Here is a 115,343-nt window from a genome sequence, read left to right as displayed (position 1 = left end):
CGCGACGTGGTGCAGGCGCTGACACGTAGCACGTTGGAAGAGGCAGTGCAGCGGCGGTTGCTGTAACTACGACGAGGGCAGAGGTCGCTAACATGACGTTCCTGGCGAACCACTAAGGAGTACTTAGTGGTTACGTTTTGAACAAGCGACTCTTGAGCAGGATCTTTACGACTCGCAAGCCAAAGATACCGGCTCAACCTTCCCATGCCGCCCCGGGAAATACGCCGCCGCAGCCACACCCACCGCGCCCATCACAACGCAATACCCTACGCACACCCATGGGCTCCACGGCACCAGGGCGATCAGCATCAATGGGGTCATGCTCGCCCACAACGCATAGGCGATGTTGTAGGTGAGCGAGATGCCGGACACGCGGATCTTCGGCGGGAACAGGCTGACCATCACCGAAGGCACCGCGCCGACCACGCCGCAACCCAGGCCGGCCACGGCGTAGGCCAGGCCCAGCCAGGTGCTGCCACTGATCAGGCTGGCGTAGAGCACGGCGATGCCCATGGGCAGCAGCAGGCTGTAGAGCATGACAGTGCGCCAGGCGCCGATGCGGTCGACGATGAGGCCGGCCAGGACGCAGCCGATGTTCAGGAACACGATGCCCAGGCTGCTCAGGGCGAAGGTGTGGCTGGGGGTCATGCCGAAGCTTTTCTGCATCACGGTGGGGGTGATGACCACGAACACCACCACGGCCGAGGTCAGCACGCAGGTCAGGATCGCGGCCGGCAGCAAGGCCTGGCGGTGATCGCGCAGGACTGTGCGCAACGGCAGTTCCGCAGCGCCTTCGCGATTGGCTTGCAGGGCCATGAAGATCGGCGTTTCGCTCAGCCAGCGACGCAACCAGACGCCGATCACGCCGAAGACCCCGCCGAGCAGGAACGGCAGGCGCCAGGCGTAATCGAGGATCTCCGCCGGCGTATAGATCCGCGCCAGCGCTGTGGCGGTCAGGGCGCCCAGCAAGTAGCCGAAGGTCAGGCCGGCCTGGAGGAAGCCCAAGGCATAGCCGCGATGATGCAGCGGTGCATGTTCGGCCACGAACACCCAGGCGCTTGGCACCTCGCCGCCCACCGCCGCGCCCTGCAGGATACGCAGCGCCAGCAATAGCAACGGGGCGAAATAACCGATTTGCGCGTAGGTCGGCATCACTCCGATAAGCAGGCACGGCAAGGCCATCATCAGGATGCTCAGGCTGAATACCCGCTTGCGGCCCAGGCGATCGGCGAAATGCGCCATGAGAATGCCGCCCAAGGGCCGGGCCAGGTAGCCGGTGGCGAAAATCCCGAAGCTTTGCAGCAAGCGCAGCCAATCGGGCATTTCCGGCGGGAAGAACAATTGGCTAAGGGTCAGGGCGAAGAAGACGAAGATGATGAAATCGTAGATCTCCAGCGCGCCACCCAGGGCGGCCAGGCCCAGGGTCTTGTAATCGGATCGGCTGAATCGGTCACCGGGTAAAACAGTGGTGGCAGTCATAGGCAGGTTTGAACAATAAGTTTGAGAGAGGCGACGGCTCAGTCGTCGCGATCATTGTCCACTGGTTGCACCGGTGGCTGGCCTGGCTCGGCGTCTTCGGCCTCGTCGGCAGGCAGGAAATCCTTGCGGCTCTGGGCAATGGCCCGGCGTATTTCATCGCCCTTGGTAGGGCAGTTCAGGAGGCGGGCGATGCCGTCGGGTTTCTGCGTCATCGCCATCCTCCGGCATGAGTGAACAGGGGCTCGATAGTGCTCGCTTTTGGCCCATGATGCCAATTTTATGGTGGGGGGCCGCTTCGCAGCCCAGCGGGAACAAGCCCCCTCTGAACCCTATCCCCTGGTTTAAACAGGGGGGGTTGTGTTGTCCTGGGTCAGCGGTGGTAACGGCGCACGACACTGCTGTTGCGCAGTACGTGGCCTTTGATTTTTTCCATCAGTTGGGCACGGGTGAGATCGGCAGGCAGGGCTTCCGGTGGCAGGTCCAGGGCGAAAAGCTGGATCAGGTAGTGGTGAGCGCTGTCGCCGATAGGCGGGCAAGGGCCTATGTAGCCGTGAGTGTTCTTGCTGTTGATGCCGCTCATGCCTTCCAACGAGGATTTGGTGCCGGCGCCCGCCGGAATCTGCCGTGTGCTGGCCTTGATGCCGTAGTGGATCCAGTGGTCAACCCCTTGGCCCCTTTGACCGTCCGGGTCCAACATGACGATGGCGTAGCTGAGGGTGCCGGGAGGACCGGCGTTCCAGCTCAGGGCCGGGGAAATGTTCTTGCCACCACAGGTGTTGGCATCACTGGCTGCAGCTGCCGTGAAGAGGCGGTCGTCCGACACGCCGGGGATGCTGAGGGTAAAACGCTCCTCAGCCTGGGCAGCCCCTTGTGCGCACAGCACCAGGGCGACGGCCGCCAGCCAGGGGGTGAGAGAGTTCAATCGGGTCATACCGGGGCACCTTGTGCGTGTCAGGCCATGGACGGCTTGCGAACTATAGCCGCAGCTTCGCCAAGGTTGCAGTGACAATTATGCTGAAACTCGTCCCGGCCTTGCGACTCCAAAGGGAAACGCCTGCCGGAGAACGACCATGTCTCTGCATCAAGTCGCCCATTTCGCCGATGTTCGCGAAGACCGCGGCCTCGAAGTCAAAATCAATGACACGTCCATCCTGCTGCTGCGCTCAGGCGATCAGGTGCGTGCCTTCCAGGGCAAATGCCCGCATGCCGGCGCACCACTGGCCAAGGGTGCAGTGTGCCATGGAAGGCTGATTTGCCCGTGGCACAAAGCGGCGTTCCGAACCGAAGATGGCGCCCTGTGTGAACCGCCGGCCCTCGACAGCCTGGCGCGCTATCACGTCGAGATCCGGGACGGTGACGTCTGGGTCGACGATCAACCGCTGCCGACCGACAAGGTTCCGCCAGCCGATGACTCCCGCACGTTCGTCATCATCGGCGCCGGTGCGGCCGGTACGGCTTGCGCGGCGGCGTTGCGCGAGAAGGGTTTTGGCGGGCGAATCCAGTTGATCGACCGTGAAGCCGAGGCCGGCTATGACCGTACGGTGTTGAGCAAGTATGTGTTGGCGGGCGACATGACAGTCGATGAGACTTCGTCGCTGCGCGATGAAACATATTTCACCCAGCAACGCATCGAAAGGCTCCATGGCGAGGTCACCCATCTGGACCCCGATGCCCGGCAAATCCAGCTCGCCGATGGCCGGCACCTGGGCTACGACGCCGCACTCATTGCCACAGGCGGGGTGCCGAAGACGCCGGCGCTGTCCGGCATCGATTTGCCGCAAGTCTTCGTGCTGCGTTCGATCGCCCACGCCCGGCAGATTCTCGACACTGTCCGGCCAGGACAACGGGCGGTGATCATTGGCGACAGTTTCATCGCCATGGAAGTGGCCTCATCCCTGCGCAAGCGCGAGCTGAACGTCACCGTCGTTGCCCGGCATCCGGTGCCGTTCGCCGCGCAATTGGGCGAGAGCGTCGGCCAAGCCATCCTGGCCCGGCATCGGGCCAACGGCGTGGTGTACAGGTGCGACAGCGAAGCGGCGCGGATCGAGGGGGCGGGCAAGGTCGAAGCCGTGGTGCTGGACAACGGCCAGCGCCTTGCCGCGGACCTGGTGATCATCGGCGTCGGCGTACGCCCGGCCACCGAGCCGTTTGCCCAATTGCCAAGGGAACAGGACCAGTCACTGTCCGTTGACGCGGGCATGCGCGTGGCTGATGGCTTATGGGCCGCTGGTGATATCGCGACCTTCCCCCTGAACGGCCAGCCCCAGCGCATCGAGCACTGGCGCCTGGCCCAGCAACAGGCCCGCATCGCCGCCGCGAACATGCTCGGCGGTGACGAACGCTATCTGGACGTGCCATTTTTCTGGACCTATCACTTCGGCAAACGCTACGACTATCTCGGCCACGCCGAGCAGTGGGATGAAGTGGAATTCAAGGGCACGCCCGAGCATCCGCCGTTTATTGCCCTGCTGGGCAAGGACGGCCTCGTTGCCGCCGCAGTGGCCTGCGATGAAGGCCGGGCCATGGCGGCGTTGGCACAGCGAATGAAACAACCGTTGCCAGTGGATGAGGCATGGCGGCTGATCAGGGATTTTTCCACGTAGATCTGGACGTCACCCCAAATCTCCTGTGGGAGCGAGCCTGCTCGCGATGGCGTGCGCTCAGCTTGCATCAATGCACGGACTGATCGGCCGGCAGGTGAATCACACGGGGCCGCTCCAGTGGCGCCAGGGGCGGTGGTTGCAAGTCGGGGCTGAGCAGGTGGAAATGCGCCACGACGTGGCTGATGTCGCCGTCCTGGTTGTTGTGAATAATCTTCGAGCCGGGCTGGCGCAAGGTGTCCAGGCGCTCGCCGCTCAACTTGAAACTGGCGCTCAAGCCCTGGTCATCCACCACCGGAGCCGGCAGCCGACGCTGGGCAAAGCTGCGGCTTTTGCGCTGTTGATAACGCGCCCAGGTAATCAACAGCACCGCGTTGACCAACGCGATCCAACCATAGATCTGCAAGGTTCCCAGGGTGTCGAACAACGCGCCTCCCAGACGCGGGCCGGCCTGGCTGTCGAACAATGGCCATAGTCCAGTGACCAGCAAGTACAACAACCCCACCCACGCCAGCACGGTAAAAAACGCATCGATGACCACCAGAAAAGGCCGTTGCCGGGTCCTGATAATTTTCATCGGATCACTTCCTCTTCCTGATCATCGAACGGTTTGATACCGCGATCCGGACTGATCCAGCGCGCACGCTTCTGATGCTGCCCGAACAGCACTTTTGGAAAGCTCACCAGGGTGGTGAAAAGGCTGATCAGCCAGAACACCAACGGGTACCAGACCACCCAGAACATGATGTGCCACAGGCCTTTTTCGTAGCGCCGATCGATGAGGATGCTCACCGCGAACTGCAGCAGGCACACCACCGCCAGCAACAGCCCGGTGAAGGCCGGCGGCATCAGGTGATCCACGGCGATGGCCGCTGGCATCTCGACGAATTTGCCGGCGCCCCAGAAAATCACCGACAGCAGGAACGTGAACGCCCAACCGGTGGACAGGCAGTACTCGAACAACAGCGGCCACAGGTAGCGGTGACGGTATTGCCAGATGCCACGGATGTTCTTGAACAACACCTCGGCGCCACCCTGGGCCCAGCGCAGACGTTGGCGCCACAGACCACGCAGGGTTTCGGGCATGAGGATCCAGCACAGCGCGCGGGGTTCGTAGAAGATGCTCCAGTGATCCAGTTGCAGCTTCCAGCTGATATCGATGTCTTCGGTGATCATGTCCGGGCTCCAGTAGCCAACCCGATGCAGGGCCGTGCGACGGAACGCGACGATCACGCCGGATACGGTGAAGATCCGCCCGAAAACCCGCTGGGTGCGCTTGATCAGGCCAATGATCGAGGAGAACTCGCCCACCTGGACCCGGCCCACCAGGGTCGAACGGGTGCGGATGCGCGGGTTGCCGGTCACTGCGCCGAGGCGGGCGTTGTCCAGCATCGGCGCCACCAGGTAAGCACAGGTATTCGGCGCCAACAGCGCGTCACCATCGATGCACACCAGGTATTCACTGCGCGCCGCGATGGCACCCATGCGCAGGGCCACGGCCTTGCCCTGGTTTTCCGCCAGGTGCAGCACGCGCAGGCGCGGGTCTTCAGCCGCCAATTGGTCGAGCATCTGGGCGGTGTTGTCTTTGGAGCCATCGTTGATGGCGATGACTTCGATGTTCGGATAATGCTGACCCAGCGCCGCGTGAATGGTATCGGCGACGTTATCGCCTTCGTTGAAGCACGGGATCAGGATGCTGATCAACGGCTCGCCCGCCAGGGGCGGTGGCAGAGTGTCGTCCTTCCACGGCCAGTGGCGCTCCCAGTGCAGCCAGAAATACAGGCCGCCGGCGATCCACAGCCCAGACATGAACAGCGGGTAAAAGAACACGAAGTCCATCAGGAATTGCCCGGTGACCAGGAAAATCAGGCCCAGGGGCACCCCAAGGACGATCGCCAGCACCAGCAGGGCGAGCAGTCTGTCGAGCATGTCAAGGATTCCACTTGTTGGAGAGCGCCGGCCGTACGGCTTTCACGGCAGGCTGGTCTTCGATGAAGTTGTCCGGGTAGTAGCCGAAACTGGTCACGCCTTGGCGCTTGAGGCGCCCCATCCAGTCGGCCAGTTGTTCGCCGTCGATGTCGCTGACCGGTTTGCTGTGCCAGTCGCGCGCCTGCAGTTCGAACACCGTGCGCTTGAGCGCGCCGGGGCGAGCCTTGACGGTATCCACCAGGCGCTCGAGCCAAGGGCCGGATTGAGCGCGGGTCTGCTTTTCCATCAGCGGCATGGCCATCGGAGCCGTCCAGTCATAGGCGCCGAGGAAGTCGTCGAGGTTCTGGGCGAACCAGGCTTCGCTTTCCGGGTTGAGCATCGGTTCGGCAAAGATGTTGCGCGCCGTCAGCACCTGTGGGCCGCGAATTGCCCGCACCTTGGCGGTGAGCTCGTGGGTGAAGTCGATCAGGTAGCGGCTCTTGAAGCGGGTCCAGCGTTGCATCGCCACAGGATCGTCGCGCAGAGCGGCAATGGACGTCGACAGACCGTTGGCGGCATAGACTTTCAGGGCCGCGGGGCTGGCATCCTCGAAGTCGGAGAACACCGCGTCATCATGGTACAAGACGCCATCCAACGAGCTCATCCGCGCCAGGTCCTCATAGATCTCGCCGATAACCTTGCGCACCTTCGGGTCGAATGGCGACAGGCGCACGTACTGGTCCGGGGCGACGCCGGTCTTGCCGGTTTGCGGATCCCAGCGCTGGACCCGGGGCAGCTTCGCGTCCAGGGCGAAACTGAGCACCGGCATCCAGGCATAGACCTTGGCATTGGCCCGGGTACGCAACTGCCACGCAACCCGGTCGAACAGGTCAGCGCGTACCGGCAAGTGACGGTTGGGGAAGTACAACGAGTGTACGAGACCATCGCCTTTCGGGTCGGCGAAGGCTTGCAGGAACACTGTATTGGCGCCCAGGTCGGAAATGCGCTGGACCAACTTGCCGACATTGGCTTCCTGCTGCACCGGGTCCGGGTCGTAGACGTAATCCAGGTCGACATGCACCACGCGCATCGGGTCAATCGTCTGCACCGACACGATGCTTTCGGCGAAATGGGCACCATCCGGATCGGACGCCACCAAAAAGCGTGGGCCGCTCATCAGGTTATCCAGGCTGTCGAGCCCATCCTCCAGGGTCAGGGCCATCTGATAGCCCTCGCTGCCAATCACCTGCAACGCCGTGCCGTCGGCTTCCCCGTAAGGCCAGACCCAGACGCGCGGACTGTAGCCGGTGACCTTGCGAATCTTCTCGGAAATGGCCGTCACGTCCTTGCGCAGACGCGCCTGGAAATCGGCCTCGGTCTCATAGCGACCGGTAACCGGATCGTAGCGCCGGGTGGTCGCGGCGGGTTGCTGGTTGCCTTGCGGATTGGCGAGGATGCCTTTGTGGTTGGCGTCGGTGTGGGCGGCGATTTCCACCAGGCCCGATTTCGACACCTCGCGAATCTGCTCCCAGGTCAGGAACTCGGAACGCTTGCGCGGCACCCCGGCGAAATCCACCGTCTGGTTCAGCGGCGTATCCACCCAACTGCCGACCGGGGCGAGGATCGCCGGCCAGTTATAGGCGCGCAGGATAGGCATGACACGGGTGTAGAAGCTTGAGTAGCCGTCATCGAAACTCAGCAGCACCGCACGGGGCGGCAGTTCCGGGCCGCCATTGCGGGCCGTGATGATCTGGTCCACCGTGACCGGCTGGTAGTTGTTCTCCCGCAGCCACGCCAGTTGTTCGATCAAGCGTTCGGTACGCACGGCCACCAGCGCCTGGTCGGGGTCTCGGTCGTTGACATCGTGATAGGCGATGCCTAGCACATGGTTCTTCGGCCACGGGGCATCATTGGCCGCCACCGGACGCTGCGCGGGAGGCGTGAACGCCGGGGCTTGCTGGGCACAAGCACTGATCAGCAAGACCCCCAGCAGAAGGATGAATCGCGAAATGACAGGCATCTTCAAACTCTTCTAGAAGCGATAGGTGAGGTCGACAAGCAGGCGCACATCGCTTTCGCGATCGCCGTCGTAGGGGCGGTTGAGCCAGCTCAGCGCGGCACCTGCCTCTAGCACGTCGTTCCAGATGAAACGCTGGCCGTAGCTGAGCAATCCCATGGCCGCGGTGTTGTAGTCGCGCTGGCTGTAGGTACCGGCACCGACCTGGAACTGCTGGCTCCACGTGGTCTCGTAGCGGCGATACAACACGTGGTTGGCGCTCACGGTCGGCATGACGCTGAAATCCGCTTTCGGATTGAAATAAGGCACTTCGTTGGAACCACTGTTGCGGCTGGCGCCCACTTCCAGACCCAACTCCACTTGCAGGCGCGGAGCGCTGTAGATGCCCTCGCGGCCGGTCAGCAGGGTTTCGAGGCGGTTATTGCCATCGCTGAAATGGGACGGGCTGACAGCCAGTCGCCACTCGCGGCTTTCATTGGCGCGCCAACGGACGAAACCACTGCCGCCATTGGCGCGGACGCCGCTGTTGAGCGCCCGCAGCGGGGTATTGGCCGAGAGATAGTCCAGGCTGCCGCCGTACTGCCAGTGGTCGTCGATATCCCGCGCCACGGCCACGCGCGCGCCCTGCTTGTCGCCGGAACCATAGGAATGGTTGGAGACTTCCGCCTCCAGCGTCATGTCGCGGGTGCGACGCTCCACACCCAGACGCTGCCAACGATGGTGGCCGGTGCCTTCCTCGAAATCACCAGTGGCATAGCCAGCACCGCCGAACAGCCGCCAATCCTCATCGATGGGCGGGCTGTAGAGCAGGGTTTCGATACCAAAATCCCGGCTGCCAGTGACTGCACCGGCGTCACCGTTGCCACCGCCATAGCTCTTGCCGGTGTAGGCTTCGATGCGCAGCTCGGCCATGTCGTGTACCTCGCGCTGGCGTTGCAGGCGTTTGACATGGGCGTTTTCCGGGTAGCGGGCGACCACGTCGTCGGTCAGTGCATCCATCTGCCGCCATTCCTGCAGATCCATGGCGGCGCGGGCCTGGGCGATTTCCAGGTCACGGTTGCGCGGAATCGTCGCCTCGACTTCCTTGAGCAGGTTTTCCGAACGGCGTGGCCAGTCACGGGCCTGGTACAGATCGGCCTGGGCCAGACGCATGCCGGTGTTGCCGGGGCCTTGGTTGACCAGGGTTTCCAGGCGCGTCTCGGCAGAAGGCAGGTCGGCGCCGTACGTGCCGGCCTGGGCGGCGAGTTGCTGGGCGTCCATCCATTCATCGTTGGGATTGCCGATCGGCAGGCCCTTGAGTTCGATGCGCGGGCGCTGGGCCTTCGCCATGTCTTCGGCGAGTGCACGGGCCTCTTCGGATTTTTCACTTTCCAGCAACGCGTAGTAGAGCGCGGTGCTGTCTTCAAAACGCTCCGCAGGATCGGCATCCGGCGCGCTCAGGACCCGGCGGTACAGATCGACGGCGATCTCCGGTTCACGCTGCTCCAGATAGGAAGAGGCCACCCAGCGCAGGGCATAGGTAGGAATGCTTACGCCCTCGGCGATCAACTTCTGGTACTCGGCAATCACTTCAGCCCGGCGGGCGCGGGCATTGAGGGCGCCCATGCGGTCGATGCGCCAACGGAGTACGTCGTCATGGGCCTCTGCCACCGGGGTCCAGGTGGCGAGCAACTTGTCGTAGTCGGCCAGGGCGCGGTCGGCAATGACGAAGCGCTCCTGTTCGCTGCGGCTGGCCATGTCCGCCAGGCGCACCCGCTCGGCCGCCACGTCACCCTCCAGGCGCCGCTGCACGCCACGCTCGATCAACCCCGGCTGCAAGCGCGCCAGGCGCAGCGCCGGCTCAGGCAGCCGCGCGCGTTGCAGGGCATAAATATATTCGCGCGCAACCTCCGGGCTGCTGCCGGCGCGGCTGAAGGCCTGGTCGTATTCGAACAGCGCTTCGTGGGGGTCGTTGGCGCGGGTCAGGGCATAACCGAGTGCCAGTCGACGCATTGGATCTGCCGGTTTGGCGGCGACCATGGCCTTGGCGCGAGTGACGGCTTCGTCGGGCTGGCCTGCGTCGGCCTGGGTCAAGGCCAGGCCGAGTTGCAGGTCGGGGTTCTGGGGATCGATCACCAAAGCCTGGCGGTACAGCTCGGCCGCCGAATCCCAATGCTTGAGGTTACGGTAGGCGCGAGCCGTAGCGGTCAACGCCTGGACGGGCAGCGCTCGATTGCGGCCCTGGGCCTCATAGACCGCCACCACCTCAGCGTCGAGGCCGGCCCAACTGGCAATCTGCAGGTGATCACTGATCTGCGCGGTGCTGGCCTGGGCAGCCGGCACCTGGCGCAACGCGGTCAGCGCGGGCGTGTAATGGCCGGCACGGGCGTCGAGCACCATCTGGTCATAGGCCGTATCGGCAAACGCCAGCATCGGCCAGCACAATTGACTGCACAGTGCGACGCGAAACAACGGGCGCAAACCACGTTGCACAAAAGGACCCACAGTACGCGGCATTCGTCAGCATCCTTACATGGCCAGCCGGGTCGCAGTGCCCCCTTGCCCATCAAACAGGAAGCCGGATCAAAGGAATCCAGCCAAGCTCTAATGGGCCTAGTCTTGCACTCTCGGGCAGGTGATTTTTCAGAACGCCACAATTCTTCAGAATCGATGCAGATTTCGGCGCGGGGGATCGTTGAACATAAAAAAAACCCGGCCCGTGCGCAATGCACGGGCCGGGTTTGGGTGTTGCTCGAGGGAGTTACTGAACGGCGACGCCGCCGCCCAGCTTGCTCATGACGAAGGCGGTGAATTGTTCAACGGTCATCTTCTGGCCGTTGAAATCGACCTGATTGTTGGCGTAGTGCAGCTTGGTAACCACATCGTTGCCTTCAAGTTTCGCCAGCTCTGTACCAACGGCCATGGCGCTGAACATATCGCTGGTGGCAGTGGCCTGATCAGCGATCAGCTTGGCATCGGTCTGGCCTTCCATCTGCGCTTGTACCGTCATCAGGTCCACCAGCATCGGCTTGGAGACCTTGAGGTTGAAATCCAGCAGGGCGAGCAATTGACGTCCCAGTTCATCCGGTGGCAGGTCCATGGACTGTGGCTTGGCCAGATCAACGATCAGGTTGGCGCGGCTTTCACCGTTGGCGGTGCTGAACGACAGGTTTTCCAACGCCACTTGCGGGGCACCGGCCAGGAGCTTCTCCAGATCAGCCTTGACCTGCGCCTCTTCAGCTTCGGTCAGGCTCAGCTCTGGCGCCGGCTCACCGGCAGCAGCGGCCTCGGCAGCGGCTTTTTCGTAGGGTTGCAGCTTGGTCTGGTAAATCTGCATCAGCGACATGGTAGCCGGGATGTCCAGGTTCTTCAGGCTGACCGCCATTTGCGCCGAACCGATGGTCTTGTCGTTGAACGACAGCTCACCGAGCTTGTAATCGGCACGCCCCGAAGCGCTGGTGCCGCTCTCGGTGCTGCTGTTCTTCATCTCGAAGTTCTTCAGGCCCAGCACCGACTTCGGCTCACCGAAGGTGGCCTTGGTGCTGCTCAACAACAGGGTGTTGTCACCCATGTAGTAACCGTAGGAGCTTTTGCTCAGGTTGCTGGCCAATGTCAGGCCGTTCAGCTCGACCTGCACCGGAGTCTGGTCTTCGGCAACGGTGGTCAACTTGAAGCTGTCCATGTAGCCGTCGGCCTTGACCTTCTGTGCCTGGGCGCTGGCGGCCAGATCGATTTTCAGGCCAGAGAAGGTGAGCTGGGATTGCTCGTCCAGCTTGGTGTCCAACGGCAGCAGCTCGTAGGTGCCATTGATGGATTGGTCGTAACCCAGGTTGACCACACCTTGGAGCGGCGATTGATCCTTGGTGGCGGCGAACCACTTGTCAGTCAATGGATTGCGCTCGAGGGCGGTATGACTGGTGGCCATGACCGGCAGCCACTTGAGCGTTATCAAGCGCGAGAACGGCAGTGGGCCGTGTTCGATCCGGTCAACGAAGAGCAGCTCGATCGGCTCACCACCGAATATCTCGCCTTCACCCTTGAGGCGGTAGTGGGCGGTGCTGCTGAACGTTCCACGGTCCATGGAAACCAGCTCCAGGGTGGCGGTGCTGTTGGACCCGGCCAAGGCTGTCTGCATTTGTTTGTTGCTATCGGCAATAGCGTTCGTCAACACGCCTTCGAGTTTGGTTCCGGTGTACCAAGCGCCGCCCGCGCTGATAGCACCAACAGCCACAACGATTCCCAGAAGTACGCTTGCTGATTTATTCATGAGTGACCCGATCGATATCCATGGTTGAAGAAAGCCGTCGTCTTCCCTGACCCGCAAAGGGTGTGGCTCGACGCCGTAAAGAGGAAGGGGAGATTACCATCAGGCACACCTGCGGGCCCAATGTTTAAAGGGGTAAAAACGTTTTCTTGAGAGGTGGTCTACGAATATTGGACTTCGATCTCATCGAGCTGATGGTCGAAAGTCTTGAGCCGGGCCGTCCAGGTGTACACCAGCACTTCGAAATCGCGATTGATCACCGCGGCCCCCGATGAGTCTGCGCGTGTATCGCAGAAATCCAGTTGGTAGCGTTCACGGGCCATGGCGTTAGCCACGTCACACAGCTCTCGGGCGTTGTTGAGCCAATGCCAACCATCCTGGGTGACTTGTTTGTCGAGGGCAGCGCATTGGGTTTTCAGGGCTTCCAGGCTTTTTTCCAGCGGGGTACCGGTGAGCTCTCCCATGACTTCCTGGAATGTGCGGCCAGGCTGCCAATAGCTACCCCAGAAATAACGGTCGAACACCGTTTCGACACGTCGCAGCGCGACCTTGGTGTCCCAAATCAGCACCAGGGTTTTGCCTTGCTCAAGGTGTTTCTTCTTGATGCGTTGCCCCTGAAGCGATGCCCAGGCCACGATTGCAATGGATATCACGCCGATCAAGGCCGCCGCGCTATCGAGGAACAACAGCGCTTTGTCGATTTGGTGGGTGAGCATGACGCCATAGAAGTAAGTGGCCGAAAGCAGCAGCAAAGCCGCAAGGGCACACCAAAAGCCGGGAGCATAAGGGTTTTTCATTATTGGAATCCCCATGACCAGTGACGTCGCGGGCCCCTTTGGTCGCCAGTGCCCGACTATCACAGCATAGCAACGGCGCTGGGGGTTTGCCGGGGCGTCGCCATTAATCGGAGGCTCGATCCGATTACCGGCCCTAAACGACAAAACCCCTGTCTGCTGAGGCAGACAGGGGTTTTGGGGAATTCAATCTTGACGATGACCTACTCTCACATGGGGAAACCCCACACTACCATCGGCGATGCATCGTTTCACTGCTGAGTTCGGGATGGGATCAGGTGGTTCCAATGCTCTATGGTCGTCAAGAAATTCTGTGACCAACCCGTTCAACAGCAACGTGTCGGTAAAAACGATGACTTCTACTAAAAACAAAACCCCTACCTGCATCAGCAGATAGGGGTTTCGGAATTTAATCTTGACGATGACCTACTCTCACATGGGGAAACCCCACACTACCATCGGCGATGCATCGTTTCACTGCTGAGTTCGGGATGGGATCAGGTGGTTCCAATGCTCTATGGTCGTCAAGAAATTCGGTAGCCGGTGCGTGCCTTGCGGTCACGTGCCAGCGAATGGGTATGCGATAGATTTGTGTGTTGCGTTCGTGAGCGATGTCGAACTTTCGGTTCGTTTCGTCTTCACACACCGCAATCTGGTCTCTTCGCTCTTCAGCTTGGAGTTACAAATTGCTTGGGTGTTATATGGTCAAGCCTCACGGGCAATTAGTACAGGTTAGCTCAACGCCTCACAGCGCTTACACACCCTGCCTATCAACGTCGTAGTCTTCGACGGCCCTTCAGGGGACTCAAGGTCCCAGTGAGATCTCATCTTGAGGCAAGTTTCCCGCTTAGATGCTTTCAGCGGTTATCTTTTCCGAACATAGCTACCCGGCAATGCCACTGGCGTGACAACCGGAACACCAGAGGTTCGTCCACTCCGGTCCTCTCGTACTAGGAGCAGCCCCTCTCAAATCTCAAACGTCCACGGCAGATAGGGACCGAACTGTCTCACGACGTTCTAAACCCAGCTCGCGTACCACTTTAAATGGCGAACAGCCATACCCTTGGGACCGGCTTCAGCCCCAGGATGTGATGAGCCGACATCGAGGTGCCAAACACCGCCGTCGATATGAACTCTTGGGCGGTATCAGCCTGTTATCCCCGGAGTACCTTTTATCCGTTGAGCGATGGCCCTTCCATACAGAACCACCGGATCACTAAGACCTACTTTCGTACCTGCTCGACGTGTCTGTCTCGCAGTCAAGCGCGCTTTTGCCTTTATACTCTACGACCGATTTCCGACCGGTCTGAGCGCACCTTCGTACTCCTCCGTTACTCTTTAGGAGGAGACCGCCCCAGTCAAACTACCCACCATACACTGTCCTCGATCCGGATAACGGACCTGAGTTAGAACCTCAAAGTTGCCAGGGTGGTATTTCAAGGATGGCTCCACGCGAACTGGCGTCCACGCTTCAAAGCCTCCCACCTATCCTACACAAGCAAATTCAAAGTCCAGTGCAAAGCTATAGTAAAGGTTCACGGGGTCTTTCCGTCTAGCCGCGGATACACTGCATCTTCACAGCGATTTCAATTTCACTGAGTCTCGGGTGGAGACAGCGCCGCCATCGTTACGCCATTCGTGCAGGTCGGAACTTACCCGACAAGGAATTTCGCTACCTTAGGACCGTTATAGTTACGGCCGCCGTTTACCGGGGCTTCGATCAAGAGCTTCGCGTTAGCTAACCCCATCAATTAACCTTCCGGCACCGGGCAGGCGTCACACCCTATACGTCCACTTTCGTGTTTGCAGAGTGCTGTGTTTTTAATAAACAGTCGCAGCGGCCTGGTATCTTCGACCGGCGTGGGCTTACGCAGCAAGTGCTTCACCCTCACCGGCGCACCTTCTCCCGAAGTTACGGTGCCATTTTGCCTAGTTCCTTCACCCGAGTTCTCTCAAGCGCCTTGGTATTCTCTACCCAACCACCTGTGTCGGTTTGGGGTACGGTTCCTGGTTACCTGAAGCTTAGAAGCTTTTCTTGGAAGCATGGCATCAACCACTTCGTCACCCAAAGGGTAACTCGTCATCAGCTCTCGGCCTTAAGATCCCGGATTTACCTAAGATCTCAGCCTACCACCTTAAACTTGGACAACCAACGCCAAGCTGGCCTAGCCTTCTCCGTCCCTCCATCGCAATAACCAGAAGTACAGGAATATTAACCTGTTTTCCATCGACTACGCTTTTCAGCCTCGCCTTAGGGACCGACTAACCCTGCGTCGATTAACGTTGCGCAGGAAACCTTGGTCTTTCGGCGTGGGTGTTTTTCACACCCATTGTCGTTACTCATGTCAGCATTCGCACTTCTGATACCTCCAGCAAGCTTCTCAACTCACCTTCACAGGCTTACAGAACGCTCCTCTACCGCATCACTTACGTGATACCCGTAGCTTCGGTGTATGGTTTGAGCCCCGTTACATCTTCCGCGCAGGCCGACTCGACTAGTGAGCTATTACGCTTTCTTTAAAGGGTGGCTGCTTCTAAGCCAACCTCCTAGCTGTCTAAGCCTTCCCACATCGTTTCCCACTTAACCATAACTTTGGGACCTTAGCTGACGGTCTGGGTTGTTTCCCTTTTCACGACGGACGTTAGCACCCGCCGTGTGTCTCCCATGCTCGGCACTTGTAGGTATTCGGAGTTTGCATCGGTTTGGTAAGTCGGGATGACCCCCTAGCCGAAACAGTGCTCTACCCCCTACAGTGATACATGAGGCGCTACCTAAATAGCTTTCGAGGAGAACCAGCTATCTCCGAGCTTGATTAGCCTTTCACTCCGATCCACAGGTCATCCGCTAACTTTTCAACGGTAGTCGGTTCGGTCCTCCAGTCAGTGTTACCTAACCTTCAACCTGCCCATGGATAGATCGCCCGGTTTCGGGTCTATTCCCAGCGACTAGACGCCCTATTAAGACTCGCTTTCGCTACGCCTCCCCTATTCGGTTAAGCTCGCCACTGAAAATAAGTCGCTGACCCATTATACAAAAGGTACGCAGTCACCCAACAAAGTGGGCTCCCACTGCTTGTACGCATACGGTTTCAGGATCTATTTCACTCCCCTCTCCGGGGTTCTTTTCGCCTTTCCCTCACGGTACTAGTTCACTATCGGTCAGTCAGTAGTATTTAGCCTTGGAGGATGGTCCCCCCATATTCAGACAAAGTTTCTCGTGCTCCGTCCTACTCGATTTCACTTCTAAGATCCTTTCGCGTACAGGGCTATCACCCACTATGGCCGCACTTTCCAGAGCGTTCCGCTAAAATCAAAGAAGCTTAAGGGCTAGTCCCCGTTCGCTCGCCACTACTAAGGGAATCTCGGTTGATTTCTTTTCCTCAGGGTACTTAGATGTTTCAGTTCCCCTGGTTCGCCTCTTGCACCTATGTATTCAGTACAAGATAACCATCTTATGATGGCTGGGTTCCCCCATTCAGACATCTCCGGATCAAAGTCTGTTTGCCGACTCCCCGAAGCTTTTCGCAGGCTACCACGTCTTTCATCGCCTCTGACTGCCAAGGCATCCACCGTATGCGCTTCTTCACTTGACCATATAACCCCAAGCAATCTGGTTATACTGTGAAGACGACATTCGCCGAAAATTCGATCTTGCTCATGAGAGCAACTCACAAATTTTACCTTAGCCTGAGCCGTTACCAGTGAAAGTAACGTTCAGTCTATCTTTCTATCACATACCCAAATTTTTAAAGAACGAACTAGTCAAAGACTAGAAATCAACATTCACCATCGAACCGATGGAATGCTCATTTCTAAGCTTTATACAATCGAAGCAGTAGTGGTGGAGCCAAGCGGGATCGAACCGCTGACCTCCTGCGTGCAAGGCAGGCGCTCTCCCAGCTGAGCTATGGCCCCGTATTTCTACAGGCGTTTCCCACACAAAATTGGTGGGTCTGGGCAGATTCGAACTGCCGACCTCACCCTTATCAGGGGTGCGCTCTAACCAACTGAGCTACAGACCCAATTTCGGGCTGCTTCTTTCGTCTTCTTCAATGAATCAAGCAATTCGTGTGGGAGCTCATGGAGCAGCTGAGTCGTCGATTAAGGAGGTGATCCAGCCGCAGGTTCCCCTACGGCTACCTTGTTACGACTTCACCCCAGTCATGAATCACACCGTGGTAACCGTCCCCCCGAAGGTTAGACTAGCTACTTCTGGTGCAACCCACTCCCATGGTGTGACGGGCGGTGTGTACAAGGCCCGGGAACGTATTCACCGCGACATTCTGATTCGCGATTACTAGCGATTCCGACTTCACGCAGTCGAGTTGCAGACTGCGATCCGGACTACGATCGGTTTTGTGGGATTAGCTCCACCTCGCGGCTTGGCAACCCTCTGTACCGACCATTGTAGCACGTGTGTAGCCCAGGCCGTAAGGGCCATGATGACTTGACGTCATCCCCACCTTCCTCCGGTTTGTCACCGGCAGTCTCCTTAGAGTGCCCACCATAACGTGCTGGTAACTAAGGACAAGGGTTGCGCTCGTTACGGGACTTAACCCAACATCTCACGACACGAGCTGACGACAGCCATGCAGCACCTGTCTCAATGCTCCCGAAGGCACCAATCCATCTCTGGAAAGTTCATTGGATGTCAAGGCCTGGTAAGGTTCTTCGCGTTGCTTCGAATTAAACCACATGCTCCACCGCTTGTGCGGGCCCCCGTCAATTCATTTGAGTTTTAACCTTGCGGCCGTACTCCCCAGGCGGTCAACTTAATGCGTTAGCTGCGCCACTAAGAGCTCAAGGCTCCCAACGGCTAGTTGACATCGTTTACGGCGTGGACTACCAGGGTATCTAATCCTGTTTGCTCCCCACGCTTTCGCACCTCAGTGTCAGTATCAGTCCAGGTGGTCGCCTTCGCCACTGGTGTTCCTTCCTATATCTACGCATTTCACCGCTACACAGGAAATTCCACCACCCTCTACCATACTCTAGCTCGACAGTTTTGAATGCAGTTCCCAGGTTGAGCCCGGGGCTTTCACATCCAACTTAACGAACCACCTACGCGCGCTTTACGCCCAGTAATTCCGATTAACGCTTGCACCCTCTGTATTACCGCGGCTGCTGGCACAGAGTTAGCCGGTGCTTATTCTGTCGGTAACGTCAAAACACTAACGTATTAGGTTAATGCCCTTCCTCCCAACTTAAAGTGCTTTACAATCCGAAGACCTTCTTCACACACGCGGCATGGCTGGATCAGGCTTTCGCCCATTGTCCAATATTCCCCACTGCTGCCTCCCGTAGGAGTCTGGACCGTGTCTCAGTTCCAGTGTGACTGATCATCCTCTCAGACCAGTTACGGATCGTCGCCTTGGTGAGCCATTACCTCACCAACTAGCTAATCCGACCTAGGCTCATCTGATAGCGCAAGGCCCGAAGGTCCCCTGCTTTCTCCCGTAGGACGTATGCGGTATTAGCGTCCGTTTCCGAGCGTTATCCCCCACTACCAGGCAGATTCCTAGGCATTACTCACCCGTCCGCCGCTCTCAAGAGGTGCAAGCACCTCTCTACCGCTCGACTTGCATGTGTTAGGCCTGCCGCCAGCGTTCAATCTGAGCCATGATCAAACTCTTCAGTTCAAACATCTTTGGGTTTTGAGAAAACCCTAAACTTGGCTCAGCAATCGTTGGTTACATCTTTGATTTCTCGCGGAGTAACTTGTGATGCTGATAATCTGTTGACTAGCAGTCTGACTCCACAAGCACCCACACGAATTGCTTGATTCAATTGTTAAAGAGCGGTTGGTTAAGAGCTTTCGTCTCAACCGAGGCGCGCATTCTACAGCGCCCGGTGTATCTGTCAAGCGGTTATTTTCAGAAGTTTTCAAAGTTTCGCTTGGGAAACATCAACAACTTCAACCACTTGCGCTTCCGATCTCTCGTTAGCGGGAGGCGAATTCTACAGCGTTACTCGCTGCTGTCAACACCTCTTTTTCACCGCTTTCGACCGAGAAGATCGAACCGCTGACAAGACCAAACCCACACTGCCTTATCAGCTACTTCCTGGCTTCGATGACCTGAAGCCCGACCCCTTCGAAACCCACTTAACTCATTGAATCTCAAGGAGTTTTCCGTTTCGACTGCGCCGGAAGTGGGGCGAATTATAGACGTCCAGAATTTGCCGTCAACCATTAATTTCGCTTTTCTATCAATAAGTTGCGCAGCACCGGCCAACCCGCTGCTTTCTTCCTTTAAAACCTCCACCTATATAGAAGAGAAGACTCAAAGCACTCCCGCCTCTTTGAACGCCGCCACCGCCGCTTCGTCCAGCCCCAAGACTCGCTGCAGTACCTCCAGCGTATGCTCCCCTAATAAAGGGGGCGCATTGCGATATTCCACCGGTGTCTCGGACAGTCGAATCGGACTAGCCACCTGCGGCACGCGACCAGCTAGAAGGTGAGGCAACTCCATTGCCAATCCACGCGCCTGCACCTGAGGATCGGCAAATACCTGGGCAAGGTCGTTGATTGGCCCGCACGGCACACCCGCCTGTTCCAACTGAGCCACCCATTCGGCAGTGGTCTTGAACACCGTCGCCTGGCGAATCAACGGAATCAACACCGCCCGATTCGCCACCCGCAACTTGTTTGTGGCAAAACGCGGATCATCAGCCCACTGCGGCTGACCAGCCACCTCAGCGAATTTTCGGAACTGGCCGTCATTACCTACCGTAAGGATAAAATCGCCATCGGCCGTAGGAAAATCCTGATAAGGCACGATGTTCGGATGAGCATTGCCCAGTCGCTTCGGCGCGTTGCCCGTAGTCAGGTAATTCATCGCCTGATTGGCCAGGCAAGCCACTTGAACATCCAGCAAGGCCATATCGATGTGCTGCCCGCCGCCGGCATGATCACGATGAGCCAGCGCCGCCAAAATAGCAGCAGTCGAATACAGCCCCGTGAGGATATCCGTCAGCGCAACCCCTACCTTCACCGGCCCCGCGCCCTCATCACCCTCAGGGCGGCCAGTCAGGCTCATCAAGCCCCCCAGCCCTTGAATCATGAAGTCATACCCGGCGCGCTTGGCGTAAGGGCCGGTCTGGCCAAACCCGGTTATCGAGCAATAGATCAATTGCGGATTGATCGCCTTCAGCGACTCATAGTCCAGACCATAAGCCGCCAGCCCGCCCACCTTGAAGTTTTCGATCAGGATATCGGACTTGGCCGCCAGCTCTCGCACCAGCCGCTGCCCCTCCGGGCGCGTGAAGTCGATGGTCACCGACTGCTTGTTGCGATTGGCCGACAGATAATAAGCAGCCTCGGTCGTGTTCTCGCCTCGGGAATCCTTCAGGAAGGGCGGCCCCCAGGCACGTGTGTCGTCGCCATTGCCGGGACGCTCGACCTTGATGACATCCGCCCCCAGGTCCGCCAGGATCTGTCCGGCCCACGGCCCGGCCAGGACCCTCGATAAATCCAGTACCCGCAGATGCGAAAGCGCGCCCATGAGCGTTCTCCTATTAATAGAACGCCTGGATACCGGTTTGCGCACGCCCCAGGATCAACGCATGAACGTCGTGCGTGCCTTCGTAGGTGTTTACGACCTCCAGGTTCACGAGATGACGAGCGATGCCGAACTCATCGGAGATACCGTTGCCGCCCAACATGTCCCGCGCCATACGAGCAATATCCAAGGACTTGCCGCAGGAGTTGCGCTTCATGATCGAAGTGATCTCGACCGCCGCAGTGCCTTCATCTTTCATACGCCCCAGACGCAGGCATCCCTGCAGGGCCAGCGTGATTTCGGTCTGCATGTCGGCCAGCTTCTTCTGGATCAACTGATTCGCAGCCAACGGGCGACCAAACTGCTGGCGGTCCAGCGTGTACTGGCGAGCGGTATGCCAGCAGAATTCAGCCGCCCCCAAGGCGCCCCAGGAGATGCCGTAGCGCGCCGAATTCAGACAAGTAAACGGACCTTTCAGGCCACGGACATCGGGGAAAATGTTCTCTTCCGGCACAAATACGTTATCCATGACGATTTCACCAGTGATCGAGGCGCGCAGCCCGACCTTGCCATGAATAGCCGGCGCACTCAGGCCCTTCCAGCCCTTTTCGAGAACGAAGCCGCGGATATCGCCGGCGTCGTCCTTGCCCCAGACAACAAAGACGTCTGCGATCGGACTGTTGGTGATCCACATTTTGCTACCCGTCAGGCTGTAGCCACCTTCCACCTTGCGCGCACGAGTAATCATCGCGCCCGGGTCGGAACCATGGTTCGGCTCGGTCAGACCAAAGCAGCCGATCCACTCACCCGACGCCAGTTTCGGCAGATACTTCTGTTTTTGCGCCTCGGTACCGAATTCATTGATCGGCACCATCACCAGCGAGGACTGCACACTCATCATCGAGCGATAACCGGAATCGACGCGCTCTACCTCGCGAGCGATCAGGCCATAGCTGACGTAGTTCAGTCCACTGCCGCCGTACTGCTCAGGAATGGTTGCCCCCAGCAGGCCTACTTCACCCATCTCGCGAAAAATCGCCGGGTCGGTTTTCTCATGACGGAACGCTTCCAGCACCCGCGGCGCAAGCTTCTGCTGAGCGAATTGCTCGGCAGTGTCGCGGATCATGCGTTCTTCTTCGGTGAGCTGCTGATCCAGCAACAATGGATCGATCCAGTTGAAGCTCGCTTTACCGGCCATGAAAGAGTCCTCGCCAATTAAATGAAAATCGTGGATTGATCCTAGGCGCGCTTTCCTACAAGGGCAAACGAGGATTACGCACTATGTTGTGCTAATTTCTCACTTCGTAAACGCCATAAACCCCGTTTATGCCGATATTGAGTGAGGCTTGCGTACATGCGCCGTAAAATTCCCAGCACCACCGCCCTGGTCAGTTTCGAGGCCGCTGCGCGCCATGAAAGCTTCACCAAGGCGGCGCAAGAACTTTCTCTTACGCAGAGCGCAATCTGCCGACAGATCGCCAGCCTGGAGGACTTCCTCAGCGTGGAGCTTTTCCGACGCTCACGCCGAGGCGTCAAGCTGACTGAAGCAGGCATTTCCTACAGTCGTCGAGTTGCCACCCAACTGGATGCCGTCGAGCGCGATGCTCTTTCAGTGATGGGGCACACCGGTGCGAACGTGATCGAGCTGGCCGTGGTTCCGACCTTCGGCACTCAATGGCTACTGCCCCGTCTCAAGGATTTCCAGCATCAGCATCCGGAAGTCACCGTCAACCTGACCAACCGCACACGTCCTTTTCTCTTTGCGGACACAGAGTTTGATGCCGCCATCTATTTTGGTGATGCGGACTGGTCCGGCACCGAATCCCACAAGCTGATGGGCGAAAATCCGATGCCGGTATGCAGCCCCACCCTACTGGGTGACCAGAAGAGCCTGACGCCGCAGGCCATCGCCGAGCTGCCCTTGCTCCAGCAGACCACTCGCCCGTATGCGTGGCGCCAGTGGTTCAACGCCCAGAACCTGAATATTGCGCGAGACCTGACAGGCCCGCGTTATGAACTATTCTCCATGCTTGCCCAAGCAGCCATGCACGACATGGGCATTGCGCTGATTCCGCCCTTTTTGATTCAGCGCGAGTTGGCAGAGAAACGATTGGTCGTTGCCAACCCCAACGCGCTGTCGAGCATCAAGGCTTACTACCTGATGATTCCGGAACGAAAGGCCGAATCTGCCTCTCTTCGTGCTTTTCGTGATTGGCTCGTGAAACAGGCAAGCAACTATCACATTGATTAATAAAGAAAAAAGTAAAACATGATTAGGTAGTCAACTAACATAAGTCGCTACAGATATAAGTTTATGTCGCATCCAGTCAATCTGTTACGCAGCCCCTGAAGTAGTCTCCAAAGCGTTTAAATACATGGCTTTGAGCCATATCACGCAACGCATCAGGCCTTATTCATCTGGCCGATGGGAAAAATTGTCAATTTGAACCTGAATCCTTGGAAAGCACGGCCTACAAGGGATGCCGATCGATAATTGCGACATTCGGTCACAGGGTGACTTGTAGTTAATTTTCCGTCACCCGTCATAATCCCTTGAAGGGCTGAATTTTCGCCTGCAAAATGCCGCGCCCCGCCTGGTTTGGCGGGATCGTGCTGATCGGCCGCCCCAGCCGCACCATCCGAAGTGCCTGGGTTTACTCAATAAGATCACGCAGGAGATTTGACGTGCACATTGGTGTTCCCCTCGAAACCCAAACGGGTGAAACACGGGTTGCTGCTACCCCGGAAACCATCAAGAAGCTGATCGGCCAAGGCCATAAGGTCACTGTTCAAAGCGGCGCCGGCATCAAGGCCAGCGTTATCGACAGTGCCTATGAGGCAGCGGGCGCAACCATTGGCAGTGCCAGTGATGCATTCGGGGCCGAACTGATCCTCAAGGTGGTCGCCCCCAGCGACAGCGAACTGACGCTGATAAAGAGCGGCACCGTTCTGGTGGGCATGCTCAATCCGTTCAACAACGAAACCATCTCCAAGCTGGCCGAACGCGGCATTACCGCTTTCGCCCTCGAGGCCGCGCCACGGACCTCCCGTGCCCAGAGCCTGGATGTGCTGTCGTCTCAAGCGAACATTGCCGGCTACAAGGCCGTGCTGCTGGCCGCCCACTACTACCCGCGCTTCATGCCGATGCTGATGACCGCCGCAGGTACCGTGAAAGCGGCGCGCGTGCTGATTCTCGGGGCCGGTGTGGCCGGGCTGCAGGCGATTGCCACGGCCAAGCGCCTGGGCGCTGTGATCGAGGCTTCGGATGTGCGACCGGCGGTCAAGGAACAAATCGAATCCCTCGGCGCCAAGTTCGTCGACGTGCCTTACGAAACCGACGAAGAGCGTGAATGCGCCGTCGGCGTCGGCGGTTACGCCCGGCCCATGCCTGCCAGCTGGATGCAGCGCCAGGCCCAAGCCGTGCACGAGCGCGCCAAGCAGGCTGACATCGTCATCACCACCGCCTTGATTCCGGGCCGCAAGGCACCGACCTTGCTGAGCGCCGAAACCGTCGCGCAGATGAAACCTGGCTCGGTGGTCATCGACCTCGCGGCAGCCCAGGGCGGCAACTGCCCGTTGACCGTGGCCGATCAGGTGGTTGTCGAGAACGGCGTCACCATCGTCGGCCCGACCAACCTGGCCGGTGAAGTCGCGGCTGATGCTTCGGCGCTGTACGCCCGTAACCTGCTGGACTTCCTGAAGCTGGTCTTCACCAAGGAAGGTCAGTTCGACGTGAACCTGGAAGACGACATCGTCGCCGCGTGCCTGATGTGCCGCGACGGCCAAGTCATCCGCAAAAACGCCTAAGCAGGGATTCAGACAATGGAAGAGCTTATCTCCCCCGGTATCTACAACCTGATCATCTTCGTGCTGGCGATTTATGTCGGTTACCACGTGGTCTGGAACGTAACGCCTGCGCTGCACACACCGTTGATGGCGGTAACCAATGCCATTTCGGCGATCGTGATCGTCGGCGCCATGCTTGCCGCCGCGCTGACCGTGACGCCGCTGGGCAAGACAATGGGCACTCTCGCCGTAGCCCTGGCTGCGGTGAACGTATTCGGTGGCTTCCTGGTAACACGCCGCATGCTTGAGATGTTCAAGAAAAAAGCCCCGAAAGCCGTAAAAGAAGAGGCGCCCAAGTAATGAGCATGAACCTGGTAACGACGCTCTACCTGATCGCGTCGATCTGTTTCATCCAGGCCCTCAAAGGCCTGTCGCATCCCACCACCTCGCGACGTGGCAACCTGTTCGGCATGCTCGGCATGGCGTTGGCGGTGCTTACCACCGTGGGCCTCATTTATAAGCTGGGGGCTGAGCTGGCCACTGCCGGCATTGGCTATGTCATCGTCGGTCTGCTGATTGGCGGCACCGCCGGTTCGATCATGGCCAAGCGCGTCGAGATGACCAAGATGCCGGAGCTGGTGGCGTTCATGCACAGCATGATCGGCCTGGCGGCGGTGTTCATTGCCATCGCGGCGGTCGTCGAGCCGCAATCGCTGGGCATCGTCAAGCAATTGGGCGATTCGATTCCGGCCGGTAACCGCCTGGAGCTGTTCCTCGGTGCAGCCATCGGTGCAATTACCTTCTCCGGTTCGGTGATCGCTTTCGGCAAACTCTCGGGCAAGTACAAGTTCCGCCTGTTCCAGGGCGCACCGGTACAGTTTGGCGGCCAGCACAAGCTCAACCTGATCCTGGGCCTGGCAACGCTAGGCCTGGGCCTGACCTTCATGTTCACCGGCAATCTCGGCGCATTCGCCCTGATGCTGGCCCTGGCCTTTGTATTGGGCGTGTTGATCATCATCCCGATCGGCGGTGCGGACATGCCGGTAGTGGTCTCGATGCTCAACAGTTATTCCGGTTGGGCCGCAGCGGGTATCGGCTTCTCGCTGAACAACTCGATGCTGATCATTGCCGGTTCGCTGGTGGGTTCGAGCGGTGCGATCCTCTCGTACATCATGTGCAAGGCGATGAACCGTTCGTTCTTCAACGTGCTGCTCGGCGGTTTCGGCAACACGGCGGATGCGGCTGGCCCAGCAGGCTCCAAAGAAGCCCGCCCGGTGAAATCCGGTTCGGCTGACGACGCGACCTTCCTGCTGACCAACGCCGACACAGTGATTATCGTGCCGGGCTACGGCCTGGCGGTAGCGCGGGCGCAGCACGCGCTGAAAGAGCTGACCGAGAAGCTGACCCACCACGGCGTGACCGTCAAATACGCGATCCACCCGGTGGCCGGTCGTATGCCTGGGCATATGAACGTCCTGTTGGCCGAGGCTGAAGTGCCTTACGACCAAGTGTTCGAGATGGAAGACATCAACTCCGAGTTCGGCCAGGCCGACGTGGTGCTGGTGCTCGGCGCCAACGACGTGGTGAACCCGGCGGCGAAGAACGATCCGAAGTCGCCGATTGCCGGCATGCCGATCCTCGAAGCGTTCAAGGCCAAGACCATCATCGTCAACAAGCGCTCGATGGCCAGTGGTTATGCCGGCCTGGACAACGAGCTGTTCTATCTGGACAAAACCATGATGGTGTTCGGTGACGCCAAGAAGGTCATCGAGGACATGGTCAAAGCGGTGGAATAACGCTCGCTGCTTCACTACTAACGCCCCGACTTGTCGGGGCGTTTTGATTTGTATCAAGGCCGAACGTTACCGATCCGGTAATAATGTTTTGCCTGAAACGCCCGTAATAGAGGCCTTAAATGCGACCTTTGTAGCGGGTCGGGCACAGCGCGAATTCACTAGACTGCGCATCTTGCTTCCAGCCCGAGATAATCCTCCATGTACCGTGACCGCATTCGCTTGCCCTCTTTGTTGAATAAAGTGATGAGCGCTGCCGAAGCAGCCTTGTTGATTCAGGACGGCATGACCGTCGGCATGAGCGGCTTTACCCGCGCCGGAGAAGCGAAAGCCGTACCCCACGCCCTGGCTGAACGCGCCAAGCTCACCCCGCTGAAAATCAGCCTGATGACCGGAGCAAGCCTGGGCAACGACCTCGACAAGGAGCTCACCGAAGCCGGTGTGCTGGCACGACGCATGCCGTTTCAGGTCGACAGCACGTTGCGCAAGGCGATCAACGCAGGCGAGGTGATGTTCATCGACCAGCACCTCTCGGAAACCGTCGAACAACTGCGCAATGGCCAGCTCAAGCTGCCCGATATTGCCGTGATCGAAGCGGTGGCCATTACCGAGCAAGGGCATATTGTACCGACCACATCGGTGGGTAACTCGGCCAGCTTCGCCATTTTCGCCCGGCAAGTGATCATCGAGATCAACCTGGCCCACAACCCGAATCTGGAAGGGCTGCACGACATTTATATTCCGACCTATCGCCCAACCCGCACTCCGATCCCGCTGGTGAAAGTCGACGATCGTATTGGCAGCCCCGCTATCCCGATCCCGCCGGAAAAAATTGCTGCCATTGTCATCACCCACCAAGGAGACTCGCCTTCGACCGTCGCGCCACCGGACAGCGACACCCAGGCCATCGCCGATCACCTGATCGATTTCTTCAAGCAGGAAGTTTCAGCCGGACGCATGACCAATAAGCTCGGGCCGTTGCAGGCGGGGATTGGCAACATCGCCAACGCCGTGATGTGCGGGCTGATCGATTCCCCGTTCGAAGACCTGACCATGTATTCAGAGGTCCTGCAGGACTCGACATTTGACTTGATCGACGCCGGCAAGCTGAGCTTCGCCTCCGGCAGCTCTATCACGCTGTCGAGTCGACGCAACGCCGATGTGTTCGGCAACCTGGAAAGGTACAAGGACAAATTGGTCCTGCGCCCGCAGGAAATCTCCAACCATCCCGAGGTCGTACGCCGCCTCGGCATCATCGGTATCAACACCGCGCTGGAGTTCGACATATACGGCAACGTCAATTCCACGCATATCTGTGGCACTCGGATGATGAATGGCATTGGCGGCTCGGGGGATTTCGCCCGCAATGCCCACTTGGCGATTTTCGTTACCAAGTCGATTGCCAAGGGCGGTGCCATTTCCAGTGTCGTGCCGATGGTGAGCCATGTGGACCATACCGAGCATGATGTCGACATCCTCGTGACCGAAATCGGCCTGGCCGACCTGCGTGGCCTGGCGCCAAGGGAGCGGGCGCGAGTAATCATCGACAACTGCGTGCATCCATCCTACCGCCAAGCGCTGAATGAATACTTCCAAGCTGCATGCGCCTTGGGTGGGCATACCCCGCATATCCTGCGCGATGCACTAAGTTGGCACCTGAACCTCGAAGAAACCGGGCGGATGTTGGCAGTCTGATACAGCTGGAACACCGCTATCGCAAATACAGTTTTGACTGAAGCTCATCATCCGGGCCCAATCTTACAAAAACTGTACTGCTGTACCGGTGTTTCCTTACAGTCTTTTCCCACAAAACCTCCGGAAACGATGAAAAACGCACCAATATTGAGCAGATAGGTACAGTTGCCTCAATATCGACCAGTACACTGCTCTTTAACAGTTAACTGGTCCCTCACAATACAGGTGAACTGTATCTAGAGAGACTGGCCAAACGAGAGGATCATGGGCACCAGTAAACCACTACCTAATCCCGCCACAAGCGGAAGGATGTCAACCATGGAACGTACACTCAGTTCCGAGCTGTTTTTCGAAGACAAAGCTGAAAAAAACCAGGCTTCCCTGCCTCTTCGCGTTATTGCCAACCTGATGTTGTGGCAGCGCCGCATCGCCAGCCGTCACCAACTGGCTCGTCTGGATTCGCGCCTGCTGGCTGACGCCGGTATCAGCGAAGCACAACGCTACGAAGAGCTGAGCAAGCCGTTCTGGCGCTAACTCAGCGTCGCTGGCCCTGACCCACCGGGTCCACCGCCAGCACCGAATTGAACAAACAAGACCCGTCGCGGGAAACCGCGACGGGTCTTGTCGTTTCCGAGGCCGATTTTTCGGGAAAACTGGAGAGTCATAACAGTTTTAAAACTTCTAAATCAATACCAGTACAGTTTTCTTGAGCCATAGCGCCTAATGCGAGCATCATGCTGCCAGTGACGGTCGCAAAGGGCTGTCAGCCACTGCGTTCTGTCCTAATATCGATGCGAACGTGGCGAAGCGAGTCGAGCATGCGTCTGCTCTTCCAGCTACACGCACCGGCATTACCTCATTATCCAAGGAGTTTCATCATGATTCGTCTTCGCCTGCTCAGCGCAGTTGCCCTGTTGGCCGTAGCCACCCACTCCAACGCCAGCAGCTTTATCGTCACCACTGACTCCATCGTTGGCGCACTCAAGGCCACGTCTGATGTGACTTCCGATGCAACTTCGTCACTGCGGGACAACAAGATCGTTCAAGCCGCCCGCGATGACGCCGCCAGCTTCGTGGCCAGCGAAGGTGCCATCCGTGGCGTGAAACTGGAAAGCGCCCTGGATTACATCCGCCAGCAGGCACCACAGCTCAACGCCACCGATGCGCAGCTGGCCCAAGCCATCCTGGTGATCTGATGTAACATGAAACATCGGGCACCAAATGGTGTTCCGATGTTTCAGCACTGGCTCTGGCCCGCAGGTTTGCGCTAGCCTTCAAGCTCGCCATCAACCGTCGAGTCCCATGCGTTTTTACTCAGATCTGTTCATCGCGTCTTTCTTCGCAGTGTTCTGCTGGTCTGTTCCGGCCCATGCTTTCGATGTGTCCACCCAGCAAGTGGTGGTCAGCGGCTATGCCACCAGCATGGTGACCTCCGCGCCCTTCGACCATAAACTGATCGTTGCCGCACACGATGACGCTGCGGCGTTCATCGCCAGCGACGGGCAGTTGCGAGGTGCACAGCTGGAATCGGCCCTGGATTACCTGCGCCGGACCCAGCCAAAACTTCACGTCAGCGACCTTGAACTGGCACAGGCAATTCTCGTCCAATAGTTATCCTTATTTTTCCGGAGTCGTTCCATGCGTAGCCCGCTGATTGCTGCCGCCCTAGGCCTGCTGGTATTGGCCGATGTGGCCCAGGCACATACCCTGGTAGCCACCAGTAACATCATCGTCCGCGCTTCCCAGCGCACGATTGATTTCACTTCCGATACCACCACTTCCATCCGTGATTCGAAAATCGTCCGCGAAGCCCATGACGATGCGGCCAGTTTTGTCGCCAGCAATGGTGAAATTCGTGGTGCTCATCTCGAGGCCGCCTTCGACACCTTGCGCACCCGCGTGCCGGAAGCCCGCGACGCCAGCGACCAGGTTCTCGCCGAAGCCATCCTCGCATTGTGAGGCGGTTCGCCGCCTGGCTGGCGGCCGGGGTCTTGCTGCTCACGGGCAGCATGGCCCAGGCCGGCTTGCAACTGCACCTCAACGCCAACGGACTGAGCCCGGCGCAACAGCAGGCCAGCCAGGCGCTGCTCGATGAAGCCATGCAGGCGTTGCCGCCGCGCTTCATCGAGCGCCTGGACCGACGCATCGATGTCGGCTGGACTGACCAGATGCCCACCAACGCTTACGGTCAGGCCTCGTTGGTGTCGCAGCTGGACCTCAATAGCAACCTGCTCGACGGCCTTGTCGACGGCAGCGCCGCGACGCAGAAAACCCATCGCCCCCACGGCACCGTGCGACGGGAAATGCTCGCCACGGTCCTGCACGAACTGACTCACATTTATGACCGCTCGCGCCTATGGCCAGACGCCGAGCGCGCGCTGATCCAGCGCTGTACCCGGCGTAACAGCAGTGCCGGGCTCATCGGCCTGCCGGATGAGTGCCGGGGCCAGAACGACCGCCGTTTCACCCTCAGCGATGATCCGCGCTTGCTGGACCTCGCCGGCTGGCCGCAATACGTTGGCCGTCGTGGTGAACGGGAACAACACAACCGCCAGGTCGCCCGCAGCCCGGACCTCTACGAAACGAGCAGCCCCAAGGAATTCGTCGCGGTCAACATGGAGTACTTTCTCCTTGACCCCAGCTATGCTTGCCGCCGCCCCGCCCTGTATCGCTATTATCAGGAGCACTTCGGTTGGGCACCCGCCGCCAAGGATACCTGCGCCAAATCATTTGCCTTCCTCAACGCCGGAAACGACTTCGCCAAGACACCACTGGGCAAGGTCGATCCAGAGCGAGTCTATGCCATTGATTACCTGCTGGCCGAAGCCAATCAGAACTGGGTGAGCCGCTGGGGCCACAGCATGCTCCGGCTGGTGATCTGCGCACCGGGGCGCCCACGGGGTCCGGACTGTCGACTGGATCTGGACCAACACCTGGTGCTGTCATACCGCGCTTTCGTGGGCGATGTGCAGTTGTCGAGTTGGGATGGACTGGTCGGCAAATACCCATCGCGCCTGTTCGTATTGCCGTTGGCCCAGGTGATCGATGAATACACCAAGACCGAACTGCGCAGCCTGGCATCGGTGCCGCTGAACCTGTCGCGCACCGAGATCGAGGAAACGGTCGAACACGCTGCCGAAATGCATTGGAGCTACGACGGCAACTATTACTTCCTGTCCAACAACTGCGCCGTGGAAAGCTTGAAACTGCTGCGCAGCGGCAGCAATAACGAGCAGCTCAAGGGCCTGGACAGCATCATGCCCAACGGCCTGCTGGAAGTGCTCAAGGGCCGGGGCCTGGCGGACACCAGCGTGCTGGATGATCCCAAGGAAGCCTTGCGCCTGGGCTACCGCTTCGACTCCTTCCGCGAGCGGTACCAGGCGATGTTCGAGGTGCTGAAGAAGTATCTGCCAATCAAGCAGCAAACGGTGGAAGACTGGCTGGCCCTGGACGCCGCTGAACGCCGCGTCTGGTTCGAACAGGCCGACCTGCGCACCAGCGCGGCGTTGTTGCTGCTGGAACAGGCCAGTTATCGGCGGCAACTGTTGTTGGCACAGGACGAAGTCAAGCAGCGTTACCTTGGAGCCCGTGAATTGCAGAATGGCGGTATGGAAAGGGCTAACGCGACGCTACAGCAGATCCTTGCCAACAGCGGCTTCCTGAGCCGTCCCGCCGAGTTGTTGGGTAGCAGCGGCTATGGGTTGCCACAACCCAGCGAGTGGCAACGACTGGAGTCGGAAAGCAGCCTGCGTCAGAAACAGCTGCAAACACTGACAGGCGATCTGGACAAGGAAGTCAGGGCTTTGCTTGAGCCGAGCCGCGCTGCTGAAATTGCCGCGAGCGAGGCTAATGTGAAAGAGATCGGCGAGCATTTGCGCAAGCTGCACAAGGCCGGCGGAGGATTGGAGTTGCCTTGATGGTCCCCTGACCTATGCGGCCATAGCTCCTGGAGCCGTTCTTCGAGCATTTCATGAGCAACAAAAAGGGGTTCGGAACCAAGTTCCGCCCCCCTTTTTTTTCGTGGCTGCGAGTCGAATCGACAATCAGCTGACACGCGCCTTGCGCACACCGTCAGCCAGGGCAGCACACAAACTCAACACGCCATCAATCGCCTGTTCCGATGTTTCGGCCTTGGCGATATGGTCGATCAGCGCCGAGCCCACCACCACCCCATCAGCCAATCGCGCGATGGACGCAGCCTGCTCCGGCGTACGAATACCGAAACCAATGCTGATCGGCAGATCGGTATGGCGACGCAAGCGCGCAACAGCTTCTTCCACATGCTCCAGCGTCGCGGCGCCGGCACCGGTCACGCCCGCCACCGAGACGTAATACACGAAACCCGAACTGCCATTGAGCACAGTCGGCAAACGCACGTCGTCGGTGGTGGGAGTGGTCAGGCGGATGAAGTCCAGGCCGGCAGCCTGGGCCGGTTCGCACAGTTCACTGTTGTGCTCGGGCGGCATGTCCACAACGATCAGGCCATCCACACCAGAGTCCAGCGCCTCACCAATGAAACGCTGCACGCCATAGCGGTGGATCGGGTTGAAGTACCCCATCAGCACCAGTGGTGTATCGGTATTGTCCTTACGGAACTCACGAACCATTTGCAGGGTTTTCGCCAGGTTCTGCTGGGCCCCCAGGGCGCGGATGTTCGCCAACTGGATCGCCGGGCCGTCGGCCATCGGGTCGGTGAACGGCATGCCCAACTCGATCACGTCGGCACCGGCAGCCGGCAGGCCTTTGAGAATCGCCAACGAGGTGTCGTAGTCCGGATCGCCAGCCGTGACGAAAGTCACCAGGGCGGCGCGGTTCTGTTCCTTGAGTTCGGCAAAACGGGTTTGCAGGCGGCTCATCAGTGTTTCTCCTGCTGGGACTGTTCCATGTGGTGCATCACGGTTTGCATGTCTTTGTCGCCACGGCCGGACAGATTGACCACCATCAGGTGATCTTTCGGCAGGTTGGGTGCGCGTTTGAACACTTCCGCCAGGGCATGGGCACTTTCCAGTGCAGGAATGATCCCTTCCAGGCGACAGCATTTGTGAAAGGCTTCCAAGGCTTCGGCGTCAGTGACCGAGGTGTATTGGACGCGACCAATGTCATGCAACCAGGCATGTTCCGGGCCGATACCGGGGTAGTCGAGACCCGCGGAAATCGAATGGGCGTCGATGATCTGACCGTCGTCGTCCTGCAACAGGAAGGTGCGGTTGCCGTGCAGTACACCCGGCACGCCGCCGTTCAAACTCGCCGCATGCTTACCGGTCTCGATGCCATAGCCCGCGGCCTCGACGCCGATGATCTCGACGCTCTTGTCGTCCAGGAACGGGTGGAACAAGCCCATGGCGTTGGAGCCGCCGCCGATGCACGCCACCAGGCTATCCGGCAGGCGACCTTCCTGGGCTTGCAACTGCTCGCGGGTTTCCTTGCCGATCACGGCCTGGAAGTCGCGCACCATGGCCGGGTACGGATGCGGGCCCGCCACGGTGCCGATCAGGTAGAACGTGCTGTCGACGTTGGTGACCCAGTCACGCAGGGCCTCGTTCATTGCGTCCTTCAGCGTGCCGGTACCGGCGACCACCGGGATCACTTCAGCGCCCAGCAGCTTCATGCGGAATACGTTGGCCTGCTGCCGCTCGATGTCGGTGGTGCCCATGTAGATCACGCAATCCAGGCCGAAACGTGCAGCCACAGTGGCGGTCGCCACACCGTGCATGCCGGCACCGGTCTCGGCGATGATGCGTTTCTTGCCCATGCGCCGCGCCAACAGGATCTGGCCGATGCAGTTGTTGATCTTGTGCGCGCCGGTGTGGTTCAGCTCTTCACGCTTGAGATAGATCTTGGCGCCGCCGCAGTATTCGGTCAGGCGCTCAGCGAAGTAGAGCGGGCTCGGACGTCCGACATAGTCACGCTGGAAGTAGGCCAATTCTTCGAGGAACGCCGGATCTTCCTTCGCCACTTCGTATTCGCGGGCCAGGTCGAGGATCAACGGCATAAGGGTTTCGGCCACATAGCGGCCACCGAATGCACCAAACAGGCCGTTGGCGTCGGGGCCACTGCGCAGGTTGAAGGGGGTCGTAGACTGGGTCATCGGGCGCTCCAAACGAATACGTAGAAAGACAATGAGGTCACTCTACCCCTGACATGCCGCGCTGAAAACCGATAAGATCGCCACAACCTGTCAGGAAAACTCACATATCCAATGAGCCATGACCTTCCCCCGCTCAACGCTTTGCGCGCCTTCGAGGCCACCGCCCGCCTGAACAGCGTAAGCCAGGCGGCTGAACAGCTGCACGTCACTCACGGTGCGGTCAGCCGACAATTGAAGGTGTTGGAAGAGCATCTGGGCGTCAGCCTGTTCAGCAAGGATGGGCGCGGCCTGAAACTCACAGATGCCGGCTTGCGCCTGCGGGATGTCAGCGCCGAGGCGTTCGAACGATTGCGCGGTGTTTGCGCGGAACTGACGCAAAGTACGGCAGATGCCCCGTTTGTTCTGGGCTGTTCGGGAAGCTTGCTGGCGCGCTGGTTTATTCCCCGACTGGGCAGGCTCAACGCCGACCTGCCGGATTTGCGCCTGCATTTGTCCGCCGGCGAAGGCGACCTAGACCCCCGGCGCCCGGGGCTGGACGCCTTGCTGGTATTCGCCGAGCCGCCCTGGCCGGCGGACATGCAGGTGTACGAACTGGTGAGCGAGCGGATCGGCCCCGTGATGAGCCCGCACTACGCCGGGTTCGCCCGCTTGCAGGCCGCACCGGCCAGTGCGCTATTGGACGAGCCATTGCTGCATACCACGTCACGTCCACAGGCCTGGCCGACCTGGGCACGACAAAAACACCTTGAACCCCAGGCACTGAAGTTCGGGCAAGGATTCGAGCATCTGTACTATTTGCTGGAGGCCGCCGTAGCGGGATTAGGCGTGGCGATCGCGCCCGAGCCACTGGTGGCCGAGGACGTGCGCGCCGGTCGTCTGGTCGCGCCGTGGGGCTTCGATGAAACGGCGGCGCGACTGGCGTTGTGGCTGCCCAAGCGCGCCGCAGACGGGCGCGCAGGGCAATTGGCCCAGTGGCTCAGGCATGAGCTGAGCCAACCGAGTCAGTCACCGCGTTTGCACAGCAAGTAAGCGGCCAGCAAACCCAGCGCACCGACCGCGACACCAGCCGTGGTCCAGGGGTGTTCCTGCGCGTAGTCGCGTGTGGCGATTCCGGTTTCACGGGTTTTCACCTTGACCTCTTCATACGCATCGCTCAGCAGATGGCGAGAATGTTTCAGCGCGTTTTCAGCATTTGCCTTGAGCGATTTGAGGGTCTTACGCGACTCGTCCGAAGCATCGTCCTTCAGGCTTTCCAACGACTTGAGCAGACTCTCGATCTCCGCTTCCATGCTTTGCAACGAGGCTTTACGTAACGAATTGCTGGCCATGGTGGCTCTCTCCTGCAGTGGTTGAGTGGCGTGTGTGAATTGGGACTGCGGTCGTTTCTGAAAGTGCAGTAAATCTGAACTTCAAAGCGCAAACGGCGCCACACGTAAGGCGAAAATTCGCTGCTAGGCTGTTAAAGACCAACCAAGGAGAACGTCATGAGTGATCATCACACGTACAAAAAAGTCGAACTGGTCGGCTCGTCTCCCACCAGCATTGAAGACGCCATCAATAACGCCCTGGCCGAGGCCAGCAAAAGCCTCAAGCACTTGGAGTGGTTCGAAGTCACGGAAACCCGCGGACACATCGAAAACGGTCGTGCCGCGCACTTCCAGGTGACCATCAAGGTCGGGTTCCGGATTGCCAACAGCTGAGGGGCGGTGAACTTGCACGCTGGCGGAGTGCCATAGGGAATGGCGATGCGCTATGGTATGCGCATCATGTTTTTCCATACCTGCCCTATTCGATCCGACCAAGGAGTGCGAGCGATGAAAAAGTTGATGGTAGCCCTGGGTTTGCTGAGCCTTGCCGGCGGTGCGTTTGCAGCCGGCAAGTCCTGCGAAGAGCTGAAAACCGAAATCGCAGCGAAGCTGGACGCCAAGGGTGTGTCAGGTTATTCGCTGGAAGTCGTCGATAAAGGCGCAGCGGCTGAAGGACAAAAAGTCGTCGGCACCTGTGAGGCCGGTACGAAAGAAATCGTCTACAAGCGCGGCTGATCCCGCGCGTACGTCAAAGCCGACGCAATGCGTCGGCTTTTTCATGGGCGTCATTCAGCCTTTCATGACCTGCGCCAGCAACTCGTAGGAGTGCAAGCGATCAGCGTGCTCATATAGATCACTGGTAAAAATCAGCTCATCGGCCTGGGTTTGCTCAATCAGCACCTCCAGCTTGGCGCGAATCTTCTGCGGACCGCCAACCATGGCCAGGCCCAGGAAATCGCCAACTGCTTCTTTCTCATGGGGCAGCCAGAGACCGTTCATGGTTTCCACTGGCGGACGTTGCACCAGGCTTTGGCCGCGCATCAACGCCAGGATCCGCTGATACACCGAGGTCGCCAGGTAATCGGCCTGTTCGTCCGTATCGGCCGCCACCAGTGGCACGCCGAGCATTACATATGGCTTGTCGAGCACCGCCGACGGCTTGAAATGGTTGCGGTAAATGCGTATCGCCTCGTGCATATAGCGCGGCGCAAAGTGGGAGGCGAATGCATAGGGCAAGCCCCGTTCACCGGCCAATTGCGCACTGAACAGACTCGAACCCAGCAGCCACACCGGCACGTTGGTGCCGGTGCCTGGCATGGCGATGATGCGTTGATCCGGAGTACGCGGGCCGAGATAGCGCATCAGTTCGGCCACGTCTTCAGGGAAATCGTCAGCGCTGCCAGAGCGCTCGCGACGCAGCGCCCGGGCGGTCATCTGGTCGGAACCTGGCGCACGCCCCAGCCCGAGGTCGATTCGACCTGGGTAGAGGCTTTCCAGCGTGCCGAACTGCTCGGCAATGATCAACGGCGCATGGTTGGGCAGCATCACCCCGCCGGAGCCGACACGGATGGTCGAAGTGCCCCCGGCCAGATAGCCCAGCAGCACGGCGGTCGCGGAGCTGGCGATGCCATCCATGTTGTGGTGCTCGGCTACCCAGAAACGGGTATAGCCGTATTTCTCCACGTGCTGCGCCAGGTCCAGCGAGTTGCGCAAGGACTGGGCGGCGTTGCCGTCGGCGCGAACAGGCACCAGGTCGAGGGTTGAGAATTTCACTTCGGACAGCTGTTTCATGGGCCGGGATCTCCAACGGCGTTCCGGGCTTTTTCCTACGGGCAAAAGCCTGCCGTTTCTAAAGGTGTGTTCCATGCAATGTGGGCATATACCCGAGTTTCAATAGCTGCGACGAATTTTCCTACTAAATCGGTCGGCTAATCGACAGGATGAACTTTATCGGGCGGTCTATCCTCACAACCCTGACAACGGAAAACACCCAGGCGCGAACCCCGCGCCGGATATTGAGGAGGCAGACATGGCTATCATCAAGAAAGCATCGGCTCATTGGGAAGGCGACCTGAAAACAGGTATCGGCTCCATCTCCACGGAAACTGGCGTGTTACGCGAAGCACCCTATGGTTTCAAGGCTCGATTCGAGGGCGGCAAGGGCACCAACCCAGAGGAATTGATCGGCGCGGCCCACGCCGGCTGCTTTTCCATGGCCTTTTCGATGATCCTTGGCGACGCCGGGCTAAAGGCCGAGAGTATCGCCACGAACGCCGAAGTCACCCTGGATCAGGTCGATGGCGGATTTGCGATTACCGCCGTGAAGCTGATTCTCAAGGCGAAAATCCCCGGCGCCAGCCAGGCGCAGTTCGACGAACTGAGCAAGAAGGCCAAGGAAGGGTGCCCGGTTTCCAAGGTGCTGAATGCCGAGATCACATTGGACGCAACACTGGTGAGCTGACCCGCTGAAGGCGGTCGCAGCTTTCGCAGGCATTGTGGAGGCTGCGACCTTTCTGGGGACGGGTGATCTGTTTACCTTGATACAATTGTGGTCGAATGCATGCCCGCAGTCTCAGCGCACAGGCAGTGCGCGCTGCAATGAGGAATTCGAGCATGAAACGATTTGCCCTGGCAGTCATCGGTTGCGCATTGGCCTCGTCGGCCCTTGCGGCCCCCAAACCCTGCGAAGAACTCAAGGCCGAAATCGAAACCAAGATCCAGGCGCAGGGCGTCACGTCCTATACGCTGGAAATCGTCACCAATGACGAAGTCCATGACCAGAACATGGTCGTTGGCACTTGCGAAAACGGCACGAAGAAAATCATCTACCAGAAGAACGACCGCTAAGACGCCCTATGGCATGCAACGGGCTTGTCGATCTTCGGCAACGATTTCTCGCTTGGCGTCATAAAGCCGGGCGCTTGGGGTGAACGCCAGGTTACGCGCCTCCAGACGATAGCGCTGGCCGGCTTCGAAATGGTCGTATCGCACGGTCAGGTAGCACAGCCGTTCTTGCGGCTCGCTCATCAAACCCAGCCCACCGCCACCAAACACCTCGAAATCGAAGCGCACTTCCAATTCATGACTGCCCGGCGAAACCTGGAAGAAACGCCCGTCTCGCAGTCGCTGGCCATCCAGCTTTTCAGCCATCAGTACCTTGCCGCCAGGCGTAGGCGTCGCGAAATCGATCCAGGCCATGTTCGAATCGACCGCTGGCAACGGGGTCGCCGTGCAACCGCTCATGACAACGAAGGCCAGTAACAGCATGTGAAGACGCATGGTGAGCTTCCTGAAAAATCAGGTCTTGAGCATAGCGCCGATCAACTTTGCTGGCAGCCTGCCGGTGTCCCTTGCCCCACCACCTTGCGTTGTTGGTCATACAGCTTGGCCCAGGGCCGGAAACCGATGTTGCCAGCCTGCAACTGGTAGCGCTGGCCGGCGTTGAAGTCCTTGAACTTCACATTCAACCGGCAATCGCGCCACAGCGGCTCGGCATCCGGGCCAATGTTGCCGGGCTCGACGGCAAATTGATAACGCACCGTCAGCTCATGGCTGCCGGGTTGCACCTCGAAATAACGTCGGTCCACAGACATCTTGTCATCGACCTTCAGCGCTTGCAGCGCGGTGTCCTGATGGTTTCCCAGGTCGATCCACGCTTGGGATGGGTCAGGGTCAGGCAAACCGGCACAACCGGTCAGCAGCAACAGGCCACTCGTCAGCATCAACACGCGCATAGCGAAGCTCCAGGCAGGCGAGATAGTCTTGTGGGCAGACTTTCCCAGGGTGATTCCAATTGATCAGGCCGCATTCAAACCATCGGTTACTCGACCGTGTTTTCCGGATTTTGTTTCCAGGCCTCCTGCTTTTGTTACTCAACGGTTGCACAAGCGCCAGTTACTACAGCCAGCTCGTCGGCGGGCAACTTCGGTTATTGCAGGCCCGAGAGCCTATCGACCAGATCATCGCCGACCCTGCTCGCGATACCCAACTGAAAGCGCACCTGGCCCAAGCGCGCGAGGCGCGGGCATTCGCCACTGCTCACTTGCACTTGCCGGACAATAAAAGCTATCGCCTGTACGCCGATATTGGCCGCCCGTTCGTAGTCTGGAATGTCTTCTCCACGCCCGAATTTTCCCTGGCACCGCAAAACCACTGTTTCCCGATTGCCGGTTGCGTGGCCTATCGCGGCTACTACAGCCAGGACGCCGCCCGTGGCGAGGCCGCGTTGCAGCGGTTGCAGGGCATGGACGTGTCGATCGGTGGCGTAGAGGCCTACTCGACGCTGGGCTGGTTCAACGATCCGATCCTGAGCTCGATGATGCATTGGGGCGACGAACGCCTGCCGACACTGATCTTTCATGAACTGGCGCACCAGCGGTTTTATGTAAAGGACGACACGGAATTCAATGAGTCCTTCGCCACCTTCGTCGAACAGGAAGGCAGCCGGCAATGGCGCGCCAGTCGCGGGCTGGCGCCGGATAACGGCAAGCGGGTGCGCCAGCGCGACCAATTCATCCAACTGATCCTCGATACCCGTCAGCGCCTGGAAAAGCTCTATACCCAGCCCTTGCCGGCCGAACAGATGCGTCAACGCAAGGCAGAAGAATTCGAACACCTGCGCGCCGACTATCAGCAACTACGCGACAGCCAGTGGGCAGGCGACAAACGTTATGACGCCTGGGTCTATGCGCCACTTAACAATGCACGGTTATTGCCGTTTGGTTTGTATGACCAGTGGGTGCCGGCCTTTGCGGCATTGTTCAGGCGGGAGGGCGGTGATTGGGTTGCGTTTTATGCGGCGGTGGAAAAGCTGGGGAAATTACCGATCGACGAGCGCAGGGCGGCCTTGAAGGCGTTGGCGGAGCCGAATACTTCCATTGACTAGGCGGACGTCATCGCGAGCAAGCTCGCTCCCACATTAGGCATCTCCAACCCTGTGGCGAGGGAGCTTGCTCCCCCTAGGCTGCGCAGCAGTCGTCGCTTTTCAGGGCCGCTTCGCGCCCCAGCGGGAGCAAGTTCCCTCGCCACGGATAATGGCCATCTAAGCCATCGCTGTCTCACCAAGCCTGGCCACAGCCAGCAACCCCGCAATAAAAAGGGCATCCCGATGAATCGGTATGCCCTTTTTGATTGCCGTTTTCTCCCCCTGACCGAGGTAATCGCAGCGATTATGGGTTGACGCTTTCTTTCAAGGACTTGCCTGGCTTAAAGGCAACGGTGTTACTGGCCTTGATTTTCACAGGCTCACCGGTCTGTGGGTTTTTGCCAGTGCGGGCGCCGCGGTGGCGTTGCAGGAAAGTGCCGAAGCCCACCAGCGTGACGCTGTCCTTGCGGTGCAAGGCGCCGGTGATTTCTTCGAGGACGGCGTTGAGGACGCGGTTGGCTTGTTCTTTGGTGAGGTCTGCTTTTTCCGCGATGGCGGCGGCGAGTTCTGGTTTACGCATGAATGAAGCCCCTTTGACGGTTTTTTTGTTGTTATGTCCGTGCTGTTCTCTTTGGAACAGCCCCTAAGGCGCCGCAGGCTCTACTCTGCGGCAGACGGGAGTGAGGATGGCACGGTGCCGAAAACGGCGCCAGTGTCCGGGCGACCTTTGTGGGACCAAAAGTAGGGTTTTTGCGACAGAACGACCAGTATTTACGCCAGCAGGGGTGGAAGTTCCTTGTTCAGCGCCAGTTTCTCCATCACCGCCGTGCCTGTCAGCGCGTACCCCAGCAGATTGCCTTGAGCGTCGCGACACAGCGCCTTGATGTCCGAGCCTTGCCCTTCGACGCTCCACACGCCCTCGCTGCCTCGCGGTGGTGGCGACACTACCAGTGGGCACACCGGGGTTTTCACGGTAATCGGCATGGCGCCGTAGCTGACGGCGGTCGAATTGCCAGCCAGGGTCTGGGCCAGGGCCCGGGCGCAGCTCATCAGCGGCATGACGTAGAGCAGGTTCAAGCCATCAACCTCTGCGCAATCACCCAGGGCGTAGATGTTGGCGTGGGAGGTTTTCAGGTGGCGGTCGACCACGACGCCGCGGTTGACCACCAGGCCGGCGGCCGCCGCCAGGTCGATGCGCGGGCGCAGGCCGATGGCCGAGACCACCAGGTCGCAGGCAATCACCTGGCCGTCGGACAGGTGCGCCTCCAGCCCGTCGGCGACCTTCTGCAAGCGGTTGAGCACTGGGCCCAGGTGGAAGCGCGCACCGAGGCTTTCCAGCCCGGCCTGGACCGCTGCGGCAGCGGTCGGGTGCAGCAGCGTCGGCATGACTTGCTCGCACGGCGCCACCAGTTGTACTTCGTAGCCGCCCAGGCTCAGGTCGTTGGCGAACTCGCAGCCAATCAGGCCGGCGCCGAGCAACAACACCCGGCGCTTGCCAGCAGCCGCGGCCCTGAAGCGTGCGTAGTCTTCCAGGTCGTTGATCGGGAAAATCAGCTCGGCGGCATCGCCCTGCACCGGCACCCGCACGGTTTCGGCACCCCAGGCCAGGATCAGGTCACGATAGTTCACCGCCTCTTCGCCAATCCACAGCCGTTTGTGGCCCGGATCGATGCCGCTGATACGGGTATGGGTGCGTATTTCGGCCTTGAGTTGCTCGGCCATGGCCCCCGGCTCGGCCATGCTCAAGCCGTCGGCATCCTTGTTTTTACCAAAGCCTGTGGAGAGCATCGGCTTGGAATACGAGCGACCGTCGTCCGCGGTGATCAGCAGCAACGGGGTTTCGCTGTCGAGCTTGCGAAACTCCCGGGCCAGGTTATAACCGGCCAGGCCCGTACCGACGATGACGACAGGTGCGCTCATGTTGCTCTCCATTTGATGAAACGATCAGTTGATTTCGATCATTTCGAAATCCATCTTGCCGACGCCGCAGTCCGGGCACAGCCAGTCTGCCGGTACGTCCTCCCAGCGGGTGCCGGGCGCGATGCCATCGTCAGGCCAGCCGTCAGCTTCGTTGTAGATCAGGCCGCAGACGATACATTGCCACTTCTTCATTCCAATACTTCCTCAAGATGTCAGGCCATGGCCGATATTTTCCGGCTCAGGGCCGTTTTGTACTGATCGCTTGCGACAGATGCAAGCACGATCGGAAGGCTACAGGCCGGGCCAGTCAAAACCAGCGACCGACATGGTAAGCTCGCGCCCTCCTTTGCTGCCATTCAAGACCTCTGTGCCGCATACAAATTCGATATTTCCTACACTCCAATGGCTGCCCCAGCACCTGCTGTCGCCGCGCCCCGATGCGCGCGTGCTCGACTGGCTGTTCGACGAAGGCTCCCTGACCCGACGCCTCACGCGCCTGTCGGACGGCCATTTCAGCGTGACGCCGCTGTTCGAAGGCTGGCAGCCATTGCGCGCCGACGAATGTGCCGCGCTGGACCTGGCCGAGGGCAGCGAGGGCTGGGTACGCGAGGTGTATCTGCGCGGTCGCGACCAGCCTTGGGTGTTCGCCCGCAGTGTGGCGGCTCGCAGCGCCTTGCAGGGCGACGGCTTGCAGATGGACGAACTGGGCAGCCGCTCCCTGGGGGAATTGCTGTTCTGCGACCAGGCGTTCCAGCGCCGGGCCATCGAGGTTTGTCATTATCCCGAGGCCGGGTTGCCGGAAGACGTCCGCGCCAGCGGGTTGTGGGGTCGCCGTTCGCGTTTCGATCGCGGTGCGTTGAGCGTGCTGGTGGCGGAAATCTTCCTGCCCCGCTTGTGGACTGTCGCCCGCGCCTATTCGGAGAATTTCTGATGTACGTGCAACTGCTCAAATCCTTGAATCGCCTGAATCCACGGGCGTGGGACTTCGTGCAATTGACCCGCATGGACAAGCCCATCGGCATTTACCTGCTGCTGTGGCCGACGTTGTGGGCGTTGTGGATTGCCGGGGAAGGTTCGCCGTCCATCGCCAACGTGGTGATTTTCGTCCTCGGCGTGGTGCTGACTCGCGCCGGTGGCTGCGTGATCAATGACTGGGCCGACCGCAAGGTGGACGGCCACGTCAAACGCACCGAGCAGCGCCCGCTGGTGAGCGGCAAGATCAGTTCGAAAGAGGCGCTGGTGTTCTTCGCCGTGTTGATGAGCGTGAGCTTCCTGCTGGTGCTGTGCACCAACGCCCCGACCATCCTGCTATCGCTCGGTGGCCTGGCGCTGGCGTTCAGCTACCCGTTCATGAAGCGCTATACATACTACCCACAAGTGGTGCTGGGCGCGGCGTTCTCCTGGGGCATGCCGATGGCGTTCACCGCCGAAACCGGTCATCTGCCGGCCGCCGCCTGGTTGCTGTACATCGCCAACCTGCTGTGGACGGTGGGCTACGACACCTATTACGCGATGACCGACCGGGACGATGACCTGCGCATCGGCGTGAAATCCACGGCGATCCTGTTTGGCGACGCCGACCGGGTGATCATCCTGACGTTGCAAGGCCTGGCCTTGGGCTGCCTGCTGTTGGCCGGGTCGAAATTCCAGCTGGGTGGCTGGTTCCACCTAGGGCTGGTAGCCGCTGCGGCGTGCTTTGCCTGGGAGTTCTGGTACACCCGTGACCGGGACCGGATGCGCTGCTTCCAGGCGTTTTTGCATAACCACTGGGCCGGGTTGGCGATTTTCGTGGGGATTGTGCTGGATTACGCGTTGCGCTGAATCCGCTGACCCAGCGGTGAACCTTGGGTCATGAAACCTTTGTGGAACGTTGAGTCATGAAAGCCTTTGTGGCGAGGGAGCTTGCTCCCGCTGGGCTGCGAAGCGGCCCCAAAATCTTGCGGTCGCTGCGCAACCGAGCGGGAGCAAGCTCCCTCGCCACAGAAGCGTTTCGGGGCGATCAGTCAGGCTTGGCGACCTTCCAGGCGCCGTCCATTTTGCCCTCCCCGGTCATGTCTCCCGCCTTCTTATCCATGACAAAGGTGTACACCGGCTTACCATCGTAAGCCCACTGCTTCGTACCGTCGTCACGCTTGATCACCGTCCAGTCGCCCGTGGACTTGTCGCCATCTTTAGCCATGAGCGGGGGCCAGTTCGCCGCGCATTTGTCGTTGCACATCGACTTGCCGCCCGAGTCTTTGGCAAACGTATACAGCGTCATGCCTTTGTGATCGGTGAACATGCCGTCTTTTTCCATCGCCGGGTCAGCTGCGAACGCCATGGCAGGCAACGCCAGGGCAGCCGCTACCGCCAGTGCCTGGATGGATTGGGTGAAGTAATTCATGGAAACCTTCTTTTGTGGTTGTCAGGATTCGGACTGAAAAGCGTAGCCCAGGATCCCCTTCGCTGCCGGATTACGAAATATCTGTCACACGACTGCAATAATTCCGTTATCTAATGCGGCGCAAGACAGTTAAATGACAAGAGGATTACCCCATGGTTGGCAGGAGCATTCTGATCGTCGACGACGAGGCGCCCATCCGCGAGATGATCGCCGTTGCGTTGGAGATGGCCGGCTATGACTGCATGGAAGCAGAAAACTCTCAACAGGCCCATGCCATCATCGTCGACCGCAAGCCCGACCTGATCCTGCTGGACTGGATGCTGCCCGGCACGTCAGGCATCGAACTGGCGCGACGCCTCAAGCGCGACGAGCTGACCGGTGATATTCCGATCATCATGCTCACCGCCAAGGGCGAAGAGGACAACAAGATCCAGGGCCTGGAAGTGGGCGCCGACGACTACATCACCAAGCCGTTCTCCCCACGGGAGCTGGTGGCACGCCTGAAGGCCGTGCTGCGTCGTGCCGGACCGACCGACGGCGAAGCGCCCATCGAAGTCGGCGGCCTGCTGCTCGACCCCATCAGCCACCGCGTGACCATCGACGGCAAACCCGCCGAGATGGGCCCGACCGAATACCGCCTGCTGCAATTTTTCATGACTCACCAGGAACGTGCCTACACCCGCGGACAACTGCTGGACCAGGTCTGGGGCGGCAACGTCTATGTCGAGGAGCGCACCGTGGACGTGCATATCCGCCGCCTGCGCAAGGCCCTCGGCGATGCCTATGAAAATCTTGTACAAACCGTGCGCGGCACCGGTTATCGTTTTTCTACCAAGGCCTGATCCGAGCCCTTACCGCCCGACAAGCTGACAAGGACGCGCGCTCAATTGAATCAAAACTGGCATGGCACCCTGATTCGCCACATGTTGCTGCTGGTGACCGGCTGTTTGCTGATCGGCCTGATCAGCGGTTATTACGGCTGGAGCCTGGCCGCAGGCCTGGGGCTTTACCTGGCCTGGACCCTCAAGCAATTGCTGCGCCTGCATGAATGGCTGCGCCTGCACCAACCCGACGAAGCCCCGCCCGACGGCTATGGCCTGTGGGGTGAGGTGTTCGACAGCATCTACCATCTGCAACGGCGCGACCAACGCGTTCGCGGGCGCCTGCAGGCGGTGATCGACCGGGTCCAGGAGTCCACCGCCGCGCTGAAAGACGCGGTGATCATGCTCGACAGCGACGGCAACCTGGAGTGGTGGAACCGCGCCGCCGAGACCCTGCTGGGCCTCAAGACCCCACAGGACAGCGGCCAACCGGTGACCAACCTGGTGCGTCACCCGCGCTTCAAGGAGTATTTCGAGCAGGGTAATTACGCCGAGCCGCTGGAGATTCCTTCGCCGACCAATGATCGGCTGCGTATCCAGCTGTACATCACGCGCTACGGCAACAACGAGCACCTGATGCTGGTGCGCGACGTCACGCGTATCCATCAGTTAGAACAGATGCGCAAAGACTTCATCGCCAACGTTTCCCACGAACTGCGCACGCCATTGACGGTGATCTGCGGTTATCTGGAAACCCTGCTCGACAATGTCGAGGAGGTGAACCCGCGTTGGACCCGGGCCTTGCAGCAGATGCACCAGCAAAGCGGGCGCATGCAGACCCTGCTCAACGACTTGTTGCTGCTGGCGAAACTGGAGGCCACCGATTACCCGTCGGACAACCAGCCGGTGCCCATCGACGATCTGCTGCAAACCATTGTCGAAGATGCACAGGAACTGTCCGGCCCCAAGCAGCAGACCATTACCCTGGAAGCCGATCCGGCCGTGCAGCTCAAAGGCAGCGAGGCGGAACTGCGCAGTGCGTTCTCCAACCTGGTGTTCAACGCGGTCAAGTACACGCCGGAACAAGGCCGGATCCATGTGCGCTGGTGGGGCGATGAGCAAGGCGCGCACCTGAGTGTGCGCGATTCGGGCATCGGCATCGACAGCAAGCACCTGCCGCGCCTGACCGAACGTTTCTACCGCGTCGACTCCAGCCGCAACTCCAATACCGGGGGCACAGGGTTGGGCCTGGCCATCGTCAAACACGTCCTGCTGCGCCATCGCGCCCGCATGGAAATCAGCAGCGTGCCTGGCCATGGCAGCACCTTTACCTGCCATTTCGCCCCGGCCCAGGTGGTTCGCGCACGCCTCGCCCGCCCCGCTGATTGAGAGCGCCCCCTAGGCAATCGCCGAGCCAGCCGCTACATTGACTGACTTGTGCCTGCCTTTTCAGGCGCTCATTTCCAACTTCTACGACTATACGGAACCCGCAAAACTCCATCATGGACCCTTCCCCTGGCTTGTCCCTCGTTACACTCTTCGCCGAATTCGGCATGATTCTTTTTGCTCTGATCCTGGTTTTGCTCAACGGCTTTTTCGTTGCGGCGGAATTCGCCATGGTCAAGCTACGCTCGACCCGGGTCGAGGCCATTGCCGAGCAGAATGGCTGGCGCGGGCATATCCTGCGCACCGTCCACAGCCAGCTCGACGCTTACCTGTCGGCCTGTCAGCTGGGCATCACCCTGGCCTCCCTGGGCCTGGGCTGGGTCGGTGAGCCGGCGTTCGCCCATATCCTCGAACCGTTGCTGGGCGCGGTCGGCGTACAGTCGCCGGAAGTGATCAAGGGCGTGTCGTTCTTCACCGCGTTCTTCATCATTTCGTACCTGCACATCGTGGTCGGTGAGCTGGCACCCAAATCCTGGGCGATTCGCAAACCCGAGCTGCTGTCGCTGTGGACCGCCGTGCCGCTGTACCTGTTCTACTGGGCCATGTACCCGGCGATCTACCTGCTCAACGCCAGCGCCAACGCCATCCTGCGCATCGCCGGCCAAGGCGAGCCCGGCCCCCATCACGAACACCACTACAGCCGCGAAGAACTGAAGTTGATCCTGCACTCCAGCCGTGGCCAGGACCCCAGCGACCAGGGCATGCGCGTGCTGGCCTCGGCCGTGGAGATGGGCGAGCTGGAAGTGGTGGACTGGGCCAACTCCCGGGAAGACCTGGTGACGCTGGAGTTCAACGCGCCACTCAAGGAAATCCTGGCGATGTTCCGTCGCCACAAATTCAGCCGTTATCCGGTGTACGACAGTGAGCGCCAGGAGTTCGTCGGCCTGCTGCACATCAAGGACCTGCTGCTGGAACTGGCGGCCCTGGATCACATCCCCGAGTCGTTCAACCTGGCCGAACTGACCCGGCCGCTGGAGCGCGTATCGCGACACATGCCGCTGTCGCAGTTGCTGGAGCAGTTCCGCAAGGGCGGCTCGCACTTCGCCCTGGTCGAGGAAGCCGACGGCAACATCATCGGCTACCTGACCATGGAAGACGTGCTGGAAGTACTGGTGGGCGACATCCAGGACGAACACCGCAAGGCCGAACGCGGCATCCTGGCCTACCAGCCGGGCAAGCTGTTGGTACGTGGCGATACGCCGCTGTTCAAGGTCGAGCGCTTGCTGGGGATCGATCTGGACCACATCGAAGCCGAAACGCTGGCCGGGTTGGTCTATGAAACCCTCAAGCGCGTGCCGGAAGAGGAAGAAGTGCTGGAAGTCGAAGGCCTGCGGATCATCATCAAGAAGATGAAAGGACCGAAGATCATCCTGGCGAAGGTGTTGATGCTCGATTGAGCATCAACCGGCCCGCAAGAGGGCATAAACCCCTGTGGCGAGGGAGCTTGCTCCCGCTCGGCTGCGAAGCAGTCGTCGTTTTTGGGGCCGCTTCGCGACCCAGCGGGAGCAAGCTCCCTCGCCACAAAAAGCCCCTCGAATCTCCAGAGTTACTGCTTGCCCAACGCAAAGTTGGGCAACTCCCCCACCGGTTGATTGAACTGGTAGGGAATCGATACCAGCCCCAATCCGGTATTGCGCTGCACCACGAAATGCAGGTGCGGGCCCGAACTGTTGCCGGTATTGCCCGACAACGCCAACGGCGTGCCCACTCCGACCCGCTGCCCTTCCCGTACGCTCACCGAGCCTTTCTGCAGGTGCAGGTAGACGCCCATCGTCCCGTCATCGTGCAGTACTCGCACGAAGTTGCCCGAAGGGTCGTCCCCGCGGCCGGTCTGCTGATTTTCAGTCTTGATCACCACGCCTCCGCGCGCCGCGATGATCGGCGTGCCTTCGGGCATGGCGATGTCCATGGCGTAGCGGTTCTTCGGGCCGTAATGGCTGTATTGGCCGTTGGCCCCCTGGCTGAGCCGGAACGGCCCGCCACGCCACGGCAGCGGGTACTGATAGGCCTGCGCCGTGCCGGCAGGGTCGCCCAGGGAATATTCGAACCGTGGGGTGTACACCAGGGGCCTGCCAGGCTGCGTGGCCGTGAGCAGCGCCAGGCGCAGGTTGCTGCGCGCCGGCAGCACCCGCCGAATCGGCCGGCTCGGCGCACCGATGACATTGCGCACCCCAGTGAAACTCAACTCGATCTCCACCGGCGCATACAAATCGTTGCGCACGAACACCGCATCCCCGCCCTTCTGCTTCTTGATATCAAGAAAGACCTGTCGCTCCAGGCGCTCGACCATGCGGTCGCGGAACACGAACACCTGGGCGCCCTTGCTGGGACGGTCACTGTAGGACACCACGCCATTGGCGTCGGTGGATTTGTAGATCGTCATGGCCATGGCCGAAGTGGAGGCCAGGACCAGACCGCAGGCGAACAGCAGGGGCGCGAGCATGGGCAAAGGTTCTGTCGAAAAATGAAGGCCTGAACAGCAGCCTAGCAGCTGGGATGGACCAGCGTAGTCGACGGATGTTTCAAAATGGGTTGGTGGGAGACCGATGGCCCCATCGCGAGCAGGCTCGCTCCCACAGTTGGTCTCAGTGAACATTGGATCTGCATTCAGCGCAGATCCAATGTGGGAGCGAGCCTGCTCGCGATGGCGGCCTGACAGGCGCCGCCGGGGATCAGGCGCCAGGGACGAAGTGCTTCTGCGCCGTACCGCGAGCGATCAGGCGGGAGATGTAGTCGAGTTTCTGCGGGTCTTTGTCGACGAAGCGGAACGTCAGTTGCAGCCATTCGCTGTCGGGCGTCTGTTCATGGGCGACGATGGCGTGCAGGTAGCCATTGAGACGAGCGGTTTCGGCGTTGTCGCCCTGCTCCATGTCCAGCACCGCGCCTTCGAGTACTTGCGGCAGGGTGTCGGAGCGCTTGACCACCAGCAGCGCTTCCTTGAGGCTCAAGGCCTTGATCACGCATTGCTGGGTGCCGCTGGACAGGCGCAACTGGCCTTGGCCACGGTTGGTCGTCGAAGCGGCGGCGGCCGGTGCCTTGACCGGCGGGCTGTTGAGCAAGCCACGAGCGGCTGGGGCCGGCGCAGGGGCGGCAGGCGCCGAAGCAACCGCCGCAACTGGAGCCTTACCGCCCGTCAGGGCGCTCAAGGAATCATTGCCAAACGCCGAGTTCATCTTGGTCGGGGCACTGTTCATCAGCGTGTCGAGCTTGCCGACCTTATGCAGGGCCTGCTTGACCTTGGTCAGCAACTGTTCGTTGGTGAATGGCTTGCTGACATAGCCGGAAACGCCGGCCTGGATCGCCTGGACGACGTTTTCCTTGTCGCCGCGGCTGGTGACCATCACGAACGGCATGCCCTTGAGGGTGTCCTGCTGGCGGCACCAGGTCAGCAGTTCCAGGCCGGACATTTCCGGCATTTCCCAATCGCACAGCACCAGGTCGAACGCCTCGCGAGCCAGCAGGGCCTGGGCTTTCTTGCCGTTCACCGCGTCTTCGATGCGCACGCCCGGGAAGTAGTTGCGCAGGCACTTCTTCACCAGGTCACGAATGAACGAAGCATCGTCCACGACCAACACACTGACCTTACTCATCCAGATACACCTCTAAAAAATCCCGGCAAGCATACCGCTTTTACTGATGGCACATTGCCAAAAAACCTTCAGTCACGCCGGGACTTTTCGTTCGCGGGGTGCTGCTGTCGATTAAAAAAAACCCAAAAAAAAGCCCGACCAGAAGGCCGGGCGCTTTTCTTGGCAATCTTACTTATCGTCAGTTTCGCCCGGAACATTAGCGTTTTCGGACGGGGTGCCCTCAACTTCTTCCTTCATGCGCTTGAGCCCCAGATGCCGCACATCGGTACCGCGCACCAGATAAATGACAAGTTCCGAGATGTTGCGCGCATGATCGCCGATACGCTCCAGAGAACGCAGCACCCAGATAATGCTCAACACCCGCGAGATGGAGCGCGGGTCTTCCATCATGTAGGTCGCCAGCTCGCGCAGGGCCGTCTTGTATTCGCGGTCGATGATCTTGTCGTACTGGGCCACCGACAGCGCCAGGTCGGCGTCGAAGCGGGCGAAGGCGTCCAGTGCATCGCGGACCATGTTGCGCACCTGGTCGCCAATGTGGCGAACCTCGACGTAACCGCGCGGCGCCTCGCCCTCTTCGCACAATTGGATGGCACGACGGGCGATCTTGGTGGCTTCGTCGCCGATCCGCTCAAGATCGATCACCGACTTGGAGATGCTGATGATCAGGCGCAGGTCAGAAGCAGCTGGCTGACGACGGGCCAGGATACGCAGGCACTCCTCGTCGATGTTGCGCTCCATCTGGTTGATCTGGTCATCGATTTCGCGCACCTGCTGGGCCAGGCCCGAATCGGCCTCGATCAGCGCGGTCACCGCGTCGTTGACCTGCTTTTCCACCAGCCCGCCCATGGCCAGCAAGTGACTGCGTACTTCCTCCAGCTCGGCGTTGAACTGTGCGGAAATGTGGTGAGTAAGGCCTTCCTTCGAAATCATCTTGTTCGCTCCGCGAAAGTTGCAAGCTTCAAGCTGCAAGCTTCAAGCAGTTAAATGTTGATCCTGATAGCACAGCGCGGCTATGCAGCCGCCTCGACTAGCCGTAACGACCGGTGATGTAGTCCTCGGTCTGTTTCTTGGCCGGATTGGTGAACAGCGTATCGGTATCGCCGAATTCCACCAGTTTGCCCATGTACATGAACGCGGTGTAGTCGGAAACCCGTGCAGCCTGTTGCATGTTGTGGGTCACGATGACGATGGTGAACTTGGACTTGAGCTCGTAGATCAGCTCTTCGACTTTCAGCGTCGAGATCGGGTCCAGGGCCGAGCAGGGCTCGTCGAGCAGCAGCACTTCCGGTTCTACGGCGATGGTGCGGGCGATCACCAGGCGTTGCTGCTGGCCGCCGGACAGACCGAGGGCCGATTCATGCAGGCGATCCTTGACCTCATCCCACAGTGCAGCGCCCTTGAGGGCCCATTCCACGGCTTCGTCGAGGATGCGCTTCTTGTTGATGCCCTGGATGCGCAAGCCGTAGACCACGTTCTCGTAGATGGTTTTCGGAAAGGGGTTGGGCTTCTGGAACACCATGCCTACGCGACGACGCAGCTCGGCCACGTCTTCGCCCTTGCGGTAGATGTTGTTGCCGTAGAGGTTGATTTCGCCTTCAACGCGGCAACCGTCAACCAGGTCGTTCATGCGGTTGAAGGTACGCAGCAAGGTGGACTTGCCGCAGCCCGACGGGCCGATGAACGCGGTGACGCGCTGTTTCGGGATGTTCAGGCTGACGTCATACAGCGCCTGCTTCTCGCCGTAGAACAGATTCAGGCCGGGCACTTCGATGGCCACGGTTTCCTGGGCCAGGTCCAGGCTCTGCTTGTCGCGGCCCAGGGCCGACATGTTGATGCCGTGTGTATGTGCTTCGTGTTGCATGGGAGGCTCCCTGTGCTAACAAATTCGGTTCGGTTGACCACTGAGTGGCCATGCCAATCTGTGTATTTGTGGGAGCGCGCCTGCTCGCGATTCAGACGACTCGGTTGGCGTTGAACCGAGGTGATGCCATCGCGAGCAGGCTCGCTCCCACAGAAAATCAATGTGTAATCAGCTATCCAGTGCCTTGTACTTCTCGCGCAGGTGATTACGGATCCATACCGCCGACAGGTTCAGTATCGCGATCACCAGCACCAGCAGCAGCGCCGTGGCGTACACCAGCGGCCGTGCCGCTTCGACGTTCGGGCTCTGGAAGCCCACGTCATAGATATGGAAGCCCAGGTGCATGATCTTCTGGTCCAAGTGCAGGTACGGGTAGTTGCCGTCCAGTGGCAGCGATGGGGCCAGTTTCACCACGCCCACCAGCATCAGCGGCGCCACTTCACCGGCGGCACGGGCCACGGCGAGGATCATCCCGGTCATCATCGCCGGGCTCGCCATCGGCAGGACGATTTTCCACAGGGTCTCGGCCTTGGTCGCGCCGAGGGCCAGGGAGCCTTCGCGCACGGTCCGCGGGATCCGCGCCAGGCCTTCCTCGGTGGCGACGATCACCACCGGCACCGCCAGCAGTGCCAGGGTCAGGGACGCCCAGAGCAGGCCCGGGGTACCGAAGGTCGGCGCCGGCAAGGCTTCAGGGAAGAACAGCCGGTCGACCGAACCACCCAGCACATAGACGAAGAAGCCCAAGCCAAACACACCGTAGACGATCGCCGGAACGCCGGCCAGGTTGTTCACCGCGATGCGGATCAGGCGGGTCATCGGCCCTTGGCGGGCGTATTCACGCAGATAAACAGCCGCCAGCACGCCGAACGGCGTCACGATCATCGCCATGATCAGGGTCATCATCACCGTGCCGAAAATAGCCGGGAAGATGCCGCCTTCGGTGTTGGCTTCACGGGGGTCGTCGCTGAGGAATTCCCAGACTTTGCTGAAATAGAAACCGACCTTGGTGAACGTACCCATGCCGTTCGGCTGGTAGGCGTGCACCACCTTGCCGATGCCGATCTCCACTTCCTTGCCGTTGGCATCGCGGGCAGTCAGGCTGTCGCGGTTGAATTGGGCGTGCAAGTCAGACAGGCGCGCTTCGATATCCTTGTAGCGGGCATTGAGTTCGGCGCGCTCGCTTTCCAGATCCGCTTGGGCGGCGGCATCGAGCTTGCCGTCCAGCTCCAGTTTGCGACCGTGCAGGCGGATGCGCTCAAGGCCGGCGTTGATTGCACCGATGTCGACTTTTTCCAGGGTCTTGAGCTCGGCGGCCAACTGGTTGACTCGCTGTACGCGAGCCTGCAGTTGCGGCCAGGCGGCCTCGCCTTCGGCGATGACCTTGCCGTCTTCCTTGACGTTGACCAGGTAGCCGTAGAAGTTGCCCCACTCACGACGCTCGATGGCCATCAACTCCGGCGGCGTGGTCTGGTTAGTCAGCCAGTCGCCGACGATCCAGGTGAAGTCGGTGCCGTTCAGGTCCCGGTTGCCGACCTTGATCAGTTCGCGGGTCATGAACTCGGGGCCTTCGGCGGGCACCGGCAGACCGGCGCTTTTCAGGCGCTCGCGAGGCACTTCTTCTTTCTGCACGACTTCGCCGATCACCAGGTGCGCAGGCATGCCCGGCACGTTGTAGCTGGCATGGACCAGGTCCGCCGGCCAGAAGTGACCCAGGCCGCGCACGGCAATCACCGCCAGCAGGCCAATGGTCATGATGACCGCGATGGACACCGCGCCACCGCTGATCCAGACGCCGGGGGCGCCGCTCTTGAACCATCCTTTCAGGGAGTTCTGTTTCACAGACTTCTACCTTCCTTAAAGCGCCGAATATTTCTTGCGCAGACGCTGACGGATCAGCTCGGCGAGGGTGTTCATGACGAAGGTGAACAACAGCAGCACCAGTGCCGACAGGAACAGCACGCGGTAATGGCTGCCGCCGACTTCCGACTCAGGCATTTCCACCGCCACGTTGGCCGCCAGGGTGCGCAGGCCTTCGAACAGGTTCATTTCCATGACCGGCGTGTTACCGGTGGCCATCAGCACGATCATGGTCTCGCCCACCGCACGGCCCATGCCGATCATCAGCGCCGAGAAGATGCCGGGGCTGGCGGTGAGGATCACCACGCGGGTCATGGTCTGCCACGGCGTGGCACCGAGGGCCAGGGAGCCCAGGGTCAGGCCGCGGGGCACGCTGAACACCGCGTCTTCGGCGATGGAATAAATGTTCGGGATCACCGCAAAGCCCATCGCCAGGCCGACCACCAAGGCGTTGCGCTGGTCGTAGGTGATGCCCAGGTCATGGGAGATCCACATGCGCATGTCGCCGCCAAAGAACCAGGCTTCCATGTAGGGGCTCATGTACAGCGAGAGCCAGCCCACGAACAGGATTACCGGGATCAGCAGGGCGCTTTCCCAGCCGTCCGGAACCCTCAGGCGAATGGATTCCGGCAGGCGGCTGAAGGCGAAACCGGCGACCAGGATGCCGATTGGCAGCAACATCAGCAGGCTGAAGATGCCCGGCAAGTGCCCTTCGACGTACGGCGCCAGGAACAGGCCGGCGAAGAAACCGAGGATCACTGTCGGCATCGCTTCCATCAGCTCGATCACCGGCTTGACCTTGCGGCGCATGCCCGGGGCCATGAAATAAGCGGTGTAGATCGCCGCGGCAACCGCCAGCGGCGCGGCCAGCAGCATCGCGTAGAACGCCGCTTTCAAGGTACCGAAGGTCAGTGGCGAGAGGCTCAGCTTGGGTTCGAAGTCGGTGTTGGCGGCGGTTGATTGCCAGACGTGCTTGGGTTCGTCGTAGTTTTCGTACCAGACCTTGCTCCACAACGCGCTCCACGAAACTTCCGGATGCGGGTTGTCCAGCGTCAGCGGTTGCAGCTTGCCGCCTTGTTCCACGATCAGGCGGTTCGCCCGGGGCGACATGCCGAACAGCCCCTGGCCGTCGACCACCTGGTCCACCAGCAGGGTGCGGTGGGCGGTGCTGTGGAACACGCCGAGCTTGCCGGCGGCGTCGAGGGCAACGAAACCTTTGCGGCGTTCTTCGGCGCTGATCTCGACGATCGGCGCGCTACCCATCTGGAAGGTACGAATCTGTTTGAAGCGCAACTCGCCATCCGGATCGCGCGCCATGAACCACTGGGCCAGGCCACCCTTGGAGTCGCCGATGATCAGCGAGATCCCGCCCACCAACTGAGTGACGGCGGTGACTTGGGCGTCGGCGTTCTCCAGCAGTTTGTAGCGGCCGTTGAGGCTCTTGTCCCGCAGGCTGAACACATCGGCCTGGGCACGCCCGTTGACCACATACAACCATTGCTGGCGTGGGTCGACGAAGATGTTTTTCACCGGCTCGGTCATCTGCGGCAGGTCGATGCGGGTCTGTTCGCTGGTGACCTCACCGGTCATCATGTTCTCTTCGCTGGTGAGCGACAGCACGTGCAGTTGGGCACCGCTGGAACCGGCCAGCAGCAGGGTCGAATCGGTGGCGTTGAGGCTGACATGTTCCAGGGCCGCGCCCTGTTCGTTCAACGTGATCGGCGTCTCGCCATAAGGGTATTCGACGGCGGGCGAGATGGTTTTCTTGCCGTCCGGGTAGGTGACTTTATAAGTGTGGCGGAACACCAAGGCCTGGCCGTTGGACAGACCGATTGCCACCAATGGGCTGCCGGGCTGGTCTTCGCCAATGGAGGTCACGCTGGCACCGGCCGGGATCGGCAGGTCGACACGGCGCAGCTCGGCACCGCTGCTGATATCGAAAAACAGTGCCTGGCCCTTGTCGGAAACCCGCATGGCGACTTGGTTCTGTTCTTCGATGGAGATCATCAGGGGTTTGCCGGCGTCTTGCATCCAGGCCGGAGTGATCGAATCCTTGGCGGTCAGGTCCGCACCCTGGAACAGAGGCAGCACCACGTAGGCCAGGAAGAAGAAGATCAACGTAATGGCGGCCAGGACGGCCAGGCCGCCAACCAGGACGTACCAGCGGGTCAGGCGATCCTTGAGCGCACGAATACGGCGCTTGCGTTGAAGCTCAGGCGTATTGAAGTCAATGCGCTTGGGAGGGGAAGTCGTAGTCATTGTGGAGTTGGCCAGATCATTCATGCGCACACCCTAGCGATCCTGTATGACAGAAAGATGACAGTGCAGTGACGCAACAAATCCGCCGCCGGAGGGAACCGGCAGCGGACAGGAAATTTGTCTGTGGGAGTGAACCGGCTATCGCGAGCAGGCTCGCTCCCACAAGGTCCGGGCTAGGCCGGATTATTACTTCTTGGCGACGTTGCCGCCTTCTTGCAGCCCCAGGTCAGCCAGTGCCTTGGCGGCGACTTTGGCAGGTACCGGGATGTAGCCGTCCTTGACCACGACTTCCTGGCCTTGCTTGGACAGGATCAGCTTCACGAACTCGGCTTCCAGCGGGGCCAGAGGCTTGTTCGGTGCCTTGTTGACGTAGACGTAGAGGAAACGCGACAGCGGGTACTTGCCGTTCAGGGCGTTTTCTTCAGTGTCTTCGATGAAGTCAGTGCTGCCTTTCTTGGCCAGGGCCACAGTCTTCACGCTGGCGGTCTTGTAGCCGATGCCCGAATAACCGATGCCGTTCAGCGAAGAGCTGATCGACTGCACGACCGAAGCCGAGCCTGGTTGTTCGTTGACGTTTGGCTTGTAGTCGCCTTTGCACAGGGCTTCTTCCTTGAAGTAGCCGTAGGTGCCGGATACCGAGTTACGACCGAACAGTTGCACTGGCTTGTTGGCCAGGTCGCCGGTCACACCCAGGTCACCCCAGGTTTTCACATCGGCTTTGGCGCCGCACAGACGAGTGGACGAGAAGATCGCGTCGACCTGTTCCATGGTCAGGTGCTGGATCGGGTTGTCCTTGTGCACGAATACCGCCAGGGCGTCCACGGCAACCGGGATAGCGGTTGGCTTGTAGCCGTATTTGGTTTCGAAGGCCTGCAGTTCGTTGTCCTTCATCTTGCGGCTCATCGGGCCCAGGTTGGCGGTGCCTTCGGTGAGTGCGGGCGGCGCGGTGGAGGAACCGGCGGCTTGAATCTGGATATTTACGTTCGGGTATTCTTTCTTGTAGTTCTCGGCCCACAAGGTCATCAGGTTCGCCAGGGTATCGGAGCCGACGCTGGACAGGTTGCCCGATACACCAGTGGTCTTGGTGTAGCTCGGGATCGCAGGGTCAACAGCGGCAACCGCGTTGGCAGTCGCAACGCCAGCAGCGACAAAAGTCATTGCCGCCATCAAACGCTTCAGTTTCATGCCTTACTCCTAGCAGATGGGGTGTGTTAAGTCGGCAAAGTATCGATAAGCCGTGTGAACACTCTATGGCTGAAATATGACAATTGGATGAAAGGCCAGCATTGAGTTTCGCAGAATGATTCTTGGTACCTCTGGTCATCCCATCAAAGGTCGCCTGAACGCTCAATAACTTTGCCTACAAGCCCGTAAGGTTGACAAAAACACAACAGGATATAGTCTTGTCAACCACGAGAGGACCTCATGATCAACGACCGAATCCGCCGCGCCCGCCTGCTGAGAGGGATGTCCCTGGAAGCCCTGGCCCTTCAGCTAGGTGATATCACCAAACAAGCACTCAGCAAATATGAGAAAGGGTTAACCACCCCCAACTCGTCTCGCCTGCTGCAAATTGCAAAGATATTGCAGGTCAATCCTGAGTATTTCTTCCGGGCGGATGCCGCCCCGCTAGCTCCTCTGGAGTTTCGCAAGCTGGCGAAGATGCCCAAGTATCGCCAGACTCAGGTTGAAGAGCAGATGCGGGAGCATCTTGAGCGCTATATCGCTCTGGAAGGGTGCTTCGATCCAGTTGATATCCAGACTCCGGTCACTGCACCGCAAATTCTGGCGGTTTCTTGCATCGAAGAAGCTGAACGGGCCGCCGAGACCTTGCGCGATTTGTGGGCCCTTGGCAGTGACCCTATTTCGAACCTGACCGAGCAGTTGGAAGAGCACAGCATCAAGGTGGCGATGCTTAGCGGGCCCGATGATTTCGACGGTGCCTGCGCAGCCACCACTGATAGCCGTCACGTATTGATTGCGTTGAATGCTGAGCGTCCAGGCGAGCGAATACGTTTCACCGCAGCCCATGAGCTTGGTCATTGGGTCATGCAACTACCAAAAAGCATGTCCGAGCGAGACAAGGAAAACTGCTGCCATCGTTTCGCGGGAGCGTTCCTCTATCCAGCAAAAAGCGTCACCACTGATTTTGGTAGCCATCCTCGCTCACGCGTTCATCCTCGCGAACTTCTCATTGCCAAACGTCAATACGGGATTTCAATGCACGCGGCTCTACGTCGCCTGAAGGATCTGAATCTTTTGAGCGACGGCGGCTACAAATCTTTGACCATTCAATTCAGTGCAAATGGTTGGCGTAAAAACGAACCCGAGCCTATGCCATGCAAGCCGCCGCAACGTTTCGAATCATTAGCATTCTGGGCGCTGGCGGAGGGATTGATAACCAAGTCCCGGGCTGCCGAACTATTACAGAAACCAGTGAGCGCGCTTGATCCCAATTTTTTGGGCTCACTGGAGAGTGCATGAGTCTGGTGTATATCAGCGATACGAATATCTGGATCGACTTCAGAAATGCCGGACTGCTGGAGCACATGTTTGGACTACCGTTCATCCTTTGCTGCACAGATTTTGTGCTGGATGAACTCAAAGACTTCTCCCATGACGAGCTGCTTGCCTTGGGTTTGATTGTCGAATCCTTTGATGGCCCAGGGGTAACTCGTCTTTTCGATCTTAAGGTCGCGCACAACAATAGTTCGCTGGCGGACGTATCTTGCTACCTGCTCGCGCAAGATACGGGTAGGCCACTTCTAACAGGAGACGGCAAGCTCAGGCGTCAGGCACAACGAGATGGCCTACAAGTACATGGGGCTTTGTGGCTGTTGGATTCAATGGTCATACATGGGGTGATCCCACCAGCATTTGCTGCCGATGCATTGGATATTATGTTAGGCAACGGGGCACGCCTACCCTCAGCTGAATGCGATGCAAGGCTTTCAGACTGGCGAAAGCCCTGATTCTCACTCGTTCGTCTATCGACCTTTCTTCCAGAGATACCCACCCACCGCAATCCCGATACCGCAGATCACCGCTATGTAATACGCCGGCCCCAGCGGGCTTTCCTTGAGCAGCAGGGTAACGATCATCGGGGTCAGCCCGCCGAAGATCGCATACGCCAGGTTGTAGGAGAACGACAGGCCACTGAAGCGCACCACCGCTGGGAATGCCTTGACCATGACATAAGGCACCGCGCCGATGGTGCCTACCAGCAACCCGCTCAGGGCATAGAGCGGGAACAGCCATTCGGGGTGGTCGAACAGGCTGTGGTAGAACGTCCACGAGGTAATCAGCAGCAAGGTGCTGCCGAACACAAAGACCCGACCGGCGCCAAAGCGGTCGGCCAGTACGCCGGAGCCGATGCAGCCAAAGCTCAGGAATACGATCGCCAGGCTGTTGGCCTGCAAAGCCGTGGTCGGGCTGAAGTGGTACACGGTCTGCAGCACGGTCGGGGTCATCAGGATGATCACGATGATGCCGGCCGACAGCAGCCAGGTCAGCAGCATCGAAATGGCAATGGCGCCACGATGATCACGCAGCACCGCCCGCAGCGGCACTTCCTCGGCCAGGGCCTTGCGCAGTTGCAGCTCGGCGAACACCGGGGTTTCGTGCAGCCAGCGACGCAGGTACACCGAAAACAGCCCGAACACACCGCCGAGCAGGAACGGAATCCGCCAGGCGTAATCGGCCACTTCCACCGGCGTATAGAAGCTGTTGATTGCGGTGGCGACCAGCGAACCCAGCAAAATCCCCGCCGTCAGGCCGCAGGTCAGCGTGCCGCAGGCATAGCCGATGTGACGCGCCGGAACGTGTTCGGAAACGAATACCCAGGCGCCAGGCACTTCTCCGCCGATGGCCGCACCCTGGATCACCCGCATCAGCAAGAGCAGGATGGGTGCCCACATGCCGATCTGCGCATAAGTGGGCAACAGGCCCATGATCAGGGTCGGCACGGCCATCATGAAAATGCTCAGGGTGAACATTTTCTTGCGCCCCAGCAGGTCGCCGAAGTGGGCCATGATGATCCCGCCCAGCGGCCGGGCCAGGTAACCGGCGGCGAAAATGCCGAATGTCTGCATCAAACGCAGCCACTCGGGCATTTCGGCAGGGAAGAATAATTTGCCGACTACGGTGGCAAAGAACACGAAAATGATGAAATCGTAGAATTCCAGCGCACCGCCCAAGGCAGAAAGCGACAGGGTCTTGTAATCATTGCGGGTCAGTGGACGTGCCGGTTGTGCGGGCGTCGCCGTGCTCGAAGGCGCAGTGGTCATGGCAAGGGCTTCTCTTATAGTCGGTTCTGCAACCCTGAAGACACGGGTTGGGGGCCTGGGCAGGTCCGGCACGATAGCAAATTGTTCAAAAAAGCACATAGAGGCGCGTATTTGACAGTCGAAATCAGAACCGAGTGGTCGTCTCGACGTCTATCGCCCGATATACTCGCAACCTTGCAGTACTCTGTAAGGGGTTGCTGTGCGAAAACGTCGTTGGGGGAGTAGTACCAGAACCAGCCGGTTTCGCAGAGTTTCCCTTTGGCACGCCTTTACGAAAAACGTGACGAACGCAGCATGTTCGGGCTGAATCGTTTTTTACAAAGACGGCTATTCACCTGAAGCACAAGACAGCGTTACGGGTCAGAGGCACCCCCGGCATGATAGAACTCGAACAAGAAGATCCAATCCCGCAAGGCGACCTGGCCCTGCAAATCACCGCGCTCCCTCGCGAGACCAACGGCTTTGGCGATATTTTCGGCGGCTGGCTGGTGTCCCAGATGGACCTGGCCGGCACCGCCATGGCCAGCAAAGTGGCTGGCGGACGCGTGGCCACCGTGGCGATCGATCGCATGGCGTTCCTGGTACCGGTGGCGGTGGGTGCGCAGCTGTCCTTTTATACCCAGGCGCTGGAAATCGGCCGCAGCTCGATCCAGATGATGGTCGAGGTCTGGAGCGACGACCCGCTGTCCAGTGAGTGGCGCAAGGTGACCGAGGCGGTATTTGTCTTCGTCGCCATCGACGGCAGCGGTCGCACCCGCTCGGTTCCGCCGCGCGCTCGTTAAACACGACGGCCGTTTTGCGGTCCATTGCAGTCCCTGTTCCCGAGCGAGATTTGCAACATGCCTACGCCCAACGTCGAAGCCGTCAAACTGGATGAACTCAATGCCTGGCGCATCCGCCACGGTCAGGCCGAGTTGCTGGTGGCCCAACAAGGCGCGCATATCCTCAGCTATCAAGTGGACGGCCAGCCGCCGCTGATCTGGCTCAACGACCAGGCCACGTTCAAGACCGGCAAGAGCATCCGTGCGGGCGTGCCGGTGTGCTGGCCATGGTTCGGCAACCTGACGCGCAACCCCGACAGCGTACAAGCCATGCGCGTGAGCAACGATCCAGCCACCGCCCATGGCCTGGTGCGGGCGATGGACTGGGAGTTGAAGGGCATCGAAACCGAAGGCGAGAGCCTGAAGGTGGAATTTGTGCTGCCCTATCCCGAGAACGGTCTCTCGGGCTGGCCGCACCAGGTGGACCTGACGCTGACTATCGTGATGGACGAGCAGTTGCACATCCACCTCACCAGCCATAACCGTGGCAGCGAAACCGTCAGCCTCAGCCAGGCGCTGCACAGCTATTTCGCCGTGAGCGACGTGCGCAACGTGCAGGTCGAAGGGGTGGATGGCTTGAGCTACATCGAGACCCTGGACGACTGGAACACCCATACCCAGGCCGGCAACCTGCACTTTGCCGGCGAAACCGACCGCATCTACCTCGATACCCCGCCGACGCTGAGCATCCTTGACCCGCACTGGGAACGCCGGATCGAACTGACCAGCAGCGGTTCGCGCTCGGCGGTGATCTGGAACCCCTGGACCGAACGCGCCAAGGCCTTCAGCGACATGGCCGACGATGGCTGGCAGCGCATGTTGTGCATCGAGACAGCGAATGTAATGGACGATGTGGTGACGTTGTTGCCACAGGCCAGTCATACCCTGGGCGTGAGCATCGGTAGCAAGCCGCTCTAAGCCACACCACAAATCCCTTGTGGGAGCGAGCCTGCTCGCGATAGCGCTGCACCAGTCAATGCAGATGTCGACTGTCAGCCCGCTATCGCGAGCAGGCTCGCTCCCACAGTGGAACTACGCTGGCGCTACAGATCCGCCTCCTGCACCACCCTCACCTTCTCCGCATCCAGCGCATACGCCGCACTCGCCAAATCGTTGTCGACCTTTTCGATCTTCAACGTGCCCGTTACCCAGAGCGGCGTATAGATGTCGTCCAGCTTCAAGCCCTTGGGATAGCGCACCAACACCAGTTGATTAGGCGGCGGTGGCGGGACGTGGATGCAGGCGCCAGGGTAAGGCACCAGGAAGAACAGCGTGCTACGGCCCTTGGCATCACTTTCCAGGGGCACCGGGTAACCGCCGATACGAATGTGCTTGTCATTCATCGACGCCACGGTCTTGGTCGAATACATCACCGCCGGCAAGCCCTTGCTCTGCTTCAGGCCGCCTTTTTCGGTGAAGGTACCGTTGGCTTCCGGGGAGTTGTGGTCGATCTCGGGCATGGCCTCGAGGGCTTTCTGGTCCGACTTGGGCATCAGTTCGAGCCAGTCGGTTTCCGGCAGTTCGGCAGCATGGGCCAGGCCACTGCCCAGCAAAAGAAGGGTCAACACTAGACGGCGCATGAAAGGGCTCGGCAATGAGTAGGAAGTGCAACGCCGGGCATTCTAGCCCCCTCTGCGCGCCACGCAGAGAGGGCTTTGTCGCATTTGAATCAGTTTCTTTTGATCAGGCCGTAGATCACCAGCAACACAATCGCGCCCACCAGGGCACCGATGAAGCCCGCGCCTTGACCGGCCTGGTAGATGCCCAGGGCCTGGCCACCGTAAGTGGCTGCCAACGAACCGCCGATACCGAGCAGGATGGTCATGATCCAGCCCATGCTGTCATCGCCTGGTTTCAGGAAGCGTGCCAGCAGGCCAACGATCAAGCCGATAAAAATGGTTCCGATGATTCCCATGGCATTTCCCTCTGGTTGGATAGCTATGGCCAAAGCCTAGTCAGACTTTGGCACTTAGCCATGAGAGAGATTAGCCGACGAATGGTTCCACCGTCGTTCCAGATTATTGTTCGGCGATCAGCGTCTCGACCTTGATGATCTGCTGAGCCAGCGTGGCCCGGTCAGCGCAGCGCAGGTTGGCGTGACCGACCTTGCGTCCGGCCTTGAACGCCTTGCCATAGTGGTGCAAATGGCAGTCAGCGATCGCCAGGACTTTCTCGCTATCCGGGACCTTGCCGATGAAGTTGAGCATTGCGCTCTCACCGACCTTGGCGGTCGACCCCAGCGGCAGCCCGGCCACCGCCCGCAGGTGGTTTTCGAACTGGCTGCACTCGGCGCCTTCGGTGGTCCAGTGCCCGGAATTGTGTACCCGAGGCGCGATTTCGTTGGCCTTGAGGCCGCCGTCCACTTCAAAGAACTCGAACGCCATCACGCCGACATAATCGAGCTGCTTGAGCACCCGGCTGGAGTAGTCCTCGGCCAGGGCCTGCAACGGGTGATCGGTGCTAGCGACAGACAGCTTGAGGATGCCGTCCTTGTGGGTGTTGTGCACCAGCGGGTAGAAGCGGATTTCACCGTCACGGGCCCGCACGGCGATCAGCGAGACTTCGCCGGTGAACGGCACGAAGCCTTCCAGCAGGCAGCCCACACTACCGAGCTCGGCAAAGGTACCGGCCACGTCTTCAGGGGTGCGCAGGACTTTCTGGCCCTTGCCGTCGTAACCCAGGGTACGGGTCTTGAGCACGGCCGGCAGGCCGATGGCGGCAACGGCGGCGTCCAGGTCGGCCTGGGATTGAATGTCGGCGAAGGCCGGCGTGGGGATGCCCAGGTCCTTGAACATGTTCTTTTCGAACCAGCGGTCGCGGGCGATGCGCAAGGCTTCGGCACTCGGGTAGACCGGGACGAACTGGGACAGGAAGGCCACGGTTTCGGCCGGGACGCTTTCGAACTCGAAGGTCACCAGGTCGACCTCATCGGCCAATTGGCGCAGGTGATCCTGATCGCCGTAGTCGGCCCGCAGGTGTTCACCCAGTGCCGCGGCGCAGGCGTCCGGCGCCGGATCCAGGAAAGCGAAGTTCATCCCCAGCGGCGTACCCGCCAGGGCCAACATGCGACCCAACTGGCCGCCACCGATTACACCGATCTTCATTCGTCAACAACCTCAGGCAATACGTGGGTCTGGATTGTCCAGGACACTGTCTGTCTGTTCAGCGCGGAATTTTTTCAGCACGGTATGAAATTCTGGATGCTTGGCGCCCAGGATGCTTGCCGACAGCAGGGCCGCGTTGATCGCACCGGCCTTGCCGATGGCCAGGGTAGCGACCGGGATGCCGGCCGGCATCTGCACGATCGACAGCAGCGAATCGACGCCCGAGAGCATCGAAGACTGGACCGGCACGCCCAGCACCGGCAGGTGGGTCTTGGCCGCACACATGCCAGGCAAATGGGCGGCGCCACCGGCACCGGCGATGATCACCTCGATGCCACGCGCCTCGGCCTCTTCGGCGTACTGGAACAGCAGGTCCGGGGTACGGTGGGCGGAGACCACTTTCACCTCGTAAGGGATGCCGAGCTTTTCCAGCATATCGGCGGTGTGGCTAAGGGTGGACCAATCGGACTTGGAGCCCATGATCACGCCAACCAGTGCACTCATCGTCGTGCCTCTTCTCTCTGGGCGCCCGCAGGCGCGTCAAAAAACAACAAGCCACGCAGGAAACCGGCGTGGCTTGTTGTACGAATTATGGCCGGGTGAACCGACCGAAGGCCGGGCAGTATACCGAAAATGGTGCGTTAAACGCACTTTCGCCGACCATCTGTCATTTGCGGTGAAACGGCGGATTTATTGACCTGCAGGTCAGCGAACCATCAGCGCAAATCCACTGTGGGAGCGAGCCTGCTCGCGATGGCGGTATGTCGGTCAACATCTGCATTGACTGATACACCGCCATCGCGAGCAGGCTCGCTCCCACAGGTAGGTTGTCGTGATCAGGAGCTGACCACACCCTGCGCCACGCCGCCTTCGAGCTTGCGCCACAACAACCGCACATTGGCCTTGCGCACCAGGGCGCAGCGGTACAGGCGGATCTCCAACGGCACGTGCCATTGCGGGCCGCCGCAGATCACCAGCTCCCCCCGGGCCAGTTCGGCGCGTACGCTCAGGTGCGGCACCCAGGCGATGCCCAAGCCTTCCAGAGCCATGCTTTTCAGGCTGTCGGCCATGGCCGTCTCGTAGACCGTGGTAAAACGCAGGGCTCGCTGGCGCAGCAACTGGTTGACCGAACGCCCGAGGAACGCCCCGGCACTGTAGGCCAGCAACGGCACGCTGGCCTCACCTTCAAGGTCGAACAGCGGGTTGCCGTTGGCATCGGCGGCGCACACCGGGAGCATCTCGGTCTGACCCAGATGCAGCGACGGGAAGATCTCCGGGTCCATCTGCATGGCCGAATCCGGATCGTAGAAGGCCAGCATCAGGTCGCAGCCCCCCTCACGCAGGGCGTGGACGGCGTCGCCCACGTTGGTCGCCACCAGCCGCGTGGCAATGTTCATCCCCTCGTTGCGCAATTGCGCGATCCAGCGCGGGAAAAATCCCAGCGCCAGGGAGTGGGCGGCGGCCACCTGAATGACTTCGCCCTGTCCGCCTTCCAGATGATGCAAATGGCGCAGCACTTCACCCAGTTGCTCGACCACCGTGCGCGCCGTCACCAGGAACAACTGCCCCGCCGCCGTCAGCTCGACGGGCGTACGCGAACGGTTGACCAGGGTCAGTCCCAGCGCCGCCTCCAGGCTACGGATTCGCCGACTGAACGCCGGCTGCGTCACGAAGCGCCGCTCGGCCGCCTGGGAAAAACTACGGGTAGCGGCCAGGGCACTGAAGTCCTCAAGCCATTTGCTTTCAAGATTCATCCCACCACCCTCCCTTAAACGCACCAAAACAGGTCACACGTTCGCCGCGCCGCCGGCGTCACACCGGCATTATGCCGAATATGCATAGCCCAGTGTTTAACAGCATTGGCCCTAATTTTTCCCAGAGCCTAGGATTCGCAGCGTTCCGGCTCAGACCGGGTCCTTATCGAGATGATTTCTATCATGTCCTCCGCTGCATCATTCCGCACAGAAAAAGACCTGCTTGGCGTACTCGAAGTACCGGCGCAAGCGTATTACGGCATCCAGACCCTGCGAGCGGTAAACAACTTCCGTCTCTCCGGTGTCCCGATCTCGCATTACCCCAAGCTGGTGGTCGGCCTGGCCATGGTCAAACAGGCCGCCGCTGACGCCAACCGTGAACTGGGCCAGCTCAGCGAAGCCAAGCACGCAGCCATCAGTGAAGCCTGTGCACGATTGATCCGCGGCGATTTCCACGAAGAATTCGTGGTGGACATGATTCAGGGCGGCGCCGGCACGTCGACCAACATGAATGCCAACGAAGTCATCGCCAACATCGCGCTGGAGGCCATGGGCCACCAGAAAGGCGAGTACCAATACCTGCACCCCAACAACGACGTGAACATGGCGCAGTCCACCAACGACGCCTACCCGACTGCGATCCGCCTGGGTCTGCTGCTGGGCCACGACGCCTTGCTGGCCAGCCTCGACAGCCTGATCCAGGCGTTCGCGGCCAAGGGTGAAGAATTCAGCCATGTCCTGAAAATGGGCCGCACCCAGCTGCAAGACGCTGTGCCGATGACCCTCGGCCAGGAATTCCGCGCCTTCGCCACCACCCTGAGCGAAGACCTGGCACGCCTGAAAACCCTGGCGCCTGAGTTGCTCACCGAAGTGAACCTGGGCGGCACCGCCATCGGCACCGGCATCAACGCCGACCCGCGCTACCAGGCCCTGGCCGTGCAGCGCCTGGCAACCATCAGCGGCCAACCGCTGGTCCCGGCCGCCGACCTGATCGAAGCCACCTCCGACATGGGCGCCTTCGTGCTGTTCTCCGGCATGCTCAAGCGCACCGCGGTCAAGCTGTCGAAGATCTGCAACGACCTGCGCCTGCTGTCCAGCGGCCCACGCACCGGCATCAACGAAATCAACCTGCCGGCCCGTCAGCCAGGCAGCTCGATCATGCCCGGCAAGGTCAACCCGGTGATCCCGGAAGCGGTCAACCAGGTGGCGTTCCAGATCATCGGCAACGACCTGGCCCTGACCATCGCGGCCGAAGGCGGCCAACTGCAACTGAACGTGATGGAACCGTTGATCGCCTTCAAGATCTTCGACTCGATCCGCCTGCTGCAACGGGCCATGGACATGTTGCGCGAGCACTGCATCGTCGGCATCACCGCCAACGAAGCGCGCTGCCGCGAACTGGTCGAGCACTCGATCGGCCTGGTCACCGCCCTGAACCCATACATTGGCTATGAAAACGCCACCCGCATCGCCCGCGTTGCCCTGGAAAGTGGCCGCGGCGTGCTGGAACTGGTGCGCGAAGAAGGCTTGCTCGACGACGCCATGCTCGACGACATCCTGCGCCCGGAAAACATGATCGCTCCGCGTCTGGTCCCGCTCAAAGCGTGATCGACACGAGCACCGCTCACCAGGTCGAGGGACTAGACACCTCTCACCTTTTGAGGGCTTGGGGAATATTCCCCAAGCCCTTTTTTTAATTGATAGCAGCCAAGGATGACCGAACCTGTGGGAAGGAACCTGCTCGTGATAAACGACGACGCGCTGCCCGTTGTAAACCGCGTCGCCAGCCAACACGAGCAAGCTCGCCCCCACAAGAACCTGACCGAAAGGCCAGGTGTTTCAAAGGATCCGTTTCGTCGGACGCACCACAACTGTGCAGACGGGCACCGCACTGATAGGTATAGTGCCGCCCCTCTTCGCATGAGCGGTCGTCGGCAGCGAGACCCTTAAACATGCGAAAACCGAACTAATAACAAACCCGCAAAAAATGGACCGGGACGCAACATCGCCCTCACCTGTCGTGCCGCGCGCCGACCGATGTAACGCAATGTTTCCAAATGGCCAGTATTTGCTTAAACAAAAAACAGCGAGGAATACTCATGCTCGAAGTCATCAACGACTTCCTTTCAGGGAAAGTGCTGATCGTGCTCATTGTCGGGCTCGGTGGCTACTTCACGATCCGCTCGCGTTTCGTACAGTTCCGTCATTTCTTTCACATGTTCACGGTCTTCCGTGACAGTCTGAAAAGCAGCACCGACCAGCTCAGCTCCTTCCAGGCCCTGATGCTCAGCCTCGCTGGCCGTGTCGGCGCGGGCAACATTGCCGGTGTCGGCATCGCCGTGACCCTTGGCGGTCCGGGTGCAGTCTTCTGGATGTGGGTGACCGCTCTGGTCGGCATGTCCAGCAGCTTCTTCGAATGCTCCCTCGGCCAGCTCTACAAGCGCTGCGACTCCGAAGGCCAGTACCGTGGCGGCCCGTCCTACTACATCCAGCACGGCCTGCAGAAGCGCTGGCTGGGCATGATCATGGCGTTCCTGCTGCTGGTCACCTTCGGCTTCGCTTTCAACGGCCTGCAAGCCCACGCGGTCACCCACTCGCTGAACAACGCCTTCGGCTTCGACACCACCTACACCGGCCTGGGCCTGGCGGTGCTGCTGGGCCTGGTGTTTATCGGTGGGATCAAGCGTATCGCCAAGGTTGCCGACCTGCTGGTACCGGTCAAGACCCTGGCATACATCGCCGTGACCATTTACGTGATCGTGCTGCAGTTCGACCACGTACCGGCCATGCTGGCGACCATCGTCAAGAGCGCCTTCGGCCTCGACCAGGCCTTTGGCGGCCTGATCGGCAGTGCCATCGTCATGGGCGTCAAGCGTGGCGTGTTCGCCAACGAAGCCGGCCTGGGCAGTGCGCCTAACGTGGCCGCCGTAGCCTCCGTCGAGCACCCGGTTGCCCAGGGCGTGGTACAGGCGTTCAGCGTGTTCCTCGACACCTTCGTGATCTGCACCTGCACCGCGCTGCTGATCCTGCTGTCGGGCTTCTACACCCCAGGCTTCGAAGGCGACGGCATTGCCCTGACCCAGAACTCCCTGGCAGCCGTAGTCGGTGACTGGGGCCGGATGTTCATCTCCGTGGCCCTGGCGCTGTTCGTCTTCACCTCGATCCTCTACAACTACTACCTGGGCGAAAACAACCTGCGCTTCATGCTGGGTGAAAACCGCAAGGCCCTGATCGCCTACCGCGCGCTGGTCCTGCTCCTGATTTTCTGGGGCGCCATCGAAAACCTCAGCACCGTGTTCGCCTTCGCCGACATCACCATGACCCTGCTGGCGTTCGTGAACCTGATCGCGCTGTTCCTGCTGTTCAAGGTCGGCATGCGCATCCTGCGCGACTACGATGACCAGCGTTCGGCCGGTATCAAGACGCCAGTCTTCGACTCCAGCAAGTTCCCGGATCTGGACCTGGACCGCAAGGCTTGGCCTGCGACCCCCTCGACGCCGGTTACCAAGCCTGACGCCGCTGTTGCTGGCGTGACCGCAGCGCAACGCTGATCGGTAACAAGCTGTTTGGAAAAAACCGGGCGCATCCCCTGCGCCCGGCGTGACACAGCATAAGGTCGGCGTCATGCTCGACCTTATGTTGTGGCGGCTAACCCAAGCTGCCGTTTTCGTCCTCGGAGAACAACCATGAATTCCACCACCTACCCCGCCGCCCAGCACGTCATGGTGCTCTACACCGGCGGTACCATAGGCATGCAGGCCAGCGCCCACGGCCTGGCCCCGGCATCCGGTTTCGAAGCGCGGATGCGTGATTACCTGCACAGCCAACCCGAACTCGTCGTGCCGCAATGGCGCTTCCGGGAAATGTCGCCGCTGATCGACAGCGCCAACATGACCCCGGCCTACTGGCAGCAACTGCGCGAAGCAGTGGTCGATGCCGTGGACGTGCAGGGCTGCGACAGCGTACTGATCCTGCATGGCACCGACACCCTGGCCTACAGCGCAGCGGCGATGAGCTTCCAACTGCTGGGCCTGCATGCGCGGGTCTGCTTCACCGGTTCCATGTTGCCCGCCGGCGTGACCGACAGCGACGCCTGGGAAAACCTCAGCGGCGCACTGGTCGCGCTCGGCCATGGCCTGGCGCCGGGCGTGCACCTGTACTTCCACGGCGAACTGCTGGCACCGACCCGTTGCGCGAAAGTGCGCAGCTTCGGTCGTCACCCATTCAAGCGCCTGGAGCGCCAGGGCGGCGGCGCCAAGGCATCCTCCCTGCCGGTGCAGTTGAATTACGACCAGCCCAAGCAATTGGCGAACATCGCGGCGCTGCCACTGTTTCCCGGCATCAGCGCGCAGATCCTCGATGGCCTGCTGGGTAGCGGCATCCAGGGTCTGGTGCTGGAGTGCTATGGCAGCGGTACCGGGCCGAGCGACAACCCGGCCTTCCTCGCCAGCCTCGAGCGAGCGCGGGACAACGGCGTGGTGGTGGTGGCGGTGACCCAATGCCATGAAGGTGGCGTCGAGCTGGACGTGTACGAGGCTGGCAGTCGCTTGCGTGGCGTTGGCGTACTCTCCGGCGGCGGCATGACTCGCGAGGCTGCGCTTGGCAAGTTGCAGGCGTTGATTGGCGCGGGCTTGCCGGTAGACGAAGTTCGGCGGCTGGTGGAGCTGGACCTGTGTGGCGAGCTGAGCTGACACCCACAGGGCCCGCTCAAGCCTTGCAATCTTCGCCCGGCATATAACTTGCTCCGTTTCCAGCTTCCCCAGGCTGGAAACGGACATGCTTCATTCTCACCTCACCACCCTGAACGCCGTCTCACTGGTACTCAGCACCTTTAAAAGCGAAGGGCTGTCCAGTGATGCGTTGCTGGCCGGCAGCGGCATCAGCGCGGCGGACCTGAGCCGGGCCGACACGCGCATCACCACCAACCAGGAGATGCAGGTCTGCGCCAACGCCGTGGCCCTCAAGCGCGACATCGGCCTGGAACTGGGCCTGCGCATGCACGTTTCGTCCTACGGCATGCTCGGCTACGCCCTGCTCACCAGTGCCACCTTAGGTGACGCCTTGCGCCTGGCGCTGCGCTATCCGGCGCTATTGGGAACACTCTTCGACCTGAACCTGGACGATGACGGCGACTGCATATGGTTCAGCGCCAGCGATTATCGGGAAAACCCGGCCCTGGCGGTGTTCAATGCCGAGTTCTGCATGGTTTCGCTGAATATCATCTGCAACGACCTGCTCGGCCACACGCTGCCATTGCGCGCAGCACGCTTCGAACATCCGGCACCCGATTACCAGGCGCGTTACGCAGCGCTATTCGATTGCCCAGTGCGCTTTGACAGCGTCGATAATGCTTTCGCTTTCGAGCGACACTGGCTCGACCAACCCTTGCCCCTGGCCGACCCCATCACCCATCACGCCATGGCCGAACGCTGCCGCCGGCAGAACACCGAGTTCACCGGCCGCCAGGCCTGGCTGGGGCGGATTCGCCAGCTGCTCGCCGCCCAACTGGACGCCGCTCCCGGACTGGAAGGCCTGGCCGAACAAATGAACTGCTCGGCGCGCACCTTACGCCGGCACCTCAAGGACCTGGGTTGCAGCTACCAGGAACTGTTGGATGAACTGCGTTTCGAACGGGCCAAGCAGATGCTCTGCGAGGACCAGTTGCCGATCCATCGCATCGCCGAACGCCTGGGCTTCAGCGAAACCGCCAGTTTTCGCCATGCCTTCGTGCGCTGGAGCGGGGTAGCGCCAAGCCAGTTCCGGTCCTGATGTGGGAGCAAGGCTTGCCCGCGATTGCAATATGACTAACCCCGCAAAAACGCCTGATGCAGCTCGTCCACCGTCTGGAAGTGATACGCCGGGCGCTCGGCGCTGAGTTCTTCATGGCTACCAAACCCATACCCCACCGCTGCCGCATCCAGCCCATTGCTGTGGGCGCCGATCAGGTCGTGTTTGCGGTCGCCGATCATCAGGGTGCTGGCCGGGTCGAGGCTTTCTTCGGCCAGCAGGTGGGCAATCAGTTCGACCTTGTTTGTGCGGGTGCCGTCCAGTTCGCTGCCGTAGATCACCTTGAAGTGCCGGGCGAAGTCGAAATGACGGGCGATTTCCCGGGCGAAGACCCAGGGCTTGGAGGTGGCGATGTACAACTGGCGCCCTTGGCCGCCCAAGGTTTCCAGTAGCGGCATCACGCCGTCGAAGACACGGTTCTCATAAAGGCCGGTGACCTTGAATCGCTCACGATAGAAATTCACCGCCTCCCAGGCCTTCGCTTCGTCGAAGTCATAGAACTGCATGAAGGCCTGCAACAAAGGTGGGCCGATGAAGTGTTCAAGGCGGGTCAGGTCGGGTTCGTCGATGCCCAGTTTGCTCAAGGCGAACTGGATCGAACGGGTGATGCCCTCGCGGGGGTCGGTGAGGGTGCCGTCGAGGTCGAAGAGTACGATCTGGTAGTGCATTGCAGGTCCTGGTAGTGGCATCACGTGGCGAGGGAGCTTGCTCCCGCTGGGCCGGTCCGACGCTTCGGGCGCAGCAGACCCATTTTTTGTGAGCGCTTCGCGCTCAAGCGGGAGCAAGCTCCCTCGCCACGATGAATCAAACAAGTAAGAACAGTGACAAACCCATCAAGGCCGGTCGTAACCTTCAGCCAGATGCAGATCCTTGAGCTTCACGTAGTTCGCCGCGCTGTAAGTGAAAAAAGCGCGCTCCTTGTCAGTCAGTGGCCGGGCCTGTTTCACCGGGCTGCCCACATACAAGAAGCCGCTTTCCAGGTGCTTGCCCGGCGGTACGAGGCTGCCGGCACCGATGATCACATCATCTTCGACCACCGCGCCGTCCATGACGATGCTGCCCATGCCGATCAGGATCCGACTGCCTACGGTGCAGCCATGGAGCATGACTTTGTGGGCGATGGTCACGTCGTCGCCGATCAACAGCGGGAAGCCATCGGGATTGAAGGGACCGGCATGGGTGATGTGCAGCACGCAACCATCCTGGACGCTGGTACGCGCACCGATACGGATGCGGTGCATGTCACCGCGAATCACCGTCAGCGGCCAGACAGAGCTGTCTTCGCCGATTTCGACGTCGCCGATCACCACCGCGGTGCTGTCGACAAAAGCGCCACGGGCTAGCCGCGGGCTGTGGTTCTGGTACGTACGAAGGGTCACGATAGGCTCTCTCTTATCCAGTGATAGGCGCTGCTAGCTGCGGTGAACGTCGATTGTAATTAAGATGGGCCCATGTTTCTTCCAGCCAAGGTGTCGACCGTGAGCGTGAACAACCCTCTTTTACAGCCCTATGACCTGCCGCCATTCTCGGCGATCCGTGCCGAGCACGTGCAACCGGCCATCGAGCAGATCCTGGCTGACAACCGTGCCGCCATCGCCGAACTCCTCAAGACCCAAGTCCAGCAGCCTACCTGGGCCGGCCTGGTATTGGCGATGGACGAGCTCAATGATCGCCTGGGCGCCGCCTGGAGCCCGGTCAGTCATTTGAACGCCGTGCGCAACAGCCCTGAACTGCGCGAGGCCTACGAGGCCTGCCTGCCGGCGCTGAGTGCCTACTCCACGGAACTGGGCCAGAACCGCGAACTGTTCCAGGCTTTCGAAGCCTTGGCCAACAGCCCCGAAGCCGCTGGTTTCGACGTGGCGCAGAAAACCATCCTGGAACACTCCCTGCGCGACTTCCGCCTGTCGGGCATCGACCTGCCGCCCGAGCAGCAGAAGCGTTACGCCGAAGTGCAAAGCAAACTCTCCGAGCTGGGCAGCCGCTTCTCCAATCAACTGCTGGATGCAACCCAGGCCTGGACCAAGCACGTCACCGATGAAGCCGCCCTCGCCGGCCTGACCGATTCGGCCAAGGCGCAAATGGCCGCGGCTGCCCAGGCCAAGGAACTGGACGGCTGGCTGATCAACCTGGAATTCCCCAGCTATTACGCGGTGATGACCTACGCCGAAGACCGCGCCCTGCGTGAAGAAGTCTACGCGGCGTACTGCACCCGCGCTTCCGACCAGGGCCCGAATGCCGGTCAGAACGATAACGGCCCGGTGATGGAACAGATCCTCGACCTGCGTCAGGAACTGGCCCAACTGCTCGGTTTCGCCAACTTCGCCGAGTTGAGCCTGGCGACCAAGATGGCCGAATCCAGCGATCAGGTCCTCAGCTTCCTGCGTGACCTGGCCAAGCGCAGCAAGCCGTTCGCCGCCCTGGACCTGGAGCAGCTCAAAGCCTTCGCCGCCGAACAGGGCTGCCCCGACCTGCAAAGCTGGGACAGCGGTTTCTACGGTGAAAAACTGCGCCAGCAGCGTTACAGCGTGGCCCAGGAAGCCCTGCGCGCCTACTTCCCGATCGACAAAGTGCTGAGCGGCCTGTTTGCCATCGTGCAACGCCTGTACGGCATCGAAATCGCCGAACTGAAAGGTTTCGACACTTGGCATCCGGATGTGCGCCTGTTCGAAATCAAGGAGAACGGCCAGCATGTCGGCCGCTTCTTCTTCGACCTCTACGCCCGCGCCAACAAGCGTGGCGGCGCCTGGATGGACGGCGCCCGCGACCGTCGCCGTACGATCGAGGGTGTACTGCAAAGCCCTGTGGCGAACCTGGTGTGCAACTTCACCCCGGCCGACAGCGGCAAGCCGGCGCTGCTGACCCACGACGAAGTCACCACCCTGTTCCACGAGTTCGGCCATGGCCTGCACCACCTGCTGACTCGCGTCGAGCACGCTGGCGTGTCCGGCATCAACGGCGTGGCCTGGGATGCCGTGGAACTGCCAAGCCAGTTCATGGAGAACTGGTGCTGGGAGCCTGAAGGCCTGGCGCTGATTTCCGGCCACTACGAAACCGGCGAACCGCTGCCCCAGGACCTGCTGGAAAAAATGCTCGCGGCGAAAAACTTCCAGTCCGGCCTGATGATGGTCCGCCAACTGGAGTTCTCGCTGTTCGACTTCGAGCTGCACGCCACCCACGGCGACGGACGCGGCGTGCTGCAAGTGCTCGAAGGCGTGCGCGACGAGGTGTCGGTCATGCGTCCGCCGGCCTATAACCGCTTCCCCAACAGCTTTGCGCACATTTTCGCCGGCGGGTATGCGGCGGGCTACTACAGCTACAAATGGGCGGAAGTACTGTCAGCGGATGCGTTCTCCAAGTTCGAAGAGGACGGCGTGCTCAACGCTGCCACCGGTCGTGCCTTCCGCGAAGCCATCCTGGCCCGTGGCGGTTCCCAGGAGCCCATGGTGCTGTTCGTCGACTTCCGTGGCCGTGAGCCGTCGATTGACGCACTCTTGCGCCATAGCGGCCTGACCGAGGACGCGGCAGCATGAGCGAGGGGCCCGTGATTACCAAGAGACGCTTTATCGCCGGGGCGGTCTGCCCGGCCTGCAGCGAGCCGGACAAACTGATGATGTGGAACGAAGACGGCGTACCGCACCGTGAATGCGTGGCCTGCGGTTACTCCGACACACTCAACGAGCAAGGCCTGTCGGTGCCCAAGGAATTGGGCACCCGGGTCAACACCTCGGCGCTTAAAGTGCCGGATGCCAAGGTCCAGGCGGTGCAGTTTTTCCCCAACCCCAAGTTGAAGAAAAAAACCGACTGACATCTTCGGCATCACCTTCCGGGCCCCACGGCCCGGAAGCGATACATATATATCGCCATGCCGCCCACCTTCCTGCCCAGACTGCTCATCCCGTTCAGTCCATGGAAGGTTTCCGATGCCCAACGATGACAACCCGCTGTTGCAGGCCCATGACCTGCCACCTTTTTCCCAGATCCAAGCCCGGCATTTCTCGCCGGCCCTCGACCGGATTCTTGCCGAGAGCCGCGATCAAGTAGCCGACATCATCAAGACCCAGACACCGTTCCCCACCTGGGACGACCTCGTGCTGGCGATGGACGAAATCCACGCCCGGCTGAAAGGTTTCGACTATGTGCTCAAGCGCCTGACCTTGACCAGGACAGGCGACGCCTGGACCCAGGCTTCACTCGACTGCAGCGAACGGTTGCACGATTACCAGCGGTCGTTGAAACAACACCCCGAACTGTTCCAACTCTTCCAGCGCTTGGCGAACAGCCCGATAGCCCGGCATTTCACACCAGCGAGAAAAAGAACCCTGGAAAAGATCCTCCGGCAGTTTCGCCAGAACGGGTTGGCGCACACCGCACAGGCAGACTTGAAAGACCTGCAGCTACGCATCCAAGGTGCCCAGAGCTTGTTCCTGGAGCACCTGCACGAAGCCAATAAAGCCTGGAGCAAAACGTTTGACGATGAAGCTCAACTGAGCGGCCTGCCGCCGTCTTTCAAGCAACGCATGGTCGACCAGGCGCGTGAGGCCGGGCGTGAGGGCTGGCTGCTGACGCTCAATGAGGAGTCGTTTCGCATCGTCACCCGTTACGCTGACGATCACCTTTTGCGCAAGCAAATGTACGTCGCCTTCAGCACGCGCGCGTCGGACCAAGGGCCGCATGCCGGCGCGTTCGACAACGGTGAAGTACTCGCGCAATTGCTCAGGGATCGTCATCAACAGGCCACGTTACTGGGCTATTCGAATTACGCTCAAATGGCGATTGAGCCGGAGCAGGCCAAGTCGCCTGAACAGGTCCTGGCCTTCCTGCAAACACAGCTCGCCCAGCGGCACAGCGCATTTGTCCGGGACACAAAACAACTGCAGGCATTTGCCACGACGCAAGGCTTCAGGAGGCTCCAGCCTTGGGATTATCAATACCTGGCAGAACAACTTCGGCGGCAAACGACTGGGGTTTCGGAGCAGGCCGCCAGTGCCTGGTTTGAATTGGAGTCGACTTTCGCACAACTGTTACTGATCGCCAGGGACCTGTTCGGCGTGAACATCGTTGAACGTCAGGATGTGGCGACGTGGCATACGGACGTGCGTCTTTTTGAAATCCGCGAGCGGGATGAGACCCTGGGTTACCTCTATTTCGACCCGTTCGAGGATGCACATCAGGACGGCTTCCCCAATACCACCACCCTGCGCAACCGCCGCATCACCGCCGAGGGCCGGCCTCGGCACCCCATCGCCGCGTTGCATGGCTGGTTGCCGCGTGGCTCAGGTGCAAACCCGGTGTTGCTGGATCATCGGCAACTGCGCATCCTCTTTCACGAGTTCGGCCATTGCCTGCACCACATCTTGACCCGGGCTGAATACCGCGTCGTTTCCGGGATCTCGGAGCTGTCCCGGGATACGGCCGAATTCGCCGGGGTTTTGTTCGAGCAATGGTGCTTCTCCAAGCCATGCCTGATTCGTGTATCCAAACATCACCAAACCGGGGCGCCCTTGCCGGACAACATCGCCGATCAGTTGCTGGTTTACCTCCATACCCAGACCAGTTGGGACAGCGCCTCTTTCTTGCGTGATGCGCTGTTCGACGTAGAGTTGCACCGCAGCCACGGCGACGGACGCACTGCCCAACAAGTATTCGCGCAAGTCAGCGCACAGGTCGGGCATCTGCCGATGTCTGCAAACGAACGCTGGCCCAATGGCCTGGACTATATGGTGACCGGCTATGGGGCCGGGATCTACGCCTATGCCTGGGCGAAGGAATTGGCGAAAACCGTATTCCAGCGCTTCGAGCGCGACGGACTGTTCAACCGGGAAACCGGGCGGGCGTTGCGCGAGACGATTTTCGGGCCGAGCGACTCACGACCGCTGTCTGAATCGATCTCGGCGTTTTTGGAGACGTAACCGATCAGCGTTCGGGAAGCACAATCTGAGGGTCAAGATGACGCGTCGTCGTGGTCGAGTTGACCCAGCTTTCCAGGGAGCAAAGGGCAAAGACGCTGGTGCTGCAATCACCGTTCGCCAACGCCGTGCGGAGTTTGTCGACATCGGCCTGCATCATGTAGCGAACGCCGTCCTTGAAATGATGGCTGTCACCGAAGCCACCTTCGGTCATTTCGTTCAACGCATCCTCCTTGCTCCAGCCCTGTACCACCACCCGGTACATGGCGGCCACCAATCCGGTGCGGTCCGAGCCGTGCTTGCAATGCATCAACACCGGCCCCTTGGCTTCGGCCGCCTGGACGGCGCGCAAGGCCCTGAGTATGTCGCTGTCATCGACGTGATTGGTGCGATAGGGCAACTGCACCTGCTCGATGCCCGGGGTGGACAGCCAGCGCTTGTCCGACTCCGGCAGGAAAGTGATGACCGTGCCGATCCTGAGCTTCGTCAGCAAAGGCAGCGCTCCGCCGTCCGGCAGGGAGCTGCGGTAGAGCGTCGGTGACATCTGGTAGAGGTTGTAGTCCTTTTCCACCGGTTGCGCCCATTCAGCGGGCCTCGCCTCAGTGGAATCAGCCGCTTGGGCGGAAGTTTCGGCCAACCCGATGAGCAAGGCCAGGCAGAGCAGTGAACGGGAACAGAGCTTGAGCATGCACGAACGACCGAAAACGAAGGAATACGAGATGATCAGTTTCGGCTCGCTGCGGTTAAAAGCCTGTGAGGAGAACGTCAAAGTGTTGTGAACGATGATCCGGTATTTGGACTGCTGAATGGCACTGGCCTTAATCGAATACAGCGAATACTGTATGCACATACAGCTATCGGAGCATTCCCATGCCAGCCTCCCTTCCACCTCGCGGCCGCGGCACCGCGACCAACCCGCACAACCGCTTCGCCCCGAGTCGCTCGGTGGCTGAAGATGACGGTTGGCACCAGGAAGTCCCGCCAACCCAGGGCACCGAAGTGCGCATCGAAATGGCGAAGACCATCATTACCCGCAACACCTCGTCCGATATTCCCTTCGACCGCTCGATCAACCCGTACCGCGGCTGCGAACACGGCTGCATCTACTGCTATGCGCGGCCCAGCCACGCCTATTGGGACATGTCGCCGGGGCTGGATTTCGAAACCAAGCTGATCGCCAAGACCAATGCCGCCGATGTGCTGGAAGAGCAATTGTCCCGGCGCGGCTATCAATGCGCGCCGATCGCACTGGGTTCCAACACCGATCCCTATCAGCCTATCGAGCGCGAACAACGGATCACCCGGCGGATTCTCGAAGTGCTGCTGCGTTATCGGCATCCGGTGACCATCGTCACCAAGGGGTCGTTGATCCTGCGCGACCTGGACCTGCTGACCGAGCTGGCGCAACAACGCCTGGTGCACGTGATGATCAGCCTCACCACCCTGGACGATGAACTCAAGCGCATTCTCGAACCCCGCGCGGCGGCACCCAAGGCACGGCTGCGGGCGATCAAGGTCATGCGCGAGGCGGGTATTGCCGTGGGGGTGCTGTGTGCACCGATGATCCCGATGATCAATGACAGCGAGATCGAAAGCCTGCTGGCCGAAGCCCACGCCGCCGGCGCCCAGAATGCCGCCTACGTCATGCTACGCCTGCCGCTGGAAGTCGCGCCGCTGTTCGAGGAGTGGTTGCAGGCGCACTACCCGCAACGCGCCGCCCACGTGCTGAGCCTGGTTCGCCAGAGCCGCGGCGGTGAACTGTATGACAGCCGCTTCGGTGCGCGGATGCGCGGCGAGGGCCCGTTCGCCGACCTGCTGGCCCAGCGTTTCGCCAAGGCACTCAAGCGCTTGGGGCTTGAGCGCCGCGACGGGTACACTCTTGATTGCGATGCCTTCTGTCCGCCGGGCCGACAGATGTCGTTGATTTGATTAAAGTTGACCTTGGAAAGGCCACTGGACATGAACTGCGCCAGTGTTTCGCCACCCCTGGAATCGTTGTCCTAGAGCCTTCGATTTCAGTTTGAGTTAAGTTTCGGCCGCTACCTTGTTCAGCGAGTGACTGACGGGTCGAACATCTCGACCTGGATGTTTTTTAACCAGCCACTGGCGTCAGACCGTCAAAAAGAGGATGAATCATGAGTGACAAGGATAAACAGCCGTTGGCTGCGTCGGCTTCAGCCCAACCCGAGGCGGAAACCGCCGATGCAGCGCTGCAGCATATTGTTGACGGCTTTTTGCATTTCCATCACGAGATCTTTCCGCAGCAGGAAGAACTCTTCAAGAAACTCGCCACCGCCCAGAAACCCCGGGCGATGTTCATCACCTGCGCCGATTCGCGCATCGTGCCCGAGTTGATCACCCATAGCTCCCCCGGCGACCTGTTCGTGACCCGCAACGTCGGCAACGTCGTTCCGCCTTACGGGCAGATGAACGGCGGCGTCTCCACGGCCATCGAGTACGCCGTGCTGGCCCTCGGCGTGCAGCACATCATTGTCTGCGGCCATTCCGATTGCGGCGCCATGCGTGCGGTGCTCAACCCCGACACCCTGGAAAAAATGCCCACGGTAAAAGCCTGGCTGCGCCACGCCGAAGTGGCCAAGACCATGGTCCACGACAACTGTCCGTGCGGTGACGAAAAGCAAACCATGCCCATCCTCACCGAAGAGAACGTGATCGCGCAGTTGCAGCATTTGCGAACGCACCCTTCGGTGGCCTCGCGCATGGCCAGCGGTCAGTTGTTCATCCACGGTTGGGTGTACAACATCGAGACCAGCGAGATCAAAGCCTACGACGCGGACCAGGGACGTTTCCTGCCGCTCGATGGCAGCCATCCGATACCGGTGGCGACGCCCAAAGCGCGCTTCTAACCACTCCTAAACATCCTCGTGTGGTTCAAGCCTTACCGCTGTTTGCGCGGTAGGGCCTCGCCATGCCTGAAGAAAACTGCGGGAGAGTCGCCATGCGTGCTGCTCAATTAAAAGCTGTTCTGCCACGGGAGCTGCTGGCTTCGGTGGTTGTGTTCCTGGTGGCGCTACCCTTGTGCATGGGTATTGCCATCGCCTCCGGCCTGCCACCGGCCAAAGGCCTGATCACCGGGATCATCGGTGGTTTGGTGGTGGGTTTCCTGGCAGGTTCCAAGCTGCAAGTCAGTGGCCCGGCCGCCGGGTTGGCGGTGCTGGTCTTCGAGTTGGTGCGCCAGCATGGCGTGGCAATGCTCGGACCGATCCTGCTGCTGGCCGGTCTGCTGCAATTGTTGGCCGGGCGCTTTCGCCTGGGCTGCTGGTTTCGGGTCACCGCACCTGCGGTGGTGTACGGGATGCTCGCCGGTATCGGCGTGCTGATCGTGTTGTCCCAGGTCCACGTGATGCTCGACGCCGCGCCCAAGCCGTCAGGGCTGGATAACCTGGCGGCGTTCCCGGCAGCGGTGGCCCAGGCTTTGCCATCCTTTGGCTGGCAGGCCGGCCTGCTCGGGTTGTCGACGATTGCGGTGATGTGGCTGTGGGAAAAATTTCGCCCCCACAGCCTGCGCTTCATTCCTGGCGCCTTGCTTGGCGTAGGCCTGGCGACCGTCGCCAGCCTGCTGCTGGCCTTGCAGGTCAAACGCGTGGAAGTCCCCGAGAACCTCGCCGAAGCCATTGATTGGCTGCGTCCGGCCGACCTGCTGAACCTGGCCGACCCTACGCTGCTGATCGCCGCGTTCGCCGTGGCCTTCATCGCCAGCGCCGAAACCCTGCTGTCAGCAGCTGCCGTGGATCGCATGCACAGCGGTGAACGTGCGGACTTCGACCGGGAACTGTCGGCGCAAGGCATCGGCAACATGCTCTGCGGCCTGCTCGGCGCCTTGCCAATGACCGGCGTGATCGTGCGCAGCTCGGCCAACGTCCAGGCCGGAGCCACTACACGAATGTCGACGATTTTCCACGGCCTGTGGCTGTTGCTCTTCGTGCTGTTGCTGTCCAGCGTGCTGCAAAGCATTCCGGTGGCGAGCCTGGCGGGTGTGCTGGTGTACACCGGTTTCAAACTGGTGGACCTCAAGGCGTTTCGCAGCCTGGGCCGCTATGGCCGGATGCCGATGTTCACCTACGCCGCCACGGCGCTGGCGATCATCTTCACCGACCTGTTGACCGGTGTACTGATCGGTTTCGGCCTGACCCTGGCGAAACTAGCCTGGAAAGCCTCGCGCCTGAAAATCAGCCTGATCGACCTGCCCAGTGACGGTGAGATGGAACTGCGGTTGGTCGGGGCGGCAACCTTCCTCAAGGTCCCGGCGTTGACCCAAGTGCTGGGCACCATACCGACAGGCGCCACCGTGCATGTGCCGCTCAATAACCTGAGCTACATCGACCACTCGTGCCTGGAGCTGCTGGAAGAATGGGGCCGGGCAAACGCCAGCAAGGGCTCGAAACTGCTGATCGAATCCCGCGGGCTCAAGCGCCGGTTGGAAGGGCGGTTGCGGACCACCGTGGGGGTTGGCGCAGCCTCTGCCTGACACCTTGAGTCCAAATGGGAGAGAGCCTGCTCGTGATAGCGGTGTGTCAGTCAACTGCGATGTTGCTGATGCAATGCAATCGCGAGCAGGCTCGCTCCCACAGGTGATCAGCAACTGATCGAGCTGCGTTCATTCGGGTACTGGATCACGTCGAACCGCAATAGCCATCCTTCTGCCCCAACCCCGCGCACACCTGCGCCAACAAGGGGCGATTTACGGTCAAATCTTTTGGCCATTTCGATCCCCTTTTGGCCTCTCCTGCCGTTCTCTGAAACGCCGCGCGCCGCAAGACTGTGTTCAAACGGATCAGCCTTGCGGAGAACAAAAAATGCTGACGATTTACTCGGACGATCACCACCTGCACCACGGGCGCTGCGAATTGATGGATGGGCAGTTGATGCCCTGTTTCGAGATGCCGTCCCGGGCCGATCATGTGCTGGAGCGGGTCAAGGCGCGGGCACTCGGGCCGGTGGAGGCGCCGCAGGATTTTGGCCTGGGACCGATCCAGCGTATCCACAGCCCGGCCTACCTGGAATTTTTCAAAGGTGCGTGGGATCGCTGGGCTGAGTATGGGCGCGACGGCGATTTGCTGCCTTTCACTTGGCCCGCACGGACCCTGCGCACGGTCATCCCGACAAGCCTGCACGGCCAGCTCGGCTATTACAGCTTCGACGGCGGTGCGCCGATTACCGCCGGCACGTGGCAGGCCGCCTACAGCGCCGCGCAAGTGGCCCTCACCGCCCAGGCGGATATCCAGCGCGGTGCGCGCAGTGCCTTCGCGTTGTGCCGGCCGCCAGGGCACCACGCCGCTGGCGATTTGATGGGCGGTTATTGCTACTTGAACAACGCCGCCATCGCCGCCCAGGCCTTTCTCGACCAAGGCCATAAGAAGGTCGCGATCCTCGACGTGGATTACCACCACGGCAACGGCACCCAATCGATTTTCTACGAACGCAGCGACGTGTTGTTCGCGTCGATCCACGGCCATCCGGAAGCCGAGTTTCCGTTTTTCCTGGGCTATGCGGATGAGCATGGTGAGGGCCAAGGTGAGGGCTTCAATTTCAACTACCCTTTGCCGGCCGGCTCAGGCTGGGACACCTGGAGCGCGGCGCTGGAACAGGCCTGCGGGCAAATCCAGGGCTACGACGCCGATGTCATCGTCGTGTCCCTGGGCGTGGACACTTTCAAGGACGACCCGATCTCGCAATTCAAGCTCGACAGCCCGGACTACCTGGCGATGGGCAAGCGCATCGCGGCGCTCGGCAAACCGACGCTGTTCGTGATGGAAGGCGGTTATGCGGTGGCAGAAATCGGCATCAATGCCGTGAACGTTCTTGAAGGTTTCCAAAACGCCCAATGAGGAATAACAGCATGAACAGACTCAAGCGTTTAATGGCCCCGGCCCTGTGCGCCGCGCTGCTTTGCGGCGCGGTCCAGGCCGAGGAGCGCACCTTGCGCGTCTACAACTGGTTCGACTACATCACGCCCAAGGCCCTGGACGATTTCAAGGCGCAGAACAGCCAGGTCAAGCTGGTCTACGACATCTTCGACACCAACGAGGCCCTGGAGGCCAAGCTGCTGACGGGCAATTCCGGCTATGACGTGGTGGTGCCGTCCAACGTGTTCCTGGCCAAGCAGATCGAAGCCGGGGTGTTCCAGCCCCTGGACCGCAGCAAGCTACCGAACTGGAACCACCTCGATCCCAAGCTGATGAAGCTGATCGAAGCCAACGACCCGGGTAACAAGTTCGCCGTGCCCTACATGTACGGCACCATCCTGATCGGCTTCAACCCGGACAAGATCAAGGCCGCCCTGGGTGACAACGCACCGGTGGACAGCTGGGATCTGATCTTCAAGGAAGAGAACATCAGCAAGCTCAAGCAGTGCGGCGTGGCATTGCTCGATTCGCCGTCCGAGATACTGCCCCTGGCCCTGCAGCACTTGGGCCTGGACCCCAACAGCAAGAAGCCGGCGGACTACGCGAAGGCCGAAGCGTTGTTGATGAAGATCCGTCCGTACATCACTTATTTCCATTCGTCCAAGTACATGGCCGACATCGCCAACGGCGACATCTGCGTGGCCGTCGGTTACTCCGGCAGCTTCTCCCAGGCGGCCAACCGCGCCAAGGAAGCCAAGAACGGCGTGACGGTGGACATGCGCCTGCCCAAGGAAGGCGCACCGATCTGGTTCGACATGCTCGCCATCCCCAAAGGTGCCGCCAACCCGGGCGACGCCTACACCTTCATCAACTATCTGCTGCAACCGAAGGTGATCGCGCCAGTCAGCGATTTCGTCGGTTATCCGAACCCGAACAAGGACGCCACGGACATGGTCGACCCGGCGATCCGCAACAACCCCAACCTGTACCCGACAGAGGCGGCGATGGCCACGCTCTACACCTTGCAACCGTTGCCAAGGGACGCCGAGCGCGCGCGGACACGAGCCTGGACCCGGATCAAGTCTGGACAGTAAGTGCAGGGATGTAAGGCGGCATATACATAGTTACCACCTTCCCAGTCATACGCCCTCCTAGCATGGAAAACCCGAAGCGCTCGCTTCGGGAATTCCAAGTATCGCGAGACGGGAGACTGAGATGACACAACCCCCAACGATCACAAACGCCACGCCCTATGCCAACCCCAGGGACGCGGTACTCAACCAGTTGTTTGCGGGCCCCACCTATCCAGAGGTCGCCGCCATACTCCTGCGCGATGCCCTCAAGAAGCTGTACCCCGCGCTGAACCTCGATCCCCATACCACCGTGGTCGGCGAGCCGAACTGGGACATTGTCGACGGCGAAATCGTGGAGCGTCAGACCCGCTATGAAACCCTCAGCGACATGCTGGCGGGGCTCGCGAACGAAGGAGAACCCATTCTGCTGATCGAAGGGCTGCACTTTCTGACCCAACTGCCGCTCACAACCCCCGACGTGCATTTGCCGGTGCGCATCGACCAGATTGGCAACCTGATCAACGAGCTGGTACCCACCATGTTGACGGCCTGCCAGGAACAACAACTGGCGTACTGGAATGCTTCAGTCGGCGAATCCGGCCCACGCTGGCATGATCTCTCCAGTACATTGCGCAGAGCCTGGGACGTCAGGCAGATCAGGGGCTGGACCGCGACTGAATGCGAAATGGCCATGCACCTGTTCCGCTACCCCGATCGCCAGGGCCGCAAGGACAACAACCGTTTTGACACCCACGCTTATCTGATCGACGTCGACGGCGTTAACGACGATGAAGTGACACGTTTGAATGAAAACTCGATCGTGGTGCTGATCGGCAAAATCGACAGCCAGGAGGTCATCCTCAAGTACTCGACGCTCAACGGCTACGAGAAGTTCGGCTCGCAACACGCACTGGGGCAGTCGCTCCCAGCTCATCTGGATTCGCGCGGATACAGGACCATCCGATGGCGGCTCTATGAGCCCGACGGCAACATCTTCGACCATAAGGCCTGTGGGTTGATCGCCGAGCAAATCAAGATCATCGGCGCCTCCGGCGCGAAAATCAGGGCACCCTACGAGCCCGGACAACCGCCTGCCAGCGGCCAGGACCTGGACAGCGACCCGATCGAGGCCTGGTTCAAGAAGCAGGTGCCCCACTGGTTGCAGGCTGCCTCGACATCCGATCAGATCCTGTTCGCCCAGCACATGAAGAACCTGTCGATATTGACCAGTATCCACTCCGGCAGAACCTACCTGGACGGCATTCCCTCCATCAAGGACTATGCGTTGGATGCTCTGAAAAAGCAGATGCAATCGGAACACACCGACGCGTCGAGCCTCGACCTGGAACACATCCAGATCGAGATAAGGAGCCCCGTTGTCTGGGGGAGTTTCGTCGTTCCCGGCAGGATCGACACCACCCGGTTCAGCCTGGTTGAGCTGGCGCTGCAAAACCTGATTGCAATGCCCGTGGGCAACAAAACCGTCACATCGCTCGGTGACGACACGTTACCCAAGTGGCTGACTGTCGAGTACGTCGAAGATCTCATCACCACCGTCGATATCGGTCGGGTTTACCCTGAGCTGATCAGGCAAAAGCTGCTCGACGATCCCGAAGAATCATCGCTGCGCGAAGGTTTGTACACCGCCCAGTTACGCATTCAGCTGCCGATGCTGGCGCTGGAATGCAAGATCCGTGGGCAAGGCAATCTGGACGAAAGGGGCTACCGCTACATCGCGGCACTGATGGAGCCCGAAGAAGCCGATCGCAAGGTGGACGGCAAAACCATCGTCCTGCGCAAACTGGCCTTCGTACCCGAGCTGCAGGTGGGCAACTCGGAAGACGTCGTGACCAATATGTTCATCATCGGCCCCCAGGACTCGGACGCCGGCCCTTGCCTGCTCTATCGACCGATGCTGGAACCGCAATTGAGCCAATACCCGTCGTTCAGCAACCTTTTGTATACGATCAAGCAAACACCTTCCTTACGCCAATCGGTGCTGGCGTGGCTGCCCGATGGGGTCCGTGACGATTACGGCCGATTTGTTTTCCCGGACCTCCTGCCATCCCCCTGGAGCATCGTAGCGTTCGTGGCGGCCCCTTTGACGTCATTGGCCAATAGCGGCCCCGTCAGTTTGAGCGACAAGACCCTGGGGGTGGATTTCCTGCCACAGTTGTTCAAGGCCAATGCCGATGCCCTGGTCGAGTTGGCCAACCGTCAATCGGTCTCCAACAGCGAAAATCGCTGGGAGACTTTTAAACAGGCCGGTTGGCTGATTTTCAACCTGGCATTGCCTTATTTGGGGGTCACCGCGGGCACCGCGGTCTGGCTCTGGCAAATGCTGGACGATATCGACAAGTTGACGCAAAACAACGAAATGCTCGATCGCCCGGCCAAGTGGGAAGTGTTCGCGGACCTGCTGCTGAATCTCTCACTGGCGCTCATTACCCACACCCTGGACCATGCCAGGGAAACCAAGCGTGGCCGCCGGGTGGAAGCACAGGAGGTGATAAGCGAACTGGAGAGCCTGCTCAAACCCCAACATGAACTGGCTATACAAGAGCTCGCAACGCTCACGAGCAAAGCCCTGCCGGCCGAGCATTACGAGAACATTCGCTCCAGTGGCGCCTTGATGAGCCGGTCGAGAGAAAGTATGACGCTCCTTGACCCATTCAGCGTCAAAGAGCCCGAAGCGGCAGGAGATCCCCTCGCCGACGGCCCGCTCAAAGGGCTCTACGAGCACCATGGGGAGCGGTACGCAAAAATCTCAGGCAAATGGTTCAAGGTGGGCCTGAAGGAAGAGCAGGTCTCTATCGTCGATGGGAAAGATCCCACACGTACCGGCCCCCTCCTCATGGGTGACCGCAATGGCGAATGGCACATCGATACTCGCCTGCGTAAGAGTGGCCCCAGCTCCAAGACTGTCAGGCAAAAAGTCATTGCTGACGCGCAACATCGCCGGGTTGAACTGCTGACTGAACTGAACCGGTTTGAAGCCAAGAAACCGCAGAGCCAGAAACTGCTGACCATGGAATCGAGACGGATGGACGAGGCCTCGGGCCCTGCCAGGGAGACCCTGCGCGATGCGTATGTCGGTGCGTTGAAAACCCAGCGCGAGCGCTACGAAGAGGCGTTGAGGGTGCTGATCGAATGGCCCGTCTTCCAGTCGAGACCCGACTACCCCCGTACCAGGCTCGGCTATCTGAACGCGCAGGTAGACTTCACCTTCGCCGAGATGGAAGCACTGCAAGAACGCTTTAGCCCGGCCATGAGCAAAGCCAAAAGCATGATCACCTCCAGGATCCGGGTATTGGAGCAACAGCACATTGCGGCGGCCGAAAGTATGGTCAGCGTCGGCGACGACATGATTGAACGCCTGGACTACGTCGAGACGCGCTTCTCCCAACTCAAGGAGATCGGGCGCGAGGGCTTCGAATTTGTTCGACAGCACCGTAAAAAGATGCCGCTCTACACAGGCGACGACCTTCGCCTGATCAAGCTGGACATGTTCCGTCATCTCTGCCTTTCACTTGAAAGCGTCGAGTCAGTGCCCGAAGCCTGGGAAGCATTCAACCATGTCGCTGACAGTGCCACAGTGGCTTTCCAAAGCCTGCGCGATGCGATCGATGAGCGAAGCAGAATCCGCCTGGACGAGCAGATCGATGCCTTTGGCAGCCTGGCCGAACAGTTCATGGCCATCGATGAACACCTCAGCTACCTGGGTAGCGAATACAAAGACAGCGTCCGCGCGCCACAACTGGCACGCCTGCACAAGGGCATCGGCACGGTCGTAAAGCGCGCCTTGCGTCATCTGGCATCCGCCCTCGATGAAAGAAGCAACCAGCGAACCGCAGGCTCTCCTTACGAGCAACGCCCCAGGCCTCGAAAAACCTTTATCAGGGCGCGTTTCTGGGGGTTGGTCAGTGGTGAACCCCGACTATCGAAAATGATGGAAGAAACGGATTGGGTCGATGTGAAGAACCCGTTCACGGGGGAGATCATCGTCACGTTCCATCGCAAGGAAACCGGCGAATGGATACCTCACATGAGGCCCGACGCCGAGCCGGCCGCAGTGCCTGCGCTGGCTATCAGCGTCACGAAGGGCACCGACCTGATCAACGGATTGGACACGTTCAAGGCACAGTTCGATCTCGCCACAAAACAGCCGGGACAGACACCCGCGGGTATCGGGATGATCCTCAACGCCCACGCGAGCCGGATGGAGAAAGTCAGCGCTGCCATTCAAAAGGCGCTCGATCAGACCAATGGGGTTGCTTCAAACGAAACGACGGAGCTTCCTGAAGCACAACGGCAATCGGCCGAGCGCTTGCGCACTCAACTCACGACGCAATCGAAAGCCCTTTATGAGCTGGGATTCGAGACCTTATTGAATGTCATCAAACAACGCCCGCCGACCATGAGTGGCATCATCTGGCTTAAAAGCCGCAACCAGATTTCCATCACCAAGCAAAAAAGCCGGCAGCGCATCAAAAAAGCGCCCTATGGCTACCTGGACAGGTATGAGATCAAGGATCGGAAAACCAACAGAACGCTCTGGTTCGCGGATTTCCGCTACACGACCAATTGGGTGCCCGCCCATGCGTTCGTTTCAGCGCGCTTGAAAACAATCGAGCAAGCCGCTCAAGAAATCACCACCGAATCCACCGAGCTGTTTAGCCAGCGTCAACTGATCGACCATTACCGCAGTGAAATTGCCACGGACCAAGCCAGGGAGGTGTTCTTTCAAAAGAAACACACGTGAATGCGTGACAGACAACCGAGGCGCCGCAGGGCGGCGTATACATAGTTACCACCTTCCCCGTCATGCCCCTCCCTAGCATGCAATCCCCGAAGCACTCGTTTCGGGGATTGCACAAGACAGGGAAACCCAAATGACAAGAACCGTCACAACCACCACGAGCTCCGCACCCGAAGCGCGCCTTCGGGATGCGGTGCTCAATCAGATGCTCGCGGGGCCTACCTCCCCGGAAGTGGCCAGCCTACTGCTGCGCCAAGCCCTCAAAAAAATGTACCCGACGCTGGACCTTGATCCACACAACACAGTGGTCGGCGAGCCTAATTGGGACGTCGTCGACGGCAACATCGTGCAGCTTCCCACCCGTTATAAATCCCTCAGCGACATGTTGGCCGAGCGCGTGGGCGAGAGTGAATCGACCTTGCTGATCGAAGGGCAGCACTTCCTGACTCAACTGCCCCTCACCGTCCCAGAGGTGCACCTGCCGGTGCGTATCAGTCTGATCGGGCTGCTGATCAACGAACTGGTGCCCGCCATGACGTCCGCTTTCCAGGAACAACAACTGGCGTACTGGAATGCCTCACTCGGCGCCTCCGGCCCTCGTTGGCATGAGCTCTCCAGCAACCTGCGCAAGATCTGGAACGTCAGCCAGGTCCAGGGCTGGACCTCGACTGAATGCGACATGGCCAGGCAATTGTTCCTTTACCCGGACCTGCAGGACCGCAAGCACCATGACCGCTATGACACGCACGCCTATTTGATCGATATCGATGAAGTTGACGGCGATACAGTCCGTCGCGTGAACGAAAACTCGATCGTGGCATTGATCGCAAAGATCGACGGCAAAGAAGTCATCCTTATGTACTCTCTGCGCAACGGTTATGAGAAGTTCGATTCACAAGACGCGCTGGGTCAATCCCTGCCGACTCATCTGAACACCGTCAACCGCACAAAAATCCAGTGGCGGCTGTATGAGCCCGACGGCAATGTTTTCGATCACAAGGCCTGTGGGCTGATCGCTATGCAGGTCAAAGTCATCGGGGATCCCGGTTATCTGGAAGGCCTGATAGCCGACGAGAGGGAACAGGCCGATCACGACGGACCGGACCGGGGTAACGCCCCTTCCCAGGACTGGTTCGAGAAACAGACGCCCGATTGGTTGCAGGCCGCGTCGACATCCGACCAATTCCTGTTCGCCCAACACCTGAAAAACCTCTCGGCACTGGGCAGCGCCCATGCCGGCAAGACCTATCTGGACGGTATCCCCGCCATCAAGCAGTACGCCTTGAACAGGCTGAAGCAGCAGATGCTGGCCGACCACGCCGATGCCTTGACCCTCGACTTGGAAGCCATCGAGATCCAGATACGCAGTCCCGTCGTCTGGGGGACTTTCGTGGTCCCCGGCAAAATCCAAACCACTCGGTTCAGCCTCGTTGAACTGGCCTTGCAAAACCTGATTGCGCTTCCCTTGGGCGATAAAACCCTCAGGTCTGTCAATGGCCGTGCATTGCCCAAGTGGATGACGGCTAATTACATCGAGAACCTCATCACCCAAGTCGATATCGGTCGCGTTTATCCCGAGCTGATCAAAACCCAACTACTCGACGATCCGGCCGAATCAACCCGGCGCGAAAACCTGTACACCTCACAGTTGCGAATCCAGTTACCCCTGCTGGCGCTGGAGAGCAAAATCCGCGGGCTGGGAGACATCGATGAACGGGGTTACCGCTATGTCGCTGCGCTGATGGAGCCCAAGGAGTCCGATCGCCAGGTCGATGGGCAGCCCATCGTCCTGCGCCCACTGGCGTTCGAATCCAAGCATGCACTGAGCACCTCGGCAGACGTCGTGACCAACATGTTCGTGATCGGCCCGAAAGATCCGGATGCCGGCCCCTGCCTGCTTTATCGACCGTTGCTTGAGCCGCCGCTGTGTCAGTACCCGTCGTTCAGCAACCTGATCTACGCCATCCGGCAAACGGCCTCCTTGCGCCAATCGGTCCTGGCGTGGCTACCCGATGGGGTACGCGGCAGTTACAGCCGATTCGTTTTCCCGGACACCCTGCCTTCACCCTGGGCCATCGTGGAGTTTGCGGTCGACCCTGTGTCGTCATGGCTCAATAGCGCGCCCATCGGTTTGAGCGACAAAACCCTGGGGGCTGACTTCCTGCCGCGGCTGTTCAAAGCCAATGCCGCTGCCCTGGTCGAGCTGGCCGACCGGCAATCGGTGTCCAACCGCGAAAATCGTTGGGCCACCTTCAAACAGACCGGCTGGTTGATTCTCAACCTGGCGCTGCCTTACCTGGGCACCGCCGTAGGCACCGCGGCCTGGCTCTGGCAAATTCTGGACGACCTTGAAACATTGACCCAGAGCGACGAAGCCTCCAACCGCCAGGCCAAGTGGGAGGCCTTCGTCGACCTGCTGCTGAACATGGCCATGGCGATCACGACTCACGCCATCGACCGCGCCAGGGAAAACGCCGACAGCCGTCGACCCGAGGCGCCAGAGGTCGTGCGTGAACCGGCAAGCCCGACAAAACCTGAACTCGTGATCGAGAAGCTTGCCCCTCTAACGAACAAAAAACTGTCACCCGAGCACTATGACGCCATCCACTCCAGCGGTGCCTTGGCAGACCAATCCGCCAAACGCGCCGAGCTGCTTGAATCCTTCAGCGTGAACAAACCCGAAAACGCCGAACAGCCCATGACAGAAGGCGCGCTCAAAGGGCTCTACGAGCAGGGAGGGCACTGGTACGCAAAAATGGCCAACCAGTGGTTCAACGTGACGGTGGAGGGCGAGCAGGTATCCATCGTTGATGAAAACGACCCCGCACGCACCGGCCCGCCCCTGATCAATGATGCAGAGGGCGAATGGCGTATCGACACGCGCCTGCGCTTGCGCGGCAGTGGGTCAAAGGGCGTCAGGCAAAAAGTCATCGCGGATGCGAAACGCCTCAGCACCCAACTGCTTGCCGAACTGAACCGGTTCGAGGAACGCAAAACCCAGGACCAGAAGCTGCTGACCATGAACGCCAAGGAGATGAACCAAGCCTCCGACTCTTCCAGGGAGGCCAGGCGCAACGCTTACTTGAGCACCTTGAAAACACAGCGGGAAAGCTACGAAGAAGCATTGGAGATTTTGATTCAGTGGCCCGTCTTCCAATCAAGGCCCGACGCACCTCGAGCCAGGCTCGGTTACCTGAACGCGCAGATCAACTTCACGTTCGAGGAGATAGGCACCCTGCAGGAGCGATTCACCCCGGCCCTGAGAACAGCGGTGGACATGGCCACCTCGAGCATCGAACAAGTGGAGCAAGCACACGTTGATGCCGCCGAAAACATGATCAAGGTCGGTGAAGATATGATCGAGCGCCTGGATTACATGGAAACGCGCTTTTCCAGACTGAGGAAGGTGGGGCGCGAAGGCGTTGAACTGCTGCGCAAACACCGGGCGAGAATGCCCGCCTACAAGAGCGATGCGATTCGGCTCATTCAGTTGGACATGTATCGTCACCTCTGCCTGTCACTGGAAAGCCTCAACGACCTGCCCGAAGGCTGGGCCGACATCAACCAGCTTGTCGATAACACCACCGTCGCTTTTCAAAGCCTGCATGACGCCATCAATGAACGAAGCGTGATCCGCCTGGACGAGCAGATCGATGCATTCGGCAGCCTGACGGAGCAGTTCACGGCCATCCAGGAGCACCTCCAATACGTGGGCGAGGAATACAGGGACAGCGTCCGTGTGACGGAACTCACTCGACTGGGCAAGCAGATCGGCCAGCTTAAAGAACGGGCGTTGCGCCATTTAGCACGCGCCCTCGACGAAAGAAGCAACCGGCGAAGCGAAGCCGGTCCTTACCAGGCGCGCCCCAGGCCCAGGAAAAAATTCATCCGGGCGCGCTTCTGGGGGCTGGTCAGTGGCGAACTCCGTTTAACCAAGACCCTGGAAGAAACCGATTGGCTCGATGTCAAATATCCGCTCACGGATCGAATCATCGCCACCTTCCATCGCAAGGAAACCGGCGAGTGGCTGCCCCATGTGAATACTGAGACGCCGTTGGCCGTCCCGGTGTTGGCGACCAGCATCACCAAGGGCAAGGCTCTGCTCGACGGATTGGCTGCGTTCAAGGCACAGGTCGAGCAATACACGACAAAGCCAGAGCGGTCGCCCACCGGCATCGGACTGATTCTGAACGCACACGCCAACCGGATGGAGAAAGTCGCCATCGCGATCACGAAGGGCCTGGACAATGCGTCAAACGAAACGGTTGACCTCTCGGCTGAGCAACAGCGTTTGGCGCAATCCACACGCACGGCACTCAAGAAAGCCTCGAAAACCCTTCACGACGAAAGCTTCGACACCGTACTGAATGTCATCAAACAACGCCCGCCGACCATGAGCGGCCTTCTCTGGCTCAAGAACCGAAACCAGATTTCCATCACCAAGCAAAAAAATCGGCAACGCATCAAAGGCCCTCTGCGCGGTTATCTCGACCGGTATGAGATCAAAGACCTGAAAACCAATAAGACCCTCTGGTTCGCCGATTTCCATTACTCAACGAGCTGGGTGCCGCCTCATGCGTTCGTTTCCGCGCGCTTGAGAACACCCGAGCAAGTCAATCAACGGATTGGCGTCGAATCCACCCAGACATTCAACCAGCGCCAACTGATCGAGCATTACCGCAGCGAAATCGCGGTGGATCAGGCCAAGGAAGTGTTTTTTTCCAAACAACCGTCATAACGGCGAAAACCCGGGGCATCCACAGATGCCCTGTTTCAGCCGTCAGGTTTTCCAGGCTGTCGCCAGGCCCGCCAGCGCAATGTCTATCGCCGCTGGCGGGACGGCCGCGAACCCCAGCACCAACCCGGCATGCACTTGCGACGACGTTGTAGTGGGCAGCCAATAACCACTCAAGCCATTGATCTCGACGCCCACGCTGGTCGCTTGCGCTATCAGTTCACACTCACGTTCAACGCTGTCCACCGGCACGGTGACATGCAGCCCGGCCACCACCGTGGGCATGACGCCAATGCCCGCAACCGCCTTCGGCCAGCCGCTCAGCAGCGCGTCACGCCGGGCCAGGGCGGCCCGGCGCATGCGCCTGATGTGCCGCTGGAAATGCCCGGCGGCCATGAACTCGGCCATCACCGCTTGGGTGCTGACTTCGGAGTGACGCATATCCACCGCGCGGCGGCGGGCGAAGGCGTCGACCAGGCCAGGCGGCAATACGAGATAACCCATGCGCAAGGCCGGAAACGCGACTTTGCCGAACGTGCCGACGTAAAGCACCCGCCCCTGGCGATCCAGCGCGGCCAATGGCGCCAACGGTGCGCCGCTGTAGCGGTATTCACCGTCGTAGTCGTCCTCGACGATCCAGCCGTCATTGCGTTCGGCCCAGGCTAGCAGCTCCAGCCGCCGTGCCAGGCTCATGACCACCCCGGTCGGGTATTGATGGGACGGTGTGACGTAGGCCAGCCGACAGTGGCTCAACGCACCGAGTGCCGTGCAATTCAACCCATCGCCATCAACCGGTACGCCTCTCACCTCGGCACCCGCAACAGCAAACGCATGCCCGGCGGCGCGATAGCCTGGGTTTTCCACCGCCACGATGTCACCCGGGTCCACCAGCAACTGTGCACAAAGGCTGATGCCCTGCTGCGCGCCGCTGGTGATCACAATTTGTTCAGCCGTGCAGTGCAGGCCTCGCGAACTGCGCAGGTATGCGGCGATCAGCCCACGCAAGCGCGCATCCCCCTGGGAATCGCCATAACAGAGCTGTTGCAGGTCCGGTTTGCGCCAGAAAGCCGCATTCAGCTTGGCCCAGACGTCGAAGGGGAACAGATCGAACGCTGGAATGCCGACCCGAAACGCCCTCGGTGGGCCACTGGGCGGCAGGGGCAAATGGTGCTTTTCGACCCGATCCAGCGCATCGCTGTGGATAACTTTACTGGATGGACCCACAGGTAAATCGAGCCAATCTGTGGATAAGGCTGTGGGTAAGCCTGTTGAAAACCCTGTGGATACTTTTGTGGATATGTTTTTCAGCGGCAGCGTCGTCGAGGACAGTTTCGCCACATAAGTCCCGTCACCGACCCGCCCTTCGATGAAACCCTCGGCGTAGAGCTGGTCGTAGGCGCGCACCACACTGTTGCGCGAGATCGACAGGGCCGCCGCCAGGTCACGACTGGCCGGTAGGCGCGTGCCGCTGGCCAGGCGCCCGTCCAGCACCCGTGCCCGTAAGGCCTGGTAAAGCTGGCGGCTGAGTCCCTGGCGGCGATCGAGCTCGATGCCCGCGGGGTTGAACGACAGTGGCGGCACGGCGTTGTTCATGACAGCTCCCGAAAATGGACCTGTGAAATTGGCTGAAAGTGGCTCTTACAACAGACCAATAGCCTGCCTAGGATGCTCGCATTCGCCAAGGAAAATCGTCATGTACAACCCTAAAGCCTTTGTCGTCGAAGACCTGCCCCAACTGCATGGCATGATGGGGGATTGCCGCCTGGCCGTATTGATCACGCAGGGCGAACACGGCTTGCAAGCCAGCCACTTGCCGTTGTTGCTGGACCCGCAACAAGGTCCCAACGGGAGCCTGTACGGGCACATGGCCCGGGCCAATCCGCAATGGCGCGACCTGGAAGCCGGCGCCGAAGCCCTGGTGGTCTTCAGCGGGGTCGATGCCTACGTGAGCCCGGGCTTCTACCCCAGCAAGGCCGAACACGGCAAAGTCGTGCCGACCTGGAATTACCTGGCGGTACACGCCTATGGCCGCGCCGAGGTGTTCAGCGATCCTCATCGCCTGCGCAACCTGGTCAGCGCCCTCACCGATCGCCACGAAACCGGCCGCGCCCAGCCCTGGAAAATCGATGATGCGCCGGCTGAGTACATCGACAGCATGCTCAAGGCGATCGTCGGTTTCGCCTTGCCCATCCAGCGCCTGGAAGGCAAACGCAAGCTCAACCAGAACCGCAGCCCGGCGGATGTCGCCGGCGTGCGCAACGGGCTCGCCGCCAGCCCCGATCCACAGGACCAGGCGCTCGCACGCCTGATGCCAGACCTATCATCCAAGGAGTGAACATGAGCCAAGTCGAAATCCGTCTCGTCAGCGCCGACGATCACGCTGCCTGGCTGCCGTTGTGGCAAGCCTACCTGCGGTTCTACAACACCGAGCTGACGGACGCGGTGAGCCAGAGCACCTGGCAACGCCTGCTCGATGACCGCGAGCCAACCCACGGGGCCCTGGCCTGGAACGGCGACACGGCGGTGGGCCTGGTGCACTTCATCTATCACCGTTCGAACTGGAGCATCGAGAATTCCTGCTACCTGCAAGACTTGCTGGTGACGGAACAATGCCGTGGCACCGGCGTCGGTCGCCAGCTCATCGAATTCGTCTACCGCACCGCCAAGGCCGACGGTTGCTGCAAGGTGCACTGGCTGACCCACGAAACCAACGCCACGGCGATCCAGCTCTACGAGCGCATCGCCGAACGCCCGGGTTTCATTCAATTTCGCAAAGCCCTTTAAGGAGCACAGCATGTCGATTTCACTCGCCGATTGGAAAGGTGCCCCGGCACCGTCTACGCAACTGATCGAAGGGCGTTTCATCCGCCTGGAAAAACTCGATCCGGCGCGTCATGCCGATGGCCTGTGGCAAGCCCTCGACGGCCCCGGCGCCGACCCGAAGCTCTGGGATTACTTGCCCTATGGGCCCTTCAAGGATCGCGGCGCTTTCGATGCCTGGCTGCAGAATCATGCGGCCAATGCCGACCCGTATTTCTTCAGCGTGATCGACCGCGCCAGCGGCGATGTGCAGGGCATTCTCAGCCTGATGTCCATCGTGCCGGCCCAGGGCCGTATCGAGATCGGCCATGTGACCTTCGGTGCACCGATGCAACGCTCACCGAAAAGCACCGAGGCGGTTTATCTGCTGGCCAAGGAATCTTTCGCCCTGGGTTATCGCCGCCTGGAGTGGAAGTGCAACAACGCCAACGCCCGCTCCAGATACGCCGCCGAACGGCTGGGCTTCACCTTCGAAGGGGTGTTTCGCCAGCACATGGTGGTCAAGGGCCAGAACCGCGACACCGCGTGGTACTCGATGCTGGATTCGGAATGGCCCGCCATCGCCACCGGGTTCGAGCGCTGGTTGAGCGAGGAAAACCAGCGCGAGGACGGGCAAGTGCGCGGCTTGGTGGAGTGCCGCTCCTAGGCTGCACACAAAACCCTGTGGCGAGGGGATTTATCCCCGTTGGGCTGCGCAGCAGCCCTAAAGCATTGAACTCAATCTTCCTGACACACCGAGTTGCCTGGCTTGGGGCTGCTTGCGCAGCCCAACGGGGATAAATCCCCTCGCCACAGGGCCTGGTTCACTGCACGACAGCGCAGCGTCGCAGACGCGGTGGTTACTCCCTCCCCACAGAAACGGCTCGAATCACTCGGGGTTCGACGTTTTGCGTGTGGCCAGGAATGACCGCAGCGACTCGGGGGTCACCCCCGGTCGGGCGTATTGCCAGGCCCAGGCCGGGATCGATCCATGAGCACTCAGATCCAGCGCGAGCGTCAAGCGACTATGGTCCGCAACAGTCCCTGGGAAATCGAAACCCTGCAGAAAATGCATGACTTGTCTTGGGGTCACGCCATAAGCGCCCAGAATCACCTGATGAGCCTGGGCTTCGTCGAGGGTCAGGCTGTCGATCAATGCGCTGGTAAACGCTGACTCAGAGCTCAGTGAATCCCGTTGCGCCAGCGTTCGCCGGATATTCTCATCACTGAACTGCGGTCCCACCAGATCCTCCCAGATTCGCCGGGCGCTGCGCGGCGAGATACCCGGCATATTTTGAATGGATCGCCATAGATTCGGCGTCCCGAGCAAAATCGCAACCCTGCTGTTCGAAGGCGATTGTCCCGCAGCGCTGAATAAACCTGTGACGGTCGCCATATTGCGCTGATCGAGATACCGCACGCCCTGGAGGAAATCCAAAAAACTGATTAGTGCCCGCTGATGGAAGATCAGGTCGTGCAGGTTTTGATCATCGAACGGCTGCATCCAATCGATATCGATACGGCCGCTGCTCACCAATTCTTGATAACGGCTGCCGGCATACTCGGCAATGAGCTGAAGGCGTGAGTCAGACAACGCCGGATTACGTATCCATTGCGCCAGGACATTCACGGGGAACAGGCTGCCCAGGTTGGAAGCAATAACAGGGGATCGCAGGAGGACTGTGGCCCGCCTCAACAGGACGGGGTAACGCTGGAGGGCCACGGTAAGCAGGTCAGTGAAATCCTCGGCCCTGTCGTAGTGCATGAACTGTTCCATCAGGTCTACGTCGTCGTCGATGACCGTGCCGGTTTCACGCTTGAATCGTTCGCCCACACTCTTCAAGTCGTCGCGATCGACCAGGTAGGCACCATCGAGCAGTTCATCGAGCTGATCGTCATTGAGGTGGCCGTGGACAGCCTCATCGTACCTGACATAAGCCAATTCATTGCGCGGATGATGGTCGGTCAGATCACGGGCCCGGACGCCGTACTCAAGCATGATATGCAGCGTATCCTGAGAGAGCAGGAGGAATTGATTATTGAGCAGTTCGGCGATTTCCTGACTGCGGATGGGCTGCAACAGGACATCCTCAAAAAAACTCTGCAAGGCTTGATCTTTTTGCGCGTAGTAGGGAATTCTGCTCAGCATCATGCGACCCGGCGCACGGGGTGATACAAAACGCCCTATCATCTGCAGCATCTCCGGGGGCAAATCCGCCGCAGTGACTTGATCCAGTACCCTGCGCACGATGCCTCTTGCGTGCAGGCTCAAGTAATTCTCCAGCGGCTGAAACAAGCCATGGGGATTGGGAGCACCGTAGATCATCCGAGTCAGGTCACGCACCGCTGATCTACCCAGCACACTCTCCAACGCCTGGGCATTATCAAAGACCAATTGCTGCACCCCGGAAGGTTGCGTCACCAGGTAATCCTGCACCTGCGGGTGTTGATCGATGTAATCGGCGACTTCATTACGCAGCCCCTGCATCGAAAACCTCGCCTGCGGCTGCCCTTCGTTCAATCCTCGGGCGACGGCATTGAAGAAGCAATCGCCGTTGATATCGAACGCGATTTCATTCTGCTCGCCCAGCACCAGGAGGTAATGGTTTTCACCGATTCGCCTCAAGACGATATCCGAGTCCGACCTGAGCGGATGATCAGCCGCCGGAAAGGCACTTTCTTCTTGCCCCGGAGTAAAGCGTACTGACCAATCCTGGCGTACAGGCCTTTGCTCAATGACCAGCAAGCTACGGTTTTGTGGCCAACTCGCAAGCCGGGTGACGAGGCTCGGGACCAGATCCATGATCTCGACGTCCCACTCGTTTGGCGTGCGCACCAGATCGGAAACGGAACGAGACGATGTAGCCGGTTGCCCGGGCTGCGAAGGGCCGGGCTGAGGGGATGTGTCCCGCGAGCGCTTTGCGCCCCCAAAGCCGTGTCCTACCGCGCGCCACTCGTCGTCGGACATCCGCTGCACCGTATCGCGCATCACGCCATGGGAGCGGATGGGCAATCCCGTAGTGGCTTCGACAATGGTGGCCTCGGTGGCCTTCAACCGCGTATGGTCGTGCACCCGGTACACGGTCCCGTCGGGTTGCCGCACGAACACGGGGCGCGTCACGTTACCCGTGGCGGTATCCGTGATCGCGGGACGGTAAAAACCCTGTCGATCCGGCGTAACCCCTTTTATCAGCGACGTATCCGTCACGGCAAAACGGTCATAGAGCGCCTCTTCCAGTGGCAGCCCGAGCAGTTTTTCCCTCGAGCCTTGACGAGCCGTCACCGCCAGGAAAGAGGATTGCCCTCGCACGGGGAGCGTCACGCCACCGGACAGTGCCTTCTTCCCCGCATAATTTGCCACTTGATGAACGAACGCCAGCGTTGGCAGGTTCATCGGAACCGCACCGGTCTTGACTACCAGCAAACCGGTCTTGATGGCGCGCGTGAGCATTTGAAAACCGGGCACCAGGAATCCGGCCAGGTCAAAGATAATTCCGACCGTCATCATCGCCAGCTTCCCAGCAGTTTGACGGCTGACATCCCGGTTGCTGTTGGAGCGGTGATCCGCGTAGGCGCTTTGGAAATTGACGTAGGCCTGGTGCAGCATTTCGAGAAGATCGCCTGCGAACAACGAACCACGAATCAGCGGACGACCGCCTTGCTTGCCCAACAAACGCTTGATCTGCTCGGGGTCCAGTGTGGAAATGCGCGAACGGAAATACGCCTGCCATTTTTCTTCCGGCAAAAGCCCGGCAATGCCGTCGCTCAGGTCAGCGAATTCATGAAAATCATCGCCATCGGGGCTGTCCGGGAAATAAACGCCAACGGTTCCCTCGATTTCCGGCCCCTCCTGATCGGAAAAAACCAGCACGCCATCGACGCTGACCGCATTGCCCATCATGTCCTGCTGCGCGCCCGCGCCCACGCTGCCCCCCAGTACAAGACCATGGACGCATACCTTGCGCCCACCTACCCGGGCACGCCCCGCCGTGGTGGGCGAGCGCAGGACAGCGTCCAGCCAGCAAGCGACTCGTTTGCGCGACATCGGAGGGGTGAAAGCGTTATCCAGCACGCTGGCCTTGAACACTTCGTCGCCCCTGAGCGAAGACTCGTAACCTTTGAATTTCAAGTTAGCCAGATACGCCGCCTGCCACGCTGCCTTGTATTCAGGTTTGTTCATCTCCTTGCGCAGCAGGGTTTCATAACGGCCCCCAACATCAAGATGGCCCGCCATCCGGGCGAGTTGGTTGCCCGTCAACGTGACAAAAAAGCCGCTTGCCGGGTGCCTGACACGTTGGCCGTGTTGATCGACAACGTAAACGGTCAGCACTTCCCTCATCGCATTCGGATACTGATGCGGGCGCAGATTATCGAGCATCAACTGGGTCAGGCTGCTGATACGGGACTGCTTTCGATTAGCACGTTGCCCATAGAAAAGCGTGACCATGGTTTTGTCCGGATCCGGCTCTATACCCGGATGCACGGTTTGCTGCAGGTATTGCTTGATCTTCTGGCGAGTGAACTGCAACAACGTTTGGATACCGCCACCCAATTGGAAGACGGCCTGGAATACCTGCGCTTCCAGACGACGATAGTGGGCTTGCTCAGGACGCGTCGCGGCTTTATAGAAACCGGGGCGATTGTTTTCGACCAGGGTCTGCTGACGCACAGCCATGGGCGCGGCCAGCGACAACATGGGTAAAACAAGCGCACGTTCGGCACTTTCAGCAAAGGCCCTCAACGCGAGCGTCTCGTTTCCTGGCGCGTTCATGACCGTTTCCAGGGCAGCGCTTTGTACCTGCAACAGGTCATCGGCGGCCACTTCAAAAACATGCCCGGACAGTTCAGCAGTGATATCCACAATCGTACGTTCCTGCCCTCCATGGGTCGGACGGACGTTGCTGAGCAGATCCTGCACAGAGCGGAATCGCTGGATCCCGCCTTCCAGGGAATACAGGAACAAGGTCAGGCTATCGGTAAACTTGATCACCATCGCAGCAGGCCACTTCTGCGGCGCTGCCGTGCCCATATCAAGCATCACGATGTAGACATGGGGGATGGGCGCCCGCGCCAAACGGTTTCGGTCCGCCATGGAGGGGTGAGTCGTGATGAGGTCCAACAGACGATCTTCATCTTTTTGCTGGATTCGTTCACTGGCCGTGAGTGGGATGGCCGAACTCCGATCAACTTTGTACAAATCGATAAGATGCAGGAATCGCAGGGAAAGCAAATGAGCGAGGGCCTCAGCCGTGGTGCACGGGGTCGCTGTCTCAAGAATGCCTGCGTGACATGGGTTATCGCGAAAGCGCTTCAACTCATCGCGGAACTGGCGCTTCACACGCTCATTCGTGGTTGGATTGGCGATGTAAAGTACCGACTCCATGGCCTGTAGAACCTGGGCGTCCACCGGGCCGGCAAACAGGCTGTCGGCCTCGGCCACCGAGTCCGGGCGAGTGCAGAATCCGACGCCGCCGCCGGTGTAACTCGCAGGCGTATCCGTCTGCAAACACCCCCACATGACGTCGCTGAAACTCTCCGAGACCGTCAGCGAGCGCACACCGTTCGAGTCGCTGGTGAAGCGGCTCACATAACAGTAATCAGGGTCGATCTTACCCAGCAGTGAAGCGCGTAGCTTGCGCTCGGGGATCTTTGTCTCGAACGTGTCCACCAGCAAACGATTGAGCACCGAGTCGAAGGTCGGAAGCGCGGCGAACAAACGCGCCAGTTTCACCTGGTTGGTGTCCAGAAGCTCCAGTAACCTGGCCTGCTCCTTGCCCTTGGGGCTGAGGAGATCGTATTGAACCGCGCTTGTGGGGGTGGCAGGTTGCGGAGTGCTTCGATAGTTGCGGGGAATGCCTGTTTGCAGTTCGTTCAAAAGGCTTTGCGAGAGCGCTCGCCCCTCGACGCGAAGGGACGAGAAATCCAGGGACATCAGGCTTCTGTGTGGATAAACCCAGCCATCGCGGGGGGACCGGGCAGGAATGCCGCCCGTCTCCTGGCTTTGATAGGCCACTAAAAAACCCTGGGTAACGGCATCGCGCAAAGGCACCGAAGTGCGTTTTCTTTTTGCGGCCGAGTCGACGGTCTCGACCTCTTGATAAGTGACCTGAACCAAGGTGTCACCGGCAAGGCCTCGTTCAAGCAGCCATTGATCGGCAAACGTGTGCGGTTGAAATGGAGCCCCACCGGGTAACAGGTTGATGGGTTTAAAGGGAGCGACAGAGGTCGATGGCACGCCCGGCTCATCTTCAGGAAAAGTAGACATTTAAGAGTCCGGTTTAATTGAGGAACCCGGACCCTATCCCGTCACTGAGCGGCAAATGACATACATATGTATAGCTGTAGCCGCCCATTCGACGAAAACCGTAAGCGTGGATGTCGTCCAACAAAACGGCCGGACAACTCAGCCCAGCGTTTGCGCCAATACTGCGATGTGCTCCGGCCCTATCCCGCAGCAACCGCCCAAATGACTGGCCCCGCGCTTGCGCCAGTCGGCCGCCCATTGCAGGTAGCCCGGCGGATCGAGGTCGTCGCGCAGCGGGTCCAATCCGTCGTTGGCCGTCGCTTCCTTCGGCTGCGGCGGGAAGGCGTTGGCGTAGGCGCCGATGTGGATGCTCACCCCCAGTCGCTCGAAGGTTTCCCGCGCCGCATCGATCGCCCCGCCAATCACTTCTGGTTGGCTGCAGTTGAACAGCAGCACTTCGACGCCCAGCTCGGCCGCGACCGCTGCAGCGTCCGCCACCGGTTCGCCGGAGCGCAGGCGTGGCACTTCGTCCGTGTCTTCATCCTTCAAGGTGAACGACAGCCAGAACGGCTTGCCATCCTTCGGCAGCCCGGCGTGAATCGCCCTCGCTTCGACGGTCGAGCTTTGCGTCTCGGCCAGCCAGAGGTCGACATGGGGCGCCAGGCCGGTCACCAGTGGCGCCAGCAGCTCGTGGGCGCGGGACGCATCGAACAAATCCGGCCGATAGGAACCGAACAGCGGCGGCAGCGACCCGGCCACCCGCACCGCTTTGCCTGAAGCCTGCACCGCCCGTTGCGCCAACTCTCCCGCCAACGCGGCCAGGGCCTGGCCTTCTGCGGCGAAACGCGCCTCGCCAATGTGAAACGGCACCACTGCGTAGCTATTGCTGGTGATGACATTCGCGCCGCTGGCGATATAGGCCGCGTGCACGGCCTCCACCGCCTGAGGTGCTTCGCTCAGGGCCAGTGCCGACCACTCGGGCTGCCGAAACGGCGCGCCACGGCGTTGCAGTTCGCGGCCCATGCCGCCATCGAGAATGACTGTCGTTGCTGCGCCCATATGCGATTCACTCATAAGCTTATGAAAAATACTCACTACCGGAGTTGTTCTTATAACTATTTAATACGCACCAATCGGTTAACTACAACTTATTTTTCTACCCAGGGACTTCACGTGAAACTACAACCATTGCTGGCCCTGGGCCTGACTCTGCTGGCCGCCTCATCGCAAGCCTTCGCCGGTGCCACCCTGGATCGCATCGAACAGAAAAAAGAACTGGTCGGCGTGCTGATGGAAAGCTACCCGCCCTTCTCGTTCCTCAACGATCAGAACCAGCTCGACGGTTTTGACGTGGACGTGGCCAAGGCCGTGGCGCAGAAACTGGGCGTGAAACTGCGCCTGGAAACCCCTTCCTGGGACGTGATCGCTGCCGGACACTGGAGCGGGCGCTATGACATCTGCATCTGCTCCATGACGCCGAGCAAGGCCCGCGCCGAAGTGTTCGATTTCCCGGTGCAGTATTACGCCTCGCCAGCGGTGATCGTGGTCAACGCCAAGGACGACCGTATCCACGGTGCCAAGGACTTGAGCGGCAAGAAGGTCGGCCTCACCAGCGCGTCCAGCTACGAGAGCTACCTGAACAAGAACCTGGTGATCGAAGGCGCCGAGGATACCCAACTGAGCTATCCGTTCGAGGACGTGCAGATCGCCCCGTACGACACTGACAACGTAGCGTTCCAGGACCTCGGCCTGGGCGCCGGAGTGCGATTGGACGCCGTGCTGACCAACCTGGTGACCGCACAACCGCGCCTGACCGAAGACAAGCGCTTCAAACTGGCCGGCGAGTCGCTTTATTCCGAACCGAACTCGGTCGCCATCGAAAAAGGCGATGCTCAATGGGACAACAAGGTGCGTGAAGTCTTTGCCCAGTTGAAACAGGACGGCACCTTGAGCAAACTCTCGCAAAAATGGATCGGCGCCGACATTACCCAATGACTTCTTTTCCACCGACTCAGCCACCGCCAACGGTGGCTGAGTCACGCCTGCAAAAAATCTTCGGTTTCCGCACCCGGCTCTACCTGACCTGGGCGGCCATGCTGGTGCTGTTCGCGAGTTTCTTCCTGAGCTTCGACCTGAAGTTCTCCATCATCCTCGACAAACTGCCGAACTTGCTGGGCGTGCATCTGGCGCCCAATGGCTTTCTGCAAGGCGCGGTGCTGACGCTGTTTCTGTGCCTGTGCTCGATCGTCGCGTCATCACTGTTGGGCTTCATCACCGCCCTGGCGCGGTTGTCCAGCAGCGCGGTGGCGTTTGGCATCGCCAGTTTCTACGCGTCGTTCTTTCGCGGCACGCCGCTGCTGATCCAGATCCTGCTGATCTACCTGGGCCTGCCACAACTGGGCGTGGTCCCGGGCGCCATCGCCGCCGGGATCATCGCCTTGTCGCTGAACTACGGCGCCTACCTGAGCGAGATCTTCCGCGCCGGCATCCTCGGCGTCCCCAACGGCCAACGCGAAGCTTCCCTCGCCCTGGGCCTGAGCGAAACCGTAATCTTCTGGCGCGTCACGCTGCCCCAGGCCATGCGCACCATCATCCCGCCGACCACCAACCAATTCATCTCCATGCTCAAGGATTCTTCACTGATCTCGGTGATGGGCGTTTGGGAGGTGATGTTTTTGGCGCAGTCTTATGGTCGGTCCAGCTATCGGTATATTGAGATGCTGACGACGGCGGCGATTATTTACTGGTTGATGTCCATTGCGTTGGAGTTGGTCCAGGCGCGGATGGAACGGCATTATGGGAAGGCTTATCTGAATAATCGCTGAGCTGGGGTGGGATTTTAAGGTCGCTGTGTATATCCGTTTCTGCGGTCACGGCCACTTAGGGTTCCGCCCTGACGGCGGCTCACTTTCGAAAAGCCGGAATGCCGGCCCAGGCGAAGGTAACCAAAGCGCTTCTGCCCCACCACTCGGTGCCTCGCCTAGGCTCGGTGTGCCCACTGCGCAATACCTGCGTTCGGCCAGCGTGGTTAACGGGGCGCCGAAATCAACGTCCTCCGCGAGGCGGCCTGATAGCCGACCTGGTTCTTGGTGAGATCGCGTTTCCCCTGTGGGAGCGAGCCTGCTCGCGATGAGGCCAGCAAGCCCAACATCCATGTGACTGAACCACCGCCATCGCGAGCAGGCTCGCTCCACAGGAGGAACGCGGTCCCACCAGGAACCAGGTCGATCCTAGGCGAAACACGGAGCAGGTTTACAGAGTCGATATTTGACAGACAGATCTCGGATCTCCGACCACACAGAAAGGCCTGAATATGCTGTAGGGCAATGCCTCACCGCCACGGAGGCCGGCGCCGTGACTCTGTGATCACAGCGTGGGCAGCCTACAAGCTCCATCGCTATGTCTCGCCAGCAGCTAGGAGACGGCTGGCATCGCCGCCCAAGGTGAAATTTTTAAAGTGCGACCTCCTTCATGAGAGGTCACATTCGATGCCAACCCAACATTCATTCCTGCCCCAACAGCTCACGCTGACAATAGCCTTGGTACTCGGCTGTGCCGATGTTTCGATGGCCCTGCAATCGACCGACGACGCTACGCCCCCAACCTCTGAAACAGCGACCCAGAAGCAAACCCAACCCAATCATTCGAAGGCATCCCTCAGGCCACCCAAGTTCACAACACTGGAGGGAGAAACGCCGCCCACTATCCGTTTCAATAGAGGCTTGGTAGAAGCGAGCACTCGATTTCGCAATCTCGGTCAAATGGGGGCCGAGGTACACGTTGCCGGCGAGTTTCATAACGAGGGCAGTGTGGGCAAGTCTGTCTTCGTGAACGAGACAGGCAGTTTCAGCGGCCATGGCACAGTCGACACGCTGAACGTGAAGGGCCTGTTGAACGTAGACCCTGCGAGCGGGGCGCCTACGGTCAAAAAAAATCTTGAACTGTCGCAAAGCGCAACGCTGCTCTACGGCATCCATCCAGAAAGCGGCAGCGCCACAATCAAGGTCGGCGGCACCGCGACGCTAGGCGGTGCGACGCTGAAGATTACATCGTTGCCAGGCGAGTCCATCGGCGCGGGCAAGCACATCGTGATCGAGGCGAAAAAAGTCGATGGGGAGTTCGGGAAGGTCGTCAACGAGCTCGCCTTCGTGACCGCGAAACCTGACTACGCCACCGAGAAACAAGTGGGACTGACGCTCACACTCAAGGATGTTCCGCCCAAGGAAGTCGCGCCCACTCCTAATGGCCAAGCTGTTTTAGCCGCTATCCTGGGATCAGGATCGACCCAACCAACGCAAGCGGAACCCTCCATCACCTCTCCGACGCCACCCTCTCCTGCCGTCGAGCCACAAGCCGATCGCTCAGCGTCCAAGCCCACCGAACCAGCAAAAGTTGTTGCCAGCACCCAACCCAAGCCCGCCGCCCAGGTGCAAGCTGTCAAGCCAGCCTCCAAACCCAATGCCGCCGTAAACGCCTTGCTCGGCACCAATATGGCCACAGCCGCCGACGCCATCGACCAACTGGGCGACTACAACACCGCCGACCTGGGCAGCGCCACCCTGAGCAGTATCACCCCCATCAGCACAGGAATGCTCTCAGCCATGGATCGGCGAAGTCCGACGGGTGCACACGACAACGGCCAGGTCTGGGTCCAGGCGATCGGCAACAGCGGCAGCATCGGCAGGCAACTGGGAAGCTATGCCCTGAAGCACTCGACCAAGGGTTTGATGCTGGGAACCGACTGGGCTATCAGCCCCGATTGGCGCCTGGGATTGATCGGCGGCAAGACGCACACCCGGTTGGACAGTCGTCAATTCGACGGCCGGCTCGACAGCTGGCTGGTGGGTGCCTATGCCTTACGCCAGGACGGACCACTGGCGCTGCGCCTGGGTGCCGTTTATGGCAGTCATGACGGCAGCACCAAACGCCACGTGGCCTACAACGGTTTCAGCGATCGCCTCAAAGGTCGTTACGATGCCAATACGCAGCAGGTCTTTGGGCAACTCGGCTACAACCTGAACGTAGGGCATTTCGATGTCGAGCCCTATGTCCAAGTGGGCTACCAACGCTATCAACGCGATCGCTATACCGAGAAAGGTGGAAGCGCGGCGCTGCAGTTCAGTGGCCAGTCTCAGGACAATTACAACAGCAACCTTGGCCTGCGCCTCGCCCGAACTCTACCTCTTGACCAAGGCATGCGACTGACGCCCCGCTTGAATCTCGGTTGGAAACACTTATACGGCGAGACCCGGGGCACTTCCCGTCAGCGCCTGGCCAGCGCAGGCAATACCTATACCGTCGAAGGCGTCGAGCTGGACCGGGACAGCCTGTTCTTCGAAACGGGGCTGGACCTGACCGTTTCGCCACGGCATACCCTGGGGGTGAGTTATAACGGTGAAACCGGTCAGGACAACCGCAACGGCGCGCTGATGGGCCAGTGGCGAATGATGTTCTGACAGGCAAAAAAAAGGGGAGCACATGCCCCCCCGAGGTTAAAACGTTGTATCGAGGCTGTTAGATCAGCCTTCGATCTCGATCAGGATCTCACCCGGGTTGACCCGGTCGCCCTTGGCTACATGAATAGCGGTGACCTTGCCGGCGATGGCCGCCTGCACTTCGGTTTCCATCTTCATGGCTTCGGTAATCAGCACCGCTTGGCCGGCCTTGACCACGTCGCCTTCCTTGACCAGAACATCGACGATGTTGCCCGGCATGGTGGTGCTGACGTGACCCGGCGCAGTGGCTTGCTTGCGCTTGCTGCTGCCGCCGCTGACGAACTCATTGAGCGGTTCGAACACGACTTCTTCGGGCATGCCATCGATGGACAGGTAGAAGTGACGCTTGCCTTCGGCCTTGACGCCCACACCGGTGATGTCGACGCGATAGGTCTCACCGTGAACGTCGATGACAAACTCGGTCGGCACACCTTCGCCGCCCGCCGAGCTCACGCTGCCCGCCTCGGGGATTGGCAGCAGCACTTCCGGGGTCAGGGTGCCGGCTTCGCGCTCTTCGAGGAACTTGCGGCCGATGTCCGGGAACATGGCGTAGGTCAGTACGTCTTCTTCGGATTTGGCCAGCGCGCCGATTTCGCCACGCAGCTTGGTCATTTCCGGCTTGAGCAAGTCGGCCGGACGTACGTCGATCACTTCTTCGCTACCGATGGCCTGACGACGCAGCTTCTCGTTCACCGAGCCTGGCGCCTTGCCGTAGCCGCCCTGCAGGTAGAGCTTCACTTCGTTGGTGATGGTCTTGTAGCGCTCACCGGCCAACACGTTGAAGAACGCCTGGGTACCGACGATCTGCGAGGTCGGGGTAACCAACGGCGGGAAGCCGAGGTCTTCACGCACGCGCGGAATCTCCGCCAGCACTTCGTTCATCCGGTTCAGTGCGCCTTGCTCTTTCAACTGGTTGGCGAGGTTGGAGATCATCCCGCCCGGAACCTGGTTGACCTGGACGCGGGTGTCCACTGCGGTGAACTCGCTTTCGAACTGGTGGTACTTCTTGCGCACAGCGTAGAAGTACAGACCGATTTCCTGGAGCAATTCCAGGTCCAGCCCTGTGTCGAACTCACTGCCCTTGAGGGCCGCGACCATCGATTCGGTGCCCGGATGGCTAGTACCCCAGGCGAAGCTGGAGATCGCGGTGTCGATGTGATCGGCGCCGTTCTCGACCGCCTTGAGCTGGCACATCGCGGCCAGGCCGGCGGTGTCGTGGGAGTGGATAAAGACCGGCAGCGACTGTTCGCTTTTCAGCGCCTTGACCAGTTCGCCGGTGGCGTACGGCGTCAGCAGGCCGGCCATGTCCTTGATCGCCACCGAGTCGCAACCCATGGCTTCCATTTGCTTGGCCTGGGCCACGAACGCGCCGATGGTGTGCACCGGGCTGGTGGTGTAGGCGATGGTGCCCTGGGCGTGCTTGCCGGCGGCCTTCACGGCTTCGATGGCAACCTTCAGGTTACGCACATCGTTCATCGCATCGAAAATACGGAACACATCGATGCCGTTGACCGCCGCCTTGGCCACGAACGCCTTGACCACGTCATCGCTGTAATGGCGGTAGCCCAGCAGGTTCTGGCCGCGCAGGAGCATTTGCAGGCGAGTGTTGGGCAGTGCTGCGCGCAGTTGGCGCAGGCGTTCCCACGGGTCTTCCTTCAGGAAGCGCACGCAGGCGTCGAATGTCGCGCCGCCCCAGACTTCCAGCGACCAATAGCCGACTTTGTCGAGCTTGTCGCAGATCGGCAGCATGTCTTCGGTGCGCATGCGGGTGGCGAGCAGCGATTGGTGGGCGTCGCGCAGGATTGTGTCGGTAACAAAGATCTTCTTGGACATGTTCATGATTCCTTACAGGCCTGCGTGGGCGGCAATGGCGGCGGCGATGGCCAGGGCCAGCTCTTCGGGTTTGCGCTTGATCGAGTAGTTGGTCAGTTCAGGGTGGCTTTCAACGAAGCTGGTATTGAACTGGCCGCTGCGGAATTCCGGATTGCGCAGGATCTCCTGGTAATACGCGGCGGTGGTCTTGACCCCCTGCAGGCGCATGTCATCCAGGGCTCGCAGGCCACGGTCCATCGCTTCTTCCCAGGTCAACGCCCAGACCACCAGCTTCAGGCACATCGAATCGTAGAACGGTGGAATGGTGTAGCCGGTGTAGATCGCCGTGTCGGTGCGCACACCCGGGCCGCCAGGGGCGTAGTAGCGGGTGATCTTGCCGAAGCTGGGCAGGAAGTTGTTTTTCGGGTCCTCGGCGTTGATCCGGAACTGCAACGCAAAACCACGGTGCTGGATGTCTTCCTGCTTGACCGACAGCGGCAGCCCGGAGGCGATGCGGATCTGTTCGCGAACGATGTCGATACCGGTGATTTCTTCGGTGATGGTGTGTTCCACCTGCACCCGGGTGTTCATCTCCATGAAGTACACCTCGCCCTCGGCGAGCAGGAACTCCACGGTGCCGGCATTCTCGTAGCCCACGGCCTTGGCCGCGCGCACCGACAGGTCGCCGATGTAGGCGCGCTGCTCGGGGGTCAGTTGCGGGCTCGGGGCGATTTCGATCAGCTTCTGGTTGCGGCGCTGGATCGAGCAGTCACGTTCGAACAGGTGCACCACGTTGCCGAAACTGTCACCCAGGATCTGCGCCTCGATGTGCTTGGGGTTGACGATGCATTTTTCCAGGAACACTTCCGCTGAACCGAACGCCTTGGTGGCTTCGGAAATGACCCGCGGGAAGGCCTGTTCGAGCTCTTCGCGGCTGTTGCAGCGACGGATACCACGACCGCCGCCACCGGAGGTGGCCTTGAGCATCACCGGGTAACCGATCCGATCACCTTCGGTCAGGGCTTCTTCGATGCCCGACACGTTGCCTTCGGTTCCCGGCGTGACCGGCACACCGGCCTTGATCATGCTGCGGCGCGCTTCGGTCTTGTCGCCCATGCGGCGGATGACTTCGGCCGACGGGCCAATGAATTTGATTCCGCGCTCGGCGCAGATGTCTGCCAGTTCAGCGTTTTCCGAGAGAAAACCGTAGCCGGGGTGCAAGGCATCACAACCGGTTTCCACCGCCAGGTTCACCAGTTTGCGCGGGTTGAGGTAGCCGGCCAGCGGATCGGCGCCGATGCTGTGGGCCTCGTCCGCACGCTTGACGTGCAACGCATGGCGGTCCGCGTCGGAGTAGACCGCGACCGAGCGAATGCCCATCTCGGCGCAAGCGCGCACGATGCGGACGGCAATCTCACCACGGTTGGCGATCAGGATCTTTGTTATCAATTGGAGGTTCCCTTGAGCCGGTGATACCACGGCCTGGGGTCCAGGCCGACGCGTGACCAGATGTAACAATTGGTCGCAGCTCCACACTAGTCCTGGCCGTTGATTAACAAAAATGAATAATTATTGGGTCATGCATAAGCAAAGACTTATAGTTGTGCTAATCGTCCCGGCCCAGAGTGCTTAGAAAATGCGTAAGTCATTGATGCGTATGACATTGCGTCAATTGCAGATTTTCAACGAGGTCTGCGACCTGAGGTCCTACAGCCGTGCAGCCGATGAAATGTCTCTCACACAACCGGCCGTTAGCCTACAGATTCGATCCCTCGAGGAGCTTATCGGCCAACCCCTGTTTGAGTACGTTGGCAAAAAACTCTACATGACCGAAGCCGCCGAAGCGTTGCAACGGGCCAGCCGGGACATCTTCGGGCGCCTGGAAAACCTCGACATGCAGCTCTCGGACATGCAGGGCTCGCTGCAAGGCCAGCTCAAGCTGGCAGTGGAGTCCAGCGCCAAGTACTTCGTCCCGCACCTGTTCGCCGCGTTCAAGCGCCAGCACCCGGAGGTCAATCTCAACCTCACCGTGGTCAATCGCGGCCAGGTCATCCGCCGGCTTTCGGACAACCGTGATGACCTGGTGATCATGTCCATGGTGCCCCAGGACATGGGCCTGGAGTTCCTGCCATTTCTCAACAATCCCATCGTCGCCGTGGCGCCGCCCGATCATCCGTTGTGCCACATGGGCCCGCTGCGTTTGCAGGACCTGGAACCCTATACGCTGCTATTGCGCGAACCGGGCTCAGGTACGCGGCTGGCCTGCGAGGAGTACTTCAAGGAGAAACGGGTGCACTTCACCCAGACACTGGAGGTGGCGTCGGCGGAGGCTCAGCGCGAGTGCGTGGTGGCCGGGCTGGGCGTGGCGCTGTTGACGCGCCACGCCGTGAGCCGGGAATTGTCGTCCGGCGCACTCATCGAGCTGCCGGTGGAGGAGTTGCCGCTGTACCGCAGTTGGTGCCTGGTGCAGGCCAGGGCCAAGCGCCTGTCACCGGTGGCTCACGCCTTCCTGGCATTCGTTCGCGGCGAGCGTGCTCAGATCATTGGCCTGGTTGAGCGTTTCGACGGGAAGCCGCCGGCGTTGCCTGCCAGTAATTGAACTCTGTGGCGTCAGGAAATTCGCTGATTTCGGCCAGAAGTTGGCGCTGCTCATAGCGGTCTTCGATTGCACGACGGAACGCCATGCGGCGCTGGTCTTCCTGCTGACGACGGGTTTTGACGGCGCTGCGTTCTTCGTAGGACTGGGTCATGTCGAGACTCCCAAGACGTATACGGGAGCTTTACGATGACGGCGCGCGATGACGGTTTGGCGGCGCGAGGGTTACAGAACGATGAATTCGGGCAAATGATCCCTGTGGCGAGGGAGCTTGCTCCCGCTGGGCTGCGAAGCGGCCCCCACGATTTATCCAGATACACCGGATGGGTTGGTTTGCGACTGCTGCGCAGCCGAGCGGGAGCAAGCTCCCTCGCCACAGAAACCCCTCAACCTCAGGGTTCGGGATTCAGTCGTCCAGCGCCTTCACCGACTTGGGCGACAACCGCAAGCTGCGCAGGCTGCGCTTCACGCTCTTGAGGTGGTTGACCAGGCTTGGGCCCCGCGCCATGGCGACGCCCATTGCCAGCACATCGATCACCACCAGATGGGCGATACGCGAGGTCAGCGGCGTGTAGATCTCGGTGTCTTCGTGCACGTCGATGGCCAGGTTCACCGTGGACAGTTCTGCCAGCGGCGTCTGGCTCGGACACAAGGTGATCAGCGAGGCACCGCTTTCGCGCACCAGGTTGGCGGTGATCAGCAGGTCCTTGGAACGGCCCGACTGGGAGATGCAGATCGCCACATCGGTGGGTTTCAAGGTCACCGCCGACATGGCCTGCATGTGCGGGTCGGAATAGGCCGCTGCCGTCAGCAGCAGCCGGAAGAACTTGTGCTGGGCATCGGCCGCCACCGCGCCCGAGGCGCCGAAGCCATAAAACTCGACACGCTGGGCCTGGGACATGGCCGTGACGGCTTTTTGCAACGCCACCGGGTCGAGCTTCTCGCGAACCTCCATCAGGGTATGCAGGGTCGTGTCGAAGATTTTCAGGCTGTAGTCCGCGACCGAGTCGTCCTCATGGATCGCAAACTGACCGAAGCTCGCACCGGCCGCCAAGCTTTGCGCTAGCTTGAGTTTCAGGTCCTGGAAGCCCGAGCAACCGATGGCCCGGCAGAAACGCACGATGGTCGGCTCGCTGATGCCGACGCTGTGGGCAAGATCGGCCATGGAGCTATGCATCACGGCCGCTGGATCAAGCAGTACGTGATCGGCGACTTTCAGCTCCGACTTGCGTAGCAAGTGGCGTGACTGGGCGATGTGTTGCAGCAGGTTCAAGGGGCTGGACTCTTGTTATGGGCAGATGCCGGGATGTAGCAAGCTTGTAGTTATACTACAAGAATTGGCTTTTTGCCCGTCCAAAACGTAACTGGATGACCTCGTCGCCCCTTTGTTTTGGCCGAGGATCCGCCGATGTAGCAGCTTGTGCCATAGCGCAAACCTTCAACGCTGCCGATCCGCTGATTTCCAGCCCCGTCCTGAACTTCCAACCCGGGAGGAAATCGTCTATTGGTCATTAGCCAATCACCCAATAACTTGCTCCCCCTCAACAATATATCTCTGCAACACTAGACAGTAGATCTTAAGACAGAACCAAGTAAGCCGTCGAAAACTCATTTCTCCTTACAATACCAACCGCAATTGAGCAGACGCTACCAAGGCAAAGTAGATATATTGGCTCCCGCAGGAAGCAATCAACTTAACTACAGGAGTTACTACCATGAAAATCACGACTAAAGATTGGACCGCACAAATCGACCGCATGCCAGGTGCCGCGTCTTTCCGTACCTTTGGCACCGTCAGTGTAGCCAATAGCGGCGTTATCCCCACGCTGGTACGCAGCGACCTACAGGACAAGTCCTTTGATCTGCGACTGGAATTGAAACTTAAACACTCCGACGGAGTTTCACTGCCGGTACTGACAGACAAGTTCGTTGAATATAAAGAGCTGGGCGACTCCAATGTCACTGGCGTCAGTATTTTTTTCGAAGGCCAGTTACTGCACCACATCGATGAAGTGCTAGTCACTAACTAAGCGTAGACCCCATAACTTCCCGTCAGACGATTTCGTTGCCTGACGGGAAGTTATCGTCGTGGTTC

At 60.0% G+C, this 115,343-nt stretch carries 93 protein-coding genes, 2 tRNA genes, 4 rRNA genes and 1 pseudogene (1 of these 100 cut by a window edge); 50 read left to right on the top strand and 50 right to left on the bottom strand.

The features are described from left to right. Positions 1-66: the end of a hypothetical protein gene (locus PSH86_RS01020; RefSeq protein WP_109756574.1), read on the top strand. 522 nt of this gene lie to the left of the window's left edge; the window shows 66 of its 588 coding nt (coding positions 523-588); its start codon lies beyond the left edge, outside the window; it ends in the stop codon at positions 64-66. 99 nt (positions 67-165) lie between these two features. Here PSH86_RS01020 and PSH86_RS01015 read toward each other — a convergent pair whose 3' ends face one another. From PSH86_RS01015 to PSH86_RS01005, 3 genes are all read right to left on the bottom strand, one after another. After that, complete coding sequence (locus PSH86_RS01015; protein WP_116833888.1) at positions 166-1,479, bottom strand: MFS transporter; 1,314 nt, start codon at positions 1,477-1,479, stop codon at positions 166-168. Between the two features lie 38 nt (positions 1,480-1,517). Then, positions 1,518-1,691, bottom strand: a complete 174-nt coding sequence (locus PSH86_RS01010) for a hypothetical protein (RefSeq protein ID WP_162893884.1) — start codon at positions 1,689-1,691, stop codon at positions 1,518-1,520. Between the two features lie 158 nt (positions 1,692-1,849). Further along, on the bottom strand, positions 1,850-2,410 hold the full coding sequence (locus PSH86_RS01005; protein ID WP_116833887.1) for a YbhB/YbcL family Raf kinase inhibitor-like protein: 561 nt from the start codon (positions 2,408-2,410) through the stop codon (positions 1,850-1,852). A 139-nt stretch (positions 2,411-2,549) separates the two neighbouring features. On the opposite strand from PSH86_RS01005, the gene PSH86_RS01000 reads away from it, so the two are divergent. Next, entirely contained in the window at positions 2,550-4,082 is a 1,533-nt protein-coding gene (locus PSH86_RS01000; protein WP_305487210.1) for an apoptosis inducing factor family protein, read from the top strand. A 67-nt stretch (positions 4,083-4,149) separates the two neighbouring features. Here PSH86_RS01000 and pgaD read toward each other — a convergent pair whose 3' ends face one another. The 7 genes from pgaD to rrf (PSH86_RS00965) form a co-directional block, all read right to left on the bottom strand. After that, positions 4,150-4,656, bottom strand: a complete 507-nt coding sequence (pgaD, locus tag PSH86_RS00995) for a poly-beta-1,6-N-acetyl-D-glucosamine biosynthesis protein PgaD (RefSeq protein ID WP_109756578.1) — start codon at positions 4,654-4,656, stop codon at positions 4,150-4,152. Beyond that, positions 4,653-6,008 (bottom strand): poly-beta-1,6-N-acetyl-D-glucosamine synthase, encoded by a 1,356-nt coding sequence (pgaC, locus tag PSH86_RS00990; RefSeq protein WP_046065579.1) that lies wholly within the window; start codon positions 6,006-6,008, stop codon positions 4,653-4,655. Before pgaC ends, pgaD begins: the two co-directional genes overlap by 4 nt. A 1-nt stretch (position 6,009) precedes the next feature. Beyond that, a complete protein-coding gene (gene pgaB, locus PSH86_RS00985) occupies positions 6,010-8,007 on the bottom strand; it encodes a poly-beta-1,6-N-acetyl-D-glucosamine N-deacetylase PgaB (RefSeq protein WP_116833883.1) in 1,998 nt (665 codons plus the stop codon). Between the two features lie 12 nt (positions 8,008-8,019). Next, positions 8,020-10,500 carry a poly-beta-1,6 N-acetyl-D-glucosamine export porin PgaA gene (pgaA, locus tag PSH86_RS00980; RefSeq protein ID WP_305487207.1) on the bottom strand — a complete coding sequence of 827 codons (2,481 nt, stop codon included), beginning with the start codon at positions 10,498-10,500 and terminating at the stop codon, positions 8,020-8,022. Between the two features lie 244 nt (positions 10,501-10,744). Continuing rightward, entirely contained in the window at positions 10,745-12,250 is a 1,506-nt protein-coding gene (locus PSH86_RS00975; protein ID WP_109756581.1) for a YdgA family protein, read from the bottom strand. A 158-nt stretch (positions 12,251-12,408) separates the two neighbouring features. After that, positions 12,409-13,044 (bottom strand): hypothetical protein, encoded by a 636-nt coding sequence (locus tag PSH86_RS00970; RefSeq protein ID WP_025569814.1) that lies wholly within the window; start codon positions 13,042-13,044, stop codon positions 12,409-12,411. A gap of 187 nt (positions 13,045-13,231) precedes the next feature. Further along, positions 13,232-13,347: ribosomal RNA gene (rrf, locus tag PSH86_RS00965) — 5S ribosomal RNA — on the bottom strand. On the opposite strand from rrf (PSH86_RS00965), the pseudogene PSH86_RS30490 reads away from it, so the two are divergent. After that, positions 13,337-13,438, top strand: a pseudogene (locus tag PSH86_RS30490) (hypothetical protein); the annotation flags it as partial. The gene rrf (PSH86_RS00965) and the pseudogene PSH86_RS30490 sit on opposite strands and share 11 nt — an antisense overlap. Positions 13,439-13,454: 16 nt before the next feature. Here the strand turns inward: PSH86_RS30490 and rrf (PSH86_RS00960) are convergent. From rrf (PSH86_RS00960) to PSH86_RS00930, 7 genes are all read right to left on the bottom strand, one after another. Continuing rightward, positions 13,455-13,570: ribosomal RNA gene (rrf, locus tag PSH86_RS00960) — 5S ribosomal RNA — on the bottom strand. 172 nt (positions 13,571-13,742) lie between these two features. Beyond that, positions 13,743-16,634, bottom strand: a 23S ribosomal RNA gene (locus PSH86_RS00955). A 246-nt stretch (positions 16,635-16,880) separates the two neighbouring features. Beyond that, positions 16,881-16,956, bottom strand: a tRNA-Ala gene (locus PSH86_RS00950). Positions 16,957-16,986: 30 nt separating this feature from the next. After that, positions 16,987-17,063: transfer RNA gene (locus PSH86_RS00945), tRNA-Ile, on the bottom strand. 80 nt (positions 17,064-17,143) lie between these two features. Continuing rightward, a 16S ribosomal RNA gene (locus tag PSH86_RS00940) occupies positions 17,144-18,680 on the bottom strand. Together the 16S, 23S and 5S rRNA genes with 2 tRNA genes alongside form the textbook arrangement of a ribosomal RNA operon. Positions 18,681-19,322: 642 nt before the next feature. Continuing rightward, positions 19,323-20,543 carry a CaiB/BaiF CoA-transferase family protein gene (locus PSH86_RS00935; protein ID WP_116833881.1) on the bottom strand — a complete coding sequence of 407 codons (1,221 nt, stop codon included), beginning with the start codon at positions 20,541-20,543 and terminating at the stop codon, positions 19,323-19,325. 13 nt (positions 20,544-20,556) lie between these two features. Continuing rightward, positions 20,557-21,738, bottom strand: a complete 1,182-nt coding sequence (locus PSH86_RS00930) for an acyl-CoA dehydrogenase (RefSeq protein ID WP_014335919.1) — start codon at positions 21,736-21,738, stop codon at positions 20,557-20,559. Between the two features lie 156 nt (positions 21,739-21,894). On the opposite strand from PSH86_RS00930, the gene PSH86_RS00925 reads away from it, so the two are divergent. From PSH86_RS00925 to PSH86_RS00880, 10 genes are all read left to right on the top strand, one after another. Beyond that, positions 21,895-22,791 carry a LysR family transcriptional regulator gene (locus PSH86_RS00925; protein ID WP_176688825.1) on the top strand — a complete coding sequence of 299 codons (897 nt, stop codon included), beginning with the start codon at positions 21,895-21,897 and terminating at the stop codon, positions 22,789-22,791. Positions 22,792-23,225: 434 nt separating this feature from the next. Continuing rightward, the gene (locus tag PSH86_RS00920; protein WP_116833879.1) at positions 23,226-24,347 is read left to right on the top strand and encodes a Re/Si-specific NAD(P)(+) transhydrogenase subunit alpha; all 1,122 of its coding nucleotides are present in this window, start codon (positions 23,226-23,228) and stop codon (positions 24,345-24,347) included. A 15-nt stretch (positions 24,348-24,362) separates the two neighbouring features. Then, positions 24,363-24,686 (top strand): NAD(P) transhydrogenase subunit alpha, encoded by a 324-nt coding sequence (locus PSH86_RS00915; protein WP_003187010.1) that lies wholly within the window; start codon positions 24,363-24,365, stop codon positions 24,684-24,686. Then, positions 24,686-26,122 (top strand): NAD(P)(+) transhydrogenase (Re/Si-specific) subunit beta, encoded by a 1,437-nt coding sequence (locus PSH86_RS00910; RefSeq protein ID WP_030139190.1) that lies wholly within the window; start codon positions 24,686-24,688, stop codon positions 26,120-26,122. The genes PSH86_RS00915 and PSH86_RS00910 overlap by 1 nt, the downstream gene beginning before the upstream one ends. A 198-nt stretch (positions 26,123-26,320) precedes the next feature. Beyond that, complete coding sequence (locus tag PSH86_RS00905) at positions 26,321-27,814, top strand: acetyl-CoA hydrolase/transferase family protein (protein WP_116833878.1); 1,494 nt, start codon at positions 26,321-26,323, stop codon at positions 27,812-27,814. 318 nt (positions 27,815-28,132) lie between these two features. Then, positions 28,133-28,348, top strand: a complete 216-nt coding sequence (locus PSH86_RS00900; RefSeq protein WP_003187014.1) for a DUF1127 domain-containing protein — start codon at positions 28,133-28,135, stop codon at positions 28,346-28,348. Positions 28,349-28,692: 344 nt separating this feature from the next. Further along, complete coding sequence (locus PSH86_RS00895; RefSeq protein ID WP_109756545.1) at positions 28,693-29,010, top strand: DUF2388 domain-containing protein; 318 nt, start codon at positions 28,693-28,695, stop codon at positions 29,008-29,010. Between the two features lie 106 nt (positions 29,011-29,116). Further along, positions 29,117-29,425, top strand: coding sequence for a DUF2388 domain-containing protein (locus PSH86_RS00890; protein WP_109756544.1), 309 nt, complete (start codon positions 29,117-29,119; stop codon positions 29,423-29,425). A 27-nt stretch (positions 29,426-29,452) separates the two neighbouring features. Beyond that, positions 29,453-29,773, top strand: a complete 321-nt coding sequence (locus tag PSH86_RS00885) for a DUF2388 domain-containing protein (protein ID WP_003187020.1) — start codon at positions 29,453-29,455, stop codon at positions 29,771-29,773. Continuing rightward, positions 29,770-31,731: a DUF4105 domain-containing protein gene (locus PSH86_RS00880; RefSeq protein ID WP_109756543.1), complete on the top strand. Its 1,962-nt coding sequence runs from the start codon at positions 29,770-29,772 to the stop codon at positions 31,729-31,731. Before PSH86_RS00885 ends, PSH86_RS00880 begins: the two co-directional genes overlap by 4 nt. Positions 31,732-31,857: 126 nt before the next feature. Here PSH86_RS00880 and trpA read toward each other — a convergent pair whose 3' ends face one another. Beyond that, positions 31,858-32,670 carry a tryptophan synthase subunit alpha gene (trpA, locus tag PSH86_RS00875; protein WP_109756542.1) on the bottom strand — a complete coding sequence of 271 codons (813 nt, stop codon included), beginning with the start codon at positions 32,668-32,670 and terminating at the stop codon, positions 31,858-31,860. Beyond that, positions 32,670-33,902, bottom strand: coding sequence for a tryptophan synthase subunit beta (gene trpB / locus PSH86_RS00870; RefSeq protein ID WP_014335911.1), 1,233 nt, complete (start codon positions 33,900-33,902; stop codon positions 32,670-32,672). The genes trpA and trpB overlap by 1 nt, the downstream gene beginning before the upstream one ends. A 111-nt stretch (positions 33,903-34,013) precedes the next feature. Between trpB and PSH86_RS00865 the strand changes: the two genes are divergently transcribed. Then, entirely contained in the window at positions 34,014-34,931 is a 918-nt protein-coding gene (locus PSH86_RS00865) for a LysR family transcriptional regulator (RefSeq protein WP_163855877.1), read from the top strand. Here PSH86_RS00865 and PSH86_RS00860 read toward each other — a convergent pair. Beyond that, the gene (locus PSH86_RS00860; RefSeq protein ID WP_003196426.1) at positions 34,904-35,230 is read right to left on the bottom strand and encodes a YqjD family protein; all 327 of its coding nucleotides are present in this window, start codon (positions 35,228-35,230) and stop codon (positions 34,904-34,906) included. The two genes, PSH86_RS00865 and PSH86_RS00860, sit on opposite strands and share 28 nt — an antisense overlap. Before the next feature lie 156 nt (positions 35,231-35,386). Here PSH86_RS00860 and PSH86_RS00855 point away from each other — a divergent pair, with 156 nt between their 5' ends. Together PSH86_RS00855 and PSH86_RS00850 are read left to right on the top strand one after the other, a co-directional pair. After that, positions 35,387-35,602, top strand: a complete 216-nt coding sequence (locus tag PSH86_RS00855; RefSeq protein WP_003177209.1) for a dodecin — start codon at positions 35,387-35,389, stop codon at positions 35,600-35,602. Between the two features lie 114 nt (positions 35,603-35,716). Further along, positions 35,717-35,944: a DUF1161 domain-containing protein gene (locus PSH86_RS00850; protein ID WP_109756540.1), complete on the top strand. Its 228-nt coding sequence runs from the start codon at positions 35,717-35,719 to the stop codon at positions 35,942-35,944. A 54-nt stretch (positions 35,945-35,998) separates the two neighbouring features. On the opposite strand, the gene PSH86_RS00845 is transcribed toward PSH86_RS00850, so the two are convergent. Next, a complete protein-coding gene (locus tag PSH86_RS00845) occupies positions 35,999-37,000 on the bottom strand; it encodes an LLM class flavin-dependent oxidoreductase (protein ID WP_058544936.1) in 1,002 nt (333 codons plus the stop codon). Positions 37,001-37,238: 238 nt separating this feature from the next. Here PSH86_RS00845 and PSH86_RS00840 point away from each other — a divergent pair, with 238 nt between their 5' ends. After that, a complete protein-coding gene (locus PSH86_RS00840) occupies positions 37,239-37,670 on the top strand; it encodes an OsmC family protein (protein WP_305487196.1) in 432 nt (143 codons plus the stop codon). Between the two features lie 152 nt (positions 37,671-37,822). Beyond that, positions 37,823-38,056 carry a DUF1161 domain-containing protein gene (locus PSH86_RS00835; RefSeq protein WP_109756538.1) on the top strand — a complete coding sequence of 78 codons (234 nt, stop codon included), beginning with the start codon at positions 37,823-37,825 and terminating at the stop codon, positions 38,054-38,056. Between the two features lie 6 nt (positions 38,057-38,062). Here PSH86_RS00835 and PSH86_RS00830 read toward each other — a convergent pair whose 3' ends face one another. Next, positions 38,063-38,488 (bottom strand): hypothetical protein, encoded by a 426-nt coding sequence (locus PSH86_RS00830; RefSeq protein ID WP_109756537.1) that lies wholly within the window; start codon positions 38,486-38,488, stop codon positions 38,063-38,065. A 41-nt stretch (positions 38,489-38,529) separates the two neighbouring features. Continuing rightward, positions 38,530-38,943, bottom strand: coding sequence for a hypothetical protein (locus PSH86_RS00825; RefSeq protein WP_109756536.1), 414 nt, complete (start codon positions 38,941-38,943; stop codon positions 38,530-38,532). Between the two features lie 59 nt (positions 38,944-39,002). Here PSH86_RS00825 and PSH86_RS00820 point away from each other — a divergent pair, with 59 nt between their 5' ends. After that, positions 39,003-40,094, top strand: a complete 1,092-nt coding sequence (locus tag PSH86_RS00820; RefSeq protein ID WP_305487192.1) for an aminopeptidase — start codon at positions 39,003-39,005, stop codon at positions 40,092-40,094. 283 nt (positions 40,095-40,377) lie between these two features. Here the strand turns inward: PSH86_RS00820 and PSH86_RS00815 are convergent, their stop codons facing one another. The 3 genes from PSH86_RS00815 to PSH86_RS00805 all read right to left on the bottom strand — a co-directional run bounded on the left by PSH86_RS00815 (position 40,378) and on the right by PSH86_RS00805 (position 42,185). Continuing rightward, complete coding sequence (locus PSH86_RS00815) at positions 40,378-40,653, bottom strand: HU family DNA-binding protein (RefSeq protein ID WP_060739802.1); 276 nt, start codon at positions 40,651-40,653, stop codon at positions 40,378-40,380. Positions 40,654-40,844: 191 nt separating this feature from the next. Continuing rightward, positions 40,845-41,993 (bottom strand): NAD(P)/FAD-dependent oxidoreductase, encoded by a 1,149-nt coding sequence (locus tag PSH86_RS00810; protein ID WP_109756534.1) that lies wholly within the window; start codon positions 41,991-41,993, stop codon positions 40,845-40,847. A gap of 24 nt (positions 41,994-42,017) precedes the next feature. Next, positions 42,018-42,185: a rubredoxin gene (locus tag PSH86_RS00805; protein ID WP_003177199.1), complete on the bottom strand. Its 168-nt coding sequence runs from the start codon at positions 42,183-42,185 to the stop codon at positions 42,018-42,020. A gap of 175 nt (positions 42,186-42,360) precedes the next feature. Between PSH86_RS00805 and PSH86_RS00800 the strand changes: the two genes are divergently transcribed. Both PSH86_RS00800 and ubiA read left to right on the top strand, forming a co-directional pair. After that, entirely contained in the window at positions 42,361-42,924 is a 564-nt protein-coding gene (locus tag PSH86_RS00800) for a chorismate lyase (protein WP_116834299.1), read from the top strand. After that, positions 42,924-43,814 (top strand): 4-hydroxybenzoate octaprenyltransferase, encoded by an 891-nt coding sequence (gene ubiA, locus PSH86_RS00795; RefSeq protein WP_232201705.1) that lies wholly within the window; start codon positions 42,924-42,926, stop codon positions 43,812-43,814. Before PSH86_RS00800 ends, ubiA begins: the two co-directional genes overlap by 1 nt. A gap of 178 nt (positions 43,815-43,992) precedes the next feature. Here the strand turns inward: ubiA and PSH86_RS00790 are convergent, their stop codons facing one another. Beyond that, entirely contained in the window at positions 43,993-44,376 is a 384-nt protein-coding gene (locus PSH86_RS00790) for a hypothetical protein (protein WP_305487184.1), read from the bottom strand. A 152-nt stretch (positions 44,377-44,528) separates the two neighbouring features. Between PSH86_RS00790 and phoB the strand changes: the two genes are divergently transcribed. The 3 genes from phoB (at position 44,529) to PSH86_RS00775 (ending at position 48,040) form a co-directional block, all read left to right on the top strand. Further along, entirely contained in the window at positions 44,529-45,218 is a 690-nt protein-coding gene (phoB, locus tag PSH86_RS00785; protein WP_003177195.1) for a phosphate regulon transcriptional regulator PhoB, read from the top strand. Between the two features lie 81 nt (positions 45,219-45,299). Next, positions 45,300-46,586 carry a phosphate regulon sensor histidine kinase PhoR gene (phoR, locus tag PSH86_RS00780; protein ID WP_232201707.1) on the top strand — a complete coding sequence of 429 codons (1,287 nt, stop codon included), beginning with the start codon at positions 45,300-45,302 and terminating at the stop codon, positions 46,584-46,586. A gap of 113 nt (positions 46,587-46,699) precedes the next feature. Further along, the gene (locus PSH86_RS00775) at positions 46,700-48,040 is read left to right on the top strand and encodes a hemolysin family protein (RefSeq protein ID WP_014335895.1); all 1,341 of its coding nucleotides are present in this window, start codon (positions 46,700-46,702) and stop codon (positions 48,038-48,040) included. Positions 48,041-48,189: 149 nt separating this feature from the next. Here the strand turns inward: PSH86_RS00775 and PSH86_RS00770 are convergent, their stop codons facing one another. The 7 genes from PSH86_RS00770 to PSH86_RS00740 all read right to left on the bottom strand — a co-directional run bounded on the left by PSH86_RS00770 (position 48,190) and on the right by PSH86_RS00740 (position 57,395). Continuing rightward, complete coding sequence (locus PSH86_RS00770) at positions 48,190-49,086, bottom strand: peptidoglycan DD-metalloendopeptidase family protein (RefSeq protein ID WP_109756530.1); 897 nt, start codon at positions 49,084-49,086, stop codon at positions 48,190-48,192. Between the two features lie 229 nt (positions 49,087-49,315). Continuing rightward, positions 49,316-50,233, bottom strand: a complete 918-nt coding sequence (locus PSH86_RS00765; protein ID WP_305487181.1) for a response regulator — start codon at positions 50,231-50,233, stop codon at positions 49,316-49,318. A gap of 168 nt (positions 50,234-50,401) precedes the next feature. Next, positions 50,402-51,163, bottom strand: a complete 762-nt coding sequence (gene phoU, locus PSH86_RS00760; RefSeq protein WP_109756528.1) for a phosphate signaling complex protein PhoU — start codon at positions 51,161-51,163, stop codon at positions 50,402-50,404. 97 nt (positions 51,164-51,260) lie between these two features. Continuing rightward, positions 51,261-52,094, bottom strand: a complete 834-nt coding sequence (pstB, locus tag PSH86_RS00755; protein WP_072411200.1) for a phosphate ABC transporter ATP-binding protein PstB — start codon at positions 52,092-52,094, stop codon at positions 51,261-51,263. A 168-nt stretch (positions 52,095-52,262) separates the two neighbouring features. Beyond that, positions 52,263-53,933: a phosphate ABC transporter permease PstA gene (gene pstA / locus PSH86_RS00750; protein WP_305487175.1), complete on the bottom strand. Its 1,671-nt coding sequence runs from the start codon at positions 53,931-53,933 to the stop codon at positions 52,263-52,265. Between the two features lie 15 nt (positions 53,934-53,948). Beyond that, positions 53,949-55,982 (bottom strand): ABC transporter permease subunit, encoded by a 2,034-nt coding sequence (locus PSH86_RS00745; protein ID WP_305490397.1) that lies wholly within the window; start codon positions 55,980-55,982, stop codon positions 53,949-53,951. Positions 55,983-56,396: 414 nt separating this feature from the next. Then, entirely contained in the window at positions 56,397-57,395 is a 999-nt protein-coding gene (locus PSH86_RS00740) for a phosphate ABC transporter substrate-binding protein PstS (RefSeq protein ID WP_116833870.1), read from the bottom strand. Positions 57,396-57,635: 240 nt separating this feature from the next. On the opposite strand from PSH86_RS00740, the gene PSH86_RS00735 reads away from it, so the two are divergent. Then, on the top strand, positions 57,636-58,694 hold the full coding sequence (locus PSH86_RS00735) for an XRE family transcriptional regulator (RefSeq protein ID WP_305487171.1): 1,059 nt from the start codon (positions 57,636-57,638) through the stop codon (positions 58,692-58,694). Then, complete coding sequence (locus tag PSH86_RS00730; RefSeq protein WP_305487168.1) at positions 58,691-59,182, top strand: type II toxin-antitoxin system VapC family toxin; 492 nt, start codon at positions 58,691-58,693, stop codon at positions 59,180-59,182. Before PSH86_RS00735 ends, PSH86_RS00730 begins: the two co-directional genes overlap by 4 nt. A 15-nt stretch (positions 59,183-59,197) precedes the next feature. Here the strand turns inward: PSH86_RS00730 and PSH86_RS00725 are convergent, their stop codons facing one another. Continuing rightward, positions 59,198-60,496 (bottom strand): MFS transporter, encoded by a 1,299-nt coding sequence (locus PSH86_RS00725; protein WP_305487165.1) that lies wholly within the window; start codon positions 60,494-60,496, stop codon positions 59,198-59,200. Positions 60,497-60,873: 377 nt separating this feature from the next. Between PSH86_RS00725 and PSH86_RS00720 the strand changes: the two genes are divergently transcribed. Together PSH86_RS00720 and PSH86_RS00715 are read left to right on the top strand one after the other, a co-directional pair. Beyond that, positions 60,874-61,278: an acyl-CoA thioesterase gene (locus PSH86_RS00720; protein WP_003177184.1), complete on the top strand. Its 405-nt coding sequence runs from the start codon at positions 60,874-60,876 to the stop codon at positions 61,276-61,278. Positions 61,279-61,335: 57 nt separating this feature from the next. Then, complete coding sequence (locus PSH86_RS00715) at positions 61,336-62,235, top strand: D-hexose-6-phosphate mutarotase (protein WP_109756522.1); 900 nt, start codon at positions 61,336-61,338, stop codon at positions 62,233-62,235. A 125-nt stretch (positions 62,236-62,360) separates the two neighbouring features. Here PSH86_RS00715 and PSH86_RS00710 read toward each other — a convergent pair whose 3' ends face one another. From PSH86_RS00710 to PSH86_RS00690, 5 genes are all read right to left on the bottom strand, one after another. Continuing rightward, the gene (locus tag PSH86_RS00710) at positions 62,361-62,897 is read right to left on the bottom strand and encodes a DUF3299 domain-containing protein (RefSeq protein ID WP_109756521.1); all 537 of its coding nucleotides are present in this window, start codon (positions 62,895-62,897) and stop codon (positions 62,361-62,363) included. 89 nt (positions 62,898-62,986) lie between these two features. Continuing rightward, positions 62,987-63,232, bottom strand: coding sequence for a GlsB/YeaQ/YmgE family stress response membrane protein (locus tag PSH86_RS00705; protein WP_003187057.1), 246 nt, complete (start codon positions 63,230-63,232; stop codon positions 62,987-62,989). Positions 63,233-63,335: 103 nt separating this feature from the next. Beyond that, a complete protein-coding gene (locus PSH86_RS00700) occupies positions 63,336-64,421 on the bottom strand; it encodes a 5-(carboxyamino)imidazole ribonucleotide synthase (RefSeq protein ID WP_109756520.1) in 1,086 nt (361 codons plus the stop codon). Between the two features lie 12 nt (positions 64,422-64,433). After that, the gene (gene purE / locus PSH86_RS00695; RefSeq protein WP_109756519.1) at positions 64,434-64,925 is read right to left on the bottom strand and encodes a 5-(carboxyamino)imidazole ribonucleotide mutase; all 492 of its coding nucleotides are present in this window, start codon (positions 64,923-64,925) and stop codon (positions 64,434-64,436) included. A 332-nt stretch (positions 64,926-65,257) separates the two neighbouring features. Beyond that, positions 65,258-66,175, bottom strand: a complete 918-nt coding sequence (locus PSH86_RS00690) for a LysR substrate-binding domain-containing protein (RefSeq protein ID WP_109752947.1) — start codon at positions 66,173-66,175, stop codon at positions 65,258-65,260. Between the two features lie 183 nt (positions 66,176-66,358). Here PSH86_RS00690 and aspA point away from each other — a divergent pair, with 183 nt between their 5' ends. From aspA to PSH86_RS00670, 4 genes are all read left to right on the top strand, one after another. Continuing rightward, positions 66,359-67,783, top strand: coding sequence for an aspartate ammonia-lyase (aspA, locus tag PSH86_RS00685; RefSeq protein ID WP_003196363.1), 1,425 nt, complete (start codon positions 66,359-66,361; stop codon positions 67,781-67,783). 491 nt (positions 67,784-68,274) lie between these two features. After that, positions 68,275-69,726 carry a sodium:alanine symporter family protein gene (locus PSH86_RS00680; protein ID WP_305487159.1) on the top strand — a complete coding sequence of 484 codons (1,452 nt, stop codon included), beginning with the start codon at positions 68,275-68,277 and terminating at the stop codon, positions 69,724-69,726. 135 nt (positions 69,727-69,861) lie between these two features. After that, positions 69,862-70,866, top strand: coding sequence for an asparaginase (locus PSH86_RS00675; RefSeq protein WP_109752945.1), 1,005 nt, complete (start codon positions 69,862-69,864; stop codon positions 70,864-70,866). Positions 70,867-70,951: 85 nt separating this feature from the next. Further along, the gene (locus tag PSH86_RS00670; RefSeq protein ID WP_109752944.1) at positions 70,952-71,944 is read left to right on the top strand and encodes an AraC family transcriptional regulator; all 993 of its coding nucleotides are present in this window, start codon (positions 70,952-70,954) and stop codon (positions 71,942-71,944) included. Positions 71,945-71,979: 35 nt separating this feature from the next. On the opposite strand, the gene PSH86_RS00665 is transcribed toward PSH86_RS00670, so the two are convergent. Beyond that, positions 71,980-72,630, bottom strand: coding sequence for an HAD family hydrolase (locus PSH86_RS00665; protein WP_232201372.1), 651 nt, complete (start codon positions 72,628-72,630; stop codon positions 71,980-71,982). A 165-nt stretch (positions 72,631-72,795) separates the two neighbouring features. Then, positions 72,796-73,341 (bottom strand): gamma carbonic anhydrase family protein, encoded by a 546-nt coding sequence (locus tag PSH86_RS00660; protein WP_163855899.1) that lies wholly within the window; start codon positions 73,339-73,341, stop codon positions 72,796-72,798. A 72-nt stretch (positions 73,342-73,413) separates the two neighbouring features. Between PSH86_RS00660 and prlC the strand changes: the two genes are divergently transcribed. The 3 genes from prlC to PSH86_RS00645 all read left to right on the top strand — a co-directional run bounded on the left by prlC (position 73,414) and on the right by PSH86_RS00645 (position 77,871). Then, a complete protein-coding gene (gene prlC, locus PSH86_RS00655) occupies positions 73,414-75,492 on the top strand; it encodes an oligopeptidase A (protein WP_204334268.1) in 2,079 nt (692 codons plus the stop codon). Beyond that, positions 75,489-75,767 carry a YheV family putative zinc ribbon protein gene (locus PSH86_RS00650; RefSeq protein WP_047230061.1) on the top strand — a complete coding sequence of 93 codons (279 nt, stop codon included), beginning with the start codon at positions 75,489-75,491 and terminating at the stop codon, positions 75,765-75,767. Before prlC ends, PSH86_RS00650 begins: the two co-directional genes overlap by 4 nt. Before the next feature lie 115 nt (positions 75,768-75,882). Then, positions 75,883-77,871 (top strand): M3 family metallopeptidase, encoded by a 1,989-nt coding sequence (locus PSH86_RS00645; protein ID WP_305487149.1) that lies wholly within the window; start codon positions 75,883-75,885, stop codon positions 77,869-77,871. A gap of 4 nt (positions 77,872-77,875) precedes the next feature. Here the strand turns inward: PSH86_RS00645 and PSH86_RS00640 are convergent, their stop codons facing one another. Beyond that, positions 77,876-78,556 (bottom strand): tyrosine-protein phosphatase, encoded by a 681-nt coding sequence (locus PSH86_RS00640; protein WP_176689602.1) that lies wholly within the window; start codon positions 78,554-78,556, stop codon positions 77,876-77,878. Positions 78,557-78,738: 182 nt separating this feature from the next. Between PSH86_RS00640 and PSH86_RS00635 the strand changes: the two genes are divergently transcribed. The 7 genes from PSH86_RS00635 (at position 78,739) to PSH86_RS00605 (ending at position 94,305) form a co-directional block, all read left to right on the top strand. Next, a complete protein-coding gene (locus PSH86_RS00635) occupies positions 78,739-79,797 on the top strand; it encodes a PA0069 family radical SAM protein (RefSeq protein ID WP_176688834.1) in 1,059 nt (352 codons plus the stop codon). 206 nt (positions 79,798-80,003) lie between these two features. Then, entirely contained in the window at positions 80,004-80,735 is a 732-nt protein-coding gene (locus PSH86_RS00630) for a carbonic anhydrase (RefSeq protein WP_109752939.1), read from the top strand. Between the two features lie 92 nt (positions 80,736-80,827). After that, the gene (locus tag PSH86_RS00625) at positions 80,828-82,357 is read left to right on the top strand and encodes a SulP family inorganic anion transporter (RefSeq protein ID WP_109752938.1); all 1,530 of its coding nucleotides are present in this window, start codon (positions 80,828-80,830) and stop codon (positions 82,355-82,357) included. 328 nt (positions 82,358-82,685) lie between these two features. Further along, entirely contained in the window at positions 82,686-83,717 is a 1,032-nt protein-coding gene (locus PSH86_RS00620) for a histone deacetylase family protein (RefSeq protein ID WP_116833859.1), read from the top strand. 11 nt (positions 83,718-83,728) lie between these two features. After that, the gene (locus PSH86_RS00615; protein ID WP_109752935.1) at positions 83,729-84,829 is read left to right on the top strand and encodes a polyamine ABC transporter substrate-binding protein; all 1,101 of its coding nucleotides are present in this window, start codon (positions 83,729-83,731) and stop codon (positions 84,827-84,829) included. A gap of 121 nt (positions 84,830-84,950) precedes the next feature. Continuing rightward, positions 84,951-89,570, top strand: a complete 4,620-nt coding sequence (locus PSH86_RS00610; RefSeq protein WP_305487142.1) for a dermonecrotic toxin domain-containing protein — start codon at positions 84,951-84,953, stop codon at positions 89,568-89,570. Positions 89,571-89,700: 130 nt separating this feature from the next. Beyond that, positions 89,701-94,305: a dermonecrotic toxin domain-containing protein gene (locus tag PSH86_RS00605; RefSeq protein WP_305487139.1), complete on the top strand. Its 4,605-nt coding sequence runs from the start codon at positions 89,701-89,703 to the stop codon at positions 94,303-94,305. 42 nt (positions 94,306-94,347) lie between these two features. On the opposite strand, the gene PSH86_RS00600 is transcribed toward PSH86_RS00605, so the two are convergent. Further along, positions 94,348-95,895, bottom strand: coding sequence for a PLP-dependent aminotransferase family protein (locus PSH86_RS00600; RefSeq protein ID WP_116833856.1), 1,548 nt, complete (start codon positions 95,893-95,895; stop codon positions 94,348-94,350). 100 nt (positions 95,896-95,995) lie between these two features. Here PSH86_RS00600 and PSH86_RS00595 point away from each other — a divergent pair, with 100 nt between their 5' ends. From PSH86_RS00595 to PSH86_RS00585, 3 genes are read left to right on the top strand one after another with little or no spacing between them, the layout of a single operon-like run. Then, positions 95,996-96,637: an FMN-binding negative transcriptional regulator gene (locus PSH86_RS00595; protein ID WP_109752931.1), complete on the top strand. Its 642-nt coding sequence runs from the start codon at positions 95,996-95,998 to the stop codon at positions 96,635-96,637. Between the two features lie 2 nt (positions 96,638-96,639). Then, positions 96,640-97,086, top strand: a complete 447-nt coding sequence (locus tag PSH86_RS00590) for a GNAT family N-acetyltransferase (RefSeq protein ID WP_305487135.1) — start codon at positions 96,640-96,642, stop codon at positions 97,084-97,086. Between the two features lie 10 nt (positions 97,087-97,096). Continuing rightward, positions 97,097-97,768 carry a GNAT family N-acetyltransferase gene (locus PSH86_RS00585; RefSeq protein ID WP_305487132.1) on the top strand — a complete coding sequence of 224 codons (672 nt, stop codon included), beginning with the start codon at positions 97,097-97,099 and terminating at the stop codon, positions 97,766-97,768. Between the two features lie 222 nt (positions 97,769-97,990). Here PSH86_RS00585 and PSH86_RS00580 read toward each other — a convergent pair whose 3' ends face one another. Further along, positions 97,991-103,366 carry a hypothetical protein gene (locus PSH86_RS00580; protein ID WP_305487129.1) on the bottom strand — a complete coding sequence of 1,792 codons (5,376 nt, stop codon included), beginning with the start codon at positions 103,364-103,366 and terminating at the stop codon, positions 97,991-97,993. A gap of 138 nt (positions 103,367-103,504) precedes the next feature. Then, the gene (locus tag PSH86_RS00575) at positions 103,505-104,404 is read right to left on the bottom strand and encodes a homocysteine S-methyltransferase family protein (protein WP_109752927.1); all 900 of its coding nucleotides are present in this window, start codon (positions 104,402-104,404) and stop codon (positions 103,505-103,507) included. 114 nt (positions 104,405-104,518) lie between these two features. On the opposite strand from PSH86_RS00575, the gene PSH86_RS00570 reads away from it, so the two are divergent. From PSH86_RS00570 to PSH86_RS00560, 3 genes are all read left to right on the top strand, one after another. Beyond that, a complete protein-coding gene (locus PSH86_RS00570) occupies positions 104,519-105,340 on the top strand; it encodes an ABC transporter substrate-binding protein (RefSeq protein WP_109752926.1) in 822 nt (273 codons plus the stop codon). Next, positions 105,337-106,170: an amino acid ABC transporter permease gene (locus PSH86_RS00565; RefSeq protein WP_305487124.1), complete on the top strand. Its 834-nt coding sequence runs from the start codon at positions 105,337-105,339 to the stop codon at positions 106,168-106,170. The genes PSH86_RS00570 and PSH86_RS00565 overlap by 4 nt, the downstream gene beginning before the upstream one ends. Before the next feature lie 741 nt (positions 106,171-106,911). Further along, positions 106,912-108,801, top strand: coding sequence for an autotransporter domain-containing protein (locus tag PSH86_RS00560; RefSeq protein WP_305487122.1), 1,890 nt, complete (start codon positions 106,912-106,914; stop codon positions 108,799-108,801). 63 nt (positions 108,802-108,864) lie between these two features. On the opposite strand, the gene oadA is transcribed toward PSH86_RS00560, so the two are convergent. Together oadA and PSH86_RS00550 are read right to left on the bottom strand one after the other, a co-directional pair. Beyond that, positions 108,865-110,673, bottom strand: a complete 1,809-nt coding sequence (oadA, locus tag PSH86_RS00555) for a sodium-extruding oxaloacetate decarboxylase subunit alpha (protein ID WP_109752923.1) — start codon at positions 110,671-110,673, stop codon at positions 108,865-108,867. 12 nt (positions 110,674-110,685) lie between these two features. Beyond that, positions 110,686-112,101, bottom strand: a complete 1,416-nt coding sequence (locus tag PSH86_RS00550) for an acetyl-CoA carboxylase biotin carboxylase subunit (RefSeq protein ID WP_003206982.1) — start codon at positions 112,099-112,101, stop codon at positions 110,686-110,688. 187 nt (positions 112,102-112,288) lie between these two features. Between PSH86_RS00550 and PSH86_RS00545 the strand changes: the two genes are divergently transcribed. Then, the gene (locus PSH86_RS00545) at positions 112,289-113,251 is read left to right on the top strand and encodes a LysR family transcriptional regulator (protein WP_013694598.1); all 963 of its coding nucleotides are present in this window, start codon (positions 112,289-112,291) and stop codon (positions 113,249-113,251) included. On the opposite strand, the gene PSH86_RS00540 is transcribed toward PSH86_RS00545, so the two are convergent. Both PSH86_RS00540 and hexR read right to left on the bottom strand, forming a co-directional pair. Continuing rightward, positions 113,193-113,402: a PA3496 family putative envelope integrity protein gene (locus tag PSH86_RS00540; protein ID WP_109752921.1), complete on the bottom strand. Its 210-nt coding sequence runs from the start codon at positions 113,400-113,402 to the stop codon at positions 113,193-113,195. The two genes, PSH86_RS00545 and PSH86_RS00540, sit on opposite strands and share 59 nt — an antisense overlap. 252 nt (positions 113,403-113,654) lie before the next feature. Next, a complete protein-coding gene (gene hexR, locus PSH86_RS00535) occupies positions 113,655-114,521 on the bottom strand; it encodes a transcriptional regulator HexR (RefSeq protein WP_003187110.1) in 867 nt (288 codons plus the stop codon). A gap of 442 nt (positions 114,522-114,963) precedes the next feature. Between hexR and PSH86_RS00530 the strand changes: the two genes are divergently transcribed. Further along, on the top strand, positions 114,964-115,278 hold the full coding sequence (locus PSH86_RS00530) for a hypothetical protein (protein ID WP_109752920.1): 315 nt from the start codon (positions 114,964-114,966) through the stop codon (positions 115,276-115,278). Positions 115,279-115,343: the final 65 nt, after the last annotated feature.

Origin of the sequence: Pseudomonas sp. FP2300 (assembly GCF_030687595.1) — a bacterium.
Classification (GTDB): Bacteria; Pseudomonadota; Gammaproteobacteria; order Pseudomonadales; family Pseudomonadaceae; genus Aquipseudomonas; species Aquipseudomonas bijieensis.
This window is presented reverse-complemented; position numbering and strand designations above follow the sequence as displayed.

Excerpts from the sequence above, each read along its gene's own strand:
- PSH86_RS00720 (WP_003177184.1), top strand. The coding sequence starts at position 60,874 with ATGATAGAACTCGAACAAGAAGATCCAATCCCGCAAGGCGACCTGGCC.
- PSH86_RS00645 (WP_305487149.1), top strand. The coding sequence starts at position 75,883 with ATGCCCAACGATGACAACCCGCTGTTGCAGGCCCATGACCTGCCACCT.
- PSH86_RS00915 (WP_003187010.1), top strand. The coding sequence starts at position 24,363 with ATGGAAGAGCTTATCTCCCCCGGTATCTACAACCTGATCATCTTCGTG.
- PSH86_RS00740 (WP_116833870.1), bottom strand. The coding sequence starts at position 57,395 with ATGAAACTGAAGCGTTTGATGGCGGCAATGACTTTTGTCGCTGCTGGC.
- purE (WP_109756519.1), bottom strand. The coding sequence starts at position 64,925 with ATGAGTGCACTGGTTGGCGTGATCATGGGCTCCAAGTCCGATTGGTCC.
- PSH86_RS00700 (WP_109756520.1), bottom strand. The coding sequence starts at position 64,421 with ATGAAGATCGGTGTAATCGGTGGCGGCCAGTTGGGTCGCATGTTGGCC.
- PSH86_RS00900 (WP_003187014.1), top strand. The coding sequence starts at position 28,133 with ATGGAACGTACACTCAGTTCCGAGCTGTTTTTCGAAGACAAAGCTGAA.
- PSH86_RS00850 (WP_109756540.1), top strand. The coding sequence starts at position 35,717 with ATGAAAAAGTTGATGGTAGCCCTGGGTTTGCTGAGCCTTGCCGGCGGT.
- PSH86_RS00975 (WP_109756581.1), bottom strand. The coding sequence starts at position 12,250 with ATGAATAAATCAGCAAGCGTACTTCTGGGAATCGTTGTGGCTGTTGGT.
- PSH86_RS01005 (WP_116833887.1), bottom strand. The coding sequence starts at position 2,410 with ATGACCCGATTGAACTCTCTCACCCCCTGGCTGGCGGCCGTCGCCCTG.
- PSH86_RS00855 (WP_003177209.1), top strand. The coding sequence starts at position 35,387 with ATGAGTGATCATCACACGTACAAAAAAGTCGAACTGGTCGGCTCGTCT.
- PSH86_RS00805 (WP_003177199.1), bottom strand. The coding sequence starts at position 42,185 with ATGAAGAAGTGGCAATGTATCGTCTGCGGCCTGATCTACAACGAAGCT.
- PSH86_RS00625 (WP_109752938.1), top strand. The coding sequence starts at position 80,828 with ATGCGTGCTGCTCAATTAAAAGCTGTTCTGCCACGGGAGCTGCTGGCT.
- PSH86_RS00680 (WP_305487159.1), top strand. The coding sequence starts at position 68,275 with ATGCTCGAAGTCATCAACGACTTCCTTTCAGGGAAAGTGCTGATCGTG.
- PSH86_RS00705 (WP_003187057.1), bottom strand. The coding sequence starts at position 63,232 with ATGGGAATCATCGGAACCATTTTTATCGGCTTGATCGTTGGCCTGCTG.
- PSH86_RS00810 (WP_109756534.1), bottom strand. The coding sequence starts at position 41,993 with ATGAGCGCACCTGTCGTCATCGTCGGTACGGGCCTGGCCGGTTATAAC.
- oadA (WP_109752923.1), bottom strand. The coding sequence starts at position 110,673 with ATGTCCAAGAAGATCTTTGTTACCGACACAATCCTGCGCGACGCCCAC.
- PSH86_RS00665 (WP_232201372.1), bottom strand. The coding sequence starts at position 72,630 with ATGCACTACCAGATCGTACTCTTCGACCTCGACGGCACCCTCACCGAC.
- PSH86_RS00540 (WP_109752921.1), bottom strand. The coding sequence starts at position 113,402 with ATGACCCAGTCCTACGAAGAACGCAGCGCCGTCAAAACCCGTCGTCAG.
- phoR (WP_232201707.1), top strand. The coding sequence starts at position 45,300 with ATGTTGCTGCTGGTGACCGGCTGTTTGCTGATCGGCCTGATCAGCGGT.
- PSH86_RS00890 (WP_109756544.1), top strand. The coding sequence starts at position 29,117 with ATGCGTTTTTACTCAGATCTGTTCATCGCGTCTTTCTTCGCAGTGTTC.
- PSH86_RS01000 (WP_305487210.1), top strand. The coding sequence starts at position 2,550 with ATGTCTCTGCATCAAGTCGCCCATTTCGCCGATGTTCGCGAAGACCGC.
- PSH86_RS00825 (WP_109756536.1), bottom strand. The coding sequence starts at position 38,943 with ATGCGCGTGTTGATGCTGACGAGTGGCCTGTTGCTGCTGACCGGTTGT.
- pgaB (WP_116833883.1), bottom strand. The coding sequence starts at position 8,007 with ATGCCTGTCATTTCGCGATTCATCCTTCTGCTGGGGGTCTTGCTGATC.
- PSH86_RS00675 (WP_109752945.1), top strand. The coding sequence starts at position 69,862 with ATGAATTCCACCACCTACCCCGCCGCCCAGCACGTCATGGTGCTCTAC.
- PSH86_RS00970 (WP_025569814.1), bottom strand. The coding sequence starts at position 13,044 with ATGAAAAACCCTTATGCTCCCGGCTTTTGGTGTGCCCTTGCGGCTTTG.
- PSH86_RS00650 (WP_047230061.1), top strand. The coding sequence starts at position 75,489 with ATGAGCGAGGGGCCCGTGATTACCAAGAGACGCTTTATCGCCGGGGCG.
- PSH86_RS00905 (WP_116833878.1), top strand. The coding sequence starts at position 26,321 with ATGTACCGTGACCGCATTCGCTTGCCCTCTTTGTTGAATAAAGTGATG.
- pstB (WP_072411200.1), bottom strand. The coding sequence starts at position 52,094 with ATGCAACACGAAGCACATACACACGGCATCAACATGTCGGCCCTGGGC.
- pgaC (WP_046065579.1), bottom strand. The coding sequence starts at position 6,008 with ATGCTCGACAGACTGCTCGCCCTGCTGGTGCTGGCGATCGTCCTTGGG.
- PSH86_RS00715 (WP_109756522.1), top strand. The coding sequence starts at position 61,336 with ATGCCTACGCCCAACGTCGAAGCCGTCAAACTGGATGAACTCAATGCC.
- PSH86_RS00635 (WP_176688834.1), top strand. The coding sequence starts at position 78,739 with ATGCCAGCCTCCCTTCCACCTCGCGGCCGCGGCACCGCGACCAACCCG.
- PSH86_RS00560 (WP_305487122.1), top strand. The coding sequence starts at position 106,912 with ATGGCCCTGCAATCGACCGACGACGCTACGCCCCCAACCTCTGAAACA.
- PSH86_RS00670 (WP_109752944.1), top strand. The coding sequence starts at position 70,952 with ATGCTTCATTCTCACCTCACCACCCTGAACGCCGTCTCACTGGTACTC.
- PSH86_RS00530 (WP_109752920.1), top strand. The coding sequence starts at position 114,964 with ATGAAAATCACGACTAAAGATTGGACCGCACAAATCGACCGCATGCCA.
- pgaD (WP_109756578.1), bottom strand. The coding sequence starts at position 4,656 with ATGAAAATTATCAGGACCCGGCAACGGCCTTTTCTGGTGGTCATCGAT.
- PSH86_RS00640 (WP_176689602.1), bottom strand. The coding sequence starts at position 78,556 with ATGCTCAAGCTCTGTTCCCGTTCACTGCTCTGCCTGGCCTTGCTCATC.
- PSH86_RS00935 (WP_116833881.1), bottom strand. The coding sequence starts at position 20,543 with ATGGGCGCGCTTTCGCATCTGCGGGTACTGGATTTATCGAGGGTCCTG.
- PSH86_RS00835 (WP_109756538.1), top strand. The coding sequence starts at position 37,823 with ATGAAACGATTTGCCCTGGCAGTCATCGGTTGCGCATTGGCCTCGTCG.
- PSH86_RS00690 (WP_109752947.1), bottom strand. The coding sequence starts at position 66,175 with ATGAATCTTGAAAGCAAATGGCTTGAGGACTTCAGTGCCCTGGCCGCT.
- PSH86_RS01015 (WP_116833888.1), bottom strand. The coding sequence starts at position 1,479 with ATGACTGCCACCACTGTTTTACCCGGTGACCGATTCAGCCGATCCGAT.
- PSH86_RS00745 (WP_305490397.1), bottom strand. The coding sequence starts at position 55,982 with ATGCAAGACGCCGGCAAACCCCTGATGATCTCCATCGAAGAACAGAAC.
- PSH86_RS00610 (WP_305487142.1), top strand. The coding sequence starts at position 84,951 with ATGACACAACCCCCAACGATCACAAACGCCACGCCCTATGCCAACCCC.
- PSH86_RS00730 (WP_305487168.1), top strand. The coding sequence starts at position 58,691 with ATGAGTCTGGTGTATATCAGCGATACGAATATCTGGATCGACTTCAGA.
- PSH86_RS01010 (WP_162893884.1), bottom strand. The coding sequence starts at position 1,691 with ATGACGCAGAAACCCGACGGCATCGCCCGCCTCCTGAACTGCCCTACC.
- PSH86_RS00925 (WP_176688825.1), top strand. The coding sequence starts at position 21,895 with ATGCGCCGTAAAATTCCCAGCACCACCGCCCTGGTCAGTTTCGAGGCC.
- PSH86_RS00585 (WP_305487132.1), top strand. The coding sequence starts at position 97,097 with ATGTCGATTTCACTCGCCGATTGGAAAGGTGCCCCGGCACCGTCTACG.
- PSH86_RS00575 (WP_109752927.1), bottom strand. The coding sequence starts at position 104,404 with ATGGGCGCAGCAACGACAGTCATTCTCGATGGCGGCATGGGCCGCGAA.
- PSH86_RS00580 (WP_305487129.1), bottom strand. The coding sequence starts at position 103,366 with ATGTCTACTTTTCCTGAAGATGAGCCGGGCGTGCCATCGACCTCTGTC.
- trpA (WP_109756542.1), bottom strand. The coding sequence starts at position 32,670 with ATGAGCCGCCTGCAAACCCGTTTTGCCGAACTCAAGGAACAGAACCGC.
- PSH86_RS00775 (WP_014335895.1), top strand. The coding sequence starts at position 46,700 with ATGGACCCTTCCCCTGGCTTGTCCCTCGTTACACTCTTCGCCGAATTC.
- PSH86_RS00830 (WP_109756537.1), bottom strand. The coding sequence starts at position 38,488 with ATGCGTCTTCACATGCTGTTACTGGCCTTCGTTGTCATGAGCGGTTGC.
- PSH86_RS00930 (WP_014335919.1), bottom strand. The coding sequence starts at position 21,738 with ATGGCCGGTAAAGCGAGCTTCAACTGGATCGATCCATTGTTGCTGGAT.
- PSH86_RS00770 (WP_109756530.1), bottom strand. The coding sequence starts at position 49,086 with ATGCTCGCGCCCCTGCTGTTCGCCTGCGGTCTGGTCCTGGCCTCCACT.
- PSH86_RS00865 (WP_163855877.1), top strand. The coding sequence starts at position 34,014 with ATGAGCCATGACCTTCCCCCGCTCAACGCTTTGCGCGCCTTCGAGGCC.
- PSH86_RS00545 (WP_013694598.1), top strand. The coding sequence starts at position 112,289 with ATGCGTAAGTCATTGATGCGTATGACATTGCGTCAATTGCAGATTTTC.
- trpB (WP_014335911.1), bottom strand. The coding sequence starts at position 33,902 with ATGACCCAGTCTACGACCCCCTTCAACCTGCGCAGTGGCCCCGACGCC.
- PSH86_RS00710 (WP_109756521.1), bottom strand. The coding sequence starts at position 62,897 with ATGCGCCGTCTAGTGTTGACCCTTCTTTTGCTGGGCAGTGGCCTGGCC.
- aspA (WP_003196363.1), top strand. The coding sequence starts at position 66,359 with ATGTCCTCCGCTGCATCATTCCGCACAGAAAAAGACCTGCTTGGCGTA.
- pgaA (WP_305487207.1), bottom strand. The coding sequence starts at position 10,500 with ATGCCGCGTACTGTGGGTCCTTTTGTGCAACGTGGTTTGCGCCCGTTG.
- PSH86_RS00615 (WP_109752935.1), top strand. The coding sequence starts at position 83,729 with ATGAACAGACTCAAGCGTTTAATGGCCCCGGCCCTGTGCGCCGCGCTG.
- PSH86_RS00790 (WP_305487184.1), bottom strand. The coding sequence starts at position 44,376 with ATGAATTACTTCACCCAATCCATCCAGGCACTGGCGGTAGCGGCTGCC.
- PSH86_RS00565 (WP_305487124.1), top strand. The coding sequence starts at position 105,337 with ATGACTTCTTTTCCACCGACTCAGCCACCGCCAACGGTGGCTGAGTCA.
- PSH86_RS00910 (WP_030139190.1), top strand. The coding sequence starts at position 24,686 with ATGAGCATGAACCTGGTAACGACGCTCTACCTGATCGCGTCGATCTGT.
- PSH86_RS00600 (WP_116833856.1), bottom strand. The coding sequence starts at position 95,895 with ATGAACAACGCCGTGCCGCCACTGTCGTTCAACCCCGCGGGCATCGAG.
- PSH86_RS00605 (WP_305487139.1), top strand. The coding sequence starts at position 89,701 with ATGACAAGAACCGTCACAACCACCACGAGCTCCGCACCCGAAGCGCGC.
- prlC (WP_204334268.1), top strand. The coding sequence starts at position 73,414 with ATGTTTCTTCCAGCCAAGGTGTCGACCGTGAGCGTGAACAACCCTCTT.
- PSH86_RS00815 (WP_060739802.1), bottom strand. The coding sequence starts at position 40,653 with ATGCGTAAACCAGAACTCGCCGCCGCCATCGCGGAAAAAGCAGACCTC.
- PSH86_RS00620 (WP_116833859.1), top strand. The coding sequence starts at position 82,686 with ATGCTGACGATTTACTCGGACGATCACCACCTGCACCACGGGCGCTGC.
- phoB (WP_003177195.1), top strand. The coding sequence starts at position 44,529 with ATGGTTGGCAGGAGCATTCTGATCGTCGACGACGAGGCGCCCATCCGC.
- PSH86_RS00765 (WP_305487181.1), bottom strand. The coding sequence starts at position 50,233 with ATGAGTAAGGTCAGTGTGTTGGTCGTGGACGATGCTTCGTTCATTCGT.
- PSH86_RS00885 (WP_003187020.1), top strand. The coding sequence starts at position 29,453 with ATGCGTAGCCCGCTGATTGCTGCCGCCCTAGGCCTGCTGGTATTGGCC.
- PSH86_RS00735 (WP_305487171.1), top strand. The coding sequence starts at position 57,636 with ATGATCAACGACCGAATCCGCCGCGCCCGCCTGCTGAGAGGGATGTCC.
- PSH86_RS00895 (WP_109756545.1), top strand. The coding sequence starts at position 28,693 with ATGATTCGTCTTCGCCTGCTCAGCGCAGTTGCCCTGTTGGCCGTAGCC.
- phoU (WP_109756528.1), bottom strand. The coding sequence starts at position 51,163 with ATGATTTCGAAGGAAGGCCTTACTCACCACATTTCCGCACAGTTCAAC.
- PSH86_RS00840 (WP_305487196.1), top strand. The coding sequence starts at position 37,239 with ATGGCTATCATCAAGAAAGCATCGGCTCATTGGGAAGGCGACCTGAAA.
- PSH86_RS00860 (WP_003196426.1), bottom strand. The coding sequence starts at position 35,230 with ATGGCCAGCAATTCGTTACGTAAAGCCTCGTTGCAAAGCATGGAAGCG.
- PSH86_RS00590 (WP_305487135.1), top strand. The coding sequence starts at position 96,640 with ATGAGCCAAGTCGAAATCCGTCTCGTCAGCGCCGACGATCACGCTGCC.
- PSH86_RS00725 (WP_305487165.1), bottom strand. The coding sequence starts at position 60,496 with ATGACCACTGCGCCTTCGAGCACGGCGACGCCCGCACAACCGGCACGT.
- PSH86_RS00595 (WP_109752931.1), top strand. The coding sequence starts at position 95,996 with ATGTACAACCCTAAAGCCTTTGTCGTCGAAGACCTGCCCCAACTGCAT.
- PSH86_RS00845 (WP_058544936.1), bottom strand. The coding sequence starts at position 37,000 with ATGAAACAGCTGTCCGAAGTGAAATTCTCAACCCTCGACCTGGTGCCT.
- PSH86_RS00630 (WP_109752939.1), top strand. The coding sequence starts at position 80,004 with ATGAGTGACAAGGATAAACAGCCGTTGGCTGCGTCGGCTTCAGCCCAA.
- ubiA (WP_232201705.1), top strand. The coding sequence starts at position 42,924 with ATGTACGTGCAACTGCTCAAATCCTTGAATCGCCTGAATCCACGGGCG.